Source organism: Enterobacter sp. MEB024 (assembly GCF_030209635.1).
Classification (GTDB): Bacteria; Pseudomonadota; Gammaproteobacteria; order Enterobacterales; family Enterobacteriaceae; genus Enterobacter; species Enterobacter ludwigii.
Window position 1 is genome coordinate 1 of the sequence record NZ_JARVRQ010000008.1, and the last position, 115343, is coordinate 115343.

Here is a 115343-nt window from a genome sequence, read left to right on the forward strand (position 1 = left end):
CGGTACCACGACCGGAGATGGAGAATACGTCTTCGATTGGCAGCAGGAACGGCTTGTCAATCGCACGCTCTGGTTCTGGGATGTAAGAATCCAGGAAGCCAGCCAGTTCGATGATTTTCGCTTCCCACTCAGCGTCGCCTTCCAGCGCTTTCAGCGCGGAACCACGAACGATTGGGGTGTCGTCGCCTGGGAAATCGTACTGAGACAGCAGTTCACGAACTTCCATCTCTACCAGTTCCAGCAGCTCTTCGTCATCAACCATGTCACATTTGTTCAGGAACACGATGATGTAAGGAACGCCTACCTGACGACCCAGCAGGATGTGCTCACGGGTCTGAGGCATTGGGCCGTCAGTCGCAGCAACAACCAGGATCGCGCCGTCCATCTGCGCAGCACCGGTGATCATGTTTTTAACATAGTCGGCGTGGCCTGGGCAGTCTACGTGTGCGTAGTGGCGAGTCGGGGTGTCGTACTCAACGTGAGAGGTGTTGATGGTGATACCACGAGCTTTTTCTTCTGGTGCGTTATCGATCTGGTCGAATGCACGAGCAGAACCACCGTAGGTTTTAGCCAGAACGGTAGTGATTGCAGCGGTCAGCGTTGTTTTACCATGGTCAACGTGGCCGATAGTACCGACGTTAACGTGCGGTTTTGTACGTTCAAACTTTTCTTTAGACATCGATTGTCCCTCTAAGACACGGATAAATCGGTGATATCACCACATCAACCAGGCGAAATGCCTGAATTGTTGAATACAGTAAAATTGAAACAGAGAGAAACGGGAAGGAGAAGTGAAGTGGTGCTGATACCCAGAGTCGAACTGGGGACCTCACCCTTACCAAGGGTGCGCTCTACCAACTGAGCCATATCAGCACGTATTGGAGCGGGCAGCGGGAATCGAACCCGCATCATCAGCTTGGAAGGCTGAGGTAATAGCCATTATACGATGCCCGCATCCTGAAACTCGGCTACCCAGTTCTTTCTGTAACAAAAAAAGAGATTTCTCTCTTTTTAGGTTCGAGCTGATTCAATTTTCAAACCAGCTCCGGCGGCTTAACGCTGCCAGAAAGTGGTGGTGGGGGAAGGATTCGAACCTTCGAAGTCTGTGACGGCAGATTTACAGTCTGCTCCCTTTGGCCGCTCGGGAACCCCACCGGACTTGATGGTGCCGACTACCGGAATCGAACTGGTGACCTACTGATTACAAGTCAGTTGCTCTACCTACTGAGCTAAGTCGGCATCAAGTAGCGCGCATTCTATGGAGACATGCGCAGTCATGCAACTAAAAAATTGCATAAAACGTTCTTTCGCTCACATTTTATTCGAAACCAGGGTTAACCGCTGTAAATTCATCCACTCAAGGTCAAAAATTCAACATCAGCGCCCGATTTACACCACTTATACCGTATCGTGATGACTCCCGCGTAAAGCATCGCTTCCCCATATTTTTTCTTATTATTCCTGTCATCTGGTGTTAACCTCCTGCCCATTGTCCAAAATTAACTATGTTGAGCCCGGACGCGCTGTGTTGTGCTGGCTCACTGAAGCATGCTTATGAGCAAAAAAGAGCAAACGTTAATGACACCTTATCTTCAGTTTAACCGTAGCCAGTGGGCTGCACTGCGTGACTCCGTCCCGATGACGCTGACGGAAGGCGAAATCGCACGGTTAAAGGGGATAAACGAAGATCTGTCGCTGGAAGAAGTGGCAGAAATCTATTTACCACTCTCGCGCTTGCTTAACTTCTATATCAGCTCCAACCTGCGCCGTCAGGCGGTGCTGGAGCAGTTCCTCGGGACGAACGGCCAACGCATTCCTTATATCATCAGCATTGCAGGCAGCGTGGCCGTCGGTAAAAGCACCACCGCACGCGTATTGCAGGCGTTACTGAGCCGGTGGCCAGAACACCGCAGCGTGGAGCTCATCACCACTGACGGTTTCCTGCACCCGAATGAGGTGTTAAAGGAACGCGGGCTAATGAAGAAGAAGGGCTTCCCGCTCTCTTATGATATGCACCGTCTGGTGAAATTTGTCTCTGACCTGAAATCGGGCGCGCCTAACGTGACGGCTCCGGTCTATTCGCACCTGATCTACGATCGCATCCCGGGTGGAGACAAAACGGTGGTTCAGCCGGATATCCTGATCCTCGAAGGGTTAAACGTCCTGCAAAGCGGGATGGATTATCCTCACGATCCCCATCATGTGTTTGTCTCTGACTTCGTCGATTTCTCTATTTATGTCGATGCGCCGGAAGACCTGCTGCAGAACTGGTATATCAACCGCTTCCTGAAGTTCCGTGAAGGGGCGTTCACCGACCCTGACTCCTATTTCCACCACTACGCCCAGCTTTCTGAAGAAGAAGCCATTAATGTGGCGCGAGGGCTGTGGAATGAGATCAACTACGTGAACCTGAAAGAGAACATCCTGCCCACCCGTGAGCGCGCCAGCCTGATCCTCACCAAGAGTGAGAAACACGCTGTCGACCAGATCCGTCTGCGCAAGTAATCACGCAGACATAAAAAAACCGGCTTAGCGCCGGTTTTTTTATTGATGGATTACGCCACCGGCTTTTCGCCATTCTCATCCTGATCGACCGCGAAGCAGGCAACCAGCTGACCGCCATAATCCTTGAGCTGTGGCTGCAACTGGGTGCACGGGCCAAAGCGGCGACTGCAGCGGGCGTTGAATGCACAGCCTGGAGGCGGATTCAACGGGCTGGGCAATTCACCCGTCAGCTTGATACGCTCACGACGATCGTCAGGGTTCAGGCGCGGGGTCGCAGACAGCAGCGCCTGGGTGTACGGGTGACGAGGATGAGTAAAGATCTGCTCTTTTGTCCCCTTCTCCACGCAGCGCCCCAGATACATCACCATCACTTCGTCGGCAATGTGCTCCACAACCGACAGGTCGTGCGAAATAAACACGTACGACAGCCCCATGTCCTGCTGCAGATCCATCATCAGGTTCAACACCTGCGCACGCACAGAAACGTCGAGGGCAGATACCGGCTCATCGGCGATGACCACATCAGGGTCGAGCATCAAACCACGCGCAATCGCGATACGCTGGCGCTGGCCGCCAGAGAACATATGCGGATAACGATCGTAATGCTCGGTCTTCAGGCCCACTTTCGCCATCATCGCCAGCGCTTTTTCACGACGCTGCTCTTTGTTCAGATTGCTGTTAATCAGCAGGGGCTCTTCCAGAATCTGTCCCACTTTTTTACGCGGGTTCAACGATCCGTACGGGTTCTGAAACACAATCTGGATTTTCTGACGGCGCAGTTTCTGCGCCTGCGGATCGTGCTTGAGCAGGTCCTGTCCCTGATAATAGAGCTCACCGCCGGTGGGGACTTCAATCATCGTCAGCAAACGACCCAGCGTCGATTTGCCACAGCCTGACTCACCGACCACCGCCAGGGTTTTGCCGCGTTCAAGGGTAAAGGAGACGCCATCCAGCGCTTTCACCAGGCGTTCAGGCGCAAACAGCCCCTTCTTCACCGGATAGTATTTTTTCAGGTCGATAGCCTGCAACAGCGGTTGTTGCGTGGTGGCCTGTTGCGTACTCATAGTGTTGGCCTCCCGGCATCATCGAGTGGGTAGTGGCATTTCGACTGACGACCGTCAGCAAGCAGGTTGAGCTCTGGCTCTTCTGCACGACATTTGTCTGTGGCATACGGACAACGCGGATTAAGCAGGCAGCCCTGCGGTCGGTCATATTTACCCGGTACGACGCCCGGAAGTGATGCCAGGCGCGCTTTGTCCTGGGCAAACTCCGGCAGCGCACGCAAAAGCGCCTGCGTATACGGGTGACGCGGCGCGCGGAAAATATCGTGCGAATGTCCAGTTTCGACCACCTGACCTGCGTACATCACGATAATTTTGTGCGCCGCTTCGGCCACCAGCGCCAGGTCATGCGTAATCAGCACCAGCGCCATGTTCTCTTTCTGCTGCAGTTCCAGCAGCAGCTCGATGATCTGCGCCTGGATAGTCACGTCCAGTGCCGTTGTCGGTTCATCCGCGATCAGCAGTTTTGGCCGACAGGCAATCGCCATGGCGATCATCACACGCTGGCTCATCCCACCGGAGAGCTGGTGCGGGTAAACGTCCAGACGCGATGCCGGGTCAGGGATACCGACCTGATTTAACAGATCGATCGCACGCTGACGCCGGGTCTTCTTATTCCCGCCCTGGTGCACCTTGATGGCTTCCATAATCTGGAATCCCACGGTGTAACAAGGGTTCAGGCTGGTCATCGGGTCCTGGAAGATCATCGCCACTTCCGCACCGACCAGCTGGCGGCGCTGCTTTTCGGAGATACGCTGCAGGTCCTGACCGTTAAACTCCAGACTTTCGGCCATCACACGGCCGGGATAATCAATCAGCCCCATGATGGCCAGTGAACTGACCGACTTACCGGAACCCGACTCACCCACAATGCCGACCACTTCGCCCTGATTTACGCTGTAGCTGATGCGGTCCACGGCGCGAAACGGAGTGCCTTCGTCACCGAAGTGCACCGATAATTTATCTACATTTAATAACGCCATCTCGTGCCTCTTACTGCTTCAGTTTGGGATCAAGTGCATCACGCAGGCCATCACCCATCAGGTTAAATGCCAGCACCGTCAGCAGGATTGCCAGACCCGGGAAGGTCACAACCCACCAGGCGCTTTGGGCGAACTGCAACACATCGGAGAGCATGGTGCCCCACTCCGGTGTTGGCGGCTGCGCACCCATGCCCAGGAAGCCAAGAGCGGCCATATCAAGAATGGCGTTAGAGAAACCGAGCGACGCCTGAACAATCAGCGGCGCCAGGCAGTTCGGGAAGATGTTGACGAACATTTGACGCATCGCGCCAGCACCCGCCACGCGGGAGGCCGTTACGTAGTCGCGGTTTACTTCCACCAGCACCGCCGCGCGCGTGAGTCGCACATAGTGGGGAAGCGCCACGAAGGTTAATGCCAGCGCGGCGTTACTGATCGACGGACCAAAAATCGCCACCAGTACCAGCGCCAACAGCAAGCTGGGCAGCGCCAGCATGATGTCGACGATACGCATGATGATGTTATCGATAATGCCGCCGAAGTAGCCGGCAACCAGACCGAGTACGATCCCCATAACCAGCGACAACACGACCACCAGGCAGCCGACCAGCAGCGACAGACGCGCACCGTACATCAGACGCGACAGCACATCGCGGCCCACGTCATCGGTACCCAGCAGGTGCGACAGGCTACCGCCGTCCTGCCATGCTGGCGGTGCCAGCAACGCATCACGGAACTGATCCGCCGGGTTATACGGTGCAAGCACGTTGGCAAACACCGCAATCAGGATCATGACAGAGACATAAACCAGCCCCACCACCGCGCCTTTGTTGCGCTTGAAGTAGTGCCAGAATTCCTGCAGCGGCGTCATGGGAACCGGTGCAGTAACCACTTTATTTTCAGAAACGTGTGACATGATGGCCCCTTACTTCTTATGACGAATACGCGGGTTCACCACGCCGTAGAGCAAATCGACCAGCAGGTTGACGAGAATAATCATCGTCGCGACCAGCAATACCCCGCCCTGCACTACCGGATAATCACGGCGTTGCAGTGCGTCAATCAGCCAGCGTCCGAGGCCCGGCCAGGAGAAGATGGTTTCGGTCAGGATCGCACCCGCCAGCAACGTCCCCACCTGCAGACCAATAACGGTCACCACCGGCAGCATGGCGTTACGCAGGGCGTGAACGATAATGACGCGCATACGCGTCAGACCTTTGGCACGTGCGGTGCGAATGTAATCCTCACCCAACACTTCCAGCATTGAAGAACGGGTCATACGCACGATAACCGCCAGAGGAATGGTACCGAGCACCATCGCAGGCAGGATCATATGTGCCACCGCATCAATGAAGTTACCCTCTTCGCCCCAGATAGCCGTATCGATCAGCATGAAACCGGTCAGAGGATTCGTATCATCCAGGAAGACCATATCACTGACGCGTCCGGAGACCGGCGTCAGGTTTAGCTGCACCGAGACCAGCATGATCAGCATCATGCCCCACCAGAAGATAGGCATGGAGTAACCCGTCAGCGCCAGGCCAACAGCCGTATGGTCGAAAATAGAGCCACGTTTCACGGCAGCCAGGACCCCAACAGGGATACCCACCGCAGTGGCGAAAATCATGGCGCAGACACCAAGCTCCAGTGTCGCTTTAAAACGCGGCACGAACTCGTCCCACACCGGAAGACGGCTTTTCAGCGAAATCCCTAAATCACCGTGCAACACGCCCCAGATATAGTTGAGGTATTGCTGCCACAGTGGTTTGTTCAGGCCAAGCTCAGCCAGCAGCTGTGCATGGCGTTCAGGTGAAATACCACGCTCGCCCGCCATAATCATTACCGGGTCGCCGGGGATCATATGGACGAAGGCAAAAGTGAGAAGGGTGATACCGATAAACGTGGGGATAACAAGTCCCAGACGTCGGAGGATGAACTGCAACATAACCCGGATTCTCTCTGATGACGTACAACCAGTTGGCGTGACGTCTGTATTGCTCACAAATGTAAATTCCCTCTCTCTTCAGGAGAGGATTAGGGTGAGGGAATGCATGCATGCACGCCCTCACCCCTGCCCTCTCCGTGAAGGAGAGGGAGAACACCCTACATATTATTCAACAGAGACGTTTTCGAAGTGGTGTTTGCCCAGTGGATCAACCACGTAGCCCTTCACTTCTTTACGCACTGGTTCGTACACGGTGGAGTGAGCCACAATCAGAGCCGGAGCCTGATCGTGCATCACAACCTGAGCCTGTTTGTACAGCTCGATACGTTTGTTGTGATCGTCGGTCGCACGCGCCGGCTGGATCAGGTCTTCAAACGGCTTATAGCACCAGCGAGAGTAGTTAGAACCGTCTTTCGCAGCTGCACAGCTGAACAGGGTAGCGAAGAAGTTGTCCGGATCCCCATTGTCACCGGTCCAGCCCATCATCACCGCCTGATGCTCACCCGCTTTGGCACGCTTCAGATACTCGCCCCACTCGTAGGTCACAATCTTGGCCTGAACGCCCACTTTAGCCCAGTCAGCCTGAACCATTTCAGCCATACGGCGTGCGTTCGGGTTATACGGACGCTGTACTGGCATCGCCCACAGCTCAACGGTAAAGCCTTTCTCCTGGCCTGCTTCTTTCAGCAGCGCTTTCGCTTTCTCAGGATCGTAGGTGTAGTCTTTAACGTCGTCGTTATAGCCCCACATGGTTGGTGGGATCAGGTTCTTGGCGGCAACACCCGCGCCCTGATAGACCGCTTTAATGATCGCTTCTTTATTCACCGCATAGGTCAACGCCTGACGGACTTTCACGTCATCAAACGGTTTCTTCTCGGTGTTGAAGGAGAGGTAACCCACGTTCAGACCAGCCTGCTCCAGCAGGTTGATGTTTTTATCCTGCTTCATGCGCGCGATGTCAGCCGGGTTCGGGTATGGCATGACCTGGCATTCATTTTTCTGCAGTTTTGCGTAACGCACAGAAGCATCAGGCGTGATGGAGAAGACCAGACGATCGATCTGCGGCTTGGTGCCCCAGAAGCCCGGGAAGGCTTTATACAGAATACGGGAATCTTTCTGGTACTGCAGAAGCTGGAACGGACCGGTACCGATTGGGTTCAGGTCCACTTTCTCCGGGGTGCCGGCTTTCAGCATGTTGTCCGCGTACTCTTTAGACAGAATAGAGGCGAAGTCCATGGCCAGGTCAGCCAGGAATGGTGCTTCCGGACGCGTCAGCACGAACTGAACGGTTTTATCGTCCACTTTTTTCACTTCAGCGATCAGGTCCTGCAGGCCCATCCCTTCGAAGTATTCATAGCTGCCGCCAGACACTTTGTGATACGGGTTCTGAGCGTTTTTCTGACGGTCGAAGGAGAACACAACGTCATCGGCGTTAAAATCGCGCGTTGGTTTGAATTCTTTGTTGTCCTGCCACTTCACGCCCTGGCGCAGGTGGAAGGTATAGGTCTTACCGTCTTCGCTGACGTCCCACTTCTCCGCCAGACCTGGGATCACTTCCGTGGTACCGGTTTTGAATTCAACCAGACGGTTATAGATAGGCACAGAGCTTGCGTCGTAAGTCGTACCAGAGGTAAAGAGCTGTGGGTTAAAGCCTTCCGGCGAGCCTTCAGAACAGTAAACCAGGGTTTTTGCCTGTACGCTTGCTGCCACGGTCATAGCCACCAGGCTCAGACCAAGCTTCAGCATCCCTGACTTCTTCAAGGAAATACTCATTATTCTGCTCCAATGTGATGTTTTGCTTTGTTGTGTTACGCCGCCAGACCTTTATTTATTTTTTACCCGGTCCGGTCGGTGATGCCCGAAGGCGTTTAAGGGATGGAGAATCCTTTCAGAAGAGCGTTTGAGTTGCAGCGCAGATCGTCCCTGAAATGCCCCTCATGCCCTACAATCTGTCAACAGAATGTGAAAACGTCAATACAGGTGACGGGGATTTACGCTGAGTGTGAGAAACCGCAAACAAAGATTAAAAAAACTATGTATGCCAGTTTTCAGCAGGGAAATTTATGCTACTCGCTATGTTGCAGCACAATTATCTTCATATTTCGCAACAATCAGTGATTAACTTTTATTCAGATCGGGTAAATTTTCTTGCAGAACGGTGATTATCTGAGCACTAAATACCGCGAACGTTAAAACGCACAGCGAAAAATGCTGAGGTTATCCATAAGCAACGCGAAAAAAGATCAATCTATATATAAAAAAATACAATGGATTATGTCACAAAATCGTTAACAGACAGGAAGAAGGCGGGATAAGGGGCGTTTTGGTGAATCAGGATGAGTAAGCTGCTAATGCAAAAAGGGCTAACCTTGCGGTTAGCCCTTCTTTAAATGTGGTCGGCGAGAGAGGATTCGAACCTCCGACCCACTGGTCCCAAACCAGTTGCGCTACCAAGCTGCGCTACTCGCCGAATGCGGAGCGCATCTTACTGCTGAGGTGCGCCCCCGTCAATCCCTTAAATTAAAAAAGCCCTTCAACTGGCGATATTCTCGCCAGACGCGTTACTGCGCGGCTTTCGCCTTGCTATCAGGGAGTTTGCACCAGTTGTTATTTTCGTTGATACCGCCGTCAGGAGAGGTATAACCCAGGCAACCCAAAATGGTGTCGTACAGCTCAACATGACGACGCGGCACCTTCATGTCTGCCTCTTTTTTCAGGTGGGCAAACATCTTCGCTTTCTCCGGGTCTTCGAGGTACTTGTCCGACATCCACATGATCATCGGTACACGGAATTGCTCAGGCGGTGCCAGCTTGCGCGGCGTACCGTGCAAATGCTCTTTCTCGTTGATTGACTCTCCGTGGTCAGCCGCATAAATAACAATCGCTTTCTTATCACGAAGCTGGTCAATCACCCGGCTCAGGAACGTATCCACATACAGAACCGAGTTATCATAGGCATTGATCAGTTCCTGCTTGCTGCAGTCTTTATTGATACCTACACACTCCGGCTGCCACTTCGCAAAATCACGCGTGTAACGCTGGTAATAGCTGTAATGGGAGCCTTTAGTATGCAGGATAACCAGATGTTTACCCTGCGGATGGCTCTTCAGGGACTGTGACATCTCCTCAAGGAGCAACATGTCATCCACGTTCTTGCCGCGGTTACGTGGTTCGGCGCCAATCTGCTCGCGATACGAGATGTTGTCCGCCAGCGTGTTGGTGTAGAACCACATCTCACTTTGCATCGCGAATAAATCGGAGCTGAAACCGAGCTGCTTCAGTACCGCAAATACGTTCTGCTCTTTCAGGGTACGCTGTGGGTTATCACTGGCACCGCCTTCACGAACAAACATACAACGCAGCGAGAGCTTGGTTGCGGTATCGCAAGAATACCCCCGGTAAGCCACCAGGTTCTTTTCCTGCGCCAGTTTTGGCGTGGTATCCCGGTCATAACCGAGGATGCCCATATGATCCCAGCGCGTCGTTTCACCAATAACAAAGACAACATAGGTATCATCGAGTTGGTTACCCGGCGCTTCGTAACTGAATTTTTTCATTGGGTTGATGAGCGATTTCACATCACTTGATTCATCCGCCTGCGCCCAGGCATAAAGACCCAGCGCTGAAATCCAGTTGGAGGGCAGGTAGGAGTTTGCTACCACGCCGCCATAGCTTGGCATATCCACGCCCGTCGCTTTTTCGATTCGTTTTTGCTGTTTTTCCATCAAGCGGATGGGTGCCCATACCAGCAAGGCCGCCAGGATAACGACGGCGATATTCCTGATTCGCTGCCCACGGGTGCGGAGCTGGCGCAGCAACGTATAGCGGCAGGTATTACTCCAGATAAAGAAGAGCGGGATCAGGCAGGTTAATACCGTCCAGACGATAAACCCTTTTCCAACCACCTCTTTCGAGAGGTCGATATCCGTTGTCATTACCGACGCGACGATGCCGTAGCCAATAACGACATTCATAAAGGTCATGTAATAACTGGCAGCGGCGGAAATAATTACCACCAGTGAGGCCAAAATTTGCCAGGTGCGTCGGCCGAAGAGTGAGAGCAGGCGTAACAGGAAGAATGTGGCGAGAACGGAACCGAACACTTCAATTGCGGCAAAAATTCCATTTCTTACGGTGAGATGTTCTAAATAACCTTCCACTCTTCTGAACAACACCGCGCCATTCAGAAATAAACCGATATAGACAGCCAGCATCAGACACAATCTTTGCTGGGTAAGAGACCTAATGTATTTCATGCAAACAACCCTGGGGAAAGGGGTATAGAGACCCGCTTAATCTCGATGAGAAAGCAGACAGAGTAAGTAAGTGCGTAAGAAACCGTTATCAGAAACGTCTACAAGCGCGTTAAGTAGACCACAGCGGGAGAGAAAAGTGGCAGCAGAGAATGTGATCGGTGCATTTTTTTACAAAATAACACGAACAGGCATACTTTGGACGACCATAAAAAAGAGGCCGTAAAGGCCTCTTAGCGATAATCAGGCATGCACTTCGTTAAAGACTTCACGCTGCGGCTGCCGAATGGTGGTCGACAAGGCCAGCGAGATTATCAGCAAAGCAAATATCACGCAGAAGGTCACATAGAACCCACCGAACAGCGAAGCGATTAACGAGCCGCAGATACTGCCGATGCCAAAGCCCAGATAGATAACACCGTAGTTTTTCGCCAGATTGTTCAGGCCGAAGAACTCACTGACCAGCGACGGGAAGACTGTAATCGTGCCGCCGAAATTAAAGGCCACACAGGCAATCGCGGCGAAGAACGTGGCTTCGTTCAGTGGGGCAAACAACAGCGCCGCCATCCCCACCAGCGAGACAACCTGCCCGATGGTAATCACGCGGATACGGGCAATTTTGTCAGACAGAATCCCGAGCACCAGACGACCAGAGAGGTTGGCAATGGAGATGACGGTGACCGCATTCGCCGCTGTTGCCGCATCCAGTTTCACCATTCCCTGAGCAATATCTTTCGCCACCCCAATCACATACAGACCGCTCATGCAGGCTGTCAGGAACATGACCGCCAGCATCCAGTACTGTGGTTGACGCATAGACTGCGCGAGGGTGAAATCATTCTCCACCACACCGTTAACGGTTTTCACTTCCTGCTGCGGCGCATCTTTCATCAGCGTGGCGCCGAACAGGATCATGACCAGAACAATAGCGCCCCAGATCATGAACGTTTTTTCAAGTCCCACGGAAGCAAGCAGGTGGGAATCAATAAATTTAAAACCGAGACTCCCCAGGCCATAGGACCCGATGGCAAACGCAGAAATTAAACCTTTACGTTCCGGGAACCACTTCACACAGTTTGACAGGGTCAGCAGATAACCTGCACCGTCGGCAAGTCCCACCAGCACCCCGGCGCTCAGCCACAGCATCATCAGGTTGCTGGAATGCGCTGTCAGGAAAAAGCCCACGCCCAGCAAGATACCGGATGCCATCGTCACCCGCCTCACGCCGAATCGCTCCTGCAATTTTCCCGCGACGGAAGATGAAAGTGCCAGCCCGAGGCTCAGCAAGCCGAAGGAGAACGCCACCTGGCTGACTGGTGCACCAAGCTTATCGGAAAGTGCACTGTTAAACAGGCTCCAAGTATAGACCGACCCCAGCGCAAACTGGGTCACGATGGTGCCAAAAAGCGTTAGCCAGCGCGTACGGTTGTAAGTTGATGTGTTCATGGCAGTTATCCTGCAAGAGAAAGTAAGGGAATTCGCTGAGGACAACGATAAACAAAACCTTAATATGCCTGGGGTAAAACGGCATGAAATGCAGGAGGAATGGAATGAAATGCCATAAATCGGGAATGAATGACCTTGCCGGGGAATGAAGCGACGGCGTGTTAGTGACTGCTATCGCTACAACCCCCACGGCCATTGTATTCAGGATGTTATCGGAACGTTTAAAAAAGTAACAACCTTAAAAATTAGCGCTCACGCCCAGGGTGTACATAAACTCCTCACCGGTGGTGGTGTATTCCCCTTGTGCCAACGACGCATAGGCCGCCATATGCGTATTAAACGGAATATCCGTTCCGACGGTTACATCCATCCAGTTGCCGCTTTGTGTTGGTGCCGGCGTCTGTGGCATCCCAAACTGGGATTTCCACTGGTTTTCGCCAAACTGCTGGTTATAGCTTATCTGCGCCCACGGGCGAAGCTCGCCGTACTGTGTATCCACGCGCCAGCCGAGCGTGCTAACGCTGGCATGCCAGAGTGGGTCGGTAAGCCCCTGCGTCGTCGCGCTGTCACCAAATTCGTTGATCATCATCGGTGCCGTGCCGTCATAACGCCACGCCATCACCGGACCGGTCGTGATACGCCCTGACACCGGAATGTTCCAGCCCACGCTCATGGCCCCTGCCGGCGTGGAACCCGATGGTAAACTCAGCGCAAGTCCGGGGGCATTTTGTGAGGACTGAATCCGCTCGGCGAGAATATCCTCATAACGCGGTTGGTGATCCGCATCCCATGTATAGCGTTCCGCCGTATTACTTTGGGCGTCTGAAACGATATATTCCTGTTGCCAGGCAAATGCTGTATTACAAAAAAACAGACAGGCTGAAATCCCCGCCAGGCCAGAAACAGCATGGCGACCACTGATTTTTTTTATCATCATCAAAGCGACTCCAGAGAGAGCCGAATTCGGCGATATTTGTCATTGTTTAGGAAGAGTTTTGCGGGCATATGGCCCTGTATTAACTATTGTCTTTATAGTAGACACGTCAAGCCTGACAGAATGAAAATTTTGCGATAACCGTTTCATTAAGGGAGATAACCGATGCAGCGTTGCGGTTGGGTAAGCCAGGATCAGCTTTATATCGACTATCACGATCGGGAATGGGGCGTACCGGAGACAGAAGGGAAAAAGCTTTTTGAGATGATCTGCCTGGAAGGTCAACAGGCGGGCTTGTCATGGATTACGGTGCTTAAGAAACGGGAAAACTATCGTAATGCCTTCCATCAGTTCGATCCGGTCGCCGTCGCTGCCATGACCGAGGACGATGTGGAACGGCTGGTCCAGGATGCAGGCATCATCCGCCATCGCGGTAAGATCCAGGCCATCATTGGTAACGCGCGCGCTTATCTGGCGATGGAGCAAAACGGAGAACCGTTCTCAGAATTTGTCTGGACGTTTGTGAACAACACGCCACAAATTACCCAGGCCGCCACGCTCGCGGAGATCCCGGCCTCCACCCCGGCGTCGGATGCGCTCTCTAAAGGGCTGAAAAAACGCGGCTTTAAATTTGTCGGCTCCACCATCTGTTACGCCTTTATGCAGGCCTGTGGCCTGGTCAACGACCACGTTACCGGCTGCGTCTGTCATCCAGGGAGGCACCATGATCCGCAAATGGGAAAGTGATAATGCCGGGCCACTCCTGAGTCTGTGGCTTGAAAGCACCACGGAGGCGCACCCGTTTATCAGCGCAAGCTACTGGAAAGAGAACGAAGGTATGGTGCGGGATGTTTACCTACCCGCCGCCGAAACCTGGGTATGGGAAGAGGATGGAATGCTGCGCGGCTTTATCAGCGTCATGCAGTCCCAGTTTGTAGGCGCGCTGTTTGTTTCAACTGACTTTATTGGTCGGGGGATTGGGCGTGCGCTGCTGAACCATGTTCAACAGCGCTTCCCGTATTTAAGCCTGGAGGTCTACCAGAAAAATGTCCGGGCGGTGAATTTCTATCATGCACAGGGTTTTCGCATTGAAGACAGCGCCTGGCAGGATGACACTCAGCACCCAACGTGGATCATGAGCTGGCAGGCGGATCAAACGCCGTGAGCGTAAGCTCGGGTCCCTGATATTTCTCGACCCAGGCCAGCGCCGTGTTCCCCGCGCAGCCATTCCCCAGCTTCGAGCTGGGGAGATCTTTGGTCAGAACGTTTACTGCACCGTTTTTACAAATACCGCCTTCGCTCGGCTCCAGGTCTGGCCATGCCCCCTGGTGAATGCAGATAACGCCAGGTTTAATCCCGTCGCTCACCACCGCCCCTGCCAGCACCTGGCCACGCTGATTCCAGACGCGAACCACGTCACCGTCAACGATCCCACGCGCGCGTGCATCTGCGCTGTTCAGGGTGACAGGCTCCCGTCCGGCAACCGCATACCGCTCGCGCAGTGATGAATAGTTAAGCTGGCTGTGCAGGCGATGGGCAGGATGGGCCGATAACACCTGCAGCTGTTCCGGCTGGGCATTACCGTGCCACTCGTCCGGCTCAAGCCACGTTGGATGCGCCGGACAGTCGGCATACTTAAATTGGGCGATACGCTCGCTGTAGATCACAATCTTCCCGCTCTCGGTTTTCAGCGGATGGTTCTCCGGGTCGCGGCGGAAATCGGCGAAGCGAACAAACTGCGCATTCTGTTCGCTCTCCGGCATCTCAATAATCTGGTTCGCTTCCCAGAACTGCGCAAATGGCGGCAGCGTCACGCCCTGCGGAGCCCCGCGCTGGCCTGCAATCTGGTAGAACGTCTCCAGCCACTGCAAATCCGTTTTGCCCTCGGTAAAACGCTCGCGCCCCCCCGTTTCCCACAACTCGCTCAGCTCAGCAAATACCTCAAAATCATCACGCGCCTCATCACGCGGTGCCACGACGCGCTTCATCGGTACCATATGCTGATTGCTGTAGTCACCGGTCATGGTGAGGTCGTTACGCTCAAACGAGGTGGTCGCCGGCAGCACAATATCGGCATGTTTGGCTGAGGCGGTCCAGAAGCATTCTGAGATAACCACCAGTTCTGGCTTCTGCCAGGCGCGGATCAGGCGATTCGTGTCCTGGTGATGAGTAAAGTTCGCGCCGCCGGCCCACCAGACAAACCGGATATCCGGGAAGTGGCGATCCAGACCGTTATGCTGATAAAACCCGCCCGGGTTTTCCAGGGCTTCAACAATGCGCGCCACCGGGATTTTATCCACGGCATCCACACCGCCCTGAACCGAGCCCTGCAGAGAAGCCAGCACTGCCGCTTTGCGGGTCGGGTTGCCGCCATTGGCGAAATGATAAGAGAGACCAAACCCACCGCCCGGCGTACCAATTTGCCCGAGCATGGCGGCCAGCGTCACGAGCATCCAGTGTTTCTGCTCACCGAACTGCTGGCGCTGCATCCCCCATCCGGACATTAACATCGTGGTGTTTTGGTGGAATAACGCTGCCAGTTCACGCAGTTTGGTCGCAGGAACCCCACAAATCTCTGCCGCCCACTCTGCCGTTTTGGCAATACCGTCTGTATTGCCCGTCAGATAGTCGGCGAAGTTGTCAAAACCGGTGGTACAGCGTGCGAGGAACCCGGTATCGTGCCAGCCGTTCTCCACCAGCGTATGGGCAATGCCCAGCATCATCGCCACGTCGGTGCCCATATGCGGGGCAATCCACTCGGCGCTGTCGCCGAAGAAGTCCATGGTTTCCGAGCGCATCGGGTCAATGCAGATGATGCGCTTGCCGCTTTTACGCAGCGCATCAAAATACGGGATCCCCTGCTCGTCACTGGCATTCCACGCGATTTTCAGGGTGTTGAGCGGGTTGGCGCTCCACAGCACCACCACATCGGTGTGCTCCAGCACCAGCGGCCAGCTGGTCTGCTGCTGATACACTTCGTTACCACCCACCACGTAGGGCATGATCGCCTGCGCTGCGCCGGTGGAGTAATCCCCAAGATGGCCGGTATACCCCCCGGCCAGACTCATATAGCGCTGCAGTAACGTCGAGGCCTTATGCAGCACGCCGTTTGACCGCCAGCCGTAAGATCCGGCAAAAATGGACGACGGGCCATACGTGTCGCGGATACGTTTGTGCTGCGCATGGATCAGCGCCAGCGCGTCATCCCAGCTCACCCGGACAAACTCATCCTGACCACGAATACCCTGCGGCTTGTCTGGCGACGCCAGAAATCCTTTACGCACCATCGGCCAGCGCACGCGCGTTTTGCTGTGCACCTGATCGCGAACGACGGTCTGTAAAGAGTTGGGATGTTGCGTTGGCAATGCCCCGCGAGACGACAGAACATTTTCGCCATCGGTTTCGACCAGCATCGGCCCCCAGTGGGCGGCGGTCAGAATCGTTTTTGTTGAGGTGCTCAAGCGTGCGCTCCTGGTTGCGTGCAGGTTTTACGGCCTTCTTAGTGAGGCAGTTTATGGTTTGTCACAAATTTCAGAGTTATACCCGGAATTTTCTCCGTATCTGGACGTCATAATCAACTGCCACGCGCGTCGTGGCAAAGAATAAAAAGGATTAAGGAAATAAGATGAAAAAACGCGTATTCGTTATTGCCGCTCTGGTGAGCGGTGCACTGGCTGTTTCTGGCTGCACAACAAACCCTTACACCGGTGAAAGCGAAGCTGGTAAATCCGGCATCGGTGCGGGTCTCGGCTCGCTGGTAGGGGCTGGTGTGGGCGCACTCTCCTCCTCCAAGAAAGACCGCGGCAAAGGCGCGTTAATTGGCGCAGCGGCAGGTGCAGCCCTGGGCGGCGGCGTGGGTTATTACATGGATGTGCAGGAAGCAAAACTGCGCGACAAAATGAAAGGCACCGGCGTGAGCGTAACGCGCAGCGGCGATAACATCATCCTGAATATGCCAAACAACGTCACCTTCGACAGCAGCAGCGCAACGCTGAAACCTGCAGGGGCGAATACCCTGACCGGCGTGGCAATGGTGCTGAAAGAGTACAACAAGACTGCGGTGAATGTGATCGGTTATACCGACAGCACCGGCAGCCAGGATCTGAATATGCGTCTGTCTCAGCAGCGTGCCGATTCTGTGGCCAGCTCGCTGATCACGCAGGGCGTTGCAGCAAACCGCATCCGTACCAGCGGCATGGGCCCTGCAAACCCTATCGCCAGCAACAGCACGGCGGAAGGCAAAGCGCAGAACCGTCGCGTTGAGATTACCTTAAGCCCAATTCAGTAAGGGCTGCCCCCCTCTTCCAGGGGGAGAGGGGGATAAGGGTGTCATGCCGCCACATCGGCATGAACCGCTTGCCATCGCTAATTTTCCCGCTAAGGTGTTCTCACTCACTTCAGGGAATTCAGCGATGAGCAAACCAACACGGGCCACAATCAGCGACGTGGCGAAAGCCGCAAACACCGGTAAAACCAGCATTTCACGCTACCTCAACGGCGAGAAACACCTGCTGTCCGATGCGCTGCTCGCTCGTATTGAACAAGCCATTGCCGATCTCGACTACCGCCCTAGCCTTATGGCGCGCGGGCTCAAACGGGGTCGTACCCGTCTTATCGGGCTTATCATCGCCGATATCACCAATCCCTACTCCGTTAACGTATTGAGCGGAATTGAAGCCGCCTGTCGCGAAAAGGGCTTTACGCCGCTGGTCTGTAACACCAACAACGAAGTCGATCAGGAGCTGCATTACCTGGATCTGCTGCGCAGCTATCAGGTCGAAGGAATTGTGGTGAATGCCGTGGGCATGCGTGAAGAGGGCTTAAACCGTCTGCAGCAATCCTCCCTGCCGATGGTTCTTATCGACCGCAAAATCCCGGAATTCGCCTGCGATGTCGTCGGGCTGGATAATACTCAGGCGGCGACAACCGCCACTGAGCATCTGATTGAACAGGGCTTTGAAGCCATCCTGTTTCTGAGCGAACCTCTGGGCATGGTCAACACCCGTCGTGAGCGACTGAGCGCATTTCGTGCCACGCTGGAGCGTTACCCCGGCGTGATCGCCGAGAATGCCGAAACGCCACTTCATGAAGCCGATCAGCTCGACAATACCCTGCGGCAGTTCCACACCCGCCATCGCGGAATGCGTAAAGCCGTTATCTCTGCCAACGGGGCGCTGACCCTGCAGGTCGCCCGCTCGCTTAAGCGCATCGGCCTGCACTGGGGAAGCGATATCGGTCTGCTGGGGTTCGACGAACTCGAGTGGGCAGAACTGGCTGGCGTCGGGATCACCACCCTTAAACAACCTACCTGGCAGATTGGCTATGCCGCTGTTGAACAAGTGGTTCGTCGTATTGAAGGCACCAGCGATGCCGTTCGCGAACAGGTATTTTCCGGCGAGTTGATTGTCCGCGGCTCCACCGCCCGTTAATTTTCCCTTGTGATACCGATCATAAATTCAACATCCTGACCTTTTCTTTGGAACCGGTTCCATCTAGCGTAATAGTATTGATGTGTTGCGATGGAGTCCGACGATGGGCAGAAAAATCATGGTGGTCACCGCCGCGTATGGCGCGGAACAGGTACGACAGGCAGGTGGTCAACGGGCAATGCTGCCCGTCATTGCGGGCGCGGGTGCCGACGGCGTCGAGATCCGCCGCGAGCTGTTCAACAGCGAAGAGCTGCTGGCGCTGCCCGCGCTGGGTGAATCCATTGAGCTGCTGGGCCTGCTGGCATGCTACTCCGCCCCTGCGGCCCTGTTTATGCCCGATGGCGCCCTCAACCCTGACCTGCCCCGTTATCTCAGCGAAGCCAGTACCCTGAATGCGCTGTGGCTCAAGGTCTCGCTGGGTCATTTCAGCGACACCCAGCCGCTTCACGCCCTGCGTGCCCTGCTCGATGAAAGCGGTATGGCCCTGGTGGTGGAAAACGACCAGACCGACTGCGGCCAGCTTGCGCCGATGCAGCGCTTCAAAGCCGCCTGCCGGGACATGGCGCTGCCCGTCACGCTGACGTTCGACATGGGCAACTGGCTGTGGGTGGGCGACTCCCCGGAAGAAGCCGCGCGCCATCTGGCCTCTGCAGTGAGCTATATCCACGTTAAAGCCGCCGTGCCGCATAAAGAAAATTTCCGCGCCGTGGCGCCGGATCGGGCCGATGCGCGCTGGCTGGATCTGCTTTGCCAGCTGCCCGCCGATGCCCCGCGTGGTATCGAGTTCCCGCTGGAAGGGGCGGATTTAACCGCCGTCACCCGTCATTACGTAAACCTGCTGCGTGAGGAGTAAACCATGCACAAGACGCTGGATGTGATCACTATCGGCGAAGCCATGGCGATGTTTGTCGCCACCGAAACGGGCGACCTGAGTACGGTGGAGCACTTTATCAAACGCGTGGCGGGGGCTGAGCTGAACGTCGCGACCGGCCTGGCGCGCCTGGGTCTGAACGTCGGCTGGGTCAGCCGCGTGGGTGATGACAGCTTTGGCCATTTCGTTCTCGATTCGCTGAAAAAAGAGGGCATTGATGCTTCCGGCGTCACCCTTGATGGACGCTTCCCGACCGGTTTCCAGCTTAAATCGAAAGTCGAAAATGGAACCGATCCCATTGTGGAGTATTTCCGTAAAGGCTCTGCGGCGAGCCACCTCTCAGTCGAGGATTACCACGCCCACTATTTCGCCTCCGCACGCCATCTGCATCTGAGCGGCGTGGCGGCTGCGCTTTCAGCCAGCTCGTATGCATTACTGGATCATGCCGCAACCACCATGAAGGCTCAGGGGAAAACGATCTCATTCGATCCTAACCTGCGCCCGGTACTGTGGAAAAGCGAAGCGGAAATGGTCGAGAAGCTGAACCGTCTGGCGTTTCAGGCTGACTGGGTTCTGCCGGGTGTGAAAGAAGGCATGATCCTGACCGGTAAAAACACCCCTGAAGGGATTGCCGATTTTTACCTCAACAAAGGGGTAAAAGCGGTGGTGCTGAAAACCGGCGCCGATGGCGCCTGGTTTAAAACAGCTAACGGCGAGCAAGGCGCAGTCGCGGCCGTGAAGGTTGATAACGTGGTTGATACCGTCGGCGCTGGCGATGGTTTTGCCGTGGGGGTCATTAGTGCCCTGCTGGAAGGCAAACCGCTGCAGCAGGCCGTCGCCCGGGGCAATAAAATTGGCTCGCTGGCAATCCAGGTGCAGGGCGACAGTGAAGGATTACCGACCCGCGCGCAGCTGAACGAATAAATTCCGTTTCCCTCCCCCTCTCCTCAGGTAGGTCAGGGAGAAACAAAACAAACCACCGTGTACCCTACATACAACGGCGGTACAAACCTCAACAACAGAGGCAAGCCTATGAACAGTTCGACCAATGCAGTAAAACGCTGGTGGTACATCATGCCAATCGTGTTTATCACGTACAGCCTGGCGTACCTTGATCGTGCCAACTTCAGTTTCGCGTCCGCGGCAGGGATCACCGAAGACCTGGGGATCACCAAAGGTATCTCTTCGTTGCTGGGTGCCCTTTTCTTCCTGGGCTACTTCTTCTTCCAGATCCCCGGCGCTATCTATGCGGAGCGTCGCAGCGTCCGCAAATTGATTTTCGTTTGCCTGATCCTGTGGGGTGCCTGCGCCTCACTGACCGGCGTGGTGAATAATATTCCAGCGCTGGCAGCCATTCGCTTTATTCTTGGGGTCGTTGAGGCAGCGGTAATGCCCGCGATGCTGATTTATATCAGCAACTGGTTTACCAAATCCGAGCGCTCACGAGCCAATACTTTCCTGATCCTCGGTAACCCGGTCACCGTGCTGTGGATGTCGGTGGTTTCTGGCTACCTCATCCAGTCCTTCGGCTGGCGCGAAATGTTCATTATCGAAGGAGTGCCGGCGGTTATCTGGGCATTCTGCTGGTGGATGCTGGTAAAAGATAAACCTGCGCAGGCCAAATGGCTCTCCGAAGATGAAAAAGCCGCTCTGCAGGCGCAGCTGGATAAAGAACAGCAAGGCCTGAAAGCGGTGCGTAACTACGGCGAAGCATTCCGCTCGCGTAATGTGATTCTGCTCTGCGCCCAGTATTTCACCTGGAGCATTGGCGTGTACGGTTTCGTACTGTGGCTACCATCGATTCTCCGCAATGCCGGTGAAAACCTTGGCATGGTGGAAGTGGGCTGGCTGTCGTCCGTGCCTTACCTCGCAGCAACAATCGCCATGATCATTGCGTCATGGGCATCGGACAAAATGCAGAACCGTAAGCTGTTTGTCTGGCCGCTGCTGCTGATCGCTGCCTTTGCCTTCATTGGTTCCTGGGCCGTCGGCGCGAACCATTTCTGGGTCTCTTACACCCTGCTTGTGATTGCGGGTGCGGCAATGTACGCCCCTTATGGACCGTTCTTTGCGATCATCCCGGAGATGCTGCCGCGTAACGTCGCAGGCGGCGCGATGGCACTGATTAACAGTATGGGAGCGCTGGGCTCGTTCTGCGGCTCCTGGTTTGTGGGTTACCTGAACGGAGCAACCGGCAGCCCGTCCGCATCGTACATATTTATGGGGGTAGCGCTTTTCGCCTCCGTGTGGCTTACTCTGATTGTTAAGCCTGCTAATAATCAACAATTACCTGTCGGCGCACGCCACGCCTGAATCCTTAAAAATCAACGGAGATTAGCATGAAGCCGTCCGTCATTTTGTATAAAGCACTGCCGGAAGATCTGCAGAAACGCCTTGAGGAACACTTCACCGTTACCCAGGTGAAGAACCTCAGCCCGGAAACCGTGGCACAGCACGCCGATGCGTTCGCCAGCGCCGAAGGTTTGCTGGGTTCAAGCGAAAAAGTGGATGTCGCCCTGCTGGAGAAAATGCCGAAGCTTCGTGCTACCTCTACCGTTTCCGTGGGCTATGACAACTTCGACGTGGATGCCCTTAACGCCCGCAAGATCCTGTTGATGCATACGCCACATGCGCTGACGGAGACCGTGGCCGACACGCTGATGGCGCTAGTCCTCAGCACGGCGCGCCGTGTGGTCGAAGTGGCCGATCGCGTCAAAGCTGGCGAATGGACAAAAAGCATTGGTCCGGACTGGTTTGGGGTGGATGTTCATGGCAAAACGCTGGGCATCGTTGGCATGGGCCGTATTGGCCTGGCCCTGGCGCAGCGCGCACATTTTGGTTTTAACATGCCGATTCTGTATAACGCGCGTCGTCATCACAGTGAAGCCGAAGAACGTTTTAACGCCCGCTACTGCGAGCTGGATACGCTGCTGCAGGAAGCCGATTTTGTCTGTCTGATCCTGCCGCTGACGGACGAAACCCGTCATCTTATCGGTAAAGAGGCGTTTGAAAAAATGAAGAAAACGGCCATTTTCATCAACGCGGGTCGTGGCCCGGTGGTGGATGAGAAGGCGTTGATTGAGGCTCTGCAACAGGGTGAGATCCACGCTGCCGGTCTTGACGTGTTTGAACAGGAACCGCTGCCGGTGGACTCCCCGTTGCTTTCATTGCCCAACGTGGTGGCCCTGCCCCACATCGGCTCAGCAACCCATGAAACACGCTACAATATGGCTGCAACCGCGGTAGACAACCTGATCGCTGCCCTTAGCGGAAAGGTGGAAATCAATTGCGTTAACCCGCAGGTTCAGCGATAGAAATGAAAAAACCCGCCAGAAGGCGGGTTTTTAAAATTTGTGCTACTGGGTTGGAAGCTTACAGGCTTACAACGTTACCAGCTGCTGGGCCTTTAGCGCCGCTTTCGATGGTGAAGGAAACTTTCTGACCTTCATCCAGAGATTTGTAGCCTTCGTTCTGGATAGCAGAGAAGTGTACGAACACGTCTTTAGAGCCATCGTCAGGAGTGATGAAGCCGAAACCTTTATCAGCGTTGAACCATTTTACCAGACCAGTCATTTTAGCAGACATAGAATTACCTTAATTAACAAATATATTGTGCCTTCCGGCTTGATGGATTGTGTTACAGATTTTTAAGCGATGAAGGAAGGGTCACTACGAAGGGTATCTATGGATAACAATCTGGACTGCTTTACTAAACTGCTTTAGGTCTGTGTAACAAACCGACCTGTATAGTTATACCGATGTGGTAGAAGAATAACAAGCGTTATTTTCGCCCGGAATAAAAAACCCCGCCTGAGGCGGGGTTTTCCGATTTATTCTGTGGCAGCGACCGCTGCACTCCACGCCTGACTAAAGGCCTGGTGCTGGGAGGCCAGTGGCCCAATCAGCGCATTATACTGGCTTGCCTGCTGCGAGGTCGGGAACTGAATACCGTTGGCCACAAAGCTCACCTGAGTGCCCTGCTGGGAGATGAAGTCCCCCACCTGAACCAGCTGCTGCGTGAAAATTTGCGCGGCCGGGATCAGCGGTTGCATCGCTTCAGAAGGTTTCGACACCACTTTCTCGTACACTTTGTCGAAGACCGGTTTGAGATCGTCGCCCTGCTTCAGCGCGGAACGTGACGCGTCCGCCTGCATTTTCGCATTCTGCAGCTGTTGGCTCAGCACGCCGAGCGCACCGTTGGACTGGCGCAGCGGTTCACGTTGCGTCATGTAATCCTGCGGGACGCGAATAGCGTTCACGCTATCCACAACCGGACGGATACCGGAATCCATCGCCTGGCTCACCTGCTGTGAATAACCATAAAGAATGGCGTAATCAGACACGAAGGGGCCAAACTGTTTTTTCTGATCCGCAGTCAGCGTCGGCAACCGTTCACCGCTGCGCATCACCGTATTCTGTAGAAAATCGATAAACGCTTTGCGCTGATCGCCTTCTTTATCAAAACACCCACTCAGGCTAACAACCATCAACAACGCCGCAATAGGCGCAAACCAGCGAGAGCAGGACTTTCCTGTCGCCATTTCATTACTCCTTTCACCCAAAAAAGCGCACACCGGCACATGCGTGCCCGACGCTGACAAGGATAGTCCAGGTCAGCCCTGCAAGATACTCTTTTCATGCAAAACGGCTATTGCCGTTTTATTTCTTACTATTTACAAAAAAATACGTGGCGAAGCCGACATAAGCGTAATCAGGTAATTAGTCTCACCCTGGCAACGGCTGAAACGCATAAAGCGATCGTTACCGCACGATTAATCACATCCGTGACGATCCGTCGTTTGTATTAGGGACTATTCTTAACAGGCTCTCTGATGTTCTTGATCCCGGTATGTGATTTAAGAGGAGTCCTCAATGGAATATAAAGATCCTGAGCTTGAGCTGCTGAGCAGCCTGGAACAGATTATTTTTAAAGATGTACCGCAGACGTTAACCCTGCAACAAAGATCCAATCCCTTTAAAGAATATGAGCAATTGCGCAAAGGGACTGGATTAAAAACTGAAGAATTCGCCAGAGCGATGGGTGTCAGCGTGGCTATGGTGCAGGAGTGGGAGTCAAAACGCGAAAAACCCACCCCAACCGAGCTAAAGCTGATGCGCCTGATTCAGGCCAACCCTGCACTCAGCAAGCATATAGCATGATGCAGTAAAGTAAGTTACCGCCCCCGCCTTTGCGGGGGCTTGTGTTTTAAAGGGGGGCACAGCGCCAACCCGCCTCTTCCCAGACCAGTTCATGCGTCAATGCTAACCCCCGCAAAAAAGCCTCATCGTGAGAAACCACCAGCAATGCCCCGGGGAAACCGGCCAGTGCGGCTTCAATCGCCTCGACCGAGGCCAGATCCAGATGGTTGGTCGGTTCATCCAGCAGTAAAAGCTGCGTAGCGTCTTCACGCCACAAGACACAGGCCAGAGCAGCCTTGAGACGTTCCCCGCCGCTCAGCTCAGCCAGCGGAAGCGCCACTTTGTCGGCGCCCAGTTGAAGCTGCGCTAAACGGGTTCGCAGCACACCCTCTTCCAGAGGTGTATGACTCAGATTGAGATGCGCCATCACCGACTGCGAAAGATCGAGCTGCGACAGATGTTGATCGAGATAAGCGCAGTTTACCGATACCTTACACGTTCCTGAGAGCGGAGCCACTTCGCCGAGAATGGCTTTTAAAAGCGTCGATTTACCGCAGCCGTTTGGTCCTTTTAGCGCCACGCGCATCGGTCCGTCCATCCGCCAGTTGGTCGGCGGGAGAGTGACGTGTGGCAGCACCAGCCCCTCCATCACCAGCACCTGTTTCCCCTCAGCAATCTGGCTTCCAGGCAACGTGAACATCACCGGATTCTCCTCTTCAACTCGCTCCCGGGCCTTGTTCACCGCGGCATTCAGCGCTTCATGTTGATCGCCATGCTGTTTTTTCCAGGTGCCAATGCGCTCTTTGGCGGCCATTTTGTATTTGACCCGCTCGAACGAGGCAATATTAAGGTTATCGACCGTACGTAACGTCTTCGCCGAACGCCGCTGGCTTTCGTCATGCTCTTTTTGCATCCGCGCGCGGGTGCGTTTGCGTTCTGTTGCCGCATGTTCCAGTGCCGCACGGGCTGCCTGCTGTTCGGCGTCCCGCTGATGCGTATAGTCGTCGTAACTGCCACCGTAGTGGCGAAGGCCCGAGGCGCTCAGTTCAAGAATACGCGGTACCTTCGCCAGCAGTTCACGGTCGTGGGAGGCCACCAGCACGCCCCCCTGATAACGGGCGAGCTGGTCGTAGAACCACTCACGTCCCTGCCGGTCGAGATGGTTGGTGGGTTCGTCCAGCAGCAGATAATCCGCATCAGCCGTAAACGCGCCACAGAGCAACGCGCGAATGCGCTCGCCGCCACTGAGTTCCATGGCTGATTTATCCGGGTCAAATGGTGGAAGTTTTGCGTGGAAAAACGCCTCGCTCAGACGTTCTGCTACATCCCAGTGTCCGTCGAGTAACGCCAAATCATCGGGCTGGTAGTCACCGCTGTCGATGCGCTTACGCGCCGCAAAAATCGCCTCATACTCCAGCAGCTCAGCAAGCGTGGTTCGCGGGGAGATATCGGGCTGTTGTGCCACATAAGCGTGCGTTGCAAAACGTTCGATATGACCGCTGGCAGGTTCATCACACCCTGCCAGCAAACGTAGCAGACGTGTTTTACCGCTGCCGTTGCGGCCAACCAGCGCGCACAGTGAGGGTGCCAGAGAAAGATTCAGTGGACCAAAAAGGGTATCGCCCGTCGCAAACTGACAGGTCACCTGATGCAAAATAAAAGAAGGGGATTGCGCAAAATGAGCCATAAGCACTCCTGAATGAAATCAAAACATCCCCTGCCGACGCGGTCGCGTTTAGCAAGGATCGAAATTCATCAGTCGTGTTTGTTCATTTTCGGGATGCGCTCCTGAGGGAGAAATATAACGAGAAACAGGATAACGGTAATTTGCTGACCATTTCAAGGTGAATTTTTAGGCGATTGCACTGCGCTTAGCTGGTCCACAAAAAAAACGAGACATAAAAAAACCCGCCGAAGCGGGTTTTTTCTCATCTGCTGGCCCGTCACCGGGCACATGCACGTTACTGCAGCAGCGAAATATCCGCCACGCGCAGGAACAGCTCACGCAGTTTTTCGAGCATAGAGAGACGGTTGATACGCAGCTCTTTATCTTCCACGTTCACCATCACTTTCTCGAAGAAGGCATCGATGACATCACGCAGTTCCGCCAGCTCCACCAGGGCTTCCTGGTAGCGGCCTTCGGCGAAATACGGCTCCAGCTTGTCACGCAGTACCACAACCTGCATCGCCAGGGCGATCTCTTCTGGCTCTTTCAGCGTCGCAGCGTTGACACGCTCGTTCAGCGTTTCGTCGGATTTCGCCAGAATGTTAGAGACACGCTTGTTAGCCGCGGCCAGTGCAGATGCCGCTTCCAGCGTACGGAAGTGGGAAACCGCCTTCATACGCGCATCGAAATCTGCCGGACGGGTTGGACGACGTGCCAGTACCGCCTGAATGGTATCGACGGTGTAACCTTCGTCCTGATACCACGCACGGAAGCGACCAAGCATAAAGTCGATCACATCGTCGACCACGTTGGCGTTGGTCAGCTTATCACCGTACAGACGTACCGCTTCTTCAGTCAGGGTCTGCAGATCCAGGTTCAGGTTCTTTTCAACGATGATACGCAGCACGCCCAGGGCAGCACGACGCAGCGCAAACGGGTCTTTGTCGCCTTTTGGATGCTGGCCGATGCCAAAGATACCTGCAAGGGTGTCCATCTTATCGGCAATCGCGACCGCACAGGCCACCGGATTAGACGGCAGCGCGTCACCCGCGAAACGCGGCTGATACTGCTCGTTCAGGGCCACGGCCACATCTTCCGCTTCACCGTCGTGACGCGCGTAGTGCATCCCCATCACACCCTGGGTGTCGGTAAATTCGAACACCATATTGGTCATCAGGTCACACTTGGACAGTAAACCCGCGCGCGTTGCGTGGTTCACATCCGCACCGATTTCACGTGCGATCCAGCCAGACAGCTCCGCAATACGGTCAGTCTTGTCGCGCAGCGTACCCAGCTGTTGCTGGAACAGCACGGTCTGCAGACGTGGCAGGTGATCTTCCAGACGCTTTTTACGGTCGGTGTTGAAGAAGAACTCGGCATCCGCCAGACGTGGACGCACCACTTTCTCGTTACCGGAGATAATCTGGATCGGATCTTTTGATTCAATGTTCGCCACGAAGATGAAGTTTGGCAGCAGCTTGCCGTCGTTGGCGTAAACCGGGAAGTACTTCTGGTCACCCTTCATGGTGTACACCAGCGCTTCAGCCGGCACGGCCAGGAATTTCTCTTCGAACTTCGCGGTCAGTACCACTGGCCATTCAACCAGAGAGGTTACTTCTTCCAGCAGGCTGTCGCTCAGATCCGCTTTACCGCCAATCTTACGCGCCGCGTCTTCCGCATCCGCCTTGATTTTGGCTTTACGCTGTTCGTAGTCAGCAATAACTTTACCGCGCTCCAGCAGGATCTGCGGATACTGGTCAGCATTGTCGATGGTGAACTCAGGCTCGCCCATGAAGCGGTGCCCACGGATCACGCGATCGGACGCCACACCCAGGATGGTAGCCGGAATAACAGTATCGCCCAGCAGCAGCGTCACGGTGTGCACAGGACGCACGAAGTGCACGTCGCTTGCGCCCCAGCGCATCAGTTTTGGAATCGGCAACCTGGCCAGCGACGTGGCAATCATGTCAGGCAGCAGCGCTTGCGCACTTTCACCTTTCACATGTGCACGGTACAGCAGCCACTCGCCTTTATCGGTGGTCAGACGCTCAGCCTGATCGACGGTGATACCACAACCACGCGCCCAGCCTTCAGCCGCTTTGCTTGGCTTGCCTTCAGCATCAAACGCCTGAGCAATCGCCGGACCACGTTTTTCAACTTCACGATCCGGCTGAGACGCCGCCAGGTTCGCCACTTTCAGCGCCAGACGACGCGGAGCAGCAAACCATTCAATTTTACCGTGTGCCAGGCCAGCGTTATCCAGCTCAGCAGTCACGTTCGCAGCAAAAGATTCAGCCAGGCTGCGCAGGGCTTTTGGTGGCAGCTCTTCGGTGCCAATTTCCACCAGGAAAGTTTTCTCAGACATGGCCGCCTCTTATTTGTTTCGGTTGCACATCGGGAAGCCAAGGGCTTCACGGGACGCATAGTACGCTTCTGCAACGGCTTTGGTCAGGGTACGAATACGCAGAATGTAGCGCTGACGTTCAGTCACGGAGATAGCTTTGCGGGCGTCCAGCAGGTTGAAGCTGTGGGCGGCCTTCAGAATACGCTCGTAAGCAGGCAGCGGCAGCGGAGACTCCAGCGCCAGCAACTGCTGCGCTTCTTTCTCGTACTGCTCGAAGCAGGTGAACAGGAAGTCCACATCCGCGTATTCGAAGTTATAAGTGGATTGCTCCACTTCGTTCTGATGGAACACGTCGCCGTAGGTGGTTTTACCCAGCGGGCCGTCGCTCCAGACCAGGTCGTAAACGCTGTCTACGCCCTGAATATACATGGCCAGACGTTCCAGACCGTAGGTGATTTCGCCGGTAATCGGTTTACATTCCAGACCGCCAACCTGCTGGAAGTAAGTGAACTGCGTCACTTCCATACCGTTCAGCCACACTTCCCAACCCAGACCCCAGGCACCCAGCGTTGGGTTCTCCCAGTTATCTTCCACGAAACGGATGTCGTGAATGGTTGGATCCATACCCAGCTCTTTCAGTGACCCGAGGTACAGTTCCTGAATGTTGTCTGGCGATGGCTTAATCACCACCTGGAACTGATAGTAATGCTGCAGACGGTTCGGGTTTTCGCCGTAACGGCCATCGGTCGGACGACGTGAAGGTTGCACATAAGCAGTCGCCATTGGCTCCGGCCCCAACGCGCGTAAGCTGGTCATTGGGTGTGAAGTGCCTGCGCCTACTTCCATGTCCAAAGGTTGAACAATGGTACAGCCCTGACGAGCCCAGTAATCCTGTAAGGTCAGGATCAGGCCCTGGAAGGTCTTGGTATCAAACTTTTGCATAGTATGTCGTGCTGGATACGTGTGGTTTTAAATGGAAGGGACCAGTATACCCGCTGCCTGCAAGATATACAGTACGAAACGGGTTTGTTTAGGGAAAATTGGGGAAATAAGCCACCACGCCAGGCAGTCGCTGGCGTCTGGCTGTTGATTATGCGAGCGGCTTAGCGCATGGAGAGATGTAAAAACTGACCGTCTGCGTCAAACGAACAGACAAAGCCCTCTTTACGGGACGTATGGCCTTTCAGCTCATAACTCCCCTGGAATCGCTCAAATCCCGTGACATCAATGTTCTGCGCATCCGAGTTATAGCGGCGCGCAGCCTGATCCTTACAGAACTGCTCCATATTCAGGGAGCGTTCCGGGCTGATTTTTCCCTGCTGTGCTTTTTGCACGGGTACAGAGGGTGGCGTACTGCATCCTGCCAGGATAAACAGCAGAAAGAGTGACGCCGCACGCTTCATCATCATTTTTATTACCGCCCTGTTCAGTGGCTGTTATTTTTAGTAGCAAAGCTTTTATAGATTATGCCCTGGCATTCTGCGAACCTCGCGGCTTTCAAACAAGGCTGCTCAATAAAACTCAGAATTTTCCAGAGAGAGGCTTCAATACAATCGCAGTCACACTGAATTTACAAGGGATGATGAGGAACTGATGTCGTCAAAAATTAGCTGGATTGATAATCTGCGAGGAATAGCGTGTCTGATGGTGGTCATGATCCACACGACGACCTGGTATGTCACCAATGCGCACAGTATCAGCCCTGTAAACTGGGATATAGCCAATATTCTTAACTCCGCATCGCGGGTCAGTGTGCCGTTGTTCTTTATGATTTCCGGCTTTCTCTTTTTTGGCGAGCGTAGCGCGCAACCGCGGCATTTTATCCGCATCGCCGCCTGTCTGAGCTTCTACAGCGCCGTGGCCTTGCTCTATATCACCCTGTTCACCTCGATTAACGCCGGGCTATCTCTCAAATACCTTCTGCAAAAACCCGTCTTCTACCATCTGTGGTTTTTCTTCGCCATTATCGTTATCTATCTGGTTTCCCCACTGATTCAGGTGAAAACCGTGAGCGGGAAAATGCTGCTGGCGCTGATGGTGGTCATTGGCATCATAGCCAACCCGAATACGGTCTCGCAGAAAATTGATGGTTTTGAATGGTTACCGGTCAATCTCTATATCAACGGCGATACCTTTTACTACGTACTCTACGGCATGCTGGGGCGAGCTATCGGGATGATGGACACCCAAAAACGCGGCATGAACGGGCTATGTGCAGCGCTGTTTATCATCGGCGTGATCGTCATTTCGCGTGGGACGCTGCATGAACTGCAATGGCGCGGCAATTTTGCCGATACCTGGTACCTGTATTGCGGCCCGATGGTCTTCATCTGTGCCGTATCCCTGCTTACGCTCGCCAAAAACACCCTGAACGCACGTCCCCTTCCGGTGCTGAGCGTTATCTCCCGGCACTCGCTCGGTATATACGGTTTTCACGCGCTGGTGATCCACGCCCTGAGAACGAGAGGGGTGGAGTTCAAAAGCTGGCCGGTGCTGGATATCCTCTGGATTTTCACCGTCACGCTGATGGCGAGCCTGCTGCTGTCAATGCTGCTGCAGAAGGTCGACACCCGCCGCTTCGTCAGTTAACGCTGCGCTGTCGGGCACGATGATACTGGCGCGGGGAGGAAAACCCCGCGGCCAGTGAGGCCTGTTCCACGCCACGCCCTTGCAACAGCCACTGTTCAGCCACCGCCAGACGCAACTGCTCCAGATAGTCGCGAACGCTTATCCCTAAATGCGTCTGAAAAAGCCGCGTTAAATGGCGCGGGCTGACATGCGCCAGAGCGGCAATCTCGGGTAAAGCCCAGGCTTTGTGCGGCTCGGTGGTAAGCGCATCCTGCGCACGATGGATGGCCGGGTGAAGATGATTGCGGTAGCGTAACCATGGCGACAGCTGGGGATCGTCCCCGGAGCGACGAAACCAGACCACCATTTCGCGCGCCACGGCCAGCGCTTTTTCTGCGCCACACAGACGGTTAATCATATGCAGCGCCAGGTCGATACCCGAGGTGATGCCGGCGCTGGTCCAGATATTCTCATCCTGCACGAAGATCCGGTTTTCTTTGATGATTGCCGTCGGAGCCGCCGTACGCAAACGGCTTATAACGTCATGATGCGTTGTGCACTGCCGGTGGTTCAGCAAGCCCGATTTTGCCGCCAGCAACGCCCCTGAACAGACGCACATGACGGTGATATCCTGACGATGAATTTTTGGCTGCAGGCGCATTAACCAGTGCTGGATCAGCTGCGCCTGCGGCGTTGAAAACTGAAAGCGGGAGTCGCTTACCCCCGGCAGCACCAGCAAACTGCCCTCAGGCAGGCTTTCCGGCAGCGGCTGAATACCGCCCATCATCAGACCAATCGACGTCGGAACCTCTGCCTGCGGACCAATGTAATGCAGGCGAAACGCGTCCCCTGCCAGCACAAAGGTCTCTGCCGGGCCCGTCATGTCTAATGACAGCACCCCGGGCAACATCACAAACCAGACGTCGATGCTCATTACAGTGACTCCAGCGTCTCCGCAACCGTTTTAATGTCGGCAAACCGCCCGGCCAGTACCGTCTCGGTACGATGGCGCAGTTCCTCTGCGCTCAGGGTTATCCCCTTGTGCGTCATTGGAAACGTGAGCGTTGCCTCGCTAACAAAGGTCACAGCATAGCCCAGATCGGATGCCACCCGCGCAGTGGTTTCACAGCATTGTTCCGTGCGAATGCCGCACACGATGAGCTGATTAATGTCTCGCTCACGCAGCCAGCGGTCAAGCCCGGTATCCGTGAACGCGTTATGGACGTGTTTCTGGAAGACCACGTCCGGCTGATGACGTAAAAAGGCCATCGGTTTGACATAGCCGCTTTGCAGTGTGAACGGACCGTCTTCATCTACATGGAAAATATCAACGACAGGAATGCCACGCGCCTGGCAGCCCTCAATCAGCCCCAGCATCGCCTGCTGAAAGGCAGGAATCTCGTCCTCCTGCCAGTAATGACGATGATGAAAAGACTGCTGAGTATCGATGTTGATTAATGCAGTACGTGACATGTTGAATCTCCTCGCCAGTGGGTATGACACCATACTGGCAAGGAAATGAAGGCCCGCACAGACCAAAAAAGGACAACCTCGTGCCTCTGACAGACAACCGTATTTACGACATCAGCGGCAGCAGCTGTTGGTAGATTTTGCGAAAGACCTCGCGTCTTTGCGCATAACGCGCATGACGTGCCGCATCAGGCAGATGCGCCTGTTCCAGTTGAAGCTGCGGTAACAGCTGAGAAAGCGGCGTTTCCGGGTTCATGGCAATCTGTGCCAGTCGCGCTGCACCGAGCGCAGGCCCCACATCACCACCGGTACGAAAATCGAGCTGCAGTCCGCTGATATCAGACAGCATCTGGCGCCAGTAGCTGCTACGCGCACCGCCGCCAATCAGGGTGATACTCGCCGGCGTCACACCGCAGTCATGTACCACGTCCATTCCGTCCGCCAGGGCATATCCCACGCCTTCCAGAACGGCACGAGCCAGTTCCGCCGGGCCATGCTGATGGGTTAACCCAAAGAACACCCCTTTCGCTTCCGGATTGTTATGCGGCGTGCGCTCGCCGGAAAGATAAGGTAAAAACCAGACGGTACCCGCACTTTCATCCGCCAGCTGTGCAGCAGCAATCAGTGCCGGAACATCAGCCATCCCGGTCAGTTTCGCGGCCCAGTCAAGGCAAGAGGCGGCGCTCAACATAACCGACATCAGATGCCATTTTCCCGGCAGCGCATGGCAGAAACTGTGAACGGCACTTTCAGGATTACTGCGATAACCCTCGCTGACCGCAAAATAGACGCCAGACGTTCCCAGCGAAAGCATCGCCTGCCCGGCTTCCACCATCCCGACCCCCACGGCACCCGCCGCGTTGTCACCGCCACCGGCCACCACCGGGACAGCGGGCATATTCCAGCGTTCTGCGACGGCAGGCTGTAAGGTACCCGTTATCTCACTGCCCTCATAGAGCGCTGGCATATGTTCGCGAGTCAGGTGGCAGGCATCGAGCATGGCCTCACTCCAGTCACGCTTGGCCACGTCGAGCCACATCGTGCCGGCAGCGTCGGACATGTCGCTGGCGAAATCACCCGTCATGCGAAAACGCAGATAATCTTTTGGCAGTAAAACTTTCGCCACCTGACGGAAAATTTCCGGCTCATGGCGGTGTACCCACAGTAACTTTGGTGCGGTAAAACCGGGCATCATCAGGTTGCCGGTAATACTGCGGGAGGTGGGTACTCGCTCTTCAAGGAGTGCGCACTCTTCTGCACAGCGACCATCGTTCCAGAGAATGGCCGGTCGCAGGACGTGATGCTGACTGTCCAGTAACGTCGCGCCGTGCATTTGCCCGGCAATGCCGAGGGCTTTGACGTCACGCAGACTGTGCTGTTCACCTAGCGCTTTGATTGCACGATCCGTTGCCAGCCACCACTGCTCCGGATCCTGTTCCGACCATAGCGGATGCGGACGTGAGACCTGCAGCTTTTCTGTCTGCGTTGCTAACACGTCGCCCTGCTCGCTTAACAGGATGGCTTTCACACCCGATGTGCCAAGATCAATCCCGATATACATTCGGTGACTCCTTTAACAGAAATGCCCGGTGGCGCGACGCTTACCGGGCTTACGTTATTATCTACTCACTGTTATTTATCGAACAGGTAGTGATTAACCAGGTTTTCCAGCAGCTCCTGATGCCCGCTCTGATGCTGCGGTGCCAGTTGATGTTGTTCAGCGTACTTCGCGACGTCCGCAAGCGATAACTGGCCTTTCAAAATTTGCTGACCCAGCTCACTGTTCCAGCCGCTATAACGCTTCGCGACACGTTTATCCAGTTCACCGTCTTCAATCATACGCGCGGCGACTTTGAGCGCCAGCGCCATGGTATCCATTGCGCCAATATGGCCGTAGAACAGGTCGTATTTGTCGGTGCTCTGACGGCGCACTTTGGCATCGAAGTTCAGCCCGCCGGTGGTGAACCCCCCCGCTTTGATAATTTCATACATCACCAGCGCATTCTCTTCCACGCTGTTCGGGAACTGGTCGGTATCCCAACCCAGTTGCGCATCGCCGCGGTTAGCATCAACAGAACCGAAGATACCCAGCGCGATAGCAGACGCGATCTCGTGATGGAAAGAGTGGCCGGCCAGCGTGGCATGGTTGGCTTCAATGTTAACTTTGATCTCTTTTTCCAGGCCGAACTGTTTCAGGAAGCCGTACACGGTAGCAACGTCGTAGTCGTACTGGTGCTTAGTCGGTTCCTGAGGCTTCGGTTCGATCAGCAGCGTACCGCGGAAACCGATTTTGTGTTTATGGTCGACCACCATCTGCATAAAGCGGCCAATCTGCTCGCGCTCCTGACGCAGGTCGGTGTTGAGCAGGGTTTCATAGCCTTCACGACCGCCCCACAGCACATAGTTTTCGCCGCCCAGCTGATGCGTGGCGTTCATTGCGGTAACCACCTGCGTTGCCGCCCAGCTAAACACTTCCGGATCCGGATTGGTTGCCGCACCCGCGCCATAGCGTGGGTTGGTAAAACAGTTGGCCGTGCCCCACAGCAGCTTCACGCCGCTTTGCTGCTGTTTAGCCGCCAGCACATCCACCATCTGCGCGAAATTGTTCAGATACTCTTTCAGTGAGGCGCCTTCCGGCGACACATCCACATCATGGAAGCAGTAGTACGGCACGTTCAGTTTGTGGAAGAATTCAAAGGCGACATCGGCTTTACGCTTCGCCAGCTCGATGGCCTCACCCGGCTGCTGCCATGGACGGTCAAAGGAACCCACGCCGAACATATCGGCTCCGTTCCAGCAGAAGGTATGCCAGTAACAGGCGGCAAAGCGCAAATGCTCTTCCATGCGCTTACCCAGCACCAGCTCATCCGGGTTGTAGTGACGAAATGCTAAAGGATTGGTTGTTTTCGGGCCTTCGTAACGAACACGATCGAGTTGGTCGAAATAAGCTTGCATATTGAGCTCCATAATCAGGGTATGCGGCGAGTCGTTGATACAGGAGTAATAGTGAATAGACATTTTGGCTTGCTCAATTACGTTATTTCACACTGCTATTGAGAGAATGCACAACTGTGCGCTGGCTCGCAAAATAATGTGCAGGCAAACTATTTTTCGGTCCCTCTTCCATAATCAAATGTAATTAAGACGTTACGTATTTTAAAATTCGATCGCGGTCATAAATTCAGAAATAAACCAAATATCATAATGCGAAGATAAAAATCTGTAATTGCCAGCCCGCATTTCCCCGTTAAAAATTTGCTGCGTCCCAGCAGTGAATGTTTCTTTTATCTCAGCAACACATACCCCTACAAAAAGGCCCTATAATTATGAAGATAAAGAACCTGTCCCTTACTCTCTGCACTACGCTCCTCCTTGCAAGCTTTGCCGGACATGCCAAGGAAGTCAAAATTGGCATGGCGATTGACGATCTGCGCCTTGAACGCTGGCAGAAAGATCGCGATATTTTTGTGAAAAAAGCGGAATCACTTGGCGCGAATGTGTTTGTGCAATCCGCGAACGGCAACGAAGAAACGCAAATGTCGCAAATTGAGAATATGATCAACCGCGGCGTCGATGTGCTGGTCATTATCCCTTATAACGGCCAGGTATTAAGTAACGTCGTTAAAGAAGCCAAACAAGAAGGCATAAAAGTCTTAGCCTATGACCGCATGATTAATAATGCGGATATCGATTATTATATTTCGTTCGACAATGAAAAAGTGGGTGAATTACAGGCTAAAAGCCTGATCGACAAAGTACCTCAGGGCAATTATTTCCTGATGGGCGGCTCGCCGGTTGATAACAACGCTAAGCTGTTCCGCGAAGGGCAAATGAAAGTCCTGAAGCCGTATATCGACAGCGGTAAGATTAAAGTGGTCGGCGATCAGTGGGCGGATGGCTGGCTGCCAGAAAACGCGCTGAAAATCATGGAAAACGCCTTAACCGCCAACAACAACAAAATCGATGCTGTCGTCGCATCCAACGATGCCACCGCAGGGGGCGCAATCCAGGCACTCAGCGCCCAGGGGCTGGCAGGTAAAGTGGCGATTTCGGGTCAGGATGCCGACCTCGCGGGCGTCAAACGCATCATGGCTGGCACACAAACCATGACCGTCTACAAACCGATTACCCAGCTTGCGAATACGGCGGCGGAAATTGCCGTGGAGCTGGGAAATGGTAAGCAACCTAAGGCAGACGCGACGCTGAATAACGGGCTTAAAGATGTTCCGGCTCGTCTGCTCACCCCCATTGAAGTCAATAAAGAGAACATTGACGCCACCGTCATTAAAGACGGTTTCCACAAGAAGAGTGAACTGTAATCCAGCGCGCCCCTGCTCTGCGGGGGCGCATCGAGTTGTACTGTTCTTCCCTCGGGTCATGTGGAGCAGTTATGCCTTATTTACTTGAAATGAAAAGCATCACCAAGCGCTTTGGCGCGGTGAAAGCGGTCGACAACGTCAGTCTGCGGCTCAATCCCGGCGAAGTGGTCTCGCTGTGTGGCGAAAACGGATCGGGCAAATCGACGTTGATGAAAGTGTTGTGTGGGATCTACCCGCACGGCAGTTACGAGGGCGAAATTGTCTTTGCCGGTGAAGTGATTCAGGCGACACACATTCGCGATACCGAACGCAAAGGCATCGCCATCATCCACCAGGAGCTGGCGCTGGTGAAGCACCTCACCGTGCTGGAGAACATTTTTCTGGGGGCCGAAATTTCACGTCATGGCGTACTGGATTACGACACCATGACGCTACGCTGTGAAAAACTGCTGGCCCAGGTAAGTCTCGCGATTTCCCCGGATACGCGCGTCGGTGATCTTGGCCTCGGGCAACAACAGCTGGTTGAAATCGCCAAGGCGCTGAACAAACAGGTAAGGCTGCTGATCCTCGATGAGCCAACGGCCTCCCTCACCGAGCAGGAAACGGCCGTCCTGCTCAATATCATTCGCGATCTGCAAAACCACGGCATTGCGTGCATCTACATTTCGCACAAGCTCAATGAGGTAAAAGCCATTTCGGACACCATCTGTGTGATCCGCGACGGTCAGCACATCGGCACACGTGAAGCTGCCGGCATGAGTGAAGATGACATCATCACCATGATGGTGGGGCGCGAGCTCACGGCGCTCTATCCAAACGAACCGCACACCACGGGTGACGAAGTGTTACGCGTGGAAAACCTCACCGCGTGGCACCCCGTTAACCGCCACATCAAGCGCGTGAATAACGTCTCGTTTTCCCTTCACAGCGGCGAAATCCTCGGTATTGCGGGGTTAGTCGGGGCCGGGCGCACTGAAGCCGTCCAGTGCCTGTTTGGCGTGTGGCCGGGCCGCTGGGAAGGCCGTATTTTTATCGACGGACAGCCGGTAAAAATCGAAAACTGCCAGCAGGCGATTGCCCACGGTATTGCCATGGTGCCGGAAGATCGCAAGAAAGATGGCATCGTCCCGGTCATGGCGGTGGGTAAAAACATCACGCTTGCCGCGCTCGATAGGTTCTCCGGTGCGCTGAGCAGCCTCGATGATGCTGCTGAGCAGCAGTGCATTCTCCAGTCGCTCGCCAGACTCAAGGTCAAAACATCCTCCCCGGAACTGGCCATTGGACGTCTGAGCGGGGGCAACCAGCAGAAGGCAATCCTGGCGCGTTGCCTGCTCCTCAACCCACGCATATTGATCCTGGACGAGCCGACGCGTGGGATCGATATCGGCGCCAAGTACGAAATCTACAAACTGATTAATCAGCTTGTACAGCAAGGGATTGCCGTCATTGTCATCTCGTCTGAGTTACCCGAAGTGCTCGGCCTGAGCGATCGCGTGCTGGTCATGCACGAGGGAAAACTGAAAGCCAATCTGATTAACCAGAACCTGACGCAGGAGCAGGTGATGGAAGCCGCTTTAAGGAGCGAACGTCATGTCGAAAAGCAATCCGTCTGATATTAAAGTCGCTGTTCCGACGCCCGGCGCGTTTGCCGGTCTAAAAGCGTTGAACCTGCAGGTTTTCGTGATGATCGCGGCGATTATTGCCATCATGTTGTTCTTTACCTGGATGACCGATGGCTCGTACTTAAGCGCGCGTAACGTCTCTAACCTGCTGCGTCAGACTGCCATTACCGGCATCCTCGCGGTGGGCATGGTATTCGTGATTATCTCGGCGGAAATCGACCTGTCGGTGGGGTCGATGATGGGTCTGCTTGGTGGCGTGGCGGCCATTTTTGACGTCTGGCTTGGCTGGCCACTGCCGCTGACCATTGCGGTTACGCTGGTGCTGGGCCTGCTGCTGGGCGCCTGGAACGGCTGGTGGGTTGCCTACCGTAAAGTCCCGTCGTTCATTGTCACGCTGGCGGGGATGCTGGCCTTCCGCGGGATCCTAATTGGCATCACCAACGGCACCACCGTCTCCCCTACCAGCGCAGCCATGTCACAAATTGGTCAGAGCTACCTCGCCGATAGCATCGGCTTTACGTTCGGTGTGATTGGGTTGCTGGCGTTTGTGGCCTGGCAGTGGCGTGGGCGAATGCGCCGTCAGGCGTTGGGTCTGGCATCGCCAGCGTCAACGTCCACAGTCGGTCGTCAGGCACTCACTGCGGTCATTGTACTGGGCGCAATCTGGCTTCTGAACGACTATCGCGGTGTCCCGACGCCGGTATTGCTGTTGGCACTGTTGCTGCTGGCCGGGATGTTTATGGCCACGCGTACCGCGTTTGGTCGCCGTATTTATGCCATCGGCGGCAACCTTGAGGCTGCTCGCCTTTCAGGGATCAACGTCGAGCGCACCAAACTCGCCGTCTTCGCCATTAACGGCCTGATGGTTGCTATCGCCGGGTTGATCCTCAGCTCGCGTCTGGGGGCGGGTTCTCCCTCGGCAGGGAACATCGCCGAGCTGGATGCTATCGCCGCCTGTGTCATTGGCGGCACCAGCCTCGCAGGCGGTGTCGGCAGCGTGGCAGGCGCGGTGATGGGGGCATTTATTATGGCTTCGTTGGATAACGGGATGAGTATGATGGACGTCCCGACGTTTTGGCAGTATATCGTCAAGGGGGCCATTCTTTTGCTGGCAGTCTGGATGGACTCTGCAACCAAGCGACGAGCCTGATAACAATATTGTGACTTATTTGGGAAGTTAGCCATGTTTGAAAAGCGTCACCGCATCACGTTGTTATTCAATGCCAACAAAGCCTACGACCGTCAGGTGGTGGAGGGCGTTGGTGAATATTTGCAGGCGTCGCAATCCGAGTGGGATATTTTTATCGAAGAAGATTTCCGAACCCGTCTCGAAAACATCAAAGAGTGGCTGGGCGATGGGGTCATCGCTGACTACGACGACCCCGTCATTGAGCAATTGCTGACTGACGTCGACGTTCCGATTGTTGGCGTCGGCGGGTCTTACCATGCGCCCGAGCACTATCCGCCGGTTCACTATATCGCCACCGATAACCATGCGCTGGTTGAGACCGCCTTCCTGCATTTGAAAGAGAAAGGCGTCCATCGCTTCGCGTTTTATGGTTTACCGTCAACCAGCGGCAAGCGCTGGGCAGTTGAGCGCGAACATGCTTTCTGCCAGCTTGTCGCGCAGGAGAAGTACCGCGGCGTGGTTTATCAGGGGCTGGAGACCGCGCCGGAAAACTGGCAGCACGCGCAAAACCGACTGGCGGACTGGCTGCAAACCCTGCCGCCGCAAACCGGCATCATTGCCGTTACGGATGCTCGTGCCCGCCACGTTTTGCAGGTCTGCGAACATTTACACATTCCGGTGCCGGAAAAACTGTGCGTCATTGGCATCGATAACGAGGAGCTGACGCGTTACCTCTCTCGCGTGGCGCTCTCGTCCGTTGCACAGGGTACGCGTCAGATGGGCTATCAGGCGGCGAAGTTACTGCATCGTCTGCTGGATAAAGAAGCGTTGCCGCTTCAGCGCTTACTGGTTCCCCCTGTCCGCGTAGTCGAACGCCGTTCAACGGATTACCGCTCCTTAAGCGACCCGGCAGTTATTCAGGCCATGCACTACATTCGCAACAACGCCTGCAAAGGGATTAAGGTCGATCAGGTGCTGGACTCGGTGGGCATTTCCCGTTCGAATCTGGAGAAGCGGTTTAAAGAAGAAGTGGGCGAAACCATTCATGCGGTCATCCACGCCGAGAAACTGGAGAAAGCACGCAGCCTGCTGATCTCCACCTCATTGTCGATCAACGAAATCTCACAGATGTGCGGTTACCCGTCGCTGCAATATTTTTATTCGGTGTTCCGAAAGGAGTATGAAAGTACGCCAAAAGAGTACCGGGAGCGTCACAGCGAAGTGATGATGTAGAAAAAAGAGAAAAGAAAACGCCTTCCGATGGAAGGCGTTTTTTTGAATTACATATGTGCGGCGATTAAGCGCTGGTTATCCTGGTACATCGCGAACAGATAGTTGTTATAGCTCTGTCCCTTGGTCGAATAACCTTTCAGCTTGTGGATCATCGTGCTGGCCGTCACTTCCTGATCCGCTTTACGCAGCTGAGCGCGCGATTTACGGAACGATGAGTAGGCCGGATGCGTGTTCAGATTCACCACGTAGGCATTCACGGAATCTTTCACCGATTCAAACTGAGAATAGCCTTTCACCTTACCGGGTGCATTATTACAACGCCCCTTGATACATTTCATACCAAACAGGTTGTTGTTGTTACGCGCCAGTTTCGAGGTACCCCAGCCACTTTCGGCTGCAGCCATGGTCGCAACCATGCTCCCCGGGATAATGTCGACACGCTCTAAGAGAGAGTTCCACGGCACACGGCGCGTGTTACCGTTCCAGCTCACCTTGTAGCGTTTGGTGATATCTTTCAGACGCGCGCGTTCTGATGGCGACCAACGGCTGTCGTACTGTTTGGCAATCAACCAGTTACGATCCGCAGTAATCGCGGCGTTTTGACTTGTGATGTAAGGCATTACCGTCCGGAGAAACGCTTTTTTCCTTGGTGTTCCGGAAGGGTATTTTCGCAAATCAGGAAGTGAACTACTCTTTGCACTATTGCGAGAATACTCTTGTTTACTGCTAACCTTACTACTTGTCGTCTTTATTACGTGGGCTTTCTTACTCGTTGTATCCGTGTGCGTCTTCGCAAGCACCTCACCCGAAAATGCCATGGTGAGTAACATGAGTATCGCGGCCCCATATCGTCGAATGGGAGTCGATATCATTAGGTCTCCTGGTCGGATATAAACATTCCAACACCTTATTTTTTTCACAAATTTGAGAGCGGAATCTCAAATCATAACAAAAATAGACTGCAAGAGCACGTATAGAAATAGTCCAATTCCGAAACTATGTCACCTGAAACCTGCTCACATAAGCATCAATTCTGAAAAAATTGTGCGCGAACTCGCAGATAACTTCCTAATTTTGCGCGGGATCACTCATCCTCACGCGTCATCCTTGCAGAAAGCCCCGGGGGATGAGTTTTTACCCCACACCTGATGGCACACTGGTCAAAAATGCCGCGACAGGAAAATGGAATGAAACGCACCGCATTAGCTTTTCTGATGTTACCCGCACTGGCTCATGCTGACTGGTCATCACCGGGTTTCAACGCCTTTAGCGCCGAAGGTACCGGGATATTTACCAGCCAGGCAAAGCTTGCGAAGGGTACTCGCCCTCTTACGCTGAGTTTTGACAACACGTGCTGGCAGCCAACGGATGCAATAAAACTCAATGAGATGCTGTCGCTTAAAAAATGTGACGGCACGCCGCCGCAGTGGCGACTGTTCCGCGACGGCGAGTATCAGATGCGTGTCGATACCCGTTCCGGTACGCCCACACTGATACTGACTATTCAGAGCGCAGCGGAACCGTCGGTTGCAAACGTTACCCGCCAGTGTCCGAAGTGGGACGGTAAGCCCCTGACGCTTGAAGTTGGCAACGATTTCCCGGAAGGATCGGTGGTCCGTGATTTCTATAGCAAACAGACTGCAACAGTGCAGAATGGAAAAATCACCCTGCAACCCGCCGCCAACAGCAACGGCCTGCTGCTGCTTGAACGCGCCGAGACCGACAAACCCGCGCCCTTTAGCTGGCAAAACGCCACCGTCTATTTCGTGCTGACTGACCGCTTTGTCAACGGCGATCCCTCTAACGATAACAGCTATGGACGCCACAAAGATGGCATGCAGGAGATCGGCACCTTCCACGGTGGCGATCTCAAGGGGCTTACAACACGGCTCGATTATTTACAGCAGCTGGGCGTGAATGCGCTCTGGATAAGCTCCCCGCTGGAGCAGATCCACGGCTGGGTTGGCGGTGGCACCAAAGGTGACTTCCCCCACTACGCCTATCATGGCTACTACACCCAGGACTGGACCACGCTTGATGCCAACATGGGCACCGAAGATGATTTACGCCACCTTGTCGATGAAGCGCATAAACGCGGGATCCGCATCCTGTTTGATATCGTCATGAACCACACGGGTTACGCGACGCTCGCAGACATGCAGGCGTTCCAGTTCGGGGCCCTTTATCTGCAGGGTGATGAACTGAAAAAAACGCTGGGCGAGCACTGGACGGACTGGAAGCCGGGAGCAGGCCAAAGCTGGCATAGCTTCAACGATTACATCAACTTCAGCGACAAAGCCGCCTGGGAAAAATGGTGGGGTAAAAAGTGGATCCGCACCGACATTGGTGATTATGACAATCCCGGCTTCGACGATTTAACCCTGTCGCTGGCGTTCCTGCCGGATCTGAAAACGGAGTCGACGACCCCTTCCGGTTTACCCAACTTCTACCAACATAAACCTGATACCCACGCGAAGGCCATTTCAGGCTACACCCCGCGTGATTACCTGACCCACTGGCTCAGCCAGTGGGTACGTGACTATGGCATTGACGGTTTCCGTGTGGATACGGCAAAACACGTTGAACTCGAGGCCTGGCAGCAGTTGAAAGATCAGGCAAGCCAGGCGCTGGCAGCCTGGAAAGGCGCGAACCCCGACAAAAAACTCGACAATACCCCGTTCTGGATGACCGGCGAGTCATGGGGCCATGGCGTGATGCAAAGCGATTATTACCGCCACGGGTTTGACGCGATGATCAACTTTGATTATCAGGAGCAGGCAGCAAAAGCGGTAGATTGTCTGGCGGACATCGACCTGACCTGGCAGCAGATGGCGGAAAAACTGCAAAGCTTCAATGTCCTGAGCTATCTCTCGTCGCATGACACACGCCTTTTCCGTGAAGGCGGCCAGCGTGCCGCAGAGCTGCTCCTGCTCGCACCGGGCAGCGTACAAATTTACTACGGAGATGAATCCGAGCGGCCATTCGGACCGACAGGGTCTGATCCATTACAGGGCACCCGCTCGGATATGAACTGGCAGGACGTGACGGGCAAGCAAGCCTTAACTGTCGCCCACTGGCAGGTTCTGGGCCAGTTCCGCGCCCGTCATCCCGCAATAGGTGAAGGCAAACAAACCACGCTGTCGCTGAAAGAAGGCTACGGCTTCGTTCGCGAGCACAATGGCGATAAGGTCATGGTGGTGTGGGCGGGTAATCAATAACGACGCAAACCGGTTCCCTCTCCCCCTCCGGGAGAGGGATATTTTACCAGAACAATCCACTACCTAAATACCTTCCCGCCACATAAAACAACAATCCTGACCGCATCTCTCGATTTGCACCAGCACGGTGCTAGCGTTATGGTTACCCACTTTCAAAATAAGCTCGACAGATCACCTGCTATGACGTTTTCACTTTTCGGCGACAAATTCACCCGCCATTCAGGCATTACTCGCCTGATGGAGGACCTCAACGACGGGCTGCGCACACCAGGCGCCATCATGCTCGGCGGCGGAAACCCGGCTCAAATCCCGGAGATGAACACCTATTTTCAGACGCTGCTGGCTCAGATGCTGGAAAGCGGGAAAGCAACCGATGCGCTTTGCAACTACGATGGCCCGCAGGGTAAAACCGAACTGCTGACACTGCTTGCTGAAATGCTGCGCAAAGAGCTGGGTTGGGATATCGAACCACAGAATATTGCACTGACAAACGGCAGTCAGAGCGCATTTTTCTACTTGTTTAATCTGTTCGCAGGCCGTCGCGCCGACGGCACTACCAAAAAAGTGCTGTTCCCGCTGGCGCCAGAGTACATCGGCTATGCCGATTCCGGCCTCGAAGAGGATCTGTTCGTCTCGGCGCGCCCGAATATTGAGCTGCTGCCAGAAGGCCAGTTCAAATATCACGTCGACTTTGAACATCTGCATATTGGTGAAGAGACGGGCATGATCTGCGTATCACGTCCAACCAACCCAACGGGCAACGTCATCACCGACGACGAACTGATGAAGCTGGATGCGCTGGCGAATCAGCACGACATCCCGCTGGTGATTGATAACGCTTATGGCGTGCCGTTCCCGGGGATCATCTTCAGCGAAGCACGTCCGCTGTGGAACCCGAACATCGTCCTGTGTATGAGCCTTTCCAAGCTGGGTCTGCCGGGCAGCCGTTGCGGGATCATCATCGCCAATGAAAAAATCATCACCGCCATTACCAACATGAACGGCATTATCAGCCTTTCCCCGGGGGGAATCGGCCCGGCGATGATGTGCGAAATGATCAAACGTAATGACCTGCTGCGCCTGTCGAACGAGGTTATCAAGCCGTTCTATTACCAGCGGGTACAGGAAACGATCGCCATTCTTCGCCGCTACTTACCGGAAGAACGCTGCCTGATCCACAAACCTGAAGGGGCAATTTTCCTGTGGCTGTGGTTTAAGGATCTGCCGATCACCACCGAGCTTCTCTACCAGCGCCTGAAAAAGCGCGGCGTGTTGATGGTGCCGGGTGATTACTTCTTCCCGGGTCTGGATAAGCCGTGGCCGCATACGCATCAGTGCATGCGCATGAACTACGTGCCCGATCCGGAAAAAATCGAAGCGGGCGTGAAAATTCTCGCCGAAGAGATTGAGTACGCCTGGCGCGAAGATAGCCAGTAACGCGTTACGCCAGATTATGCAGCCGTTCGGTGCGTAATCTGGCGAGGTCAACGCAGCGCAGCGCGTGGGTTGGGCACGCCTCCACACAGGCGGGTCCAGCCTCGCGATCTGCGCACAAATCACATTTCACCGCCTGAACGCGGTTCCCCACTCGCTGAACCTGCATTGCCCCAAACGGGCACGCTACCACACAACTTTTACAGCCAATACAGCGCGCCGGCTCCACCCGCCAGGCACCCGCGGTGTGGCGAATCGCCTGTGTCGGACAAACAGTGGCACAAGGGGCATCTTCACACTGATGACAGCCCACAGCCGTAGTGAATGCACCGCCTTTGACCACCCGAATGCGGGGCGTAAACGCGCCTGCAGAAAGCATTCCCTGATGCGACACCACGCAGGCCACTTCGCAGGTACGACAGCCAATGCATTTTTCCGTATCAGCCAGGATAAATCGGTTCATCTGTCACGCTCCGCGCACGTTAAAACCCAGCTCTTTTGAGATAGCCTCTGCCGTTTCCCGCAGCGGTTTCAGCAGGTTTTTTTCACCAATTTGCTTCATGCGGGACGTCGAGAGCGAAATGGAGATCGCGTACGGCACGCGGCCATGAATATCAAACACCGGTACGGCAAGACAGGAGACGCCCAGCTCGTTCTCTTCTTTATCCATCGCCATGCTGTGCTCGCGGATTTCCGCCAGCTCGTCATACATCGCGCTCAGCTCGGTAATCGTGTTGCGGGTGAGCGGCTGGATCTGCTCCTGATGGCTCTGCCAGTAGCTCGCCACATAGTCATGATGACCAAACGCCATGTAGATTTTGCCCATCGCTGAACAATAGAGCGGCATATGCTGACCGATGTAAGCACGCGTGCGCAGCATACCGGTTGTGGGCTCCAGCTTATAAATCAGAATGGCGTGATCGTCCTCGCGGCTTGAGAAGTTCACCGTCTCACCGGTGGCGATATTCAGCGTCTCAAGGTGCGGGGCCGCCACGTGAATGATATTCAGCGACGACAGCGCCTTTTGCCCGACGGCGATAAATTTGGTGGTCAGGCGGTAGCTGCCCGCCGCAGGCGCCGGGGTAACGTACCCGCACGACTGTAACCCCTGCAGTAAGCGGTGCACGGTGCTTTTATTCAGCCCTGCCAGTTCCGATAAATGGGCCAACGGACACCCGTTCGGGTAGTTGCTGAGGATCTCAATCAGCATCAGGCCGCGAAACAAGCTCTGGCTACCTGCTGGCCTCTCTTTCTCTTGCGTCATTTCGCTCTCTTTCGTACTCATCCAATGGCTCCTTTTTATCGCGTCCTGATGGTAGCGCAAAGTGTGGTTCAGTTCACGATCTCAACAGAAAAAACACAACCAGTTGATTTTAATCGATTTTGAAAATCATGAATGTCGTTGATCTGGCAAAATTTGATCGCTATATTTGAAATCAGATTTCGCATAGTGAAATTTAGCGATAAAAAAGCACTCGCACTTGCCCCGACAAAAACAGGAGAACAGGGATGAAAGTGACCTTTGAAGAGTTAAAAGCGGCGTTCAGGCGGGTCCTGGTCGATCGCGGCGTAAAAGCGGACACCGCCGACGCCTGCGCGGAGATGTTTGCCCGCACCACGGAATCGGGCGTCTATTCACACGGGGTTAACCGCTTCCCTCGTTTCATTCAGCAGCTTGATGCCGGCGACATCATTCCTGATGCCCAGCCAACACGGGTGACCTCGCTGGGTGCCATCGAACAGTGGGATGCCCGACGTTCCATTGGCAACCTGACGGCGAAAAAGATGATGGATCGCGCCACCGAACTGGCCGCCGACCACGGTATCGGCCTGGTGGCACTGCGAAACGCCAACCACTGGATGCGCGGCGGCAGCTACGGCTGGCAGGCCGCAGAGAAGGGGTACATCGGGATCTGCTGGACTAACTCCATTGCCGTCATGCCAGCCTGGGGCTCAAAAGCGTGCTGCATCGGCACTAACCCTCTGATCGTGGCGATTCCGTCTACGCCGATCACAATGGTCGATATGTCGATGTCAATGTTCTCCTACGGCATGCTGGAAGTGAATCGCCTGGCCGGACGCACGTTGCCGGTGGATGGGGGCTTTGATGATGAAGGGCACCTCACCAGAGAACCTGGTGTGATCGAGAAAAACCGCCGCATTCTGCCGATGGGCTACTGGAAAGGATCGGGCTTATCCATCGTCCTCGACATGATCGCAACCCTGCTCTCCAACGGATCCTCCGTTGCGGAAGTGACCCAGGACAACAGCGACGAATATGGCGTGTCACAAATCTTTATCGCCATCGAGGTCGATCGTTTGATCGACGGACCCACCCGCGATGCCAAACTGCAGCGCATCATGGACTTTATCATCAACGCCGAGCGGGCTGATGACAACGTCGCGGTTCGACTGCCGGGTCATGAATTCACACGTCTGCTCGAAGAGAACCGCCGCAACGGCATCACTATTGACGACAGCGTGTGGGCGAAAATCCAGTCTCTGTAAGGAGTGGGTCATGATTTTAGGACACATTTCGCAGCCAAATCCGTGTCGCCTGCCGCGGGCGATAGAGAAAGCGCTCGATTTTCTGCGCACCACGGATTTCACGGCGCTGGCACCTGGCGTGGTGGACATTGACGGACGTAACATCTTTGCTCAGGTGCTCGACCTCACCACCCGGACGTGGGATGAGAACCGTCCCGAAGTGCACCGTCGCTATCTGGACATTCAGTTTCTGGCATGGGGTGAAGAGAAAATCGGTGTCGCCATTGATACCGGTAATAACGAAATAAGCGAATCACTGCTGGAACAGCGGGATATTATGTTTTATCACGGCAGCGAAAATGAATCATTTATAGAAATGACGCCCGGCACGTACGCCATATTTTTCCCGCAGGATGTTCACCGTCCTGCCTGCATTAGAAATAAGATATCGGCAATTCGTAAAATTGTGGTGAAAGTAGCAATCAGCGAAATAGATTAATTTTCTGAACTCTATTGGGAATGCGAAATGACTAACACCGGTTTTATAATTGGTGCGTACCCCTGCGCACCCTCGTTTCATCAGCAAGGGGAACAAGAAGAGCGGGACTTCTGGCGAGCGCTTTCCGACACGCCAGATATTCGCGGGCTGGAGCAACCGTGTCTTGAGGATCTCCATCCGTTGGGTGACGAATGGCTGTTCCGCCATACGCCGGGGGACTGGCAAATAGTGGTTACCGCGGTGATGGAAACCATGCGCCGCCGCGGCACAAATGGCGCGTTTGGCCTGGCCTCTGCCGATGAAGAACAGCGCAAAGCCTGCGTTGACTATTACCGCCATCTGCTGCGAAAGATTGATGCCATCAATACTCGCTTTCCAGGCAAAATTATCGCCCTGGAGATGCAGGCCGCGCCGCAGGCGGGAAACCCGTCTGTTGAACAAGCTACCGCTGCGTTTTCCCGTTCTATACGTGAAATCACCTCATGGGACTGGTCATGCGACCTGGTGCTTGAACACTGCGATGCCATGACCGGCCCCGCGCCACGCAAGGGGTTTTTGCCCTTAGCGCAGGTGCTTGAGGTGGTGAAAGAAACGGATATCAGCGTATGCATTAACTGGGCGCGGTCGGCTATAGAAGGACGCAATACCACGCTGCCGCCTGAACATGTTAAAGCTGCACTTGAGGCCGGGAAGCTGGGCGCACTGATGTTCTCCGGGACCTCCGTTCGCGGAGCGTACGGCGAATGGCAGGATCTGCACGCGCCATTTTCCCCGTTCTGCGCCGACAGTTTAATGACCACCGAACAGGTAAAAGCACTTTTTACTGCGGCGAGCGCCGCAACATTGAAATTCTCCGGTATTAAATTACTGGAAATAAATGCTAATGCTAACGTCAGTCATCGCATCGCTATTTTGCGCGACGGCATTAGTGAAATGAAAAAAGCAACGCAATAACAATAAAAATCTTATTCCGGTTACATTCACTGAGATATTAAATATGAATATTTCTACTCATGCTCTACAAGCGGATATTCCGCGTCAGCGCTGGTTAAGAATCATTCCGCCTATTCTTATCGCCTGTATTATTTCATATATGGACCGCGTGAATATCGCATTTGCGATGCCAGGCGGTATGGATGAAGAGTTAGGTATCTCTGCCACCATGGCAGGCCTGGCGGGTGGGATCTTCTTTATCGGTTATCTGTTCCTGCAGGTGCCCGGCGGCAAGATTGCCGTGCATGGCAGCGGTAAGAAGTTTATTGGCTGGTCGCTGGTTGCCTGGGCGGTGATTTCGGTCCTGACCGGCGTTGTGACCAACCAGTATCAACTGTTGGCACTGCGCTTCTTACTCGGTGTGGCAGAAGGCGGGATGCTGCCTGTGGTGCTCACGATGATCAGTAACTGGTTCCCGGATGCCGAACGCGGCCGCGCCAATGCGATTGTCATCATGTTTGTTCCCATTGCGGGGATCATCACCGCGCCCCTGTCGGGCTGGATTATCACCGCACTCGACTGGCGCTGGCTGTTCATCATTGAAGGGCTGATGTCCATTGTGGTGCTGGTGCTCTGGGTATTCACCGTCTACGACCGCCCGCAGGAGGCTCGCTGGATCTCCGAGGCCGAGAAAAATTATCTGATACAAACGCTGGCCGCAGAACAGCAGGCTATTGCCGGAAAAGCGGTGAAAAATGCCTCGCTGAGTGCGGTTCTGTCCGACAAAACCATGTGGCAGCTGATTGCCCTGAACTTCTTCTACCAGACCGGGATTTACGGTTACACCCTCTGGCTGCCGACCATTCTCAAAGAGCTGACGCATACCAGCATCGGCCAGGTGGGAATGCTCGCCATCCTGCCTTATGTCGGCGCCATTGCGGGCATGTTCCTGTTCTCCTCACTGTCTGACCGTACCGGCAAGCGCAAGCTGTTCGTCTCCCTGCCGCTGATTGGCTTCGCGCTCTGCATGTTCCTCTCCGTGGCGTTGAAAGAGAACATCTGGCTGGCCTATGCCGCGCTGGTGGGCTGTGGCTTCTTCCTGCAGTCCGCTGCGGGTGTGTTCTGGACGATTCCGGCGCGCCTGTTCAGCGCAGAGATGGCCGGTGGCGCTCGCGGCGTGATTAACGCCCTGGGTAACCTCGGTGGGTTCTGCGGCCCTTACGCGGTGGGCGTGCTGATCACCCTCTACAGCAAAGATGCCGGGGTGTACTGCCTCGCGGTTTCGCTGGCGCTGGCCTCGCTGCTCGCCCTGATGCTACCGGCGAAATGCGATGCCGGAGCGGAACCCAACCCCGGCGTGAACCCGCATAAGCACGCAGCCTGATCCCCCGCCCTCTCCTGAAGAGAGGGCGTAAGACAAGAGAGTCAACGATGAGTGAAAAAGAGCCCTTCTGGCTGGGTATCGATTGTGGCGGAACGTATCTGAAAGCCGGTCTGTACACCCGCCAGGGCCAGGAAGTCTGTATTGAGCGCCGCGCGGTTGCCACACTCAGCCCACACGCAGGCCACGCTGAGCGGGATATGCACCAACTCTGGCAGCAGTGCCACACCACCGTCGCCCTGCTGCTTAAAAATGCCGACATTGGCGGCGCACAAATCAAAGGCGTCGGGATATCGGCACAGGGTAAAGGACTGTTTTTACTGGACAAGCATGACCAGCCGCTCGGCAACGCCATCCTCTCCTCTGACCGCCGGGCGCTGGAGATTGTACAGCGCTGGCAGCAGGACGGTATTCCTGAAAAGCTTTATCCGCATACGCGCCAGACGCTATGGACGGGACATCCCGCCTCCCTCCTGCGCTGGGTGAAAGAGAATGAACCGCACCGTTATCAGCAGATTGGCTGTGTGATGATGGCGCACGACTACCTGCGCTGGTGCCTCACCGGCGTTAAAGGGTGTGAAGAGAGCAACATCTCTGAATCCAATCTCTACAACATGAACACCGGGCAGTACGATCCGCAGCTCACACGCTGGCTCGGCATCGATGAAATTGACGGCGCACTGCCGCCGATCGTCGGTTCAGCAGAAATGTGCGGGGAAATCACCGCTCAGGCCGCCGCCCTGACCGGTCTCGCAGCGGGTACACCCGTTGTGGGGGGGCTGTTTGATGTGGTTTCCACCGCGATCTGCGCCGGGTTACATGACGACAGCACGCTCAACGCCGTGATGGGCACCTGGGCTGTCACCAGCGGGATCGCCAACGGTATAGGCCATAACGAGCCGTATCCCTATGTGTATGGGCGCTACGTTCATCCGCAGCACTACATCGTTCACGAAGCCAGCCCCACCTCGTCCGGTAACCTCGAATGGCTGACCACACAGTGGGGCGACATGTCATTCGATGCGATCAACCAGGCCGTGGCCAGCCTGCCGAAAGCCGAAAGCGATCTGCTCTTCCTGCCGTTCCTCTATGGCAGCAACGCCGGGCTGGAGATGACCTGCGGGTTTTACGGCATGCAGGCCCTGCACACCCGCGCGCATCTGTTGCAGGCGGTCTATGAAGGTGTGGTCTTCAGCCACATGACCCATCTTAACCGCATGCTAGCGCGCTTCACGCACGTGCAGACATTGCGCGTAACCGGCGGCCCTGCCCATTCGGATGTGTGGATGCAAATGCTCGCGGACGTCAGCGGTCTGGCAATAGAACTGCCGCAGGTCGAAGAGACCGGCTGTTCCGGCGCGGCGCTGGCCGCGCTGGTGGGTACCGGCGTTTATCCCGATTTCCGCACCGCGCAGCAGGCTGTCAGACATCACATTCGCGTCATCACACCCGACAAGCATGCCCATGCGGCCTACCAGCGCAAGTATCAGCGCTACCAGCTACTGATTTCAGCACTACAGGGCTATCACGCCCATGTTAAGGAGCACGACCTATGAGCCGACCATTACTGCAGCTGGCGCTCGACCATACCTCACTTCAGGCCGCACAGCGCGACGTCGAGCGGCTTGCGGATCACGTCGATATCATCGAAGCAGGCACCATTTTGTGTCTCACCGAAGGGCTTAATGCCGTGCGCGCACTGCGCCAGCAGTGTCCGAAAAAAACGATCGTGGCTGACTGGAAAGTGGCCGATGCCGGAGAAACGCTGGCTGAACAGGCGTTTGGCGCAGGCGCGAACTGGATGACCATCATCTGCGCCGCGCCGCTGGCAACCGTCGAGAAGGGTCACGAGGTGGCTCTGCGCTGCGGCGGGGAAATTCAGATGGAGCTGTTTGGTCACTGGACGCTGGATGATGCGCGTGAATGGCACCGTATCGGGGTCACACAGGCCATTTATCACCGTGGGCGCGACGCACAGGCCAGCGGCCAGCAGTGGGGCGAGGCGGATCTCGCCAGCATGAAAGCCCTCTCGGATATCGGCCTGCAGCTCTCGATCACCGGCGGCATTACCCCCGCCGACCTGCCGCTGTTTAAGCAGATCAATGTGAAAGCGTTTATTGCCGGACGGGCACTGACAGGCACTGCTAACCCACCGCAGGTGGCCCATGCATTCCATTCACACATCCGCGACATCTGGGGGGAGTCACCATGCGTCAGCATCCGTTAGGTATCTACGAAAAAGCGCTGCCGAAATCGCTCACCTGGCCAGAGCGCCTGGTGCTGGCAAAAAGCTGCGGATTTGATTTTGTCGAGATGTCGATTGATGAAACCGATGAGCGTCTGTCCCGCCTTGAGTGGAACACCGCGCAGCGCGCCTCTCTGGTTGAGGCGATGCTGGAAACCGGGGTCGCGATCCCGTCGATGTGTCTGTCAGCCCACCGCCGTTTCCCGTTTGGTAGCCGGGACGAGACCGTCCGCGAGCGCGCACGCGCCATCATGACCAAAGCCATCCGTCTGGCGCGCGATCTCGGTATTCGCACTATCCAGCTTGCCGGGTATGACGTCTATTATGAAGAACATGACGAAGGTACCCGGCAACGCTTTGCCGAAGGGCTGGCATGGGCCGTGGAGCAGGCCGCCGCCGCGCAGGTCATGCTGGCAGTGGAGATCATGGATACCGCGTTTATGAACTCCATCAGCAAATGGAAAAAGTGGGACGAAATGCTCGCTTCGCCATGGTTCAGCGTTTATCCGGACGTCGGCAACCTGAGCGCGTGGGGTAACGATGTGGCCGCCGAGCTGACGCTGGGCATCGATCGCATCGCCGCCATCCACCTGAAAGATACCCAGCCCGTGACTGAACAAAGCCCCGGACAGTTTCGTGACGTACCGTTCGGCGAGGGGTGCGTCGATTTCGTGGGCATATTTAACACGCTGAATCAGCTCAATTATCGCGGCGCATTTCTGATTGAAATGTGGACTGAAAAAGCCAAAGAGCCGGTACTGGAAATCATCCAGGCACGCCGCTGGATTGAAGCCCGGATGCAGGAAGGAGGAATGACATGTTAGAACAACTCAAAGCCGAGGTCCTGGCGGCAAACCTGGCGCTGCCCGCCCACCAGCTGGTGACTTTCACCTGGGGCAACGTCAGTGCGGTGGATCGTGAACGCGGCCTGATGGTGATTAAACCCTCCGGCGTGGAGTATGACGTGATGTCCGCAGAGGATATGGTGGTGGTGGACATTGCCACGGGTCAGGTGGTCGAGGGGGTTAAAAAAACCTCTTCCGACACGCCAACCCACCTGGCGCTGTATCGCCGTTACCCTGAAATTGGCGGCATTGTGCATACCCATTCCCGCCACGCCACTGTCTGGGCGCAGGCAGGGCAGGATTTACCGGCATGGGGTACCACGCACGCTGACTATTTTTATGGTGCGATCCCCTGCACGCGGTTGATGACCCCGGCTGAAATTGCGGGTGAATACGAATACCAGACCGGTGAAGTGATCATCAAAACCTTTGAGGAGCGCGACGTAAACCCGATGCAGATCCCGGCGGTGCTGGTGCATTCTCACGGCCCGTTCACCTGGGGAAAAAATGCGGCCGATGCGGTACATAACGCTGTGGTGCTGGAAGAGTGCGCCTTTATGGGGCTGTTTTCACGCCAGCTTGCGCCACAACTACCGACGATGCAGCAGGAACTGCTCGATAAACATTACCTGCGCAAGCATGGAGCAAATGCCTACTACGGGCAGTGATCACCCGGAATTAATATGCTCCTTACAGTACCGCCGTTTCCAGACGGCGGGCGTTAAGCCGGTATGCTTTGAAAATATCTGCCGGAAATACCCGACATCATTAAAACCGCAGCGGGTTGCCACTTCGGTCAGGGACGCGGAGTCGTTCAGCAACAGCTTTTCTGCCGCCCTGACGCGCTGGCGATGGATCGCCTCCGTCAGGGTTAAGTGAAAGGTCCGGCGAAATACGCGTCCCAGATAATCGGCATTGCAGTGCAAGGCTTTTGCCAGTTGCGATGTGGAAAGCGGCAGATGAAACTGCGTGCGAATAAGCTGTTTTGCCTTCCATGCCATGGCCGCGCCGGCTTCATCGGCTCTGTCTTCATAACCTGAGGAGATCGACACTTGCTGTAAAATCAGCAGCAAAATCATTTCCAGCGCCACGCTTCGCTGTAATTTTTCCTGCTCACTCAGGAATTGCCGGAATAGCGCAATCACATATTGAGCATCGCGCACGCAGCAATGTTGTTCAATGGCCACCGGAAAAGCATGTGGCAAAGGCGACGATTGTGCTTCGACCTCAAAATGCAGCCAGTAGAACCGCAGGTCCGCCGGGAAATCTTCTGTCCCCACGTGTCGACGCGCCGGCCAGAGCAGTAAGCTCTCTCCCGCTTTCACCTCAAAGAGCGTGTTTTCTTCCTGGATCGTTAATGTCCCTTTTTCAACGAAGATAATCTCCCACGAGGTTAATTTGCGCGCCGGATGCCGGCCCACGCCCCGGGAAATAAAGAGCCCACCATTTTGCACTTTAATCGGAAGCGCTATGGATAATTCAAGCATGGATATTCACCATTCCGCTCTGATTGCCATTAATATTCATCTTATGCTTTGATTATTAATGAATATCTTCCTGCCTTCCCGATCGAAATCACAAATTTATCATCAGGTCGGAATCGTCACCTTTTTATACTTTTCCCTTCCCTTGTTGGCCTGAGCGTTCGGTGCAGAATGAATGGGGTACCTTGCATAAATACGATAAAAATCGATTACCGAGGAGTTACCTCATGACTTCCACACCGATTACAGAATCACAGGTCGTACAAGGGGCAATGGATGACCGCCTGTCAGTCCGCGAAAAAATTGGCTACGGCCTGGGTGACGCGGGTGGCACGGTCATTACCTGCCTGATCATGAATTTTCTTACCTTCTTCTACACCGACGTTTTTGGTCTGACGCCTGCGCTCGTTGGCACGCTGTTTATTGCCCTGCGCGTGTTTGATGCCATTTCCGATCCGGTGATGGGGGTGATTGCCGACCGAACACAAAGCCGTTGGGGGCGTTTTCGCCCGTGGCAGCTGTGGGTGGCGCTTCCTGTCGGGGTTATCGGTGTACTGACCTTCACCGTGCCTGACGCCAGCATGGGGGTGAAAATCGCCTGGGCGTTTGGTACCTATCTGCTGTTGTCAGTGGGCTATACCGCCATCAACGTGCCCTACTGCGCGCTGATCAACACCATGACCACCCGCCACAGCGAGGTCATCTCCTGCCAGTCATGGCGCTTTGTGCTGTGCGGTGTGGCGGGCTTTTTGGTCTCTGTTGGCCTGCCGTGGCTGGTCGCAGCGCTGGGCGAGGGCAACGCCGCGCGAGGCTATCAGCTCGGCGTTGGGGTGTTGTGCGCCATCGCCGTGGTGATGTTCCTCTGCTGCTTCTTCTGGGTGCGTGAGCGCGTCCCGCTGGCGCTGATGGGCAAATTCACCTTACGCGAGCATCTGGCCGGCCTGCGCAACAACGATCAGCTCCTGCTGATGCTGGTGATGTCATTCCTGCTGATCAACGTCTTCAACATTCGTGGCGGCGGCTACATGTACTTCATCACCTACGTGCTCCAGGGCAGTACCGCTTATACCTCGCTGTTCTTCACGATGGTGACCTTTGCCGCCATTCTCGGCGCGGTGATCGTGAATCCCCTTTCTCGCCGGATTGATACCGTCAAACTCTATTACTACACCAACCTCGTGCTGGCCGCGCTCGCGGCGGGAATGTGGTTTCTGCCAGGCGGTCCGGCTCATCAGACGCTCTGGCTGATCGTTATTCTGAGTAACGGCGTCATTCTCGGTTTTACCCTGCCCCTGCACTTCTCGCTGATGGCATTTGCAGATGACTATGGTGAGTGGAAAAACGGGGTACGTTCATCTGGCATGAACTTCGCTTTTAATCTGTTTTTCATCAAGCTCGCCTGGGCGTCCAGCGCCGGGATCATCAGCCTGGTGTTTATCGCCGTCGCCTACCAGCCGGGCGCGGGCAACCAGACGCCAGCCTCGTTGCAGGGAATTACTGCGATGGAGACACTGCTCCCCGCCCTTTTCCACCTGCTGCTGGCGGTCTCAATCCGCTGGTGCAGACTCAACAATCCCATGATGTCGCGCATTGCCAGCGATCTGCGCCAGCGTCACGTATCGTCCTGAGGAGAATGACATGTCCATAATGGAAGCCGACCTGCACACACTGAACATCAACGACCCGTTTCTCGGCCAGTATCAGCGGCTGGTGCGTGATGTGGTGATCCCCTACCAGTGGGATGCGCTAAACGATCGCGTTACCGAAGCCGAACCGAGTCACGCCATCACCAACTTCCGCATTGCGGCTGGGCTGGAAAAAGGGGAGTTCTATGGGATGGTGTTTCAGGACAGCGACGTGGCGAAATGGCTGGAAGCCGTCGCGTGGTCGTTGTGCCAGAAGCCCGACCCGGAAAGTGAAAAAACCGCCGATGAGGTAATTGAGCTGATTGCGGCGGCACAGTGTGACGATGGCTATCTCAACACCTACTTTACGGTGAAAGCACCCGGCGAGCGCTGGACGAACCTTGCCGAATGCCACGAACTGTACTGCGCCGGACATATGATTGAAGCTGGCGTGGCCTATTTTCAGGGGACCGGAAAACGCCGTCTGCTGGATGTGGTATGCAAACTGGCGGACCATATCGACCGGGTCTTTGGCCCCGGCGAGGAGCAGCTTCACGGTTATCCGGGCCATCCGGAAATTGAGCTGGCGCTTATGCGGCTTTACGACGTCACTCAGGAACCGCGTTACCTGGCCCTTGTGAAATATTTTATCGACACGCGCGGCACGCAGCCTCATTTCTACGATATCGAATATGAGAAACGGGGCCGGACATCGCACTGGAACACGTACGGCCCGGCGTGGATGGTCAAGGACAAAGCCTATAGCCAGGCGCATCAACCGCTTGCCGAACAACACACCGCCATCGGCCACGCGGTTCGATTTGTCTATCTGATGGCGGGCATGGCGCATCTTGCTCGCCTGAGTCATGACGAGGGTAAACGCCAGGACTGCCTGCGGCTGTGGAATAACATGGCCCAGCGACAGCTCTATATTACCGGCGGGATCGGCTCGCAAAGCAGTGGCGAAGCCTTCAGCAGCGATTACGATTTGCCTAACGATACGGTATATGCCGAAAGCTGCGCCTCCATTGGCCTGATGATGTTTGCCCGCCGGATGCTGGAGATGGAAGCGGACAGCCAGTACGCCGACGTGATGGAGCGTGCCTTATACAACACGGTACTGGGCGGCATGGCGCTGGACGGTAAACATTTCTTCTATGTGAACCCGCTGGAGGTACACCCTAAAACACTGGCATTTAATCATGTCTACGACCACGTTAAGCCGGTTCGCCAGCGCTGGTTCGGCTGCGCCTGTTGCCCGCCCAATATCGCCCGCGTGCTCACTTCGCTGGGCCACTATCTCTATACCGTTCGTCAGGACGCGCTCTTTATCAACCTCTATGTGGGGAACGACGTCTCCATACCGGTAGATGAGGGCACCTTACAGCTACGGATTAGCGGTAATTATCCATGGCAGGAAGAGGTCAACATCGAGATCACCTCACCTGCCCCGGTGACCCACACGCTGGCACTACGTTTACCGGACTGGTGCGCAAGCCCGGCCGTGACACTGAACGGCGAAAGGGTCACGGGTGATGTCTCCCGGGGGTATCTGTACCTCACCCGCCGCTGGCAGGAGGGAGATACCCTTACGCTGACCTTACCCATGCCGGTCCGCCGCGTGTACGGTAACCCGCTGGTACGCCAGCAGGCCGGTAAAGTCGCGCTGCAGCGTGGCCCGCTGGTCTACTGCCTGGAAGAGGCCGACAATGGCGCGAACCTGCATAACCTCTCCCTGCCTGAGCAGAGCGAATTTCGGGTCTTTGAAGGAAAAGGGATCTTTGCGCACAAGATACTGATTCAGGCGGAGGGCATCGCGCGTCACGCTGATGAGGAAAGCACGCAGGCACTGTGGCAGTACGATCGCGCCCCGGTGCAGCGCCAGCCCCGGACGTTGACCTTTATTCCGTGGTTCAGCTGGGCAAACCGGGGAGAAGGGGAAATGCGGATTTGGGTGGATGAGGCCTGAAGACATCTGTCCTGTCAGCCTCACCCCAACCCTTTCCCACAGGCGCGGGAGATAAAAACCGAGGCCGGGTAGGCAATCGCCACCCGGCTTTAGATCAGAAACGCCAGGACATGCCGGTCATCAGCGCGAAACTGTCTTCGCGGTCGATCATCGGACTGTTCTTCACGTCGTCAGGTAACACGGTATAGACCGCGCTGGCGTTGATAAACAGATTCTGGGTTAACTGATATTTAGCCGCGAGACCCACATACGGCGTCCAGCTATCACCTGCGGTGTATTCATTGAGGCCTGAGCGGCGAGACTCATTGCCGGATACGCCGTAGTAGTAATCATTATAGCTTTCGTCGCTGTAGAAAATACCTACCGATGGCGTCAGCGTCAGACGTTCCATCCGAATCGGACGGAAGTATGAGATTTCACCGATCACGCCGCCGCTCTCATCCATCGCATCACCCGAGACCGCCACTTTCAGCGAGCCCCAGTGTTCATGGCGGTAGTACGCCCCGCCGAGAAACGCTGATGCTTTACGCTCATCGAGGTGTTTCATCTGAGCGTCGTCGTTATCTTCAGGATCAAATCGCAGTGGCATCCACGATGCGGTCATGCTGAATTCATTTTTTTCGTCTTTCCACAGGATCCATCCGCCGGTGGTCTGGCGAATATAAAACCGGTCGCCTTCATAGCTAATTAACGGTACCGCCGTGGTATTTTCGTTATATCCTTTATAAGGCGACTCATTAAATACAGCCCCCGCCCCAAGTGAAAAGTCACCAGCCATTGCAGATGATGTTGCAAATAACGTGGCTGCGATGAGTAAATTGTATTTAATAGTCATTACATGTAATCCATTTAGACGCCAAACAAGCGAGGCGAATAATAATGGTTACAAATTTGCCAATGCAACGCTGCAGTTTATATAATATTATATATAAAAACATATAGATGGGTGCGCATGATGAATAAGTTCCAGCTAAAACCACGCGAGTTAAAAATTATTTCCGTCATCGCAGCCACCCACAGTATTGGCGATGCCGCGGCCCTGCTGGGCATGGCACAGGCTAACGTCAGTAAATACCTTTCTGATTTTGAAACGCGTGTCGGTCTTAAGGTATTTGAGCGCACGACCCGTCAGCTGGCGCTAACCCAGTTTGGCGAAGCGTTACTCCCCTACATTGACGCCACGCTGGATAAAAATAGCCAGCTCATTAATTTCATTGCTGATTATAAGCACGAGAAGCGCGGAAAAGTGACCATTTACGCCCCAACGGGTATCGTGATGTATCTGGCGCGACACGTGATCCATCAGATTGAGGACATCGGTGATATCCGCATCTCGTTAAAAACGTACAACCTGGATCGTAATGAATATTCCGAAGGGGTCTCGTTCCCCGATGATTGCGATATTCTCATTACCTATGCTCAGCCGAAAGATGAAAGTCTGGTCGCCAGTGTGTTAACGAAATATTCCGTCACGGCGTTTGCCACTGAAGAATATTTGAAAAACCACCCCTTAACCGGACCTGAAGATTTAATTAATCACTCCTGTATTTTAATAGACTCGATGCTAGTGGATGAGGCGAACATCTGGCGTTTTCGCGTCCACGGCAATGAGACCGTATATGATTACAGAGTGACCGGAAATTATATTTGCGACAATACGCAGACGGCGCTGGAACTGGCACGAAATAATCTCGGTATTGTTTTTGCGCCGAAAGAAAGCCTGAAAAAAGAGCTTAAGAGTGGTTCTCTTGTTCCCTGCTTCCCCCATCAGGAAGAGTGGTGGCTCGACCTGACGGCGATATTCCGCAAACGTGAATACCAGCCCTGGCGCGTGCAGTACATTCTGGACGGCGTACTGAACTGCCTGCGTCAGCAAATTGCTCAGGCTGCCCAGGGGCAACCTGAGCTGGAGGGTTAGAACAGCCCCAGTGGTTTATCGGAATAACTCACCAGCAGGCATTTCGTCTGCTGGTAATGCTCCAGCATCATCTTGTGGGTTTCACGCCCGATGCCCGACTGCTTATAGCCTCCAAAGGCCGCGTGCGCCGGGTAAGCATGGTAGCAGTTGGTCCACACGCGCCCGGCCTGAATGCCCCGCCCCATTTTATAAGCCAGATTACCGTTGCGGCTCCAGACGCCAGCCCCGAGGCCATACGGCGTATCGTTAGCAATCTCCAGCGCCTCTTCCATCGTTTTGAAGGTGGTGACGGCCAGCACCGGTCCGAAAATTTCCTCCTGGAAGACGCGCATGTTGTTTTTGCCGAACAGGATCGTCGGCTCCAGGTAATACCCGTCCTGCAGATCGCCGCCCAGCATTTTACGCCGACCGCCGGTCAGGACATCCGCCCCTTCTTTCTTGCCGATATCAATGTAGTTGAGGATAGTGTCCATCTGCCCGTGCGAGACCTGCGCGCCCATCTGGGTCACGTTATCAAGCGGGTTACCGCTGCGGATAGACTCGACGCGGCGAATGGCTCGCTCCATAAAGCGCTCATAGATAGACTCCTGCACCAGCGCGCGGCTTGGGCAGGTACAGACTTCACCCTGGTTAAAAGCAAACAACGCAAAGCCTTCCAGGGCTTTATCGAAGAAGGCATCCTCTTCCTCCATGACGTCGGCGAAGAAAATGTTCGGCGATTTACCGCCCAGCTCCAGGGTCACTGGAATGATGTTCTGGGTCGCGTACTGCATGATCTGCTGACCCACTTCCGTCGACCCGGTAAACGCGACTTTGGCGATCCGTTTTGATGTCGCCAGATATTCCCCTATCTCACCCCCCGCCCCGTTCACCACGTTAATCACGCCTGGCGGGAGAAGGTCGCCAATGACTTCCATCAGCAGCAGGACTGACAGCGGGGTCAGGCGGGCCGGTTTGAGCACAATGCAGTTACCCGCCGCCAGCGCGGGCGCCATTTTCCAGCTCGCCATCAGCAATGGGAAGTTCCACGGAATGATCTGCCCCACCACGCCCAGCGGTTCGTGGAAGTGGTACGCCACGGTGTCGCTGTCTACCTCGCTAATTCCGCCCTCCTGAGCGCGAATACAGGAGGCAAAATAGCGGAAGTGGTCAATGGCCAGCGGCACGTCTGCCGCCATTGTTTCACGGATTGGCTTGCCGTTATCCCAGGTTTCCGCCGTTGCCAGCAGCTCCAGATTCTGTTCCATCCGGTCAGCGATTTTGAACAATATCGCCGCTCTGTCCTGAACAGAGGTATGCCCCCATTTGTCTTTGGCTTTGTGCGCGGCGTCCAGCGCCAGGTCGATATCCCCCTTGCCGGAGCTGGCTATTTCACACAGCGGCTGGCCGGTAACGGGCGTCAGATTGGAATAGTATTCGCCGCCGACGGGTGCAACCCAGTCGCCGCCGATAAAGTTTTCATAACGGGGCTTCAGCTTGAGGGGAAAACCATACTCGCCAGGCTGGATACGCGATGAGGGAGGATTGTTTGTCATGACCGTCTCCTTGCTGTTGGTGTACAACAAGGGTAGTTCCGGCTGGCGATTTTCTCGCCAGCCGGAAACGGTGTTTACGACGGGGGTCACGGAGTTTCAGGAAATAATAACGAATCCCGCAATAAATGATCGTTGCCACGACGACGGGTAAAGCCGATGCGGTTGAAATATTCCAGGATCTGAATCGCCAGCTTGCGTCCGACGTTCAGCCGATCGCGGAAATCTGCTGCGCAGGTCGTGCCTCGCGCCTGATCCAGCTCGCGGATCAGGTTAGCAAACGCCACAATGCGATCGTTACGGTAATAACGATCTTTCACGATCGCGACGATTAATCCCTGCTGCGCCGCATGGCGCAATACCTGGCGCATCACCTGTTCGTCAGTATTCGTTTCACGTGCGAGATCGCGAACCCACCACGGCTCGTCGCCAAACAGCGGGGCTACTTTCTGCCATATCGCCTCTTGCCCGGCGTTAAACCCGGCTTTGTGATCCGGCAGATGCAGCCAGCCATGGTGGCTTTTTATCAGCCCACTTTCGCGCATGTTTTCAATCAGCAGCAGCACCAGCGCATCGTTTTCCATCGGCAACGCCATGCGTCGCAGGCGTTCACGTCCCGGGCCGGGTTCATCCTGATGCTGTTCATGGTAAGTGGCGAGCGTGGTCAGTACCTTGCGCTGCCAGCATGCTGCGACCGGGGCATTCAGTAAATTGTTACCCGCCTGAATAAAACCGGGCTCCTGGGTCAGCAGGCGTAATCCTTCCGCGCTGAGCTGACGAGCCCATGCGAAATCGCTCAGATTGACGGCACCGCGCTCAAGATGAACAAGCAACGCGGCTTTATCATCCGCGGCCTGCGCCAGCGCTCCCAGCCATTGCAGATACTCCGGCTTGCGCTTGCCGCGACGCGGCGGGTTGAGCGCTACTACCCGCGCCCCGGCCAGCGTCTCCCGGGCCGAAATGTCACGCAGTACCAGACGGTCATTATCCGCGAGCCACAGTGGCGAATCGAAAACCAGTTCGGCAAGGTCGTTTTCCAGCAGTGACACGCGCCCGGTGATATGGCTGGCCGCGTGGTGGATATGCAGCGGCTGCCATTGGGTCAGCGGCACATGCGTCTGCAGGGCGACGATCGCCCGCTCAGAAGGCTCTGGCGGTACACCGGCCAGCAGCCAGTCGCCACGGTTAAGCTTCTCTTTTTCCGCATCGCCCGCAATATTGAGCGCGATCCGCTGCCCGGCATGGGCATGCTCTACGGGCTGGTTCTGCGCATGCAAACCGCGCACTCGCATCGGGGCGTTGGCACCCGTGAGCCATAAGGTATCGCCCACGTTCACTTCACCGCTCAGCGCGGTACCGGTGACCACCAGCCCCGCGCCTTTAACGGTAAAGGCCCGGTCGATCGCCAGACGGAAACGATGATGGCTGGCATGCTCGCGTGAAGTAAGCTGCTGCAAATGGTGGCGAAGTTCGTCAATACCGCGCCCTTCTGTCGCCACGGTGACGAACAATGGCGCATCGGCAAATCCATACTCCCGCAAGGTCGCCTGCACGGTTTCACGCACCGCGTTGAGTCGCGCCTCATCGACGCGGTCAGCTTTGGTCAGCGCAACGGTCAGCTGCGGGTTGCCCGTCAGCTGTAAAATTGCCAGATGTTCACGCGTTTGCGCCATCACGCCGTCATCACAGGCCACCACCAGCAGAGCATGATCGATGCCACCGACGCCCGCCAGCATGTTAGAAAGAAACTTCTCATGTCCCGGTACATCAATAAAACCCAGCACCCGGCCATCAGGCTGAGGCCAGTAGGCATAGCCCAGATCGATGGTCATGCCGCGTTTTTTCTCTTCCGGCAGACGATCGGCATTCACCCCGGTCAGGGCCTGTAATAAGGTGGTTTTTCCGTGGTCGACGTGACCGGCGGTGGCAATAATCATTTCAACAGCATCTCCAGAAATCGCGCTTCATCTTCAAGACAGCGTAGATCCAGCCACATTCGGCCATCGTAAATGCGCCCGATAACCGGTGCTGGCAAGGCACGCCAGCGCGCCGACAAAGCGTCAAGCTGGCTGCCGCGCCCGTCACGGGGTGTAAACGTGAGCGCCGCGCTGGGCAGCCTGTCCACCGGCAGTGAACCGCTGCCGATCTGCGACTGACAAGCTTCAAGGCGCACGTCAAAATCGGGGTAGTGCGGCGCAACGTGTGGCAAGAGCAGCTCACCCTGGGCGCGAATTGAGGCGGCATCACGGGCCAGCAGGCGCAGCGTGGGCAGACGTTCAGCCAGTTTTTCCGGGTGGAGATAAAGGCGCAGCGTCGCTTCCAGCGCAGCAAGCGTCATTTTATCGGCTCGCAATGCACGCTTGAGCGGGTGCTGCTGCAGCTTCGCAATAAGCGCACGTTTACCCACGATAATCCCCGCCTGCGGTCCGCCAAGCAGTTTGTCGCCGGAGAAACTCACGAGACTGACGCCCGCCGCAATCATCTCCTGCGGCATGGGCTCTTTTGGCAGACCGTACTGGCTCAGATCGACCAGCGAACCGCTACCGAGGTCGGCCACCACCGGCACACCCAGCTCACGGCCCAGCTCCGCCAGCTCCGCCTCTTCAACGGTTTTGGTGAATCCGGCTATCTGATAATTACTGGTGTGAACCTTCATCAGCAGCCCGGTATTTTCATTCACTGCCGCGCGATAATCTTTTGCATGCGTGCGGTTGGTGGTGCCCACTTCATGCAGGGTACAGCCCGCCTGGCGCATAACATCCGGAATGCGAAACGCACCGCCAATCTCGACCAGCTCGCCACGGGAAACCACCACCTCTTTACCGCTGGCGGTCGCTGCCAGCATTAACAGTACCGCCGCCGCGTTGTTATTCACGATGCAGGCATCTTCCGCGCCGGTCAGCTCGCAGAGCAGGTCCGCCAGCGCCCGATCGCGATGTCCGCGCCCTGCGCCGTCCAGATCGTACTCAAGCGTCACGGGGGAACGCATGGCCTGCACGACCGCGGCGACGGCCTCTTCTGCCTGTTGAGCGCGACCAAGGTTGGTGTGCAGCACGGTTCCCGTCAGGTTGATGACCGGGCGTAATGCGCTTTGTGCTTTCTCCTCGAGCCTCAGTTCCACTTCCTGCCCCCACGCCGCACACCAGTCCGGCAATGCATTTTCTGTCTGAATATGGCTGCGGGCTTCGTCCTGAAGCAGACGTAATATTTCAACCGTCGCAGTATGGCCGAACCGCGCAACGGCAGCATGCACGCGCGGCTCGCGAAGAAGACGGTCGGTTGCAGGGATCTGGCTGTACAGGGAGTGATGAGTTGTCATGAAAGCGCCTGGCGAGTAAATATCATCCCCCCTCCCGACGGGAGAGGGAGTCAACATAAGAAGGGATTGTACCGCCTCCTGCTGCGAAGTGTTATAACCCGCATCAAGCCTTTGGCGGTTCGGTACGGGCAAAGCTCTCGCGCTGAAAGAGCGTTTCTGCAAGCTTCACCAGCAATGGACGGTCGACGCACCAGCCGGGGGAAACGTGGCGGAAATTGAGATAACCGATGGCGCAGGCAATGGCTATCGTTGCCAGGTTCAGGCTATCGGGTTGAATTTTTCCCTCCCGGATAAGCTGTTCGCACCAGTCCAGGCTGCGGCTGATTTTTTCACGCTGGCGTAACAGTTCCGTTTCAGACTGCTGGGCGGCGGGTCTTGCCTGCTCGCGTACGGACGTTAACGCCGCATCCATAATACCGTCGGCCAGCGCTTCAATTTGCTTCATTGCCAGCGCCGCGTTTGGATCGGCCGGTAACATCGCCGGGGCCACGCCGAGCAGCTCGATGTACTCCGCAATAATGGGGGAATCAAACCAGTACTGGCCTTCGTCTGTTACCAGCGCCGGCACTTTTCCCAGCGGGTTGTACTGCGCCACACCGTTTTCAGCGTGATAAGGCTGTTCATTGACGAACTCGAATTCAATCCCTTTCTCCAGCAGGAGAATCGAGATTTTTCGCACGAAGGGACTGGTGTAGCTGCCGATAAGTTTCATTGCCTGATCCTTGATGCCGAAAAAAGTCAGTATGGATCAAGCGATGAAAAAAGGGCAGGTATGCGTGTCGCATTCCTGCCCTGAAGGGGTTAGTGATCGAGATAGAGGTAGTGCATCCAGCTGGTCATACGCAGCAGCACCTTACGCATTACCGAGACGTGAGCAAAGTGATCCGAATAGACCGCCACCTGAGCATAAATGCCGTCGGGCAGCGCATCGACATCAGCATTCGGCTCCAGCTCGATAGTGCCTAATACGCCATCGGTACCAGGGATCACGGTCAGCGACTGCAGCGCACCCTGCGCCTGGTATGATCCCCCCGGCACCACCGGCAGAATACTGGTGAGCTTGCCGGAGAAGACCTGGCCCGGCAGCGCGTTGAAGACCACTTCCGCTTCGTCGCCCGGCTTCAGACGCAGCAGCGAGTTCTGACGGAACTGGGCCACAATCTGGCGTTTCTGTTCAGGAATAAAGACCATGACCGGGCGCAGCGGCAGCGCGGCAGCATAGGTCCCCGGACGAATCAGCACCTGCGTGATATAGCCATTGCTCGGCGCACGCACCACGGTCTGATCCAGGTTGTATTTCGCTTCAGCAAGCTGAGCGCGCAGGGAAGCAACCTGGGATTGCTCACCGTTGACCATACTGTCTAACTGACTTTGTATTTGCGTCTGTTCAGCCACCGAGCCTTTTACCAGCGCATCCTGCGCCAGATAGTTTTGCCGTGCGTTGTCGATATCGCTTTCAGAGAACGGGTTAACCTTTGCCCGGCTGCCTTTCAGGTAGCGCTGGTAATCTTTATACAGGCGATCACGTTCAGCAGACACGCGCGTGGTATTGGCGACCGCTTCCGCAAGCTGCGCTTTGAGATTGTCGATATTGTGCGTGGCGGTGACCAGGTCGGCCTGCAGTCTATCGACGCGCGCCTGATAGCGGCCCGGATCAAGTTTAAATAACACTTCGCCTTTTTTAATTAGCTGGTTATTTTTATCGGTAACTTCACTCACTACCCCAGTAACCTGCGGCGTAATCGGAATGGAAATAACCGCTTTTTGCGCCGTAAAGGTATAGGGATGGTTATAGTTCATCAACAGGATAAGCCCGGCGACAATAAACACCCCACCTAATGTTGCGGTCGCGAGGGTCCACTGGTTTACCGGAATACGGAATATTTTAAAAATGGCCCAGGCAAAGGCCACATAGGTCAAAATAATCAGCAGATCCATGATTAGTGCTCCAGCGTATTCTTGTCAGCCGTGGGAGGTACCGCTGCCAGTTTTTGTTCTAATTCGGCCACACGTTTAGTCAGAGCATCCATACCCGGGACCTCATCAGGTTTTGAGATGTGGTTCTGCATCCCCCAGCCGCGATCTTCGCGGTACAACGTGGCCCAAATCCACAGGAACGGCCAAATCGCATGGAGCGTAAACAGGCTAATCCATCCCGCCGTATGAATGGCATCCGCATGGGGATGATTCCGTTTTTTGGCCATATTATAAGGAATATCATGGATGGCGATGATTCCGTAAAAAAGAACCAGAAATACAAAAATCAATACGCCCAGCGCAAAATAGTTGAGAAACATATTCTCCTCACTTAAACAACGTCAACTCATTAAATTAATAAAACGGTACGCAACCTAATTAATTTTTTATAAATACGAGGTGTACTTATATTTCAGAGCCGGGGAGTATCGTTTTTTATAATATCTCCATGCAAGTTTATAAGCGTGTCAAAATATATCCTGAATAATAATAGACTTAACCTTACAATATGAGCGTAACGTACCTTATTGCTTTTCGCCATACCACACATGAAAAGTCATTTTTTAGCTTTATGTGTGACTTCATGACATCCTGGCGTTGAATCGCCAGGCAGAATTTGTCGCCGATCACATCCGGAGAATTCTGCATAAAAATTTTTTGTGAAATTAGTCACAATCCAGAAACAAACTCACGACAACCAAATGTGATTTACATCACAGAAGTGGGTGGTTTTTGCGTTATTTATCGCCATCGTATTTTTTTTATCCACCATTTTTGTGACGAAGATCACTTCATTCATGTCTGCACCCCCTACATTTACGTGATTCATATCACACAAATTTCCGTCGTCTGGACAGTTGAACGATTCAGTGCCAGATTTCACAGCATCAGAACAGGGCCCGGCTACCTCTGCCGCCTCATTAACAATAAACCTCGGGCCGCAAGCCTAAGCGTAAACAGAAGAAGGGGTGTTTTATGTCATCCGATTTCAAGATCAAAGTTCAAAGCTTTGGTCGTTTCCTCAGCAATATGGTGATGCCAAATATCGGCGCGTTTATCGCGTGGGGTATCATCACTGCGTTGTTCATTCCGACAGGGTGGTTGCCTAACGAAACGCTGGCGAAACTTGTTGGCCCAATGATTACCTACCTGCTGCCGCTGCTTATCGGGTTTACCGGGGGTCGTCTGGTGGGTGGAGACCGTGGTGGCGTTGTGGGTGCCATCACGACGATGGGGGTTATCGTCGGTGCGGATATGCCGATGTTCCTCGGTGCAATGATTGCGGGCCCTCTGGGCGGCTGGGCAATTAAGAAATTCGACGTCTGGGTTGATGGCAAGATCAAATCCGGCTTCGAAATGCTGGTGAACAACTTCTCTGCGGGCATCATCGGTATGATCCTCGCGATTCTGGCGTTCCTCGGCATTGGCCCTGCGGTTGAAGTGCTGTCCAAAGTTCTGGCGGCAGGCGTTAACTTCATGGTTGCGCACGACATGCTGCCGCTGGCGTCTATCTTTGTTGAACCGGCGAAAATCCTGTTCCTCAACAACGCCATTAACCACGGTATCTTCTCACCGCTGGGTATTCAGCAGTCTCATGACCTCGGCAAGTCCATCTTCTTCCTGATTGAAGCCAACCCGGGCCCGGGCATGGGTGTTCTGCTGGCGTACATGTTCTTTGGTCGCGGCAGTGCGAAACAGTCTGCGGGCGGTGCGGCTATCATCCACTTCCTGGGCGGTATCCACGAAATTTACTTCCCTTACGTGCTGATGAACCCACGTCTGATCCTGGCCGTTATCCTCGGCGGTATGACGGGCGTGTTCACCCTGAGCGTGCTGGGCGGTGGTCTGGTTTCTCCGGCCTCTCCAGGCTCCATCCTGGCGGTCCTGGCGATGACCCCGAAAGGTGCCTATTTCGCTAACATCGCAGCCATCTGTGCGGCAATGGCCGTCTCCTTCGTGGTCTCTTCTATCCTGCTGAAAACCAGCAAAGTGAAAGAAGATGACGATATCGAAGCGGCAACCCGTCGTATGCATGACATGAAAGCCGAATCAAAAGGCGCCACGCCGCTGGCGGCGGGCGATGTCTCTAACGACCTGAGCCACGTACGTAAAATCATCGTGGCCTGTGACGCGGGTATGGGTTCCAGCGCCATGGGTGCCGGCGTGCTGCGTAAGAAAGTGCAGGATGCGGGTCTGACCAACATCTCCGTCACCAACAGCGCCATCAACAGCCTGCCTGCCGATGTTGACCTGGTGATTACGCACCGCGATCTGACCGAACGTGCGATGCGTCAGGTTCCTCAGGCACAGCACATTTCGCTGACCAACTTCCTGGACAGCGGCCTGTACACCAACCTGACCGAACGTCTGGTGGCCGCGCAGCGTCATGAAGATAATGAAGTCAAAGTCCGCGACAGCCTGAAAGACAGCTTTGACGCGAACGACAGCCACCTGTTCCGCCTGGGCGCAGAAAACATCTTCCTGGGCCGCACGGCGTCCCACAAGGAAGAGGCGATTCGCTTTGCCGGTGAACAGCTGGTGAAAGGCGGCTACGTGCAGCCTGAATACGTTGACGCGATGCTGGAGCGTGAAAAACTGACCCCAACCTATCTGGGTGAATCCATTGCGGTTCCACACGGTACGGTTGAAGCGAAAGACCGCGTACTGAAAACCGGCGTGGTGTTCTGCCAGTATCCGGATGGTGTACGCTTCGGTGAAGAAGAAGACGACATCGCCCGCCTGGTGATTGGTATCGCCGCTCGCAACAACGAGCACATCCAGGTGATTACCAGCCTGACTAACGCGCTGGATGACGACTCTGTCATTGAACGTCTGGCCAACACCACCAGCGTGGAAGAAGTGCTGGCGCTGTTGAACAAGTAACGAAACCTCTTCCCTCTCCCCCTGTGGGGAGAGGGTTAGGGTGAGGGCAAAGCCTCACCCCAGCCCTCTCGGGTAAAAACATTGATTAAGGTTAATACTATGAAAGCATTACATTTTGGCGCAGGTAATATCGGTCGTGGCTTTATCGGTAAACTGCTGGCAGACGCAGGCATTACGCTGACATTCGCCGATGTGAATCAGGTAGTCCTGGATGCCCTGAATGCCCGTCATAGCTATCAGGTACACGTGGTAGGCGAAAACGAGCAGGTTGAGACGGTGTCTGGCGTTAATGCGGTAAGCAGCATTGGCGAAGACGTTATCGACCTCATCGCCAGTGTCGATCTGGTGACCACGGCCGTTGGTCCGGTGGTGCTTGAGCGCATTGCCCCTGCGGTGGCGAAAGGCCTGGCAAAACGTAAAGCGCAGGGCATCGACACACCGCTGAACATCATCGCCTGTGAAAACATGGTGCGCGGCACCACGCAGCTGAAAGGCCATGTGCTCGCCGCCGTCGCGGACGAAGATAAAGCCTGGGTGGAAGCGCACATCGGCTTTGTGGATTCCGCCGTTGACCGTATCGTTCCGCCATCAGAATCCGCCACCCACGATCCGCTGGAAGTGACCGTGGAAACCTTCAGCGAGTGGATCGTCGATAAAACCCAGTTTAAAGGCGCGCTGCCAACCATTCCGGGGATGGAATTAACCGATAACCTGATGGCCTTTGTCGAACGTAAACTCTTCACGCTGAACACCGGGCATGCTATAACCGCGTACCTCGGAAAATTGGCCGGTCATCAGACCATTCGTGACGCGATCCTCGATGAGAGCATCCGTGCGGTGGTTAAAGGGGCAATGGAAGAGAGCGGCGCGGTGCTGATCAAACGCTACGGTTTTGATGCTGAGAAACATGCAGCATACATCCAGAAAATCCTCGGTCGTTTTGAAAACCCGTATCTGAAAGATGACGTTGAGCGCGTAGGCCGTCAGCCACTGCGTAAACTGAGCGCGGGCGATCGCCTGATTAAACCGCTGCTGGGCACGCTGGAGTATGGTCTTGCGCACGCCAACCTGGTGAAAGGGATTGCCGCCGCGATGCATTACCGCAGCGAGCAGGATCCACAGGCGCAGGAGCTGGCTCAGCTGATTAACGATAAAGGCCCGCAGGGTGCGCTGGCGCAGATCTCTGGTCTGGATGCCAACAGCGACGTGGTTGTGGAGGCGGTGAACGCTTACAACGCAATCAAATGATGCAGAGTGCGGCGCAGGATAGCCTGCGCCCAAATAACAGATTGTCAGATATGCAGGCAATAATGGAACAAACCCAGGCCTTTGAAAATCGTGTGCTTGAGCGTCTGAATGCTGGCAAAACCGTACGAAGTTTCCTGATTGCCGCCGTCGAGTTGCTAACCGAGGCGGTGAATATTCTGGTACTTCAGGTGTTTCGCAAAGACGACTACGCGGTAAAATATGCTGTAGAACCGTTACTGGACGGAGACGGACCGCTGGGCGATTTATCGGTACGTCTGAAGTTGATTTATGGTCTTGGCGTGTTGAACCGACAAGAGTATGAAGATGCCGAGCTGCTGATGGCGCTGCGCGAAGAGTTAAATCATGACGGTAATGAGTACACCTTTACCGATGATGAGATCCTTGGCCCCTTCGGCGAGCTACACTGCGTCTCCGCGCTTCCCCCTGCTCCCCATTTTGATAACAGTGACCCTGAGCTGTACGCGATGCAAAAGCTGCGTTATCAACAGGTTGTCCGTTCCACAATGGTCCTTTCCCTGACTGAGCTGATTTCCCGAATCAGCTTAAAAAAAGCGTTTCAGAAGTAAGCCTGCTCACATTGGTGTATCCTTCCCTGTAAATTCCCCGTTTTCAGAGTTATTTGTCATGAAAGAAGTCGAAAAGAACGAAATTAAACGCCTGAGCGACCGCCTGGATCTGATCCGCCACCAGATGGCTGGTCTCTCACTGGTTGAGTCCGCCGAGAAGTATGCCGAGCTGGAGAAAGAGAGTGAGAAGCTTGAAGCGGAAATCGAGCGTCTGCGCGAAGTCAAAGGCCAGAAGCTGAGCAACGAAGCCCAAAAGCTGTTGAGCATGCCGCACCGTCGCGCCATCACTAAAAAAGAGCAGGCCGACATGGGCAAGCTGAAGAAAAGCGTCCGTGGCCTGGTGGTGGTTCATCCCATGACCGAGCTTGGTCGCGAAATGGGTCTGAAAGAGATGACGGGTTTTTGTAAGACCGCGTTTTGATCGTCCCCTGCCCTCTCTCCCAGGCGAGAGGGCGAAAACCATACCGCGTCGCCCCCCTCACCGCTTAAAATTGGCCCAACCAATCTCCCGGTAATCACTTTCCTGGTTCACAATTCCACTAATTCCCCTCACAAAATCATTGCCGACTCATAACAACTGGTTAACCATTTATTGTCATTCACCCTACAACACAATATTGGCAGGACCACTTTTACACAGTTTGTGACGCAGAGATGAGCGGAGACTCACCCGCTACGCAGACTGTCTGGTCCTCAGGAGACCTGCATGAGCCTCTGGCAACAAAACTACGATCCGGCTGGCAATATCTGGCTGTCGAGCCTGATCGCATCGCTTCCGATCCTGTTCTTCTTCTTTGCGCTGATTAAGCTCAAGCTGAAGGGATACCTGGCCGCGACGTACACCGTTGCCATTGCGCTGATGGTGGCACTGTTCTTCTATAAAATGCCGGTCGATCGCGCGCTGGCCTCCGTCGTCTATGGTTTCTTCTACGGCCTGTGGCCGATTGCGTGGATTATCATCGCGGCGGTCTTTGTCTACAAAATCTCGGTGAAAACCGGGCAATTCGACATTATCCGCTCATCGATACTTTCCATTACTCCGGACCAGCGTCTGCAGATGCTGATTGTCGGTTTCTCCTTCGGGGCTTTTCTGGAAGGGGCGGCCGGGTTTGGCGCACCGGTTGCCATCACCGCGGCGCTGTTAGTCGGGCTGGGGTTCAACCCGCTTTACGCTGCAGGTCTTTGTCTGATCGTTAACACCGCGCCGGTGGCGTTTGGTGCGATGGGGATCCCGATTCTGGTCGCCGGGCAGGTCACCGGTCTGGACAGCTTTGAAATTGGCCAGATGGTTGGCCGTCAGCTGCCGTTCCTGACCATCATTGTGCTGTTCTGGATCATGGCGATTATGGATGGCTGGCGCGGCGTGAAAGAGACATGGCCTGCGGTGGTCGTCGCTGGCGGCTCGTTTGCCATTGCCCAGTATCTCAGCTCGAATTTCCTCGGCCCCGAATTGCCGGACATTATCTCTTCACTGGTGTCGCTGGTCTGCCTGACGCTGTTCCTGAAACGCTGGCAGCCGGTACGCATCTTCCGTTTCGCCGATATGGGTGCTTCACACGTCGATCAAACCCTGGCACGTACCGGTTATACCGCGGGACAAATCATTCGCGCATGGTCTCCGTTCCTGTTCCTGACCGCCACGGTTACGCTCTGGAGTATTCCACCGTTTAAGGCCCTGTTCGCACCTGGCGGCGCACTGTATGAGATGGTCATTAACATCTCCGTGCCGTTCCTCGACAAGATGGTCGCCCGCATGCCGCCCGTGGTGCACGCCGCCACGCCGTATGCCGCGGTGTATAAATTTGACTGGTTCTCAGCAACCGGCACCGCAATCCTGTTTGCCGCTATCCTGTCTGTGGTGTGGTTACGCATGAAGCCAACGGCTGCAGTACAGACTTTTGCGGCTACCATTAAGGAGCTGATGCTGCCGATCTACTCCATCGGCATGGTGCTGGCGTTCGCGTTTATCTCGAACTATTCCGGCCTGTCATCGACACTGGCGCTTGCGCTGGCGCATACCGGCCACGCCTTCACGTTCTTCTCGCCGTTCCTCGGCTGGCTGGGGGTGTTCCTGACCGGTTCAGATACCTCATCTAACGCCCTGTTTGCGGCCCTGCAGGCGACGGCAGCCCAGCAGATTGGCGTGTCGGACATCCTTCTGGTGGCCGCCAATACTACCGGCGGCGTGACCGGCAAGATGATCTCACCGCAATCCATCGCCATTGCCTGTGCGGCGGTGGGACTGGTCGGTAAAGAGTCGGACCTGTTCCGCTTTACCGTGAAACACAGCCTGATATTCACCTGTATGGTCGGGGTGATCACGACCCTGCAGGCCTATGTCTTAACCTGGATGATCCCATGATAGTCATGCCCAGACGCCTGTCCGACGAGATTGCCTCTCGCGTACGGGCGCTGATTGAAGAACAACAGCTGGAAGCGGGCATGAAATTGCCCGCCGAGCGCCAGCTCGCCGCCCAACTGGGTGTATCTCGTAATTCACTGCGTGAGGCGCTGGCGACGCTGGTCAGCGAAGGGGTACTGGTAAGCCGTCGGGGCGGCGGCACCTTTGTCCGCTGGCAGCACGATGACTGGTCCGAGCAAAACATCGTGCAGCCGCTTAAAACGCTGATGGAAAACGACCCGGACTACAGCTTCGACATCATTGAAGCGCGGCACGCCATCGAAACCAGTACCGCCTGGCATGCGGCCATGCGGGCCACTGAAGCCGACAAAGAGAAGCTCAAAGCCTGCTTTGACGCCACCCAAAGCAGCGACCCGGACATCGCCTCGCAGGCGGACGTGCGGTTTCATCTGGCGATTGCCGAAGCGTCGCACAACGTCGTTCTGCTCCAGACCATGCGCGGTTTCTTCGACCTGCTGCAATCCTCCGTGAAGCAGAGCCGCCAGCGTATGTATCTGGTCCCGCCGGTATTTGCCCAACTGACCGAACAGCACGAGGCGGTACTCAACGCCATTCTGGCCGGGGATGCTGAAGCCGCGCGCAAAGCGATGATGGCGCATCTGGGGTTCGTGCACACCACCATTAAACGATTCGATGAAGATCAGGCCCGACAGGCGCGTATTACCCGTCTGCCTGGCGACAGTGATATTTCCAGGGAGAACAAAGCATGATTATTTCAGCAGCCAGTGACTATCGCGCCGCGGCGCAGCGCATTTTGCCGCCGTTCCTGTTCCACTATATCGACGGTGGGGCATATGCCGAATACACTCTGCGCCGCAACGTGGAAGACCTGTCGGAAGTGGCGCTGCGCCAGCGCGTGCTGAAAGATATGTCTGAGCTGAGCCTTGAGACAACGCTGTTTAACGAAACGCTTTCCATGCCGGTGGCCCTTGCGCCAGTCGGTTTGTGCGGCATGTACGCCCGCCGGGGTGAAGTCCAGGCGGCAGCGGCGGCGGATGCCAAAGGTATTCCGTTTACCCTCTCCACCGTCTCCGTCTGCCCGATTGAAGAAGTGGCCCCGACCCTCCAGCGTCCGATGTGGTTCCAGCTGTACGTCCTGCGCGATCGCGGCTTTATGCGCAACGCGCTGGAGCGTGCCAAAGCCGCGGGCTGTTCAACGCTGGTCTTTACCGTTGATATGCCGACGCCTGGCGCCCGTTACCGTGATGCCCACTCCGGGATGAGCGGCCCAAATGCTGCCCTGCGTCGCTACTGGCAGGCAGTAACGCACCCGCAATGGGCCTGGGATGTCGGTGTGAATGGTCGCCCGCACGATCTGGGGAATATCTCGGCCTATCTCGGTAAACCCACCGGGCTGGAAGATTACATCGGCTGGCTGGCGAATAATTTCGATCCGTCCATCTCGTGGAAAGACCTGGAGTGGATCCGCGAATTCTGGGACGGCCCGATGGTGATCAAAGGGATCCTCGACCCGGAAGATGCCCGCGATGCCGTGCGCTTTGGCGCTGACGGTATTGTGGTCTCTAACCACGGCGGACGTCAGCTTGACGGGGTACTCTCTTCCGCACGCGCACTGCCGGCGATTGCCGATGCGGTGAAAGGTGATATCGCTATCCTCGCCGACAGCGGTATCCGCAACGGGCTTGACGTGGTGCGTATGATTGCCCTTGGCGCAGACAGCGTATTGCTCGGACGCGCATATCTTTATGCACTGGCTACGGCTGGTCAGGCAGGGGTGGCGAATCTGCTCAACCTGATCGAAAAAGAGATGAAAGTGGCGATGACGTTGACCGGCGCAAAAACGATTCGCGAAATCAGCAAGGATTCCCTGGTGCAGGAGTTGGGTAAATTACCCGCCGCACTGGCACCGCTTGCCCAGGGTGACGCAGCCTGACACCCGTCTGATTCCCCTTCCCCTCTCCTCGCGTCCGAACTCCCCTCGGGCGCTTTTTTTTGTCAAAAACAACATCTGAGTAACATATTGGATAAGAAAATTTGACATACCTGTGCCGCACGCAATTGTATAGACAAGCAAATACAAGAACACAAAAACACCATCACATCAGAGGGGAGCGTATGAGATATTCAGGTCAGGTGGATATTCAGCAGGTGATCGACGACAGTCCCTTTTCCGGGTTTCACTGGGTGCTCATCGTGCTGGGCTTTTTGGTGCTGGCGATCGATGGTTTCGATACCGCAGCAATGGGCTACATTGCGCCCACGCTGTCGGCGGAATGGGGCATACACAAACAGGATCTGGGACCGGTACTGAGCGCAGCACTGCTCGGGCTGTCGCTGGGAGCGCTGGTCGCAGGCCCGGTATCGGACCGGATAGGCCGCAAGCGCGTATTGGTCTTTTCTTGTCTGTTCTTCGGCCTTTCAAGCCTGGGGACGGCCTGGGCACAAAGCCTTAACACCCTGACGCTATGGCGGTTTCTGACGGGCCTGGGGCTGGGTGCCGCCATGCCGAACGCCATCACCCTCATCTCAGAGTTTGCCCCTCAGCGCTGTCGCGCCATGGCGATTAATACCATGTACTGCGGCTTCCCGCTGGGCGCGGCCGGCGGTGGGGCGATATCGTCCTGGCTTATCCCGCATCATGGCTGGCGAAGCGTACTGCTGACCGGCGCGATAGCACCGCTGATATTAACGCTGCTGCTGATGCTGTTTTTACCGGAATCGGTAAAGTACCTGGTGCAGCGCGGGAAAGACATGATGCAGATCCGCCGTATCGCCAGCCGTTTCGCCCGCACGACCCTCGATGGCGTCACCGGTTTCTTCCTCGCAGAGGATCGGGTCGCCGCCAAAAAAGGGAGCGTAGCACAGCTGTTTTCACAGCCCTGGCTGCCCGGCACCCTGATGCTATGGGTAACCTATTTTATGGGGCTGGTGATTTATTACGTCCTGCTTAGCTGGATGCCGACACTGATGCTGGGGATGGGCTATCCCCTCGCGGAATCCGCATGGCTCACCTCGCTGTTCACCTTCGGCGGTACCGCAGGCATCCTTCTCGCGGGCTGGATGATGGATCGCTGGGAGGCACACAAAGTGGTCGCAGGTGGCTTTGTCCTGACCATGCTGCTCATTCTGGCGCTCGGCATTGAACATAACCATATCGCCCTGTTTGGCGGCTTGATTTTCCTGATGGGGATCGCGATGAACGGCGCGCAATCGGGAATGCAGACGCTGGCAGCCACCTTTTATCCTACCGAGTGTCGCGCAACGGGCATTGCCTGGATGCAGGGCATTGGCCGCTTTGGTGGCGTGGCGGGCACCATGACCAGCGCGCAGCTTCTCTCCATGCAGTGGCAGGCAGACAGTATTTTGATGATCCTTAGCCTGCCCGCTCTGCTGGCGGCCGCGGCAACCTTCTACAAAATGCTGCGTTGCCGCTCGCAGGATCTCGGCGTCGCATAAGCGGCCCGGTTTCTGCTATTCTGCCCCCGCAATTAAGGGGGCAGCATGCTTAACATCGTTTTATTCGAACCAGAAATTCCGCCGAATACCGGCAATATTATCCGCCTGTGCGCCAACACCGGTTTTCGCCTGCATATCATCGAGCCGATGGGTTTTACGTGGGACGACAAACGTCTGCGCCGCGCGGGGCTGGATTATCATGAATTTACGGCCGTGGTTCGCCATCATGATTACGCCGCGTTTCTGGAAAGCGAAAACCCACAGCGCATGTTCGCCCTGACCACCAAAGGTACGCCGGCACATAGCGCCGTGCGCTATCAGGACGGTGATTATCTGATGTTTGGCCCGGAAACGCGCGGCCTGCCGGCCACCATTCTTGATGCCCTGCCCGCTGAGCAGAAGATTCGTATTCCGATGATGCCGGACAGCCGCAGCATGAATCTGTCAAATGCGGTGTCGGTGGTGGTGTATGAAGCATGGCGCCAGCTGGGATACCCGGGCGCCATTCTCAGAAGTTAAATACCGTCACCATACTCAAACGTATGGTGAATACCGTTGAAGTGCTGATCCATATCCATCGACGGTTTGTCGCTGTCTGGCTTACCGACAATACGTGCCGGTACGCCAGCGGCAGTCGTGTGCGGCGGAACAGGCTGCAGAACAACCGAACCGGCGCCAATCTTCGCACCACGACCCACTTCGATGTTGCCGAGGATCTTGGCGCCCGCGCCAATCATCACCCCTTCACGGATTTTCGGATGGCGATCGCCGCTGGTTTTACCGGTACCGCCTAACGTGACCGACTGCAGAATCGAAACGTCATCTTCAATCACCGCGGTTTCACCGACGACAATGCCGGTGGCGTGGTCAAGCATGATCCCTCGGCCAATTTTCGCGGCCGGGTGAATATCCACCTGGAAGGTCACGGAAACCTGGTTTTGCAGGAAGATAGCCAGCGCGCGGCGGCCTTCATTCCACAGCCAGTGGCCGATGCGATACGCCTGCAAGGCATGAAAACCCTTCAGATACAGCAACGGCGTAGAGTATTTGTCCACCGCCGGGTCACGCGTGCGCACGGCCTGGATATCACAGGCGGCAGAAGCGATCATTTCAGGGTCAGCGGCATAGGCCTCTTCCACCACTTCACGAATGGCGATAGCGGGCATAATCGAGGAAGCCAGTTTATTGGCGAGCATATAGCTCAGGGCGCTGCCGAGGTTTTCGTGCTTGAGTAGCGTCGCATGATAGAAACTGGCCAGCATTGGCTCGCAGTCAGCCAAAGCCCGGGCTTCAGCTTTAATATTGTTCCAGACGATATCCAGTTCTTCACACGGCATTGCTTACTCCAGACGACATGTTAATGACCGGCCAGTTCTGTGCTGGCCGGGTCATAGTGCTAACAAGAATCCCTGCGACTAGTTACTGCTGCGCTCATCCTTGCGCGAACGACCTAATAAGGTCAATGCTGCCTCGCGCGCATTTTTTCCGCAATACAATACCTGATAAATTTCCTCGGTTATTGGCATTTCGACACCAAAACGGTGCGCCAATTCGCGAACTTCTTTGGTATTGCGATAGCCTTCAACCACCTGACCAATCTTCTCCTGCGCGCCTTTCACATCCATGCCCTCACCGAGCATCATGCCAAAGCGGCGGTTACGGGACTGGTTGTCGGTACAGGTCAGCACCAGATCGCCCAGGCCCGCCATGCCCATGAAGGTGGTCGGATCGGCACCCAGTGCTGCGCCAAGGCGGGACATCTCGGTTAAGCCGCGCGTAATCAGTGCGGTACGTGCGTTGGCACCAAAGCCAATCCCGTCGGACATTCCGGCACCGATCGCAATCACGTTCTTCACCGCACCGCCCAGCTGTACGCCGATAAAATCGGGGTTGCTGTAAACGCGGAAGCTTTTACCGCAGTGCAGCAGATGCTGAAGATCGTCGGAGAAGGCCTGATCGGTTGATGCCAGCGAGATCGCCGTCGGCAGGCCAGCGGCCAGCTCTTTAGCAAACGTCGGCCCCGAGATAACCGCCAGCGGGATGTCATCACCCAGCGCTTCGCGGGCGACATCCTGCAACAGGCGTCCGGTTTCGGCTTCCAGCCCTTTGGTGGCCCATACAATGCGCGCATCAGGGCGCATCAGCGGCTTGATCTGACGCAGCACTTCGCCAAACACATGGCTCGGCACCACAATCAGAATGTTGCGGCTGGCCGCCAGCGCGGTCGCAAGGTCACTTTCAAGGTGCAGGGAGTCTGGGAACGGAACGTCCGGGAGGAACGCCACGTTGCAACGGTCGCGTTGCAGCGTCGCGATATGTTTTGGGTCGTGGCCCCAGAGAACCACTTCGTGACCATTTCTTGCCAGCGTGATGGCAAGAGCGGTGCCGTATGAGCCGGCACCGATCACAGTCATTGACGCATTAAGAGTGCTCATCAGGCATCCTGATGTTGTTCAGTACCTTCGCCAGCTTGCTGCTGCAGATAGTTCATGAACAGCGCATCAAAGTTAACTGGCGCAAGGTTCAGTTGCGGGAATGTACCGCGAGAAACCAGGCTGGTGATGCATTCGCGAGCATACGGGAACAGAATGTTCGGGCAGTATGCACCCAGGCAGTGCGCCATCTGGTTGCCTTCGATGCCGCCGATGGAGAAGATGCCGCCCTGCTGAACTTCACACAGGAATGCAGTCTCTTCGCCCAGAGAGGCAGTAACAGTCACACGCAGTACGACTTCATACACGTCATCCGCCAGTTGGGTAGATGCGGTATCAAGATCAAGTTTAACCTCTGGCTGCCAATCTTTCTGGAAAACGTGTGGCGCATTTGGCGCTTCGAAAGAGACATCCTTGGTGTAGATACGCTGGATCTGGAAAGTCATTTCGGTGTTGTTTTGTTCTGACATGGAAAAACCCTTTTTAATTGTCCTAAAGTCTCTTAGCTCAGCAGCGGATCGAGTCCACCACGGGCATCGAGCGCATACAAGTCATCACAGCCGCCAATGTGCTGCGCATCAATAAAAATCTGCGGAACCGTCGTACGACCACTACGTTGGATCATCTCTTCGCGTTTAATCGCGTCACCGTCAATCGGCAGTTCTTTGAACGCTACGCCTTTGCTGTTCAGAAGCGCTTTTGCACGGTGGCAGAACGGGCACGTTGCTTTGGTGTAGATCTCGATATTGGCCATTACTGAACTCCTTATTTACCGCGAACCAAAGGAAGATTTTCCCCGCTCCAGCCGGAAATACCTTCTTTCAGAACCGTTACGTTTTCGAAGCCTGCTTTATGCAGCGCGCTGGCAGATTCCTGCGCCTGCATACCGGTCGCGTCAACAACGATAATCGGCTGGGCTTTATGTTTCTCAAGCTCGCCAACGTTGTTCGCTTTGATTTCAGCAGGTAACAGGTTGATAGCACCAGCAATGTGACCTTTACGGAAATCGTCACGCTGACGCAGATCGACCACGACGGCATCTTCTTTGTTAATCAGACGCGTCGCTTCACCACGGGTGATAACCTTAATCTTAGACGTCAGGCCTTTAAATGTGGTGAACAGCACAGCAGCCAGCAGGCCAATCCACGCGATGCTCAGAACCGGATGGCGGCTAACGAATTGCATAATTTCTTGCATGGAGGGTAACTACTCCGACTTAGTGATTAAAAAAACCAGGACAGGAGTATACCTGTGCGTTGTGGCAAATACAGCCAGCGACCATAACCTAATCCATTTTCTGAGGCCTGCCACCTAAAAAATTGCCTCAAAAGCGTCCGCTAAGCACCTTGCCCCTGCGCTTTCTTTGATCTTCTGCGGCTATTTGATCGATTCAGCTGTAGTAAAATTACGCAAATTTTGACTCTTGAGCATGAGGTTGTCGCAATGTCGGTTTCTAAAAAACCTATGGTACTGGTGATTCTGGATGGCTATGGCTACCGTGAAGATCAACAGGATAACGCCATTTTCAACGCCAAAACGCCGGTGATGGACGCGCTGTGGGCAAAACGTCCCCACACCCTGATTGATGCGTCCGGGCTGGAAGTGGGTCTGCCAGATCGTCAGATGGGCAACTCCGAAGTTGGCCACGTAAACCTGGGTGCAGGTCGTATCGTGTATCAGGACCTGACGCGTCTGGACGTTGAAATCAAAGAACGTACCTTCTTCAACAACCCAGTACTTTGCGGCGCGGTGGACAGAGCCGTGGCGGCCGGTAAAGCAGTTCATATCATGGGTCTGCTCTCCGCCGGTGGCGTACACAGCCACGAAGATCACATCATGGCGATGGTTGAACTGGCGGCTGAGCGCGGCGCAGAAACAATCTATCTGCACGCTTTCCTGGACGGTCGTGATACGCCACCACGCAGCGCAAAAGGTTCACTGGCCTCCTTCGAAAACAAATTCGCCGCGCTTGGCAAAGGACGTGTGGCCTCTATCATCGGGCGCTACTACGCAATGGACCGCGACAACCGTTGGGATCGCGTTGAACAGGCCTATGACCTGATGACGCTGGCAAAAGGTGAATTCCAGTTCGCGACCGCGGTGGAAGGTCTGGAAGCCGCTTACGCGCGTGATGAAAACGATGAATTCGTGAAAGCAACCGTCATTCGTGCTGAAGGCCAGGCTGATGCCGCCATGGAAGACGGCGATGCGCTGATCTTCATGAACTTCCGTGCTGACCGCGCGCGTGAAATCACCCGTGCGTTCGTGAACAGTGATTTCGACGGTTTCACCCGTAAGAAAGTGGTGAAGATCGACTTTATTCAGCTGACCGAATACGCCGCTGACATCAATGCGCCATGCGCTTATCCACCCGCATCACTGGCCAATACCTTCGGTGAGTGGATGGCGAAGAACGACAATACACAGCTGCGTATCTCCGAAACCGAGAAATATGCCCACGTCACCTTCTTCTTTAACGGCGGTGTTGAAGAGCCGTTCAAAGGCGAAGATCGCATTCTGATTAACTCACCCAAAGTGGCTACCTACGATCTGCAGCCAGAAATGAGCTCTGCCGAGCTGACTGAAAAACTGGTTGCGGCAATCGAAAGCGGCAAATACGACACCATCATCTGTAACTACCCGAACGGCGACATGGTGGGTCATACCGGCGTGATGGAAGCCGCCGTAAAAGCGGTTGAAGCACTTGATCACTGTGTTGAGCAGGTCGCGAAAGCGGTTGAATCCGTTGGTGGCCAGCTGCTGATCACCGCTGACCACGGTAACGCAGAACAGATGCGCGACCCGGCAACCGGCCAGGCGCACACCGCTCACACCAACCTGCCTGTTCCGCTGATTTATGTGGGTGATAAATCACTGAAAGCAGTGGAAGGCGGCAAGCTTTCCGACATCGCGCCAACCATGTTGTCGCTGATGGGCATGGAGATCCCTGAAGAGATGACTGGTAAGCCGCTGTTCATCGTGGAATAATCGCTCCCCATGAGGGGAAAGGCGATTTTTTCAATCACATGGGTCGTGAAGCCGCTTAGGTTATCAGTCAGACCTCTGCTTTGCGCCAGCGCACTCAGCGCTGGCGTATTGCTGTGCGCCGCATCCGCCCACGCGGATGACCGTGACCAGCTGAAATCCATACAGGCCGATATCGCCGCGAAAGAGCGTGCGGTACGCCAGCAACAGCAGCAACGCTCTGCTCTGCTCGCTCAGCTTAAGCAGCAGGAAGAAGCCATCTCCGCTGCCGCACGTAAATTACGTGAAACGCAAAACACCCTCGCCCAGTTGAATAAACAGATCGACGAAATGAACGCGTCGATTGCCAAACTGGAACGCCAGCGTGATGCCCAGGAACGCAACCTTGCCGCACAGCTTGATGCTGCTTTTCGCCAGGGTGAGCATACGGGCCTTCAGTTGATCCTCAGCGGTGAAGAGAGCCAGCGCGGTCAGCGTCTGCAGGCCTACTTTGGTTATCTGAACCAGGCGCGTCAGGAGACTATCGCGCAGCTGAAACAGACGCGCGAAGAGGTCACCACGCAAAAAGCCGAGCTCGAAGAGAAGCAGAGCCAGCAACAGACGCTGCTCTACGAACAGCAGGCGCAACAAGCGAAGCTCGAGCAGGCCCGCAACGAGCGCAAGAAAACCCTTTCCAGTCTCGAGTCCTCTATTCAGCAAGGCCAAAGCCAGCTGAGCGAAATGCGCGCCAACGAATCGAAACTGCGTAACAGCATCGCCCGCGCGGAAGCGGCGGCGAAAGCGCGCGCCGAAAAAGAGGCCCGCGAAGCGCAGGCCGTACGCGACAAGCAGCAGGAAGCCTCACGCAAAGGTACGACCTACAAGCCAAGCGAAAGCGAACGCTCCCTGATGTCACGTACCGGCGGTTTAGGCTCCCCTCGTGGTCAGGCTTACTGGCCCGTGCGCGGTACAATTCTGCATCGCTATGGCGAACAGCTGCAGGGTGAACTACGTTGGAAAGGGATAGTTATCGGTGCGTCTGAAGGTAGCGAAGTAAAAGCCATCGCCGATGGCCGTGTGATTCTGGCCGACTGGCTGCAAGGTTACGGGCTTGTGGTAGTGGTGGAACACGGTAAAGGCGATATGAGCCTTTACGGCTACAACCAGAGCGCACTGGTCAGCGTTGGTACTCAAGTGCGCGCCGGCCAACCCATCGCCCTCGTGGGCAGCAGTGGCGGTCAGGGCCGCCCGTCACTCTATTTCGAAATTCGTCGCCAGGGTCAGGCGGTCAATCCACAGCCGTGGTTGGGAAGATAAGTTTTGCTTCAATTTCGTCGAATTGTTCTCTCCTTCGCCAGTGCACTGGCGCTGGCAGCACCGGTCTACGCTGGCAAACTCGCGATAGTGATTGATGACTTCGGTTATCGTCCGCACACCGAGAATCAGGTGCTGGCGATGCCGGCCGCCATCTCTGTTGCCGTCCTCCCGAATGCGCCGCACGCGCGTGAAATGGCGATCAAAGCGCATAACAGCGGCCATCAGGTTCTCATCCATCTGCCGATGGCACCGCTCAGCAAGCAGCCGCTGGAAAAAGATACTTTGCGCCCTGATATGAGCAGCGATGAGATCGATCGCATCATTCGCGATGCTTACAATAAAGTGCCGTACGCCGTCGGGCTGAACAACCACATGGGTAGCGCGATGACCTCCAGCCTGTACGGGATGCTCAAAGTGATGCAGTCGCTGGAGCGCTATAACCTCTATTTCCTCGACAGCATGACCATCGGCAACAGCCAGGCGATGCGTGCCGCGCAGGGTACAGGCGTGAAGGTAATAAAGCGCAAGGTGTTCCTCGATGACACCCAGAACGACGCGGATATCCGCGGGCAGTTCAATCGCGCCGTACAGCTAGCACGACGCAATGGCTCGGCTATTGCTATCGGCCACCCGCATCCGTCTACCGTTCGCGTTCTGCAGCAGATGCTGCCGACATTGCCGTCTGATATTACGCTGGTTCGTCCTGGCGATCTGCTGAATGAGCCACAGGTTGATACGTCGCGTCCTGGCAATGCACAGCCACCGGTAACGCAGCCGCGCAATCCATTCAGGGGTGTGACGCTGTGTAAAACGAAACGCCCGCCGGAACCCGTCTACGCGACGCGGTTCTTTGCCGTGCTTAGTGAGAGCGTGAGCCAGAGTACACTGGTGCAATATTTCCAGCACCAGTGGCAGGGCTGGAATATTACCCGGCAACAGACTGTGAGAGGCGATTAAGGTAGAACGATGCTGCAACGACACAAAATACTGCTCCTCGATACCGGCAAAGAGTGGGGTGGTGGCACCAACAGCATGCTCGAACTTCTGAAGCGGATTGACCGCGAGAAGTTCGATATCACCTGCTGTTTTTACAGTGATTACAGCCGTGCCGAAGGGCAAACAATCGGCCAGGTGCTGGACAGTATCGGCATTCCCTTAATTGTGATCCCTCAGCCACGGCAGCCCGTATGGGCGAAACTTGCGAAAGAGCTGGGCCGCAGTCTCCTTTTCTTCTCGCGCCGGGGGCGTAAGGCCTTTACGCGCCATATCGACACGCTCTGGCGTATTCGGCCCAATGTTCGCAGAATTGCAACGCTGCTCAGTGAAGGCGGATTCGATACGCTGTATATGAACAATCAGCCTGGCTCAAATGAAGAAGGGTATTTAGCCGGTGCAAAACAGCATGTGCGGTTAATTCAGCACTGCCGCATCGAACCTGTCATGACGCCGCCGCTGGTCAGGCTGGTTAATGACCATGCCACAAAAATCATTGCGGTCTCCCACGGCGTTGAGCGTGTTTTACTTCAGAATGGGGTTCGCCCTGAGCTCTGCACAACCGTAAACAATGCAATCGACATCCACCAGCCCCTGCCAGACCGAAGTGCAATGCGCCAGCGGCTGAACATTGATGACGATACTTTCGTTTTCGGTAGCGTGGGGTCACTGATCCCCCGCAAAGCAAACCATCATACTCTGGAGGCGCTGGCGCAGTTCAGTCAGAAGAACCCTGACGCAAAATGGAAGATGGTGTTAGTCGGTGAAGGTGGCGAACGCGACGCATTAATTGCTCAGGCCACCGCATTGGGTATTGAGAAGCAGGTCATCTTCACGGGGTTCAAGAATACCCCCTTTGATTACCTTGCGACATTTGACGCTTTTATTTTAGCCTCACAGAGCGAAGGATTACCTCGCGTCGTGCTGGAAGCCATGTTGCTTAATATCCCTGTCATTGGCTCGCAGGTGACCGGGACAGCGGAATTAATTGACCCAGGGTCGACGGGACTCTTGTTCCCCTGGGGCGACGTTTTACAGCTTGCCGCGCATCTTGAAAGCATCTGGAAAGATGCCGATCTGCGCGCACGCCTGGCTTTGGCTGCCCGTCAGAATGTCTGTGGAACCTATGCCATTGAACAGTATGTTAGCGGCGTCGAAGCGGTACTTGGCGCAAAATAATCACACGAGATGAACATGTTTAAATTCCTTAACGCTCGCTATCGTCATATTACCGGACGACATAACATTCCGTACCGTTCCCTGCCGGTAACGGGCAATCTTGTTGCCGTTGACTCCATCGTCATTCCTTGCACCGGCGCTGATTTTGTTGAAGAGGCGTTACTGTCGGCAACTTTTGCTGAGCGTTATGCCACCGGCGTCAGCGAGATCGTGATTGTCAGCGATCAGCCAGAATCTGCTTTCGGGGTGCTTCCCCCTAAAACTCGCGTAGTGACACTCACGCTTCCTAAACGAGAAGAGAGTTACCGCTACAAGCAGATCTATCTTAGCCGTCTGGTGAAGCTCAATGCGCCGCTACAGGCCCGGGGTGAAGGCGTTTTGATGATCGACTCCGATCTCAATCTGCTCAAAATGCCTGAGATCAACATGGCCGATATGCACATCTACTCCAGCTTCCGTCAGGGTAAGATGATCGCCAAACTCGATGGCGCTCCCGCGGAGAAAGTGCCCGCCTATTACAAAGAGACGGTGCGCCCTTATCTTGTCGATCACGTTAACGGCGCTTTCCTCGCAGCAACCCAAAAGACGTGGCGACGCATTTGCCCGCTGTGGTTGACTCTGTTCCAGGATACCTGGGAGCTAATGGAAGATAATCAGCCCCCAACCGATCAGCTTCCGCTCGCCGCACTTCTGGATATGCTGGATGTGAAAACGGTCAATCTGGGTGACTGGATGAACTGGCCGGTCTCTAAGAAAATTGGCGGACAAGAGGCTGTGGTACCGAAAGAGGTCATTGGCGCACACGGCGGTTTCCCGCTGTCCGAATGGCAGAAGTATCTTGAGTCACCAGACAATAAGCTGCAGTTCAAAGGTCAGGATTACACGCGAAAGGTGCGTTACCTGACAGACGAAGAGAAGAAGAACCAGTAAAAAAGGGGCCTGAGGCCCCTTTTTTTATGACTAATCCCAGCTCAGGATAACCTTCCCGGACTGGCCAGAGCGCATCGCGTCAAAGCCTTCCTGGAACTCATCGATGGAGAAGCGATGGGTGATAATCGGAGACAGGTCCAGACCAGACTGGATCAGTGCCGCCATCTTGTACCAGGTTTCGAACATCTCGCGGCCGTAGATACCTTTGATGAACAGCCCCTTGAAGATAACCTTGTTCCAGTCGATAGACATATCAGACGGTGGAATGCCCAGCATCGCAATACGTCCGCCGTGATTCATGGTGTCCAGCATGGTGCGAAACGCCGGTGGTGCGCCGGACATCTCAAGACCCACGTCAAAACCTTCGGTCATGCCCAGCTCTTCCATCACGTCGCTCAGGCTCTCTTTAGAGACATCCACCGCGCGGGTCACACCCATTTTGCGCGCCAGCGACAGGCGATACTCGTTCACATCGGTAATCACCACATTGCGGGCACCAACGTGCTTCGCCACCGCGGCCGCCATAATCCCGATGGGACCCGCGCCGGAAACCAGTACATCTTCACCGACCAGGTCGAAAGAGAGTGCCGTGTGTACCGCGTTGCCGAAGGGATCAAAGATAGAGGCCAGATCGTCAGAAATGTTGTCCGGGATTTTGAACGCGTTAAACGCCGGGATCACCAGGTATTCTGCGAAGCAGCCCGGACGGTTCACGCCCACGCCGATTGTGTTGCGGCACAGGTGCGTGCGTCCACCGCGGCAGTTACGGCAGTGACCACAGGTAATATGACCTTCACCCGAGACGCGGTCGCCAATGTTGAAGCCTTTTACTTCCTGACCCATGCCCACCACTTCGCCGACATATTCGTGGCCCACGACCATCGGTACCGGAATGGTTTTCTGCGACCACTGGTCCCAGTTGTAGATATGAACGTCAGTGCCGCAAATGGCGGTTTTACGAATTTTGATCAGCAGATCGTTATGACCGACTTCCGGCTCCGGCACGTCGGTCATCCAAATCCCTTCTTCCGCTTTCAGTTTGGATAACGCTTTCATCACACGTCCTCAGGCAATTACGCCCAGCTGTTTGCCGATGCGGGTAAAGGCTTCCACCGCACGTTCAATTTGTTCAGGCGAATGCGCCGCAGACATCTGGGTGCGGATACGCGCCTGGCCTTTTGGTACCACCGGGAAGAAGAACCCGGTAACGTAAATTCCTTCTTTCTGCAGCTCGCGGGCAAAATTCTGCGCCACAACCGCATCGCCCAGCATCACCGGGATAATGGCGTGATCGGCACCGGCGAGCGTAAACCCTGCGGCACCCATTTTTTCACGGAACAGGCGGGCGTTTGACCACAGACGGTCGCGCAGCTCAGCGCCAGACTCCACCATTTCCAGGACTTTAATGGATGCGGCAACGATCGCCGGCGCCAGCGAGTTGGAGAACAGGTATGGACGGGAACGCTGGCGCAGCCACTCAACCACCTCTTTACGCGCAGCAGTATAACCCCCTGACGCGCCGCCGAGCGCTTTACCCAGCGTACCGGTGATAATGTCCACGCGACCCATTACGTCACAGTATTCGTGAGATCCACGGCCGTTCTCACCAACAAAACCGACGGCGTGTGAATCATCAACCATCACCAGCGCATCGTATTTGTCTGCCAGGTCGCACACGCCCTTCAGGTTGGCAATCACGCCATCCATAGAGAACACGCCGTCGGTGGCGATCAGCACATGGCGGGCACCTGCTTCACGTGCTTCTTTCAGGCGCGCTTCCAGTTCAACCATGTCGTTGTTGGCGTAGCGGAAGCGCTTCGCTTTACACAGGCGCACACCGTCAATGATAGAAGCGTGGTTCAGGGCGTCGGAGATAATCGCATCTTCTGCGCCGAGCAGCGTCTCAAACAGACCACCGTTGGCGTCGAAGCACGAGGAGTACAGGATCGCATCTTCCATCCCCAGGAAGTCCGCCAGCTTTTTCTCAAGCTGCTTATGGCTGTCCTGCGTACCGCAGATAAAGCGTACGGAGGCCATACCGAAACCGTGGGTGTCCATGCCTTGTTTTGCCGCGGCAATCAGCTCAGGGTGATTCGCAAGACCTAAGTAGTTGTTCGCACAAAAGTTGATCACATGGCTGCCATCGGCAACGGTGATGTCCGCCTGCTGAGCAGACGTGATAATACGCTCTTCTTTGAACAACCCTTCCGCACGTGCGGTGTCGAGGTCGCTGTTTAACTGTTTGTAAAAATCACCACGCATTGCAATTCTCCAGACTCGGCAAATTTTGGCACATATTACCCAACCCTGGCCGCCATGACGAGATGACACATTATCTCTTCTCGTTTTTGCAGCATAAATCACGTGTACCCTTGCGCTATGTCGGTGAATGGCTGAAGGGCAGCCATACTAATGATATGATAAGAACATTAGCGTCCGGGATTGTCCCCGGACTCCACACTTCAAAGGTTACAGTTATGATCATCGTTACCGGCGGCGCGGGCTTTATCGGCAGCAACATTGTTAAGGCCCTCAATGACAAAGGCATCACCGACATTCTGGTGGTGGACAACCTGAAAGACGGCACCAAGTTTGTAAACCTGGTGGATCTGAACATCGCTGACTATATGGATAAAGAAGACTTCCTTATCCAGATTATGGCAGGTGAAGAGTTCGGCGAGATCGAAGCCATCTTCCACGAAGGTGCATGCTCTTCCACCACCGAGTGGGACGGCAAGTACATGATGGACAATAACTATCAGTACTCCAAAGAGATCCTGCATTACTGCCTGGAGCGTGAAATTCCGTTCCTGTACGCCTCTTCTGCAGCAACCTACGGTGGCCGTACGTCAGACTTTATCGAATCCCGCGAATATGAGCAGCCGCTGAACGTCTATGGCTACTCCAAATTCCTGTTCGACGAATACGTGCGTCAGGTTCTGCCTGAAGCCAATTCCCAGATTGTGGGTTTCCGTTACTTCAACGTGTACGGACCGCGCGAAGGCCACAAAGGGAGCATGGCGAGCGTCGCGTTCCACCTGAACACGCAGCTGAACAATGGCGAAAGCCCGAAACTGTTTGAAGGCAGTGACGGCTTCAAGCGTGACTTCGTCTACGTAGGCGACGTGGCGGCAGTGAACCTGTGGTTCTGGGAAAACGGCGTCTCCGGTATCTTTAACCTGGGGACAGGCCGTGCGGAATCCTTCCAGGCCGTGGCGGACGCCACCCTGGCGTACCACAAAAAAGGCAGCATTGAATACATTCCGTTCCCGGACAAACTGAAAGGTCGTTACCAGGCCTTTACGCAGGCGGATTTGACCAACCTGCGTGCGGCGGGTTACGACAAACCGTTCAAGACCGTTGCCGAAGGCGTAACGGAATATATGGCCTGGCTGAACCGCGACGCGTAAGTATGAAAATTCTGGTGATCGGCCCGTCATGGGTGGGCGACATGATGATGTCGCAAAGTCTCTATCGCACGCTCAAGGCGCGTTATCCCCAGGCGATAATTGATGTGATGGCACCTGCCTGGTGCCGTCCGTTGTTATCGCGTATGCCGGAAGTTAACGAGGCGATCCCAATGCCGCTCGGCCACGGCGCGCTGGAAATTGGTGAACGTCGCAAGCTCGGCCATAGCCTTCGCGAAAAGCGCTATGACCGCGCCTATGTCCTGCCTAACTCCTTTAAATCCGCCCTGGTACCCTTCTTTGCGGGCGTCCCCCATCGCACCGGCTGGCGTGGAGAAATGCGCTACGGTCTGCTGAACGACGCGCGCGTGCTCGATAAAGACGCCTGGCCACTCATGGTCGAGCGCTACGTCGCGCTGGCCTATGACAAAGGCGTGATGCGCAGCGCAAAAGATCTGCCGCAACCGCTGCTCTGGCCCCAGCTCCAGGTCAACGACGGTGAGAAATCCCACACCTGCAACGCGTTTGGAATTTCATCAGAACGCCCTATGATCGGTTTCTGCCCGGGAGCAGAGTTCGGCCCGGCAAAACGCTGGCCGCATTATCATTACGCTGAGCTGGCAAAACAGCTGATCGATGAAGGTAATCAGGTCGTGTTGTTTGGCTCGGCGAAAGACCACGAGGCGGGTAACGAAATTCTGGCTTCGCTGAATACAGAACAGCAGGCATGGTGCCGTAATCTGGCAGGGGAAACCCAGCTGGAACAGGCGGTAGTTTTACTTGCCGCCTGTAAAGCCGTCGTCACCAACGACTCAGGCCTGATGCACGTCGCCGCTGCGCTCAACCGGCCGCTGGTTGCTCTGTATGGCCCCAGCAGCCCTGACTTTACGCCACCGCTTTCTCATAAAGCGCGCGTCATACGTCTGATCAGCGGTTATCACAAGGTGCGAAAAGGCGATGCGGCTGAAGGCTATCACCAGAGCCTGATCGACATCACGCCCGAGCGTGTCCTTGAAGAGCTCAACGAGCTGCTGTTGAGTGAAGAAGGATAACGGATGCGGGTATTGATCGTTAAAACCTCTTCCATGGGCGATGTGCTGCATACTCTGCCGTCGCTCACCGACGCCATGCAGGCCATTCCCGACATTCGTTTTGACTGGGTGGTGGAGGAGGGCTTCGTACAGATCCCCACCTGGCATGAAGCAGTAGACCGCGTGATCCCGGTTGCTATCCGCCGCTGGCGTAAAGCGTGGTTCTCGGCACCGATTAAGGCTGAACGTCAAGCCTTCCGTGATGCGGTGCAAGCGCAGCGTTACGATGCCATTATTGACGCACAGGGTCTGGTCAAAAGCGCCGCGCTGGTCACGCGTCTGGCGCACGGCGTTAAGCACGGTATGGACTGGCAAACCGCCCGCGAGCCGCTGGCGAGCCTGTTCTATAATCGCCGCCACCATATCGCGAAACAGCAGCACGCCGTGGAGCGCACCCGTGAGCTGTTTGCGAAAAGCCTCGGCTATGCAAAACCGGACACGCAGGGTGATTACGCTATTGCGCAGCATTTTTTGCGCGATGCGAAGACGCACACACCGCCCTATCTGGTCTTTCTGCATGCCACAACGCGCGATGATAAGCACTGGCCGGAATCACACTGGCGAAGACTCATTGAGCTAATGCAACCGACCGGCATCCATATTAAACTCCCGTGGGGCGCAGAACACGAAAGGCAACGCGCAGAGCGTTTGGCCGCGGGTTTTTCAAATGTGGAAGTGTTACCTAAACTCACGCTGGCTCAGGTTGCCGCGCAACTGGCAGGCGCCAGCGCCGTCGTATCCGTGGATACCGGATTAAGCCATTTAACCGCAGCGCTGGACCGCCCCAATATCACCCTTTTCGGTCCGACCGACCCGGGACTGATTGGGGGGTACGGTAAAAACCAGCATCAAATGGTCAGTCCGACGCAGCAGATGAGAGACATTACCGCAGATGCGATTTTTTCGTTTTTACAGGGCAGCCATCGGCTTTCTAACAGGGATATTTAACCCATGAGTTATGTATTTCTGCTGATTTTACTTTTTCCGGTGAAACTCATCCGGAAGCTGTTTCGCAAAGACACGGGCAGAAACCTTGTCATTCAGACAGCCAAAATCGGTGACTTTATCAATGCAACGCCTCTACTGGCGTATCTGCAAAAAAGCGATGTGCTGATCAGCCGCAGCGTTAACGCGTTGGCTCAGCATGACGACAGTATCGAAGAGATCTTTTTTGTGGAGCAGCAAAAGCGCAACCTGTGGCGTAAGCTCTGCTTCGCCTGCCGGATCATGAATCGCTACGACAATGTCTATCTGCTGCAGCCCAACAGTGTGAATCTCTTTTTCGCCTCAGCCTGTAATGCAAAAAACAAACAATTTTTAAGCACTTATACGCGCAGGTGGTATCACGGAATTTTTTATGCCACGGCTGATGGTACCGTTGGGCATGGCAAAAAGACGCTGTCCGTCACTAACTATCTCAAGCTCGCCGATCGCGCGCTCACCTGGCAGGACTCCCCCAAACACGCCACAAAGCCCCTGTTCAAGCCTGCGGTTTACCCGCAAATTCTCGATAAACCCGGGGTTATCCGAATTGGTATCAGCATTTCTGCCGGTAACAAAGCAAAGACGGTTCCCCCGGCAATCTGGAAACGTATTGTCGATCATCTTGCCGACCTGCCCTGCGAGTTTTATGTTTTTGGCGCACCGAACGAACAACCGTGGATGGATGACATCACCCGCGCTTACGGTGAAATTCCCAATTTTATCAACCTCATTGGCAAAATATCGCTCGAAGAACTGCCGTGGGCGATATCCAAAATGGATTGTTATATTGCGTCAGATTCAGGGAATATCTACATTGCCGATGCGGTGGGCGTCCCGGTGGTGTTGCTGTTTGGCCCTTGCTGCCATTATGAACAACGTCCGCTTGGCAAGGTATTGCTGATTGGGAATGATGCGCATATTTGTTCGTATGTATTTGAAACACGCTACTATTTCTCCCAAGATCGGGAAGAACTTTTCGCTGTGACAGACGAATCACTACGTGAGCTTAAAGATTTTATTCGCGAATTACCAAAAGCTAACACAATCACATCTCTCACTGATGCCCAGGGAAACTAATTTTTATGGCTTTTCTAAGCATCATTATTGCCGCGCATAATGCCGAAGATACCCTTCATGCCACTTTAGAAAGCCTGCAGAATGCGATTGGCAGTGCAGGCGATGCTGTTGAGATCATCATCTTTAATGACAGCTCAGATGATGGCACACAGGATATTATTGAAGCGTGGTTACCAAAATTACCTCATGCAACAACGCGATGTGTGGATTACCGTAACGTGGGTCGGGTCCGAAACAGTGCTGTTACGCTGGCATCAGGGGACTATATTACGATGCTGGACAGCGATGACCGGCTAAAACCGGGCAGCATTCAGGATGCCGTGGATTTTCTGCAAGCACAGCGTCCAGATATGCTACTGACGCGCTTACGTGAAATTCGTGATATCAAAAAGATCACCTCAACCTGGCAAGGTTTCGACCCTGTGGCAATCTCGCAACAAGACGCGATCTCCCGTTTTTTGCGACATAAAGACTTTCAGGCACATCTGATCGGCCAATTTATTCACAAAAACCTGTATAAAGCTAACCCTATACCTTCGATGGTCTGTTACGAAGATTTCGCTGTGTTCCCCGGAATGATTATGCAAGCGCAAAAAATATTTTATCAGCGTCAGGGGCATTATTATTACATCAAACGTCATGGAAGCTTATCCAGCGAACTTGACGCCAGCAAAGTCTCTTCACTTGTTGATTGCACGCTTCGCATGGAAGAAACCTTCCCGCGCAGTTTTAAACATCTCATCAATTGTCACTGGTTTGATATATACAGTAACCATAAAAAGTATCTCTCGACACCACACTTACATTTAGTAAAAGATCGGGTGAGCCAGCTTTATTCGCTTTCGTTCTTTATGGACACTCATATTCGGTTTAGTTATAAGAAAAGGGTTATTGAGGCATTATGGAAAAAATAAAACTTCGACTTTATCAACTGACACTTTTTCTGAGCTTCATCTCTTTGATGCTTGCATTAGTCAATTCAGGGAAGCAACGTGAGTTTTTCTATATTGCAATTTATATCGCTATTCTCGGTTTAGCGTTTGAATATAAAAAAATTACGCTAAAACCATTCTCAATAGCACTACCCATATTTCTTATTGGATTACTGAACTTTGTCTGGTATATGGTCTATGAGTACCATAGCGAAGGCTTAAACATGTACAGCGATTATCTCGGTGCAAGTAAAAAATTACTTTTGGCGAGTATTCTCGTTTTCTATATTGACCGTTTTAAAGATTATATCGACAGAGATAATTTTAAGAAATATTTTCTTTTAGCAACTGCGACAGGATTTGCTCTCGCAACCGGTTATGGATTGTGGCAGGCATCACAAGGTATGGCTCGTGTTGAAATGGCAATCAATCGAGCCACGGTCTCTGCCTATGTTTACTCCGTGTTGTCACTTGCCTTTGTGTACAGCCTTTACCTCCAGCAAAATGTTAAGCTCTATGTTCTGGCCGGCTTTACCATTTTGGTCTCGTTCTTTGTTATTCTTTTGACCGGAACGCGTGCTGCAATGGGGCTCTATTTACTTCTTGCTATCGTAATGACGCTTTATCATTTCAGAAGAATTCATCTGAAATCGACTCTGATATTTTTATGTATTGTGGCGGGTATTGTAGTCGTAAGCTACAAACCTCTGATTTCACCTAAGATCATGCAAACTCAAACTGAACTAGAGAACTATGAGAAAGGCAACGATCGCACTTCTCTCGGCGCACGTTTTTCCATGTGGACTATCGGTATTCAAAATGGTCTGGCGCATCCTCTGGGACAGTCAGTCGAGGATCGAGAAGCATGGACAAAACGCTATGTTAGCGATGGTCATCCGCATCTCGCTGCTGCACTCGATTTTATCAAAGTACATCTACACAATGAATTTATTGAAAAGTATTCATTACAAGGAATACCTGGCCTGGCAATACTGCTCTTTTTCTTCGTGTCGATGATGGGCTACGCCATCAGAAACAAAAATGGTCTGCTATTGACTGCCATGCTTCTATTATTGCTCTATGGCCTGACAGACGTCATATTGTTGAGTTCGGAGGCATTGATATTCTTTATGATCCTGTTTGCTCTGAGTACACCTTTCTCTCAGACAAAACAACAATGATAAATAATGCCCGCCTGGCGGGCATTATTATTTCTGGTGTTGATAAAACTCCGCCAGCGTCATCCCCACCGTCTTGTCCGACAGCCATGTAAACAACTGTTCCAAATCCTGGTACAACCCTTCAATGGCCGCATCATCTTTGAACGTAGGACTTCCGCCGGGCATAAATTCTGAAGAATGGAGCATAAACTCCACATAATCATTGCCCTGCGACAAGCACTGTTGTGCGACCTTAATCATCTCAGACGCATTTCCACCAGACGGACGCAGCCAGTTAACTGACGGGGAACGGTATTTCCCACGCAGCCGATCGTAGCCCTGTTTAACGGTGTTCAGCCAGGCCGGGTGTTTATACTGAATACTCATCGGCACTTCGAGCAAAGGGCTCTTTCCCGGGCGGGAAATATCCTCTGTATCGATAAAGTAGGCATGGTCGGGGAAATGCTGATAATTCGTTCCTCCGTGACCCTGCGGCGCCCCTTTGGCATTTCGCCAGTTCACCCGTGGGGTGACGGAACAGTCAACCTGATAACCCAGCTCTATCAGCAAGTTTGCGTAGCGACGATCAAACGCCCAACGCCCGGCACGGTGGCTCAGCATTTTGGTCTGGAAGGTCTCTTCCAGTAAGTGCGTCATAAAAAGCACTTTCTCGCGCATAATTTCATCTGAAAACTCAATCAGATAAGGTTGCCAGCGCCAGTCATCACCGGTGAGGTCATGTTCAGGTGGGCTGTTCCACGCATGAAGATGCATGCCAACCTCGCCCTGGCCGCGGGCAATCACATCTTTTGCGAACTCAATGAAAACCGGTTCGATCGCCATCTCATAGTTGGTCAGCCAGACCGGCTTAAAACCAAAACGCTCGCATAGCGCCTGAAATCGTGCCAGGTAGCGTGCGTTTTCCGTTTTGATAACACGGTGGTTTTGCCAGAGATTATCGCCTTCTGTATCAATGGTGATGATAAACGCTGGTTTTTTCATAATGAGTCCGTAAGACGTAAGAGTGAGGGCTATGTTACGCACTCTGCGAAGCAGGAGTAAACCCTTCCAGGGAAATTCCTGACATTATGGAGAAAGAGTGCAAGTCGCCATCAGGTCTATTAGAATTGCTGACAGTATACCGCTGATAAGATGATGATGATTAACCTACTCGACACGCCTGATTTACGAATTTTACTTATCAAACTTCGACATCATGGCGACATGTTACTCACAACTCCGGTCATTAATTCGTTACGTCAAAAATGGCCCACGGCGCAAATCGATGTTCTTCTTTATGAAGAGACACGCGATATGCTCGCCGCGCATCCGGCGATCGGCACCATCTACGGTATAGATCGTAAATGGAAGCAGCTCGGCACCCTGAAACATCTGCAAAAAGAGTGGCAGTTACTCTGTGCCTTAAGAGCGCAGCGTTATCATCTGGTGATTAACCTTGCCGATCAGTGGCGTAGCGCCATTGTCACCCGTTTCACCGGCGCGCCAGTACGCCTCGGGTTCGCGTTTAACAAGCGAAAAAACGCGTTCTGGCGTTTTTGTCATACCGATTTGGTTTCCGTCGCCAATCACCCGTCGCTCCATACCGTTGAGCAAAATCTTTCTATTCTTTCACCGTTGCCCGTCCCGGCTCAGCCAGACGTCACTATGGCCTACCGCGCAGAGGACTGGGATCGTGCGCGCCAGCTACTGACGCAACAGGGTGTGGCTGATAACTACGTGGTGATCCAGCCAACGTCACGCTGGTTCTTTAAATGCTGGGACGAAGGCAAGATGGCGCAAACCATCACGGCACTCCAGCAGGATGGCCACACTGTAGTTCTCACCGCTGGCCCGGATAAAAAAGAGCTGGCGATGATAGACCGCATTCTCGCCGCGGCGCCAAAAACGGGCGTAGTCTCTCTGGCCGGTCAACTCACGTTGCGCCAGCTGGCATCACTTATCGATCATGCACGCCTCTTTATTGGCGTCGATTCCGTTCCGATGCACATGGCCGCCGCGCTTCAGACGCCGTGCATTGCTCTCTTCGGCCCGTCAAAACGGGTGTTCTGGTCGCCATGGCAGGTCAACGGTGAAGTCATCTGGGCTGGCGATTTTGGCCCACTTCCCGACCCGGACGCCATTGATACCAAAACAACTGAACGCTATCTCGACGCCATTCCCGTTGATGTCGTGGTCTCCGCCGCCAGGAGATATCTGTAATGAAACACCATCGTCTGGCGATTGTTCGCCAAAAATACCGCCCTGATGGCGGGGCGGAACGCTTCGTTTCCCGGGCACTTACTGCACTGAGCAACCAAAACCTGGAGCTCAACGTCATCACGCGTGAGTGGCAGGGGGAGAAGCAGGAAGACTGGCATATCCATATTTGCGACCCGCGTAAATGGGGTCGAATCAGTCGCGAACGCGGGTTTGCACATGCTGCGCGTGCACTGTGGGAACAGCAGCAGTTTGACATTGTGCAGAGCCACGAGCGTATTCCTGGCTGCGATATTTACCGCGCAGGGGATGGCGTGCACCGGCGTTGGCTGCTGCAGCGTGCGCGCATTCTGCCTGCCTGGCGTGCACAACTTCTGATGCACGATCGCTACCATCGCTACGTCATGCACGCCGAACGTGAAATGTATCAGGCCCCTGAATTGAAAGCCGTTATCTGCAATGCGGAGATGATCAAACGCGAAATCATCGAAGACTTTGATATTGACGCAAAAAAGATACATGTGATTTATAATTCAATTGATTCCAGCCGCTTCGTTCCGGCAACCGAAGGACAGCGCCCTGCACTGCGTCAGCAGCTCGGATTGCCTGTCGATGCCGTGGTGTTGTGTTTCGTCGGGTCAGGTTTTGAACGTAAGGGACTGGCCAGCGCTATCCGCGCTATCGCGGGCACACCCGCGTGGCTGATTGTGGTTGGACAGGATAAAGCAGAAAGTCGTTACCGTGACCTCGCCCGTTCATTGGGCTGTGAGGGGCAAATTCGCTTCCTGGGGATGCAAAAAGAGACACTGCCATTTTACCAGGTATCCGATGGATTACTGCTGCCAACGCTGTATGATCCTTTTCCAAACGTCATTCTTGAAGCGATGGCCTGCGGTTTGCCCGTCATTACTTCAGTGAGTTGCGGTGGTGCAGAATTTATTGAGCAAGGTCAGAATGGCTTTTACTGTGATGCACTTGATATCAGCAGATTGAAGGAGGCAGTCATGACCCTTCCATCTTTGGATAAGAATAACGATATGGGGCGGGTAGCGCGTGAGCGCGTAAAAGAAGCGACCCCAGAAAAATTATCAAGTCAGCTTATTTCGCTTTATCAAAAATTACTGGATTAAAAATGCGCATCCTAATGATTATTGATGGTTTGCCCGGTGGAGGAGCCGAAAAAACGGTTCTCACCCTCTCCAGCGGATTGATAGAAATGGGGCATCAGGTCTCCCTTTTCTCCCTGCGAAAGGTGTGCGACTACGCCATCCCGGCAGGCATTGATTATCAGGTCATTCAGGATACGTGTAAAAAGCCCTGGAGAAAGCTCACCGAGATCCCGCGCCGGGCGCAACTGCTGGACAATGCCATTGAGCAGGCTGAGCGCAGCGGGAAGTTCGACGTCATATTCTCGCATCTGCATAAAACCGATCGTATCGTGGCGCACAGTCGTGCGCTGGATCGCGATAAGGTCTGGTTCTGCGTGCATGGCATGTTCTCATTCTCCTACCTGCGTCATCGCCACGGCCTTTCACGCTGGTTTAAACATTACAAAATTCGTCATACCTACGAAAACCGAAACGTTGTCGCCGTCTCCGCCGCCGTGCTGAAAGATCTCTCAGAGACGCTGTCCATCGACCTTCGTCGCAAAGCGGTTATCCATAATCCCTTTGATATTCCTGAAATCCAGCGTCTGGCGGATGCGCCTTTTGAGATGCAGGAGCAGGATTACATTATTCACGTGGGTCGTTTTCATGAACATAAACGCCACGACCGCCTTCTGCGTGCCTATGCGCAGAGCAAAATAGACGCATCGCTGGTGATGATGGGCAACGGTTCTGACACCAAAATTCAACAGCTTAAACAGTTAGCGAAAGAACTCGGGATCGAAGACAAGGTTATTTTCCGCCCCTTCGAGTCCAACCCTTATCCGTGGATTAAAGGCGCACGGCTTTTAGTGTTAAGTTCTGACTGTGAAGGTTTTGGTAACGTACTGGTAGAATCCATCATCTGCCAGACGCCGCCTGTCAGTACGAACTGTCCTGGCGGGCCTGCTGAAATCCTCACGGGTACGCTGGCGCGCGGGCTGTCGGAGATGAATGATGAATCACTGGCGAAAACACTGGCCGATCTCTATACCTCCCCGCCTGTCGTTGATAGCGCAACGATCGCGTCGTTCGGGATAAATGCCATTTGCCAGCAATATGTTGCGTTGGTAGACAATCAATAATAATCAGGTTTCTTATGCAAAATTCAGCGCCATTATTAAGCGTAGTGGTTGCCGTTTATAACGGCGAAGCTTTCCTGGATCAGTTCTTTACCTGCCTTGCGAATCAACAGATCGACAGTATGGAAGTCATCATCGTCAATGATGGCTCCACGGACAGTTCGATGCAGATAGTCGAAACCTGGCATGAAAAACTGCCACAAATGCAGGTTATCGAACAGGAAAATCAGGGTGTATCCATTGCGCGCAATACCGGTCTGGCCGTCGCTACCGGCCAATATCTCTCTTTCCCGGATATTGATGATGTCTTTAAGCCCGGCATGTATCAGCGCTTGCTTGATATGGCCGTCACACAGAATCTGGATGTCGCCACCTGCAACGGAAACTACGTCTGGGAAAACAATAAGAAGCCTTCACGGCCGATTTTCCCGGAAGACAAGCTGGCCTCGACAGGCGTCATGACCGGTGCGGCATGGTTAAAAAAAGCGCTCGACTCACGCAAGTTTCTGCATGTGACCTGGCTGAATATCTATCGCCACGACTTTATTCGTCAGAACGGTTTTCGTTTTGAGCCCGGCCTGCGCCATCAGGATATCCCGTGGACTACCGAAGTCTTGCTCGCAGCTGACCGCGTGCAGTACACCAGTGAACGTTTTTACGACTATTACATTCATTCCGCATCGGTTTCTCATATGCCGGACAATGATGACACGCTGATTCGCTCGGCGCGCCATTACATGAAAATTCTGCAGATGCTGGATGCCATCAACCAGCGTTACCCGGAAAAAGTGAAAGATATCCCCGCCTGCCACTGGCAAATCGCCAAAGAGGGGCTTGGGATCATTCATACCTTCGACAATATGAAGGATGTGCAGAAGAAGTCGATGATAATAAAAGAGTTCTTCGACACGGGTATCTGGAGGCTTATCTGGAAAAGCGCCAAAAGCCCCCGTTTGCGCTGGCGCCTGGGCCGACGCTACTTCCGTTTAAAACGGTATCTGGCATAAGAGATAGCTTTACCCGGCTTAAATGCTTAGAATTTCCCCGCCGAAACTAAAAAACGGATAATCGCTTGGAATTGTTGTATACCGCCCTGCTCTACATCATCCAGCCACTGGTGTGGCTGCGACTGTTGCTTCGTAGCCGTAAAGCGCCTGCGTATCGTAAACGCTGGGCTGAACGCTATGGTTACTGCCGCAATAAAGTCGTGCCGGACGGTATTTTGCTGCATTCCGTTTCTGTGGGCGAAACGCTGGCGGCGATCCCGCTGGTTCGCGCCCTTCGTCACCGCTATCCGTCACTGCCGATCACGGTCACGACCATGACGCCGACGGGATCTGAACGCGCATTATCGGCGTTCGGTAAAGACGTTCAACACGTCTATTTGCCTTACGACCTGCCTTGCGCCATGAACCGCTTCCTGAATACCGTTCGCCCGAAACTGGTGATCGTCATGGAAACCGAACTGTGGCCAAATATGATTTCCGCCCTGCATGCCCGTAAAATTCCGCTGGTGATTGCCAACGCGCGCCTTTCAGAGCGCTCGGCGAAAGGTTACGGCAAGCTAGGTAAATTTATGCGCCGCCTGCTCAGCCGAATTACGCTGATTGCCGCGCAGAACGAAGAAGACGCGGCGCGCTTTCTCGCTCTGGGCCTGAAACGCAACCAGCTTGCGGTGACGGGTAGCCTGAAGTTCGATATCTCCGTCACGCCTGAACTCGCCGCCCGTGCGATTACGCTACGTCGCCAGTGGGCACCGCGCCGCCAGGTGTGGATTGCAACCAGCACCCATGACGGCGAAGAAGCCATTATCCTGCAGGCTCATCGTAAGCTGCTGGAAAAATTCCCCGATTTGCTGCTGATTCTGGTCCCTCGTCACCCCGAACGTTTTAAAGATGCGCGTGAGATGGTGCAGAAAGGCGGCTTCAGCTTTACCCTGCGCAGCAGCGGTGAGATCCCCTCCGGCAGCACTCAGGTGGTGATTGGCGATACAATGGGCGAGCTGATGCTGCTTTACGGCATTGCCGATCTGGCTTTTGTCGGCGGCAGCCTTGTGGAGCGCGGCGGCCATAATCCGCTTGAGCCGGCCGCACACGCCATTCCGGTGCTGATGGGCCCACACACGTTTAACTTCAAAGATATCTGCGCTAAATTGCAGCAAGCCGACGGGTTAATTACCGTGACCGACGCGGACTCGGTGGTCAAAGAGGTCTCAACCCTTCTGACCGACGAAGACTACCGCCTCTGGTATGGTCGCCATGCTGTCGAAGTGCTGCATCAGAACCAGGGCGCACTCACTCGTCTGCTGCAACTTCTGCAACCTTATCTGCCTCAGCGGAGCCACTAATGTCAACGCGTCTGTCGGTCGTGATGATCGCCAAAAACGCCGCCGACCTGCTTCCGGACTGCCTGGCCTCCGTCGCCTGGGCTGACGAAATTGTCCTTCTCGACTCCGGCAGCGAGGACAACACGGTGGATGTCGCCCGTGCCGCGGGTGCAAAGGTCTTTATCGATACCGACTGGCAAGGCTACGGCATCCAGCGACAGCGCGCGCAGCGCTATGCTACTGGCGATTACGTGCTGATGCTGGACACTGACGAGCGCATCACACCTGAGCTCCGCCAGGCCATTCAGGCGGTGCTGACAGCACCTCAGCCTGGCGCGGTATACAGCATTGCACGTCGCAACTATTTCCTTGGCCGTTTTATGCGCCACAGCGGCTGGTATCCAGACCGCGTAATGCGCCTTTACGAGCGTGAGCGATATCAGTACAACGATAATCTGGTCCATGAATCCCTGGCATGCGACAGTGCCCCCGTCATTCCTCTGACGGGCGATCTGCTGCATCTGACCTGCCGGGATTTCGCCAGCTTCCAGCGCAAACAGCTTAACTATGCCACCGCATGGGCACAGGAGCGCCACCTGCGCGGCAAGAAGGCCACGCTGACCGGAATTTTCACCCACACGCTGGGAGCATTTCTGAAAACACTGTTGCTGCGAGGCGGCGTGCTGGACGGTAAACAGGGGTGGTTACTGGCGGTGGTGAATGCCCAGTATACTTTCAACAAATACACCGAGCTGTGGGCGCTCTGCCGCGGCTACTCAGAGAAAACGTGAGCCATGAGCACAAAAGCGATTTATCCGGGTACCTTTGATCCCATCACCAACGGTCATCTTGACATTATCACCCGTGCGGCATGCATGTTTGATAAGGTGATTCTGGCGATCGCCGCCAGCCCCAGTAAGAAACCCATGTTCGACCTCAATGAGCGCGTTGCACTTGCCACTGACGCTATCTCACATCTGCCAAACGTCGAGGTGGTGGGCTTCAGCGATCTGATGGCCAACTTCGCCCGTGCCCGGCAGGCTAACATTTTGATCCGCGGGTTACGCGCGGTGGCTGACTTCGAATACGAAATGCAGCTGGCGCACATGAATCGCCACCTGATGCCAGAGCTGGAGAGCGTGTTCCTGATGCCCTCAAAAGAGTGGTCGTTTATCTCTTCCTCGCTGGTCAAAGAGGTGGCGCGTCATCACGGTGACGTGACCCATTTCCTGCCGGCTAACGTCCATCAGGCGTTGATGGAAAAATTAAAGTAGCCCTATTTCTGGCACTGACGGCAATAGAACGTGGCGCGCTGAGCGTGCTTCGTTGCAATAATCGGTGTCCCACAGACTCTGCACGGCTCACCCTTACGGCCATATACCTGCAGCTCCTGAGCAAAATAGCCGGGTTTACCGTCGCTCTGCAGGAAGTCCTTCAGGGTGGTCCCCCCTTGCTCAATAGAACGCAACAGCACCGCTTTAATCACCCGGACCAGCAGTTCACACTCCTGGGATGACAGCGACGAGGCCAGCCGATCGGGATGGATCCCGGCGGCAAACAGCGATTCGCTGGCATAAATATTCCCTACTCCCACCACCAGCTTATTGTCCATCAGCCACGGTTTGATCGGTGTTTTCTTTTTTGCACACTTCGCTTTCAGATATTCCGCGTTAAACGCCTCTGAGAGCGGCTCTGGCCCCAGATGCGCCAGAACGCTGTGTCCTTCAAGCTCTTTGGTCCACAGCCATGCGCCAAAGCGTCGTGGGTCGGTGTAACGCAGCACTTTACCGTTGCTCATCACCAGATCGACATGGTCATGCTTTTCCGCGGGCAGTTCTTCGGTAAGGATGCGCAGACTACCGGACATACCGAGATGGATGATAATCCAGCCGTCGGGCAGCTCCAGCAGCAGATATTTGGCGCGACGCTGGACGCTGAGAATCGGTTTATCGCTTAAGGCATGAATTTCATCGGACACCGGCCAACGCAGGCGACCGTTGCGAACGATAGCATGAAGAATAGTCGCGCCGACCAGATGCGGCTCAATACCGCGGCGGCTGGTCTCTACCTCAGGTAATTCAGGCATGGTTCCTCCGGAGTAAGATGCAGAATGCAAAAAACCCCGCAGTTGCGGGGTTTTTCAATACAAGGAGGCTAAAATTATTTGATTTTAGCTTCTTTGTACAGTACGTGCTGGCGTACAACTGGATCGAATTTTTTCAGTTCCAGTTTTTCCGGCTTAGTACGTTTGTTCTTCGTGGTGGTGTAGAAGTGACCTGTACCAGCAGAAGAAACCAGCTTGATTTTCTCGCGAATACCTTTAGCCATGATTTATTTCCTCTTTAAGTACTTAGTACTTTTCGCCACGGGCACGCAGTTCGGACAGAACTGTATCAATGCCTTTCTTATCGATTACACGCATACCTTTAGCAGATACGCGCAGGGTGACAAAACGCTTCTCGCTCTCAACCCAGAAACGGTGAGAGTGCAGGTTCGGCAGGAAACGGCGTTTAGTCGCGTTCAGTGCGTGGGAACGGTTGTTACCGGTCACCGGACGCTTGCCAGTAACTTGGCAGACTCGGGACATGTCTATTCTCCAAAAATCAAATTAGCTCGAGCTTCGTATGGGGTATCGGCGCCTCGTCAGGCTTTACAGCCCGGTCATCGCATAGTTCTATTGAACTCTCGATTGCCAGGCCCAAATGCCAAACCCGAGATTCTCAAAGGTGGCGTAGTATACGCTGACTCGGCGGTGTGCTCAAGTCCCGAACAGACAAAGATCCCGATGGATCGCGAGAAATAGCCTAAATCCAGCCATGTTCTGCAAAAGAAATGTACTCGCCGCGACCAATTATCAGATGGTCGAGCACACGAATGTCCATGAATTGACAGCATTTGATAATGCGTTCGGTCATCTCTTTGTCAGCTCTGCTTGGTTCTGCACAGCCAGAAGGGTGATTATGCGCGAGTATCACGCCGGCTGCATTCACTTTTATCGCTTCCCGCACAATTTCTCGCGGATGAACCTCAACGTGGCTCAGTGTTCCGGAAAAAAGACGGCTATGTTTTAGTACCCGGTTCCTGTTATCAAGAAAGATCACCATAAAGATCTCGCGCTCCAAATCTGATAGCTGGCTCTGGAGAAATACGCGTGTCATATCCGGGGTGAGTATGGGATCTTCCTCTTCCATACGGACGTCGTAAAAACGGCGGGCCAGTTCAGCAATCCCCCTCAGTTGGGCGAACTTCGCCACGCCAATTCCTTCGACGTGCCTGAATTCCGTCAGATCCGCCGTCAATAAGCCATACAGCGAACCAAAATGGTCGATGAGCTCCTTTGCCAGCGTAAATACCGTTTTGCCGGGCGTTCCGGTGCGTAAAAAGAGTGCCAGCAACTCGTCGTCCTTTAACAACGTGACGCCATAGCGCAGCATTTTTTCACGCGGTAGCAGCAGTTCAGTCTCTTCCATGCCTGTCTCCTTCGGTTTGCTATCATGCTGCCACAGCCACCCCCGGCGCTCGACGCCCACTTTTCATTCCTGCGTAACGCCTCGCAAACTGGCCGAAGGACAAAATCACCCCCTTTTTGGGATTGTGATAAAATGCCCGCTCTCTGGTGAAACCCAACAGGAAAGAATCATGATGAGCCTGGCCGGTAAAAAAATCGTTCTTGGCGTGAGCGGCGGTATTGCTGCCTATAAAGCGCCGGAGCTGGTGCGTCGTTTGCGCGAGCGCGGGGCGGATGTGCGGGTCGCGATAACGGAAGGCGGCAAAGCCTTTATCACGCCTCTGAGCCTGCAGGCCGTTTCAGGGTACCCCGTCTCTGACAGCCTCCTTGATCCGGCCGCCGAAGCCGCGATGGGCCATATTGAGCTGGGAAAATGGGCAGACCTGGTTATCCTTGCCCCCGCCACAGCAGATTTAATTGCCCGCGTAGCAGCCGGCATGGCAAACGATCTGGTCTCGACCATTTGCCTGGCCACGCCCGCACCTGTTGCCGTCGTCCCCGCGATGAACCAGCAGATGTACCGCAACGCCGCCACCCAACATAATCTGACGACGCTGGCCTCACGCGGCCTGCTCATCTGGGGGCCGGACAGCGGTAGCCAGGCGTGTGGTGATGTGGGTCCTGGTCGTATGCTTGACCCGCTGACCATCGTTGAGCTGGCCGCCGGCCATTTTTCGCCTGTCAACGATCTGCAACATCTCAACATCATGATTACCGCGGGTCCAACGCGCGAGCCGCTGGACCCGGTGCGTTACATTACCAACCATAGCTCCGGTAAAATGGGCTTTGCGATTGCTGCCGCGGCGGCAAAACGCGGTGCAAAGGTCACGCTGGTGAGCGGCCCGGTCTCGTTACCGACACCGCCATTTGTGCAGCGTATTGATGTCACCACCGCCCTGGAGATGGACGCCGCCGTACAGGCGCATGCGCAGAACCAGCAGATTTTTATCGGCTGTGCGGCTGTTGCAGATTACCGTGCCGAAACCATTTCCGGGTCAAAAATTAAAAAGCAAGGCGATGAATTAACACTAAAAATGGTGAAAAATCCGGACATTGTTGCGGGTGTCGCCGCACTGAAAAACCATCGTCCTTACGTTGTTGGGTTTGCCGCAGAAACAAATAATGTGGAAGAATATGCCCGGCAAAAACGTACCCGCAAAAACCTCGATTTGATTTGCGCGAACGACGTATCGCTGGCCACGCAAGGATTTAACAGCGACAGCAACGCACTGCACCTTTTCTGGCAGGATGGAGATAAAGTCTTACCGCTTGAGCGCAAGGAACTCCTGGGCCAACAATTACTGGACGAGATCGTTACCCGTTATGATGAAAAAAATCGACGTTAAGATTCTGGACCCGCGTGTTGGTAAGCAATTTGCGCTGCCAACCTATGCCACCTCCGGCTCTGCCGGTCTTGACCTGCGTGCCTGTCTCGATGACGCCGTAGAGCTGGCTCCGGGTGCAACCACCCTGATCCCAACCGGCCTGGCAATCCACATTGCTGACCCGTCGCTGGCAGCGGTGATCCTGCCGCGTTCTGGTCTGGGTCATAAGCATGGAGTGGTACTGGGTAACCTGGTCGGCCTGATCGACTCTGACTACCAGGGTCAACTGATGGTTTCCGTCTGGAACCGTGGTCAGGACAGCTTCACCATTGAACCGGGCGAGCGTATCGCACAGATGGTCTTTGTACCGGTGGTTCAGGCAGAATTTAACCTGGTGGAAGACTTTGACGCCACCGACCGTGGCGAAGGCGGCTTCGGCCATTCCGGGCGCAAATAACCGCCCGACCGACACGTATCTCACAGCGCCATAATGCAATAACAAACCGCAAACGTCAGTTTGCGGTCGCTGTGTGGATGCCAGCCTGGCAAGTGCTTATTTTCAGGGGTATTTTGTAACATGGCAGAAAAACAAACCGCGAAAAGGAACCGTCGCGAAGAAATACTTCAATCTCTGGCGCTGATGCTTGAATCCAGCGATGGTAGTCAACGCATCACCACCGCAAAACTGGCCGCCTCCGTGGGCGTGTCTGAAGCGGCGTTGTATCGTCATTTTCCGAGCAAAACCCGGATGTTTGACAGTCTGATCGAATTTATCGAAGACAGTCTGATCACTCGCATCAACCTGATTCTGAAAGACGAAAAAGACACGACTGCGCGTTTGCGTCTGATTGTGCAGCTCATTCTGGGCTTTGGTGAACGCAATCCGGGCTTAACCCGTATCCTGACTGGCCACGCGCTGATGTTCGAGCAGGACCGATTGCAGGGCCGGATTAACCAGCTCTTCGAGCGTATTGAAGCACAACTGCGCCAGGTACTGCGCGAGAAAAAAATGCGTGAGGGTGAAGGTTACAGCACCGATGAAACGCTGCTGGCAAGTCAGATCCTGTCGTTTTGCGAAGGCATGCTCTCCCGCTTTGTTCGCAGCGAGTTTAAATACCGTCCAACGGACGATTTTGACGCCCGTTGGCCGTTAGTAGCGGCACAGCTGCAATAATTTTCAGGCCCGGTAAGCAGAACGCCACCGGGCTTGATATTACACGCCGAAAGCTTCGCGATACCCACGTACCGCAGCCAGATGATCCGCCATCTCAGGCTTCTCTTCCAGATACGCAATCAGGTCTTTCAGGGTGATGATTGAGGTCACTTTACAGCCGTAATCGCGCTCAACTTCCTGAATAGCAGAGATTTCGCCACGCCCGCGTTCCTGACGATCCAAAGAGATCAGCACGCCAGCAAGCGTAGCGCCGTTAGCCTGAATAATCTCCATCGATTCGCGAATAGCGGTACCGGCGGTGATCACATCGTCCACCAGCATAACGCGACCCTGCAGCGCGCTGCCTACCAGATTACCGCCTTCACCGTGGGTTTTAGCCTCTTTACGGTTAAAGCAGTACGGTACGTCGCGGTCGTGGTGTTCCGCCAGCGCAACCGCAGTGGTAGTGGCAATCGGAATGCCTTTATAGGCTGGGCCAAACAGCAGGTCAAAATCAATGCCGGAGTCCACCAGCGCTTCGGCATAGAAACGGCCTAACAATGCCAGATCGCGCCCGGTATTAAACAGTCCGGCGTTGAAGAAATAGGGGCTCTTACGCCCGGATTTCAGCGTAAACTCGCCAAATTTCAGGACCTGCTTGTTAAGCGCAAACTCAATAAACTCACGCTGCCAGGATTTCATGGGCTTACTCCTCCGACTTTTGCTTTTGTACGAACAAAAAAAAGGCGACTCATCAGTCGCCTTTAAAATCAATTTTCTAACGCCGCCTTCTGCGTCGTTACGATAGATTCAATTCCCCCTCGGGCCAACGCCAGCAAGGTAAGAAGTTCTTCATGGGTGAACGGCTCACCTTCTGCCGTGCCCTGCACTTCAATGATGCGACCGTCTTCAGTCATCACCACGTTCATGTCAGTCTCGGCAGCGGAATCTTCAACGTATTCCAGATCGCAAAGCGCTTCACCGTTAACGATACCCACGGAAACAGCCGCGACCATCCCTTTCATCGGATTCGTTTTCAGCTTACCGGCTGCAACCAGCTTATTCAGGGCATCAGCCAGCGCTACACATGCACCGGTAATCGACGCCGTACGCGTACCACCGTCTGCCTGAATGACGTCGCAGTCCAGAGTAATGGTAAATTCACCCAGTGTTTTCAGATCAACGGCGGCGCGCAGCGCACGTGCGATCAGACGCTGGATTTCCATGGTACGGCCGCCCTGCTTGCCTTTTGCCGCTTCGCGGGCGTTACGGGTATGGGTTGCACGCGGCAACATGCCATATTCCGCAGTGATCCAGCCCTGGCCCTGACCTTTCAGGAAACGTGGAACGCCCTCTTCGATGGACGCGGTGCACAGCACTTTGGTGTCACCAAACTCAACCAGTACGGAGCCTTCTGCGTGTTTTGTATAGTTACGGGTCAGGGTGACGGGACGCACCTGATTGGCGCTACGACCTGCTGGACGCATGATGAAATCTCCGGCTTGAAACGAATGTGGCTGCGCATTATACGGATAAAGGACGCTTATTCCTATCCTGAGAAGCCCCCGAAAGCTATAATCCCCCCATCTCTCCTTTAAAAACGGGAATGTCTATGATCCGCAGTATGACCGCCTACGCCCGGCGTGAAATCAAGGGTAGCTGGGGTAGCGCTACATGGGAAATGCGCTCGGTAAACCAGCGCTACCTGGAAACGTATTTCCGTATGCCGGAGCAGTTCCGCAGCCTTGAACCCGTTGTACGCGAGCGTATCCGTGCTCGCCTGACGCGCGGTAAAGTGGAATGTAACCTGCGTTTTGAGCCTGATGCCAGCGCCCAGGGTGAGCTGATCCTCAACGAAAAACTGGCGAAACAGCTCGTCACTGCAGCGAACTGGGTCAAGATGCAAAGCGATGAAGGGGAAATCAACCCGGTCGATATTCTGCGCTGGCCTGGCGTCATGGCCGCCGGTGAGCAGGATCTGGACACGATTGCCGCAGAAATTCTCAGTGCCCTCGACAGCACGCTGGATGACTTTATCATTGCCCGCGAAACTGAAGGCCAGGCCCTCAAAGCGATGATTGAGCAGCGTCTGGAAGGCGTGACCACCGAAGTGGCTAAAGTCCGCACCCACATGCCTGCGGTCCTGCAATGGCAGCGTGAGCGCCTGGTGGCCAAACTGGAAGAAGCGGAAGTTCAGCTGGAAAATACCCGTCTGGAACAAGAGCTGGTGCTAATGGCACAGCGCATTGACGTCGCCGAAGAGCTGGATCGTCTGGAAGCGCACGTTAAAGAGACTTACAACATCCTGAAGAAGAAAGAAGCTGTAGGGCGTCGCCTCGACTTTATGATGCAGGAGTTCAACCGCGAGTCGAACACCCTGGCCTCTAAGTCGATCAATGCTGAAGTGACCAACTCCGCCATTGAACTGAAAGTGCTGATTGAGCAGATGCGCGAGCAGATCCAGAATATCGAGTAACGCTTTATTCAAGCCGCTTTCTCATCATGGCCCCGTTCAGGGGCCATTTTTTTATCGGAACAGGCTATCGGCGGCAAACGCCTATAACATGAATAATTGTAATGTGAAAATTACCGTTTAACGCCATTACACCCAGCCAAACAACGTTCAGTCATTATCAAAAATAAGGCTAACGCCCTCACACAAGAAAAACTAAATCGTGACAGACCGCACAAAACGCTACCCTGTTGCCCTCAATATCGGGGGAACACATGCTGCTACATATCCTTTATCTCGTCGGGATCACTGCCGAAGCCATGACCGGTGCACTCGCTGCCGGACGCCGTCGTATGGATACGTTTGGGGTCATTATTATTGCTACCGCCACCGCACTGGGAGGCGGATCGGTACGTGATATCCTGCTGGGGCATTACCCTCTCGGCTGGGTTAAGCACCCCGAGTACATCATCATTGTGGCTGTCGCCGCAGTGCTGACCACTATCCTTGCTCCTGTAATGCCCCATCTTCGACGTCTGTTTTTAGTGCTTGATGCTCTGGGCCTGGTCGTGTTCTCCATCATCGGGGCACAAATTGCGCTGGATATGGGCGAAAGCCCGGTGATTGCCACTATTGCCGCAGTCGTGACGGGCGTATTTGGCGGCGTACTGCGCGATATGTTCTGCAAACGCATTCCCCTGGTCTTTCAAAAAGAGCTCTACGCCGGGATATCCTTTGCATCAGCCGTTCTGTATATCGCTTTACAGCATTATGTTTCCAGCCATGACGTCGTGGTCATCGCCACCTTGTTATTTGGCTTCACGGCTCGCTTGCTTGCGCTGCGCTTAAAACTGGGACTGCCCGTGTTTCATTACACTCAGGACACCCACTGACTGGCCGCTATCTATTCTCCCCGATAAGATAGCGGCATTTATCCGCGATAAGCGCCAGCAAGCTCACGTCAGAATCCTTGCACTCCCTGCTTGCCGAGCCAGGCAACCAGGCCGGCAATGCCAGGATCATGTATAAACGCAACGAGCTGCCGGGCTTTCTCCTTTCCTGTGCCGGGAAGCGCCTGCCAGTCTGCTGCGTTACGCTCACGCATTTTCTGCCACGTCAGGTCTCCCATAGCGTTTAGCGAGGCCTGCGTCAGCGGAACACCCAATGCCATGATCCAACGAATAAAGGGTCGCTCACGTACCAGATTAAAGCGATGCCAGAGCGCCAGCCCGCGTGCTGCGGAAAACCCCGGGGTAGACTCCAGCTGCACCTGCGTTAATGTCAGCCATGAGAAGATATGTTCAAAATGATGCGCCTGATACAGCGCCCGCCAGCCTGACTCACCGACTCCTTCAATATTCAGCACGTGCTTTGAACTAAGCCACGTCAGGCGGGCAAAGAACTGCTCCATACACGCCGGCGAGGCGTAAAAACAGCTCTGCGCATGATAATGCGAGGCCGGAGGTGTGGGCTTTTGTCTCTCTTCCCCCCGCCAGACCACCTTATCGAACCGCGGGATACCCTGCCCGGCCAGACTGACCTGTATCTGATCACCCGTCGCAATATCCAGCCTTTGCCAGCGCTCAACGGACCCAAGACTGACCCGTTGTACCTGCTTATCATCCAGCAGGACAGGGACCAGCGCCGCCACGACCGAGATTTTTCCCGTGCGCCCCACGGCAAAATGAATATCTCTTACTTCGGCAATCTGTGCGACCGGGGGGTATTTCCATGCGACGACCCAGCTGCCTTCTCCGGGCAACCAGTTTTCGCCGGGAGGAGCATCCGCGGACCGCACCACAATGCCGTCCGTGGCAAAGGGTAATGCCGTGTTGTGCCACGTCGAGCGCTGTTTCTCGACAGCATCAACAGTCTGTACAGGCAGGGTATAACGCGCCGTCAGGGAAAAGCCGGCTTTAGATAACTCAGACAGCGCACTCGACATCACTTTCGGCCCATCCGGCCAGGCCCAGATAAATATCCCTGTCTGGCTCAGAAGCGGACTGTCCTTTTGCCGCATCATCGCGCCCGCCACTTTTGCCCGTGCGTTCATTCCCCCCATCTGTCGCTGAAGATGGTTGTCGCGTAACCAAAAAAGCTCTCCCTGTAAGACGCTGTTGGTCAGCGCTCCGGTCACTTTTTTGGGCACTGCGGGAATTAAATACACTTGTGCAGTCCAGTCTTCACCTTTAAGCCCATCACCACGACTGATAGCCTGGGTTAACTTTCCGTCGCGATACACCAGCGTCACGGCTACCCCGTCGACTTTTGGCTGCATCCAGAGAGTGTCACGACCACGCATCCACTGGCGTAGCTCTTCTTTACTGGCCGCTTTATGCACTCCCGTATGGGCAACAGGATGTCTTACGCTCCCCGTAAGAACCGGTAAGGCCTCCTCAGAAGGTATATCGCCGAAGCAGCGCTGCCACTGCTTTAAACGGCCATTGAGCTGGTCATAGACGTCGTCATTCACCTCGCTCATGCCCTGCTTCCAGTAGGCATCATCCCAGCGTTTGACTTGCGCACTCAATGTCGCAATCTCTTTCTCTGCTTTTGCCTGAGACCACACGGGACACACCGCGGCACCATAGCCGCACCACAACAGCATTAATCCGCTCATCCATCGCCACATCGCCACCCCTCCTTTGCGTTGGTGGAGGTATAACCCGACGCGGAAAACCGTGCTAATGGCAATCTTTCGCTCTGCGAGGCGTTGTCAGAGGTTTATTTTTATTGCTGCAAAACAGCTGTAAAACCTGAAAACGGCGCGCAAAATTCAATAATGCAGGGGAAAAAGTGTGACAAAGGCTACGTCACACAGCGGCGACGTGTATAATAAGCCCGTATGTAGGACTTCTTCGTTAACACATACAAAAGACTCTCATGGCTCAAGGCACGCTTTATATTGTTTCTGCCCCTAGTGGCGCGGGTAAATCCAGCCTTATTCAGGCACTGTTAAAAACCCAACCGTTGTACGACACACAGGTTTCTGTTTCTCACACCACGCGTAAACCGCGTCCGGGTGAAGTGCACGGTGAACACTATTTCTTTGTTGATCACGATGAATTCAGAGCGATGATTGGCAGAGACGCGTTTCTTGAACACGCAGAAGTTTTCGGTAACTACTACGGCACTTCGCGTGAAACCATTGAGCAGGTTCTGGCCACGGGCGTAAATGTGTTCCTGGATATCGACTGGCAGGGCGCACAGCAGATTCGCAAGAAAATGCCTGATTCACGCAGTATCTTTATTTTACCGCCATCGAAAGATGAGCTGGATCGCCGACTGCGTGGCCGCGGTCAGGACAGCGAGGAAGTGATCGCCCGGCGTAT

At 54.6% G+C, this 115343-nt stretch carries 107 protein-coding genes and 5 tRNA genes (1 of these 112 running past the window's edge); 61 read left to right on the top strand and 51 right to left on the bottom strand.

All coding sequences use genetic code 11. The annotated features are described in order from the left end of the window. The 5 genes from QRN24_RS14485 to QRN24_RS14505 all read right to left on the bottom strand — a co-directional run. The coding region (locus QRN24_RS14485; protein ID WP_118283490.1) for a GTP-binding protein at positions 1 to 679 on the bottom strand (679 nt) is incomplete at its 3' end. 118 nt (positions 680 to 797) lie between these two features. Continuing rightward, a tRNA-Thr gene (locus QRN24_RS14490) sits at positions 798 to 873 on the bottom strand. Positions 874 to 879: 6 nt separating this feature from the next. Then, a tRNA-Gly gene (locus QRN24_RS14495) sits at positions 880 to 954 on the bottom strand. 116 nt (positions 955 to 1070) lie between these two features. Next, positions 1071 to 1155, bottom strand: a tRNA-Tyr gene (locus QRN24_RS14500). A gap of 8 nt (positions 1156 to 1163) precedes the next feature. Continuing rightward, positions 1164 to 1239: transfer RNA gene (locus QRN24_RS14505), tRNA-Thr, on the bottom strand. Positions 1240 to 1554: 315 nt separating this feature from the next. On the opposite strand from QRN24_RS14505, the gene coaA reads away from it, so the two are divergent. Beyond that, on the top strand, positions 1555 to 2505 hold the full coding sequence (gene coaA / locus QRN24_RS14510) for a type I pantothenate kinase (protein WP_025206418.1): 951 nt from the start codon (positions 1555 to 1557) through the stop codon (positions 2503 to 2505). A 50-nt stretch (positions 2506 to 2555) separates the two neighbouring features. On the opposite strand, the gene dppF is transcribed toward coaA, so the two are convergent. The 9 genes from dppF to QRN24_RS14555 all read right to left on the bottom strand — a co-directional run bounded on the left by dppF (position 2556) and on the right by QRN24_RS14555 (position 13127). Then, on the bottom strand, positions 2556 to 3569 hold the full coding sequence (gene dppF / locus QRN24_RS14515) for a dipeptide ABC transporter ATP-binding subunit DppF (RefSeq protein WP_151712454.1): 1014 nt from the start codon (positions 3567 to 3569) through the stop codon (positions 2556 to 2558). Next, complete coding sequence (dppD, locus tag QRN24_RS14520) at positions 3566 to 4549, bottom strand: dipeptide ABC transporter ATP-binding protein (protein WP_014168148.1); 984 nt, start codon at positions 4547 to 4549, stop codon at positions 3566 to 3568. The genes dppF and dppD overlap by 4 nt, the downstream gene beginning before the upstream one ends. Before the next feature lie 10 nt (positions 4550 to 4559). Next, the gene (dppC, locus tag QRN24_RS14525) at positions 4560 to 5462 is read right to left on the bottom strand and encodes a dipeptide ABC transporter permease DppC (RefSeq protein WP_014168147.1); all 903 of its coding nucleotides are present in this window, start codon (positions 5460 to 5462) and stop codon (positions 4560 to 4562) included. A gap of 9 nt (positions 5463 to 5471) precedes the next feature. Further along, entirely contained in the window at positions 5472 to 6491 is a 1020-nt protein-coding gene (dppB, locus tag QRN24_RS14530; RefSeq protein ID WP_020882632.1) for a dipeptide ABC transporter permease DppB, read from the bottom strand. A 165-nt stretch (positions 6492 to 6656) separates the two neighbouring features. Then, positions 6657 to 8264, bottom strand: a complete 1608-nt coding sequence (dppA, locus tag QRN24_RS14535) for a dipeptide ABC transporter periplasmic-binding protein DppA (protein ID WP_014168145.1) — start codon at positions 8262 to 8264, stop codon at positions 6657 to 6659. 620 nt (positions 8265 to 8884) lie between these two features. Then, a tRNA-Pro gene (locus QRN24_RS14540) sits at positions 8885 to 8961 on the bottom strand. A gap of 91 nt (positions 8962 to 9052) precedes the next feature. Further along, the gene (eptB, locus tag QRN24_RS14545) at positions 9053 to 10747 is read right to left on the bottom strand and encodes a kdo(2)-lipid A phosphoethanolamine 7''-transferase (protein WP_014168144.1); all 1695 of its coding nucleotides are present in this window, start codon (positions 10745 to 10747) and stop codon (positions 9053 to 9055) included. Between the two features lie 240 nt (positions 10748 to 10987). Then, the gene (locus QRN24_RS14550; protein WP_284942834.1) at positions 10988 to 12190 is read right to left on the bottom strand and encodes an L-lactate MFS transporter; all 1203 of its coding nucleotides are present in this window, start codon (positions 12188 to 12190) and stop codon (positions 10988 to 10990) included. A 238-nt stretch (positions 12191 to 12428) separates the two neighbouring features. After that, positions 12429 to 13127, bottom strand: a complete 699-nt coding sequence (locus QRN24_RS14555) for an autotransporter domain-containing protein (RefSeq protein WP_020882635.1) — start codon at positions 13125 to 13127, stop codon at positions 12429 to 12431. A gap of 162 nt (positions 13128 to 13289) precedes the next feature. Here QRN24_RS14555 and tag point away from each other — a divergent pair, with 162 nt between their 5' ends. Continuing rightward, entirely contained in the window at positions 13290 to 13871 is a 582-nt protein-coding gene (tag, locus tag QRN24_RS14560; protein WP_284942835.1) for a DNA-3-methyladenine glycosylase I, read from the top strand. Then, a complete protein-coding gene (locus tag QRN24_RS14565; protein WP_032679358.1) occupies positions 13849 to 14289 on the top strand; it encodes an N-acetyltransferase in 441 nt (146 codons plus the stop codon). Before tag ends, QRN24_RS14565 begins: the two co-directional genes overlap by 23 nt. Here QRN24_RS14565 and QRN24_RS14570 read toward each other — a convergent pair. Then, positions 14258 to 16537 (bottom strand): molybdopterin guanine dinucleotide-containing S/N-oxide reductase, encoded by a 2280-nt coding sequence (locus QRN24_RS14570; protein ID WP_284942869.1) that lies wholly within the window; start codon positions 16535 to 16537, stop codon positions 14258 to 14260. The genes QRN24_RS14565 and QRN24_RS14570 overlap by 32 nt on opposite strands. A gap of 212 nt (positions 16538 to 16749) precedes the next feature. On the opposite strand from QRN24_RS14570, the gene QRN24_RS14575 reads away from it, so the two are divergent. From QRN24_RS14575 to ghrB, 6 genes are all read left to right on the top strand, one after another. Further along, positions 16750 to 17412, top strand: coding sequence for an OmpA family lipoprotein (locus tag QRN24_RS14575; RefSeq protein ID WP_014168137.1), 663 nt, complete (start codon positions 16750 to 16752; stop codon positions 17410 to 17412). 124 nt (positions 17413 to 17536) lie between these two features. Further along, complete coding sequence (locus QRN24_RS14580; protein ID WP_014168136.1) at positions 17537 to 18553, top strand: LacI family DNA-binding transcriptional regulator; 1017 nt, start codon at positions 17537 to 17539, stop codon at positions 18551 to 18553. Positions 18554 to 18656: 103 nt separating this feature from the next. Continuing rightward, complete coding sequence (locus QRN24_RS14585) at positions 18657 to 19406, top strand: sugar phosphate isomerase/epimerase family protein (RefSeq protein ID WP_078775036.1); 750 nt, start codon at positions 18657 to 18659, stop codon at positions 19404 to 19406. 3 nt (positions 19407 to 19409) lie between these two features. Next, entirely contained in the window at positions 19410 to 20348 is a 939-nt protein-coding gene (locus QRN24_RS14590) for a sugar kinase (protein ID WP_014168134.1), read from the top strand. A 108-nt stretch (positions 20349 to 20456) separates the two neighbouring features. Next, positions 20457 to 21737, top strand: coding sequence for an MFS transporter (locus QRN24_RS14595; RefSeq protein ID WP_020882640.1), 1281 nt, complete (start codon positions 20457 to 20459; stop codon positions 21735 to 21737). Positions 21738 to 21763: 26 nt separating this feature from the next. Continuing rightward, complete coding sequence (gene ghrB, locus QRN24_RS14600; protein ID WP_014168132.1) at positions 21764 to 22738, top strand: glyoxylate/hydroxypyruvate reductase GhrB; 975 nt, start codon at positions 21764 to 21766, stop codon at positions 22736 to 22738. 58 nt (positions 22739 to 22796) lie between these two features. Here the strand turns inward: ghrB and cspE are convergent, their stop codons facing one another. Continuing rightward, the gene (gene cspE, locus QRN24_RS14605; protein WP_014168131.1) at positions 22797 to 23009 is read right to left on the bottom strand and encodes a transcription antiterminator/RNA stability regulator CspE; all 213 of its coding nucleotides are present in this window, start codon (positions 23007 to 23009) and stop codon (positions 22797 to 22799) included. A gap of 245 nt (positions 23010 to 23254) precedes the next feature. Further along, positions 23255 to 23965, bottom strand: a complete 711-nt coding sequence (locus QRN24_RS14610) for a DUF3053 domain-containing protein (RefSeq protein WP_020882641.1) — start codon at positions 23963 to 23965, stop codon at positions 23255 to 23257. A gap of 331 nt (positions 23966 to 24296) precedes the next feature. Between QRN24_RS14610 and QRN24_RS14615 the strand changes: the two genes are divergently transcribed. Beyond that, a complete protein-coding gene (locus QRN24_RS14615; protein ID WP_014168128.1) occupies positions 24297 to 24584 on the top strand; it encodes an HTH-type transcriptional regulator in 288 nt (95 codons plus the stop codon). 46 nt (positions 24585 to 24630) lie between these two features. Here the strand turns inward: QRN24_RS14615 and QRN24_RS14620 are convergent, their stop codons facing one another. The 4 genes from QRN24_RS14620 to QRN24_RS14635 all read right to left on the bottom strand — a co-directional run bounded on the left by QRN24_RS14620 (position 24631) and on the right by QRN24_RS14635 (position 29982). Beyond that, positions 24631 to 26250 (bottom strand): ABC-F family ATP-binding cassette domain-containing protein, encoded by a 1620-nt coding sequence (locus QRN24_RS14620; RefSeq protein ID WP_284942836.1) that lies wholly within the window; start codon positions 26248 to 26250, stop codon positions 24631 to 24633. 274 nt (positions 26251 to 26524) lie between these two features. Continuing rightward, a complete protein-coding gene (gene glyS, locus QRN24_RS14625) occupies positions 26525 to 28594 on the bottom strand; it encodes a glycine--tRNA ligase subunit beta (RefSeq protein ID WP_014168126.1) in 2070 nt (689 codons plus the stop codon). Between the two features lie 9 nt (positions 28595 to 28603). After that, the gene (gene glyQ, locus QRN24_RS14630; protein WP_014168125.1) at positions 28604 to 29515 is read right to left on the bottom strand and encodes a glycine--tRNA ligase subunit alpha; all 912 of its coding nucleotides are present in this window, start codon (positions 29513 to 29515) and stop codon (positions 28604 to 28606) included. Positions 29516 to 29676: 161 nt separating this feature from the next. Next, on the bottom strand, positions 29677 to 29982 hold the full coding sequence (locus QRN24_RS14635) for a YsaB family lipoprotein (RefSeq protein ID WP_284942837.1): 306 nt from the start codon (positions 29980 to 29982) through the stop codon (positions 29677 to 29679). 184 nt (positions 29983 to 30166) lie between these two features. On the opposite strand from QRN24_RS14635, the gene QRN24_RS14640 reads away from it, so the two are divergent. Continuing rightward, on the top strand, positions 30167 to 31162 hold the full coding sequence (locus tag QRN24_RS14640) for an acyltransferase (protein ID WP_284942838.1): 996 nt from the start codon (positions 30167 to 30169) through the stop codon (positions 31160 to 31162). Here the strand turns inward: QRN24_RS14640 and QRN24_RS14645 are convergent. The 4 genes from QRN24_RS14645 to xylA all read right to left on the bottom strand — a co-directional run bounded on the left by QRN24_RS14645 (position 31155) and on the right by xylA (position 35566). Then, positions 31155 to 32075 carry a GlxA family transcriptional regulator gene (locus tag QRN24_RS14645; RefSeq protein ID WP_063925755.1) on the bottom strand — a complete coding sequence of 307 codons (921 nt, stop codon included), beginning with the start codon at positions 32073 to 32075 and terminating at the stop codon, positions 31155 to 31157. The two genes, QRN24_RS14640 and QRN24_RS14645, sit on opposite strands and share 8 nt — an antisense overlap. Next, on the bottom strand, positions 32075 to 32614 hold the full coding sequence (locus QRN24_RS14650; protein ID WP_020882645.1) for an isochorismatase family protein: 540 nt from the start codon (positions 32612 to 32614) through the stop codon (positions 32075 to 32077). The genes QRN24_RS14645 and QRN24_RS14650 overlap by 1 nt, the downstream gene beginning before the upstream one ends. A 103-nt stretch (positions 32615 to 32717) precedes the next feature. Next, entirely contained in the window at positions 32718 to 34172 is a 1455-nt protein-coding gene (xylB, locus tag QRN24_RS14655; protein ID WP_284942839.1) for a xylulokinase, read from the bottom strand. A gap of 71 nt (positions 34173 to 34243) precedes the next feature. Next, positions 34244 to 35566, bottom strand: a complete 1323-nt coding sequence (xylA, locus tag QRN24_RS14660; protein WP_284942870.1) for a xylose isomerase — start codon at positions 35564 to 35566, stop codon at positions 34244 to 34246. Positions 35567 to 35937: 371 nt separating this feature from the next. Here xylA and xylF point away from each other — a divergent pair, with 371 nt between their 5' ends. From xylF to xylR, 4 genes are all read left to right on the top strand, one after another. Then, the gene (xylF, locus tag QRN24_RS14665; protein WP_020882647.1) at positions 35938 to 36930 is read left to right on the top strand and encodes a D-xylose ABC transporter substrate-binding protein; all 993 of its coding nucleotides are present in this window, start codon (positions 35938 to 35940) and stop codon (positions 36928 to 36930) included. 71 nt (positions 36931 to 37001) lie between these two features. Continuing rightward, positions 37002 to 38543, top strand: a complete 1542-nt coding sequence (locus tag QRN24_RS14670; protein ID WP_086533114.1) for a xylose ABC transporter ATP-binding protein — start codon at positions 37002 to 37004, stop codon at positions 38541 to 38543. Further along, a complete protein-coding gene (xylH, locus tag QRN24_RS14675) occupies positions 38521 to 39702 on the top strand; it encodes a xylose ABC transporter permease XylH (protein ID WP_047355994.1) in 1182 nt (393 codons plus the stop codon). The genes QRN24_RS14670 and xylH overlap by 23 nt, the downstream gene beginning before the upstream one ends. Positions 39703 to 39735: 33 nt before the next feature. Further along, positions 39736 to 40914, top strand: coding sequence for a D-xylose utilization transcriptional activator XylR (gene xylR, locus QRN24_RS14680; protein WP_020882649.1), 1179 nt, complete (start codon positions 39736 to 39738; stop codon positions 40912 to 40914). A gap of 47 nt (positions 40915 to 40961) precedes the next feature. Here the strand turns inward: xylR and QRN24_RS14685 are convergent, their stop codons facing one another. Next, complete coding sequence (locus tag QRN24_RS14685; protein WP_020882650.1) at positions 40962 to 41786, bottom strand: protein bax; 825 nt, start codon at positions 41784 to 41786, stop codon at positions 40962 to 40964. Between the two features lie 315 nt (positions 41787 to 42101). Between QRN24_RS14685 and QRN24_RS14690 the strand changes: the two genes are divergently transcribed. Beyond that, positions 42102 to 44132, top strand: coding sequence for an alpha-amylase (locus QRN24_RS14690; RefSeq protein WP_284942840.1), 2031 nt, complete (start codon positions 42102 to 42104; stop codon positions 44130 to 44132). A gap of 180 nt (positions 44133 to 44312) precedes the next feature. Then, positions 44313 to 45569 (top strand): valine--pyruvate transaminase, encoded by a 1257-nt coding sequence (gene avtA, locus QRN24_RS14695; RefSeq protein WP_020882652.1) that lies wholly within the window; start codon positions 44313 to 44315, stop codon positions 45567 to 45569. 4 nt (positions 45570 to 45573) lie between these two features. On the opposite strand, the gene QRN24_RS14700 is transcribed toward avtA, so the two are convergent. Together QRN24_RS14700 and yiaJ are read right to left on the bottom strand one after the other, a co-directional pair. Then, complete coding sequence (locus QRN24_RS14700; RefSeq protein WP_252070133.1) at positions 45574 to 46029, bottom strand: 4Fe-4S binding protein; 456 nt, start codon at positions 46027 to 46029, stop codon at positions 45574 to 45576. A gap of 3 nt (positions 46030 to 46032) precedes the next feature. Beyond that, complete coding sequence (gene yiaJ, locus QRN24_RS14705; protein WP_284942841.1) at positions 46033 to 46851, bottom strand: IclR family transcriptional regulator YiaJ; 819 nt, start codon at positions 46849 to 46851, stop codon at positions 46033 to 46035. Between the two features lie 224 nt (positions 46852 to 47075). Here yiaJ and yiaK point away from each other — a divergent pair, with 224 nt between their 5' ends. The 8 genes from yiaK to araD are packed head-to-tail and all read left to right on the top strand — an operon-like array spanning position 47076 to position 54624. Continuing rightward, complete coding sequence (gene yiaK, locus QRN24_RS14710) at positions 47076 to 48074, top strand: 3-dehydro-L-gulonate 2-dehydrogenase (RefSeq protein ID WP_014168108.1); 999 nt, start codon at positions 47076 to 47078, stop codon at positions 48072 to 48074. Positions 48075 to 48084: 10 nt separating this feature from the next. After that, positions 48085 to 48552, top strand: a complete 468-nt coding sequence (locus tag QRN24_RS14715; RefSeq protein ID WP_284942842.1) for a YhcH/YjgK/YiaL family protein — start codon at positions 48085 to 48087, stop codon at positions 48550 to 48552. Positions 48553 to 48579: 27 nt separating this feature from the next. Further along, positions 48580 to 49506 carry a DUF4862 family protein gene (locus tag QRN24_RS14720; RefSeq protein WP_284942843.1) on the top strand — a complete coding sequence of 309 codons (927 nt, stop codon included), beginning with the start codon at positions 48580 to 48582 and terminating at the stop codon, positions 49504 to 49506. 43 nt (positions 49507 to 49549) lie between these two features. After that, entirely contained in the window at positions 49550 to 50869 is a 1320-nt protein-coding gene (locus QRN24_RS14725) for an MFS transporter (protein ID WP_014168105.1), read from the top strand. A 47-nt stretch (positions 50870 to 50916) separates the two neighbouring features. After that, positions 50917 to 52422 (top strand): FGGY-family carbohydrate kinase, encoded by a 1506-nt coding sequence (locus QRN24_RS14730; RefSeq protein WP_284942844.1) that lies wholly within the window; start codon positions 50917 to 50919, stop codon positions 52420 to 52422. Then, the gene (gene ulaD / locus QRN24_RS14735) at positions 52419 to 53093 is read left to right on the top strand and encodes a 3-keto-L-gulonate-6-phosphate decarboxylase UlaD (RefSeq protein WP_040018411.1); all 675 of its coding nucleotides are present in this window, start codon (positions 52419 to 52421) and stop codon (positions 53091 to 53093) included. The genes QRN24_RS14730 and ulaD overlap by 4 nt, the downstream gene beginning before the upstream one ends. After that, entirely contained in the window at positions 53075 to 53935 is an 861-nt protein-coding gene (locus QRN24_RS14740; protein ID WP_025206440.1) for an L-ribulose-5-phosphate 3-epimerase, read from the top strand. Before ulaD ends, QRN24_RS14740 begins: the two co-directional genes overlap by 19 nt. After that, positions 53929 to 54624: an L-ribulose-5-phosphate 4-epimerase gene (gene araD, locus QRN24_RS14745; RefSeq protein ID WP_284942845.1), complete on the top strand. Its 696-nt coding sequence runs from the start codon at positions 53929 to 53931 to the stop codon at positions 54622 to 54624. Before QRN24_RS14740 ends, araD begins: the two co-directional genes overlap by 7 nt. Here the strand turns inward: araD and QRN24_RS14750 are convergent, their stop codons facing one another. Continuing rightward, on the bottom strand, positions 54625 to 55443 hold the full coding sequence (locus QRN24_RS14750) for a helix-turn-helix domain-containing protein (RefSeq protein ID WP_025206441.1): 819 nt from the start codon (positions 55441 to 55443) through the stop codon (positions 54625 to 54627). A 224-nt stretch (positions 55444 to 55667) separates the two neighbouring features. Here QRN24_RS14750 and QRN24_RS14755 point away from each other — a divergent pair, with 224 nt between their 5' ends. Continuing rightward, the gene (locus QRN24_RS14755; RefSeq protein WP_151887198.1) at positions 55668 to 57068 is read left to right on the top strand and encodes an MFS transporter; all 1401 of its coding nucleotides are present in this window, start codon (positions 55668 to 55670) and stop codon (positions 57066 to 57068) included. A gap of 10 nt (positions 57069 to 57078) precedes the next feature. Beyond that, positions 57079 to 59034, top strand: a complete 1956-nt coding sequence (locus QRN24_RS14760; protein WP_284942846.1) for a glycoside hydrolase family 127 protein — start codon at positions 57079 to 57081, stop codon at positions 59032 to 59034. A gap of 94 nt (positions 59035 to 59128) precedes the next feature. Here QRN24_RS14760 and QRN24_RS14765 read toward each other — a convergent pair whose 3' ends face one another. Continuing rightward, positions 59129 to 59869: a MipA/OmpV family protein gene (locus QRN24_RS14765; protein ID WP_032679997.1), complete on the bottom strand. Its 741-nt coding sequence runs from the start codon at positions 59867 to 59869 to the stop codon at positions 59129 to 59131. Between the two features lie 117 nt (positions 59870 to 59986). Here QRN24_RS14765 and QRN24_RS14770 point away from each other — a divergent pair, with 117 nt between their 5' ends. Further along, positions 59987 to 60952 (top strand): LysR family transcriptional regulator, encoded by a 966-nt coding sequence (locus tag QRN24_RS14770; protein WP_284942847.1) that lies wholly within the window; start codon positions 59987 to 59989, stop codon positions 60950 to 60952. Here QRN24_RS14770 and exaC read toward each other — a convergent pair. From exaC to QRN24_RS14800, 6 genes are all read right to left on the bottom strand, one after another. Further along, complete coding sequence (exaC, locus tag QRN24_RS14775) at positions 60949 to 62487, bottom strand: acetaldehyde dehydrogenase ExaC (protein ID WP_020882663.1); 1539 nt, start codon at positions 62485 to 62487, stop codon at positions 60949 to 60951. The two genes, QRN24_RS14770 and exaC, sit on opposite strands and share 4 nt — an antisense overlap. An 86-nt stretch (positions 62488 to 62573) precedes the next feature. Further along, positions 62574 to 64421 (bottom strand): selenocysteine-specific translation elongation factor, encoded by a 1848-nt coding sequence (gene selB / locus QRN24_RS14780; protein ID WP_223398575.1) that lies wholly within the window; start codon positions 64419 to 64421, stop codon positions 62574 to 62576. After that, on the bottom strand, positions 64418 to 65803 hold the full coding sequence (selA, locus tag QRN24_RS14785; RefSeq protein WP_032679999.1) for an L-seryl-tRNA(Sec) selenium transferase: 1386 nt from the start codon (positions 65801 to 65803) through the stop codon (positions 64418 to 64420). Before selA ends, selB begins: the two co-directional genes overlap by 4 nt. Positions 65804 to 65906: 103 nt before the next feature. Then, a complete protein-coding gene (locus QRN24_RS14790; RefSeq protein WP_014168092.1) occupies positions 65907 to 66515 on the bottom strand; it encodes a glutathione S-transferase in 609 nt (202 codons plus the stop codon). Positions 66516 to 66604: 89 nt separating this feature from the next. Beyond that, positions 66605 to 67741, bottom strand: a complete 1137-nt coding sequence (locus tag QRN24_RS14795; protein ID WP_014168091.1) for an HlyD family secretion protein — start codon at positions 67739 to 67741, stop codon at positions 66605 to 66607. 2 nt (positions 67742 to 67743) lie between these two features. Next, on the bottom strand, positions 67744 to 68100 hold the full coding sequence (locus QRN24_RS14800) for a DUF3302 domain-containing protein (RefSeq protein WP_014168090.1): 357 nt from the start codon (positions 68098 to 68100) through the stop codon (positions 67744 to 67746). Positions 68101 to 68755: 655 nt separating this feature from the next. Here QRN24_RS14800 and QRN24_RS14805 point away from each other — a divergent pair. From QRN24_RS14805 to trmL, 9 genes are all read left to right on the top strand, one after another. After that, positions 68756 to 70663, top strand: coding sequence for a PTS mannitol transporter subunit IICBA (locus QRN24_RS14805; RefSeq protein WP_014168089.1), 1908 nt, complete (start codon positions 68756 to 68758; stop codon positions 70661 to 70663). Positions 70664 to 70762: 99 nt separating this feature from the next. Further along, positions 70763 to 71911 (top strand): mannitol-1-phosphate 5-dehydrogenase, encoded by a 1149-nt coding sequence (mtlD, locus tag QRN24_RS14810; RefSeq protein WP_025206445.1) that lies wholly within the window; start codon positions 70763 to 70765, stop codon positions 71909 to 71911. Next, positions 71911 to 72498 carry a mannitol operon repressor MtlR gene (gene mtlR, locus QRN24_RS14815; RefSeq protein WP_192879999.1) on the top strand — a complete coding sequence of 196 codons (588 nt, stop codon included), beginning with the start codon at positions 71911 to 71913 and terminating at the stop codon, positions 72496 to 72498. The genes mtlD and mtlR overlap by 1 nt, the downstream gene beginning before the upstream one ends. A gap of 58 nt (positions 72499 to 72556) precedes the next feature. Further along, complete coding sequence (locus QRN24_RS14820) at positions 72557 to 72919, top strand: YibL family ribosome-associated protein (RefSeq protein WP_014168086.1); 363 nt, start codon at positions 72557 to 72559, stop codon at positions 72917 to 72919. 285 nt (positions 72920 to 73204) lie between these two features. After that, a complete protein-coding gene (lldP, locus tag QRN24_RS14825) occupies positions 73205 to 74860 on the top strand; it encodes an L-lactate permease (RefSeq protein WP_284942848.1) in 1656 nt (551 codons plus the stop codon). Continuing rightward, on the top strand, positions 74857 to 75630 hold the full coding sequence (gene lldR / locus QRN24_RS14830; protein ID WP_014168084.1) for a transcriptional regulator LldR: 774 nt from the start codon (positions 74857 to 74859) through the stop codon (positions 75628 to 75630). Before lldP ends, lldR begins: the two co-directional genes overlap by 4 nt. After that, positions 75627 to 76814 carry an FMN-dependent L-lactate dehydrogenase LldD gene (lldD, locus tag QRN24_RS14835; protein ID WP_025206447.1) on the top strand — a complete coding sequence of 396 codons (1188 nt, stop codon included), beginning with the start codon at positions 75627 to 75629 and terminating at the stop codon, positions 76812 to 76814. The genes lldR and lldD overlap by 4 nt, the downstream gene beginning before the upstream one ends. A 182-nt stretch (positions 76815 to 76996) precedes the next feature. Beyond that, a complete protein-coding gene (locus tag QRN24_RS14840) occupies positions 76997 to 78337 on the top strand; it encodes an MFS transporter (protein ID WP_025206448.1) in 1341 nt (446 codons plus the stop codon). A 45-nt stretch (positions 78338 to 78382) separates the two neighbouring features. Then, positions 78383 to 78856 (top strand): tRNA (uridine(34)/cytosine(34)/5-carboxymethylaminomethyluridine(34)-2'-O)-methyltransferase TrmL, encoded by a 474-nt coding sequence (trmL, locus tag QRN24_RS14845; protein ID WP_014168081.1) that lies wholly within the window; start codon positions 78383 to 78385, stop codon positions 78854 to 78856. Here trmL and cysE read toward each other — a convergent pair. The 5 genes from cysE to QRN24_RS14870 all read right to left on the bottom strand — a co-directional run bounded on the left by cysE (position 78853) and on the right by QRN24_RS14870 (position 81966). Next, entirely contained in the window at positions 78853 to 79674 is an 822-nt protein-coding gene (cysE, locus tag QRN24_RS14850) for a serine O-acetyltransferase (RefSeq protein WP_008502718.1), read from the bottom strand. The genes trmL and cysE overlap by 4 nt on opposite strands. 78 nt (positions 79675 to 79752) lie before the next feature. Next, the gene (gpsA, locus tag QRN24_RS14855; protein WP_014168080.1) at positions 79753 to 80772 is read right to left on the bottom strand and encodes an NAD(P)H-dependent glycerol-3-phosphate dehydrogenase; all 1020 of its coding nucleotides are present in this window, start codon (positions 80770 to 80772) and stop codon (positions 79753 to 79755) included. Next, a complete protein-coding gene (gene secB, locus QRN24_RS14860; protein WP_014168079.1) occupies positions 80772 to 81239 on the bottom strand; it encodes a protein-export chaperone SecB in 468 nt (155 codons plus the stop codon). Before secB ends, gpsA begins: the two co-directional genes overlap by 1 nt. A 32-nt stretch (positions 81240 to 81271) precedes the next feature. Continuing rightward, entirely contained in the window at positions 81272 to 81523 is a 252-nt protein-coding gene (gene grxC, locus QRN24_RS14865) for a glutaredoxin 3 (protein ID WP_014168078.1), read from the bottom strand. An 11-nt stretch (positions 81524 to 81534) separates the two neighbouring features. Then, positions 81535 to 81966 (bottom strand): rhodanese-like domain-containing protein, encoded by a 432-nt coding sequence (locus QRN24_RS14870; protein WP_014168077.1) that lies wholly within the window; start codon positions 81964 to 81966, stop codon positions 81535 to 81537. A gap of 246 nt (positions 81967 to 82212) precedes the next feature. On the opposite strand from QRN24_RS14870, the gene gpmM reads away from it, so the two are divergent. Genes gpmM through QRN24_RS14895 form a run of 5 tightly spaced genes read left to right on the top strand, consistent with a single transcriptional unit; the run spans position 82213 to position 88152 of the window. Further along, positions 82213 to 83757: a 2,3-bisphosphoglycerate-independent phosphoglycerate mutase gene (gene gpmM, locus QRN24_RS14875; protein ID WP_284942849.1), complete on the top strand. Its 1545-nt coding sequence runs from the start codon at positions 82213 to 82215 to the stop codon at positions 83755 to 83757. 33 nt (positions 83758 to 83790) lie between these two features. Further along, a complete protein-coding gene (gene envC / locus QRN24_RS14880; protein ID WP_284942871.1) occupies positions 83791 to 85050 on the top strand; it encodes a murein hydrolase activator EnvC in 1260 nt (419 codons plus the stop codon). Positions 85051 to 85053: 3 nt separating this feature from the next. Beyond that, positions 85054 to 86007 (top strand): divergent polysaccharide deacetylase family protein, encoded by a 954-nt coding sequence (locus QRN24_RS14885; protein WP_014168074.1) that lies wholly within the window; start codon positions 85054 to 85056, stop codon positions 86005 to 86007. Between the two features lie 9 nt (positions 86008 to 86016). Continuing rightward, a complete protein-coding gene (locus tag QRN24_RS14890; RefSeq protein ID WP_014168073.1) occupies positions 86017 to 87222 on the top strand; it encodes a glycosyltransferase in 1206 nt (401 codons plus the stop codon). A gap of 15 nt (positions 87223 to 87237) precedes the next feature. Next, positions 87238 to 88152, top strand: a complete 915-nt coding sequence (locus tag QRN24_RS14895) for a hypothetical protein (protein WP_020882674.1) — start codon at positions 87238 to 87240, stop codon at positions 88150 to 88152. 30 nt (positions 88153 to 88182) lie between these two features. Here the strand turns inward: QRN24_RS14895 and tdh are convergent, their stop codons facing one another. After that, positions 88183 to 89208, bottom strand: a complete 1026-nt coding sequence (tdh, locus tag QRN24_RS14900; RefSeq protein ID WP_020882675.1) for an L-threonine 3-dehydrogenase — start codon at positions 89206 to 89208, stop codon at positions 88183 to 88185. Between the two features lie 9 nt (positions 89209 to 89217). Beyond that, complete coding sequence (gene kbl, locus QRN24_RS14905) at positions 89218 to 90414, bottom strand: glycine C-acetyltransferase (RefSeq protein WP_020882676.1); 1197 nt, start codon at positions 90412 to 90414, stop codon at positions 89218 to 89220. Between the two features lie 215 nt (positions 90415 to 90629). On the opposite strand from kbl, the gene rfaD reads away from it, so the two are divergent. The 6 genes from rfaD to QRN24_RS14935 are packed head-to-tail and all read left to right on the top strand — an operon-like array spanning position 90630 to position 96824. After that, positions 90630 to 91562: an ADP-glyceromanno-heptose 6-epimerase gene (gene rfaD, locus QRN24_RS14910; RefSeq protein ID WP_008502707.1), complete on the top strand. Its 933-nt coding sequence runs from the start codon at positions 90630 to 90632 to the stop codon at positions 91560 to 91562. 2 nt (positions 91563 to 91564) lie between these two features. Beyond that, positions 91565 to 92611 carry an ADP-heptose--LPS heptosyltransferase RfaF gene (gene rfaF, locus QRN24_RS14915; protein WP_020882677.1) on the top strand — a complete coding sequence of 349 codons (1047 nt, stop codon included), beginning with the start codon at positions 91565 to 91567 and terminating at the stop codon, positions 92609 to 92611. A gap of 3 nt (positions 92612 to 92614) precedes the next feature. After that, positions 92615 to 93598 (top strand): lipopolysaccharide heptosyltransferase RfaC, encoded by a 984-nt coding sequence (gene rfaC / locus QRN24_RS14920; protein ID WP_232947400.1) that lies wholly within the window; start codon positions 92615 to 92617, stop codon positions 93596 to 93598. Between the two features lie 3 nt (positions 93599 to 93601). Further along, positions 93602 to 94711 (top strand): glycosyltransferase family 9 protein, encoded by a 1110-nt coding sequence (locus QRN24_RS14925; RefSeq protein WP_284942850.1) that lies wholly within the window; start codon positions 93602 to 93604, stop codon positions 94709 to 94711. 5 nt (positions 94712 to 94716) lie between these two features. Next, on the top strand, positions 94717 to 95625 hold the full coding sequence (locus QRN24_RS14930; protein WP_020882680.1) for a glycosyltransferase family 2 protein: 909 nt from the start codon (positions 94717 to 94719) through the stop codon (positions 95623 to 95625). Beyond that, positions 95613 to 96824, top strand: a complete 1212-nt coding sequence (locus QRN24_RS14935; RefSeq protein ID WP_284942851.1) for an O-antigen ligase family protein — start codon at positions 95613 to 95615, stop codon at positions 96822 to 96824. Before QRN24_RS14930 ends, QRN24_RS14935 begins: the two co-directional genes overlap by 13 nt. A gap of 27 nt (positions 96825 to 96851) precedes the next feature. On the opposite strand, the gene QRN24_RS14940 is transcribed toward QRN24_RS14935, so the two are convergent. Then, a complete protein-coding gene (locus QRN24_RS14940; RefSeq protein ID WP_059305848.1) occupies positions 96852 to 97805 on the bottom strand; it encodes a polysaccharide deacetylase family protein in 954 nt (317 codons plus the stop codon). A 150-nt stretch (positions 97806 to 97955) separates the two neighbouring features. Between QRN24_RS14940 and rfaQ the strand changes: the two genes are divergently transcribed. From rfaQ to coaD, 7 genes are all read left to right on the top strand, one after another. Beyond that, positions 97956 to 99023 (top strand): putative lipopolysaccharide heptosyltransferase III, encoded by a 1068-nt coding sequence (rfaQ, locus tag QRN24_RS14945; protein ID WP_014168062.1) that lies wholly within the window; start codon positions 97956 to 97958, stop codon positions 99021 to 99023. Then, positions 99023 to 100150, top strand: a complete 1128-nt coding sequence (locus QRN24_RS14950) for a glycosyltransferase family 4 protein (RefSeq protein WP_284942852.1) — start codon at positions 99023 to 99025, stop codon at positions 100148 to 100150. The genes rfaQ and QRN24_RS14950 overlap by 1 nt, the downstream gene beginning before the upstream one ends. A gap of 2 nt (positions 100151 to 100152) precedes the next feature. Continuing rightward, on the top strand, positions 100153 to 101250 hold the full coding sequence (locus tag QRN24_RS14955) for a glycosyltransferase (RefSeq protein WP_284942853.1): 1098 nt from the start codon (positions 100153 to 100155) through the stop codon (positions 101248 to 101250). A gap of 14 nt (positions 101251 to 101264) precedes the next feature. Then, positions 101265 to 102254, top strand: a complete 990-nt coding sequence (locus QRN24_RS14960; RefSeq protein WP_284942854.1) for a glycosyltransferase — start codon at positions 101265 to 101267, stop codon at positions 102252 to 102254. A gap of 65 nt (positions 102255 to 102319) precedes the next feature. After that, positions 102320 to 103594, top strand: coding sequence for a lipid IV(A) 3-deoxy-D-manno-octulosonic acid transferase (gene waaA / locus QRN24_RS14965; RefSeq protein ID WP_014168058.1), 1275 nt, complete (start codon positions 102320 to 102322; stop codon positions 103592 to 103594). Continuing rightward, positions 103594 to 104364 (top strand): glycosyltransferase family 2 protein, encoded by a 771-nt coding sequence (locus QRN24_RS14970; protein WP_047954874.1) that lies wholly within the window; start codon positions 103594 to 103596, stop codon positions 104362 to 104364. Before waaA ends, QRN24_RS14970 begins: the two co-directional genes overlap by 1 nt. A gap of 3 nt (positions 104365 to 104367) precedes the next feature. Continuing rightward, a complete protein-coding gene (coaD, locus tag QRN24_RS14975) occupies positions 104368 to 104847 on the top strand; it encodes a pantetheine-phosphate adenylyltransferase (RefSeq protein WP_014168056.1) in 480 nt (159 codons plus the stop codon). A gap of 2 nt (positions 104848 to 104849) precedes the next feature. On the opposite strand, the gene mutM is transcribed toward coaD, so the two are convergent. From mutM to radC, 4 genes are all read right to left on the bottom strand, one after another. After that, entirely contained in the window at positions 104850 to 105659 is an 810-nt protein-coding gene (gene mutM / locus QRN24_RS14980; RefSeq protein WP_032679319.1) for a bifunctional DNA-formamidopyrimidine glycosylase/DNA-(apurinic or apyrimidinic site) lyase, read from the bottom strand. Between the two features lie 74 nt (positions 105660 to 105733). Next, positions 105734 to 105901: a 50S ribosomal protein L33 gene (gene rpmG, locus QRN24_RS14985; RefSeq protein ID WP_003024094.1), complete on the bottom strand. Its 168-nt coding sequence runs from the start codon at positions 105899 to 105901 to the stop codon at positions 105734 to 105736. A gap of 22 nt (positions 105902 to 105923) precedes the next feature. Next, positions 105924 to 106160: a 50S ribosomal protein L28 gene (gene rpmB / locus QRN24_RS14990; RefSeq protein ID WP_002436699.1), complete on the bottom strand. Its 237-nt coding sequence runs from the start codon at positions 106158 to 106160 to the stop codon at positions 105924 to 105926. Positions 106161 to 106377: 217 nt separating this feature from the next. Continuing rightward, positions 106378 to 107043, bottom strand: coding sequence for a RadC family protein (gene radC / locus QRN24_RS14995; protein ID WP_020882690.1), 666 nt, complete (start codon positions 107041 to 107043; stop codon positions 106378 to 106380). A 172-nt stretch (positions 107044 to 107215) separates the two neighbouring features. Here radC and coaBC point away from each other — a divergent pair, with 172 nt between their 5' ends. The 3 genes from coaBC (at position 107216) to slmA (ending at position 109580) form a co-directional block, all read left to right on the top strand. After that, a complete protein-coding gene (coaBC, locus tag QRN24_RS15000; protein ID WP_086462925.1) occupies positions 107216 to 108427 on the top strand; it encodes a bifunctional phosphopantothenoylcysteine decarboxylase/phosphopantothenate--cysteine ligase CoaBC in 1212 nt (403 codons plus the stop codon). After that, the gene (gene dut, locus QRN24_RS15005; protein ID WP_014168052.1) at positions 108405 to 108863 is read left to right on the top strand and encodes a dUTP diphosphatase; all 459 of its coding nucleotides are present in this window, start codon (positions 108405 to 108407) and stop codon (positions 108861 to 108863) included. The genes coaBC and dut overlap by 23 nt, the downstream gene beginning before the upstream one ends. A gap of 120 nt (positions 108864 to 108983) precedes the next feature. Continuing rightward, positions 108984 to 109580, top strand: a complete 597-nt coding sequence (gene slmA / locus QRN24_RS15010; protein ID WP_020882692.1) for a nucleoid occlusion factor SlmA — start codon at positions 108984 to 108986, stop codon at positions 109578 to 109580. 39 nt (positions 109581 to 109619) lie between these two features. Here slmA and pyrE read toward each other — a convergent pair whose 3' ends face one another. Next, positions 109620 to 110261, bottom strand: a complete 642-nt coding sequence (gene pyrE / locus QRN24_RS15015) for an orotate phosphoribosyltransferase (protein WP_014168048.1) — start codon at positions 110259 to 110261, stop codon at positions 109620 to 109622. A 68-nt stretch (positions 110262 to 110329) separates the two neighbouring features. Then, positions 110330 to 111046 (bottom strand): ribonuclease PH, encoded by a 717-nt coding sequence (gene rph, locus QRN24_RS15020; RefSeq protein WP_013094888.1) that lies wholly within the window; start codon positions 111044 to 111046, stop codon positions 110330 to 110332. Positions 111047 to 111171: 125 nt separating this feature from the next. On the opposite strand from rph, the gene QRN24_RS15025 reads away from it, so the two are divergent. Together QRN24_RS15025 and QRN24_RS15030 are read left to right on the top strand one after the other, a co-directional pair. Continuing rightward, positions 111172 to 112035 carry a YicC/YloC family endoribonuclease gene (locus tag QRN24_RS15025; RefSeq protein ID WP_020882693.1) on the top strand — a complete coding sequence of 288 codons (864 nt, stop codon included), beginning with the start codon at positions 111172 to 111174 and terminating at the stop codon, positions 112033 to 112035. Between the two features lie 251 nt (positions 112036 to 112286). Beyond that, positions 112287 to 112904, top strand: coding sequence for a trimeric intracellular cation channel family protein (locus QRN24_RS15030; RefSeq protein WP_020882694.1), 618 nt, complete (start codon positions 112287 to 112289; stop codon positions 112902 to 112904). Between the two features lie 68 nt (positions 112905 to 112972). Here QRN24_RS15030 and ligB read toward each other — a convergent pair whose 3' ends face one another. After that, positions 112973 to 114643 carry an NAD-dependent DNA ligase LigB gene (gene ligB / locus QRN24_RS15035; protein WP_279257945.1) on the bottom strand — a complete coding sequence of 557 codons (1671 nt, stop codon included), beginning with the start codon at positions 114641 to 114643 and terminating at the stop codon, positions 112973 to 112975. 251 nt (positions 114644 to 114894) lie between these two features. On the opposite strand from ligB, the gene gmk reads away from it, so the two are divergent. Next, positions 114895 to 115343, top strand: partial view of a guanylate kinase gene (gmk, locus tag QRN24_RS15040; RefSeq protein WP_014168044.1) — the 5' portion only. 175 nt of this gene lie beyond the right edge of the window; only the first 449 of its 624 coding nucleotides appear in the window; its start codon is at positions 114895 to 114897; its stop codon lies beyond the right edge, outside the window.

Excerpts from the sequence above, each read along its gene's own strand:
- coaA (WP_025206418.1), top strand. The coding sequence starts at position 1,555 with ATGAGCAAAAAAGAGCAAACGTTAATGACACCTTATCTTCAGTTTAAC.
- dppF (WP_151712454.1), bottom strand. The coding sequence starts at position 3,569 with ATGAGTACGCAACAGGCCACCACGCAACAACCGCTGTTGCAGGCTATC.
- dppD (WP_014168148.1), bottom strand. The coding sequence starts at position 4,549 with ATGGCGTTATTAAATGTAGATAAATTATCGGTGCACTTCGGTGACGAA.
- dppC (WP_014168147.1), bottom strand. The coding sequence starts at position 5,462 with ATGTCACACGTTTCTGAAAATAAAGTGGTTACTGCACCGGTTCCCATG.
- dppB (WP_020882632.1), bottom strand. The coding sequence starts at position 6,491 with ATGTTGCAGTTCATCCTCCGACGTCTGGGACTTGTTATCCCCACGTTT.
- dppA (WP_014168145.1), bottom strand. The coding sequence starts at position 8,264 with ATGAGTATTTCCTTGAAGAAGTCAGGGATGCTGAAGCTTGGTCTGAGC.
- eptB (WP_014168144.1), bottom strand. The coding sequence starts at position 10,747 with ATGAAATACATTAGGTCTCTTACCCAGCAAAGATTGTGTCTGATGCTG.
- QRN24_RS14550 (WP_284942834.1), bottom strand. The coding sequence starts at position 12,190 with ATGAACACATCAACTTACAACCGTACGCGCTGGCTAACGCTTTTTGGC.
- QRN24_RS14555 (WP_020882635.1), bottom strand. The coding sequence starts at position 13,127 with ATGATGATAAAAAAAATCAGTGGTCGCCATGCTGTTTCTGGCCTGGCG.
- tag (WP_284942835.1), top strand. The coding sequence starts at position 13,290 with ATGCAGCGTTGCGGTTGGGTAAGCCAGGATCAGCTTTATATCGACTAT.
- QRN24_RS14565 (WP_032679358.1), top strand. The coding sequence starts at position 13,849 with ATGATCCGCAAATGGGAAAGTGATAATGCCGGGCCACTCCTGAGTCTG.
- QRN24_RS14570 (WP_284942869.1), bottom strand. The coding sequence starts at position 16,537 with ATGCTGGTCGAAACCGATGGCGAAAATGTTCTGTCGTCTCGCGGGGCA.
- QRN24_RS14575 (WP_014168137.1), top strand. The coding sequence starts at position 16,750 with ATGAAAAAACGCGTATTCGTTATTGCCGCTCTGGTGAGCGGTGCACTG.
- QRN24_RS14580 (WP_014168136.1), top strand. The coding sequence starts at position 17,537 with ATGAGCAAACCAACACGGGCCACAATCAGCGACGTGGCGAAAGCCGCA.
- QRN24_RS14585 (WP_078775036.1), top strand. The coding sequence starts at position 18,657 with ATGGGCAGAAAAATCATGGTGGTCACCGCCGCGTATGGCGCGGAACAG.
- QRN24_RS14590 (WP_014168134.1), top strand. The coding sequence starts at position 19,410 with ATGCACAAGACGCTGGATGTGATCACTATCGGCGAAGCCATGGCGATG.
- QRN24_RS14595 (WP_020882640.1), top strand. The coding sequence starts at position 20,457 with ATGAACAGTTCGACCAATGCAGTAAAACGCTGGTGGTACATCATGCCA.
- ghrB (WP_014168132.1), top strand. The coding sequence starts at position 21,764 with ATGAAGCCGTCCGTCATTTTGTATAAAGCACTGCCGGAAGATCTGCAG.
- cspE (WP_014168131.1), bottom strand. The coding sequence starts at position 23,009 with ATGTCTGCTAAAATGACTGGTCTGGTAAAATGGTTCAACGCTGATAAA.
- QRN24_RS14610 (WP_020882641.1), bottom strand. The coding sequence starts at position 23,965 with ATGGCGACAGGAAAGTCCTGCTCTCGCTGGTTTGCGCCTATTGCGGCG.
- QRN24_RS14615 (WP_014168128.1), top strand. The coding sequence starts at position 24,297 with ATGGAATATAAAGATCCTGAGCTTGAGCTGCTGAGCAGCCTGGAACAG.
- QRN24_RS14620 (WP_284942836.1), bottom strand. The coding sequence starts at position 26,250 with ATGGCTCATTTTGCGCAATCCCCTTCTTTTATTTTGCATCAGGTGACC.
- glyS (WP_014168126.1), bottom strand. The coding sequence starts at position 28,594 with ATGTCTGAGAAAACTTTCCTGGTGGAAATTGGCACCGAAGAGCTGCCA.
- glyQ (WP_014168125.1), bottom strand. The coding sequence starts at position 29,515 with ATGCAAAAGTTTGATACCAAGACCTTCCAGGGCCTGATCCTGACCTTA.
- QRN24_RS14635 (WP_284942837.1), bottom strand. The coding sequence starts at position 29,982 with ATGATGATGAAGCGTGCGGCGTCACTCTTTCTGCTGTTTATCCTGGCA.
- QRN24_RS14640 (WP_284942838.1), top strand. The coding sequence starts at position 30,167 with ATGTCGTCAAAAATTAGCTGGATTGATAATCTGCGAGGAATAGCGTGT.
- QRN24_RS14645 (WP_063925755.1), bottom strand. The coding sequence starts at position 32,075 with ATGAGCATCGACGTCTGGTTTGTGATGTTGCCCGGGGTGCTGTCATTA.
- QRN24_RS14650 (WP_020882645.1), bottom strand. The coding sequence starts at position 32,614 with ATGTCACGTACTGCATTAATCAACATCGATACTCAGCAGTCTTTTCAT.
- xylB (WP_284942839.1), bottom strand. The coding sequence starts at position 34,172 with ATGTATATCGGGATTGATCTTGGCACATCGGGTGTGAAAGCCATCCTG.
- xylA (WP_284942870.1), bottom strand. The coding sequence starts at position 35,566 with ATGCAAGCTTATTTCGACCAACTCGATCGTGTTCGTTACGAAGGCCCG.
- xylF (WP_020882647.1), top strand. The coding sequence starts at position 35,938 with ATGAAGATAAAGAACCTGTCCCTTACTCTCTGCACTACGCTCCTCCTT.
- QRN24_RS14670 (WP_086533114.1), top strand. The coding sequence starts at position 37,002 with ATGCCTTATTTACTTGAAATGAAAAGCATCACCAAGCGCTTTGGCGCG.
- xylH (WP_047355994.1), top strand. The coding sequence starts at position 38,521 with ATGTCGAAAAGCAATCCGTCTGATATTAAAGTCGCTGTTCCGACGCCC.
- xylR (WP_020882649.1), top strand. The coding sequence starts at position 39,736 with ATGTTTGAAAAGCGTCACCGCATCACGTTGTTATTCAATGCCAACAAA.
- QRN24_RS14685 (WP_020882650.1), bottom strand. The coding sequence starts at position 41,786 with ATGATATCGACTCCCATTCGACGATATGGGGCCGCGATACTCATGTTA.
- QRN24_RS14690 (WP_284942840.1), top strand. The coding sequence starts at position 42,102 with ATGAAACGCACCGCATTAGCTTTTCTGATGTTACCCGCACTGGCTCAT.
- avtA (WP_020882652.1), top strand. The coding sequence starts at position 44,313 with ATGACGTTTTCACTTTTCGGCGACAAATTCACCCGCCATTCAGGCATT.
- QRN24_RS14700 (WP_252070133.1), bottom strand. The coding sequence starts at position 46,029 with ATGAACCGATTTATCCTGGCTGATACGGAAAAATGCATTGGCTGTCGT.
- yiaJ (WP_284942841.1), bottom strand. The coding sequence starts at position 46,851 with ATGAGTACGAAAGAGAGCGAAATGACGCAAGAGAAAGAGAGGCCAGCA.
- yiaK (WP_014168108.1), top strand. The coding sequence starts at position 47,076 with ATGAAAGTGACCTTTGAAGAGTTAAAAGCGGCGTTCAGGCGGGTCCTG.
- QRN24_RS14715 (WP_284942842.1), top strand. The coding sequence starts at position 48,085 with ATGATTTTAGGACACATTTCGCAGCCAAATCCGTGTCGCCTGCCGCGG.
- QRN24_RS14720 (WP_284942843.1), top strand. The coding sequence starts at position 48,580 with ATGACTAACACCGGTTTTATAATTGGTGCGTACCCCTGCGCACCCTCG.
- QRN24_RS14725 (WP_014168105.1), top strand. The coding sequence starts at position 49,550 with ATGAATATTTCTACTCATGCTCTACAAGCGGATATTCCGCGTCAGCGC.
- QRN24_RS14730 (WP_284942844.1), top strand. The coding sequence starts at position 50,917 with ATGAGTGAAAAAGAGCCCTTCTGGCTGGGTATCGATTGTGGCGGAACG.
- ulaD (WP_040018411.1), top strand. The coding sequence starts at position 52,419 with ATGAGCCGACCATTACTGCAGCTGGCGCTCGACCATACCTCACTTCAG.
- QRN24_RS14740 (WP_025206440.1), top strand. The coding sequence starts at position 53,075 with ATGCGTCAGCATCCGTTAGGTATCTACGAAAAAGCGCTGCCGAAATCG.
- araD (WP_284942845.1), top strand. The coding sequence starts at position 53,929 with ATGTTAGAACAACTCAAAGCCGAGGTCCTGGCGGCAAACCTGGCGCTG.
- QRN24_RS14750 (WP_025206441.1), bottom strand. The coding sequence starts at position 55,443 with ATGCTTGAATTATCCATAGCGCTTCCGATTAAAGTGCAAAATGGTGGG.
- QRN24_RS14755 (WP_151887198.1), top strand. The coding sequence starts at position 55,668 with ATGACTTCCACACCGATTACAGAATCACAGGTCGTACAAGGGGCAATG.
- QRN24_RS14760 (WP_284942846.1), top strand. The coding sequence starts at position 57,079 with ATGTCCATAATGGAAGCCGACCTGCACACACTGAACATCAACGACCCG.
- QRN24_RS14765 (WP_032679997.1), bottom strand. The coding sequence starts at position 59,869 with ATGACTATTAAATACAATTTACTCATCGCAGCCACGTTATTTGCAACA.
- QRN24_RS14770 (WP_284942847.1), top strand. The coding sequence starts at position 59,987 with ATGATGAATAAGTTCCAGCTAAAACCACGCGAGTTAAAAATTATTTCC.
- exaC (WP_020882663.1), bottom strand. The coding sequence starts at position 62,487 with ATGACAAACAATCCTCCCTCATCGCGTATCCAGCCTGGCGAGTATGGT.
- selB (WP_223398575.1), bottom strand. The coding sequence starts at position 64,421 with ATGATTATTGCCACCGCCGGTCACGTCGACCACGGAAAAACCACCTTA.
- selA (WP_032679999.1), bottom strand. The coding sequence starts at position 65,803 with ATGACAACTCATCACTCCCTGTACAGCCAGATCCCTGCAACCGACCGT.
- QRN24_RS14790 (WP_014168092.1), bottom strand. The coding sequence starts at position 66,515 with ATGAAACTTATCGGCAGCTACACCAGTCCCTTCGTGCGAAAAATCTCG.
- QRN24_RS14795 (WP_014168091.1), bottom strand. The coding sequence starts at position 67,741 with ATGGATCTGCTGATTATTTTGACCTATGTGGCCTTTGCCTGGGCCATT.
- QRN24_RS14800 (WP_014168090.1), bottom strand. The coding sequence starts at position 68,100 with ATGTTTCTCAACTATTTTGCGCTGGGCGTATTGATTTTTGTATTTCTG.
- QRN24_RS14805 (WP_014168089.1), top strand. The coding sequence starts at position 68,756 with ATGTCATCCGATTTCAAGATCAAAGTTCAAAGCTTTGGTCGTTTCCTC.
- mtlD (WP_025206445.1), top strand. The coding sequence starts at position 70,763 with ATGAAAGCATTACATTTTGGCGCAGGTAATATCGGTCGTGGCTTTATC.
- mtlR (WP_192879999.1), top strand. The coding sequence starts at position 71,911 with ATGCAGAGTGCGGCGCAGGATAGCCTGCGCCCAAATAACAGATTGTCA.
- QRN24_RS14820 (WP_014168086.1), top strand. The coding sequence starts at position 72,557 with ATGAAAGAAGTCGAAAAGAACGAAATTAAACGCCTGAGCGACCGCCTG.
- lldP (WP_284942848.1), top strand. The coding sequence starts at position 73,205 with ATGAGCCTCTGGCAACAAAACTACGATCCGGCTGGCAATATCTGGCTG.
- lldR (WP_014168084.1), top strand. The coding sequence starts at position 74,857 with ATGATAGTCATGCCCAGACGCCTGTCCGACGAGATTGCCTCTCGCGTA.
- lldD (WP_025206447.1), top strand. The coding sequence starts at position 75,627 with ATGATTATTTCAGCAGCCAGTGACTATCGCGCCGCGGCGCAGCGCATT.
- QRN24_RS14840 (WP_025206448.1), top strand. The coding sequence starts at position 76,997 with ATGAGATATTCAGGTCAGGTGGATATTCAGCAGGTGATCGACGACAGT.
- trmL (WP_014168081.1), top strand. The coding sequence starts at position 78,383 with ATGCTTAACATCGTTTTATTCGAACCAGAAATTCCGCCGAATACCGGC.
- cysE (WP_008502718.1), bottom strand. The coding sequence starts at position 79,674 with ATGCCGTGTGAAGAACTGGATATCGTCTGGAACAATATTAAAGCTGAA.
- gpsA (WP_014168080.1), bottom strand. The coding sequence starts at position 80,772 with ATGAGCACTCTTAATGCGTCAATGACTGTGATCGGTGCCGGCTCATAC.
- secB (WP_014168079.1), bottom strand. The coding sequence starts at position 81,239 with ATGTCAGAACAAAACAACACCGAAATGACTTTCCAGATCCAGCGTATC.
- grxC (WP_014168078.1), bottom strand. The coding sequence starts at position 81,523 with ATGGCCAATATCGAGATCTACACCAAAGCAACGTGCCCGTTCTGCCAC.
- QRN24_RS14870 (WP_014168077.1), bottom strand. The coding sequence starts at position 81,966 with ATGCAAGAAATTATGCAATTCGTTAGCCGCCATCCGGTTCTGAGCATC.
- gpmM (WP_284942849.1), top strand. The coding sequence starts at position 82,213 with ATGTCGGTTTCTAAAAAACCTATGGTACTGGTGATTCTGGATGGCTAT.
- QRN24_RS14890 (WP_014168073.1), top strand. The coding sequence starts at position 86,017 with ATGCTGCAACGACACAAAATACTGCTCCTCGATACCGGCAAAGAGTGG.
- QRN24_RS14895 (WP_020882674.1), top strand. The coding sequence starts at position 87,238 with ATGTTTAAATTCCTTAACGCTCGCTATCGTCATATTACCGGACGACAT.
- tdh (WP_020882675.1), bottom strand. The coding sequence starts at position 89,208 with ATGAAAGCGTTATCCAAACTGAAAGCGGAAGAAGGGATTTGGATGACC.
- kbl (WP_020882676.1), bottom strand. The coding sequence starts at position 90,414 with ATGCGTGGTGATTTTTACAAACAGTTAAACAGCGACCTCGACACCGCA.
- rfaD (WP_008502707.1), top strand. The coding sequence starts at position 90,630 with ATGATCATCGTTACCGGCGGCGCGGGCTTTATCGGCAGCAACATTGTT.
- rfaF (WP_020882677.1), top strand. The coding sequence starts at position 91,565 with ATGAAAATTCTGGTGATCGGCCCGTCATGGGTGGGCGACATGATGATG.
- rfaC (WP_232947400.1), top strand. The coding sequence starts at position 92,615 with ATGCGGGTATTGATCGTTAAAACCTCTTCCATGGGCGATGTGCTGCAT.
- QRN24_RS14925 (WP_284942850.1), top strand. The coding sequence starts at position 93,602 with ATGAGTTATGTATTTCTGCTGATTTTACTTTTTCCGGTGAAACTCATC.
- QRN24_RS14930 (WP_020882680.1), top strand. The coding sequence starts at position 94,717 with ATGGCTTTTCTAAGCATCATTATTGCCGCGCATAATGCCGAAGATACC.
- QRN24_RS14935 (WP_284942851.1), top strand. The coding sequence starts at position 95,613 with ATGGAAAAAATAAAACTTCGACTTTATCAACTGACACTTTTTCTGAGC.
- QRN24_RS14940 (WP_059305848.1), bottom strand. The coding sequence starts at position 97,805 with ATGAAAAAACCAGCGTTTATCATCACCATTGATACAGAAGGCGATAAT.
- rfaQ (WP_014168062.1), top strand. The coding sequence starts at position 97,956 with ATGATGATGATTAACCTACTCGACACGCCTGATTTACGAATTTTACTT.
- QRN24_RS14950 (WP_284942852.1), top strand. The coding sequence starts at position 99,023 with ATGAAACACCATCGTCTGGCGATTGTTCGCCAAAAATACCGCCCTGAT.
- QRN24_RS14955 (WP_284942853.1), top strand. The coding sequence starts at position 100,153 with ATGCGCATCCTAATGATTATTGATGGTTTGCCCGGTGGAGGAGCCGAA.
- QRN24_RS14960 (WP_284942854.1), top strand. The coding sequence starts at position 101,265 with ATGCAAAATTCAGCGCCATTATTAAGCGTAGTGGTTGCCGTTTATAAC.
- QRN24_RS14970 (WP_047954874.1), top strand. The coding sequence starts at position 103,594 with ATGTCAACGCGTCTGTCGGTCGTGATGATCGCCAAAAACGCCGCCGAC.
- coaD (WP_014168056.1), top strand. The coding sequence starts at position 104,368 with ATGAGCACAAAAGCGATTTATCCGGGTACCTTTGATCCCATCACCAAC.
- mutM (WP_032679319.1), bottom strand. The coding sequence starts at position 105,659 with ATGCCTGAATTACCTGAGGTAGAGACCAGCCGCCGCGGTATTGAGCCG.
- rpmG (WP_003024094.1), bottom strand. The coding sequence starts at position 105,901 with ATGGCTAAAGGTATTCGCGAGAAAATCAAGCTGGTTTCTTCTGCTGGT.
- rpmB (WP_002436699.1), bottom strand. The coding sequence starts at position 106,160 with ATGTCCCGAGTCTGCCAAGTTACTGGCAAGCGTCCGGTGACCGGTAAC.
- radC (WP_020882690.1), bottom strand. The coding sequence starts at position 107,043 with ATGGAAGAGACTGAACTGCTGCTACCGCGTGAAAAAATGCTGCGCTAT.
- coaBC (WP_086462925.1), top strand. The coding sequence starts at position 107,216 with ATGAGCCTGGCCGGTAAAAAAATCGTTCTTGGCGTGAGCGGCGGTATT.
- dut (WP_014168052.1), top strand. The coding sequence starts at position 108,405 with ATGATGAAAAAAATCGACGTTAAGATTCTGGACCCGCGTGTTGGTAAG.
- slmA (WP_020882692.1), top strand. The coding sequence starts at position 108,984 with ATGGCAGAAAAACAAACCGCGAAAAGGAACCGTCGCGAAGAAATACTT.
- pyrE (WP_014168048.1), bottom strand. The coding sequence starts at position 110,261 with ATGAAATCCTGGCAGCGTGAGTTTATTGAGTTTGCGCTTAACAAGCAG.
- rph (WP_013094888.1), bottom strand. The coding sequence starts at position 111,046 with ATGCGTCCAGCAGGTCGTAGCGCCAATCAGGTGCGTCCCGTCACCCTG.
- QRN24_RS15025 (WP_020882693.1), top strand. The coding sequence starts at position 111,172 with ATGATCCGCAGTATGACCGCCTACGCCCGGCGTGAAATCAAGGGTAGC.
- QRN24_RS15030 (WP_020882694.1), top strand. The coding sequence starts at position 112,287 with ATGCTGCTACATATCCTTTATCTCGTCGGGATCACTGCCGAAGCCATG.
- ligB (WP_279257945.1), bottom strand. The coding sequence starts at position 114,643 with ATGTGGCGATGGATGAGCGGATTAATGCTGTTGTGGTGCGGCTATGGT.